General features: G+C 61.2%; 92 protein-coding genes (2 of these 92 running past the window's edge). 43 read left to right on the forward strand and 49 right to left on the reverse strand.

Going from position 1 to position 115,343, the window contains the following annotated elements; all coding sequences use genetic code 11:
* From dinG to ISP19_RS08755, 5 genes are all read left to right on the forward strand, one after another.
* Positions 1-1,792: the 3' portion of an ATP-dependent DNA helicase DinG gene (gene dinG, locus ISP19_RS08735; protein WP_204680984.1), read on the forward strand. 311 nt of this gene lie to the left of the window's left edge; 1,792 of the gene's 2,103 nt are visible here — the last part of the coding sequence; its start codon lies beyond the left edge, outside the window; the stop codon is at positions 1,790-1,792.
* Positions 1,789-2,349 (forward strand): HutD/Ves family protein, encoded by a 561-nt coding sequence (locus ISP19_RS08740; protein WP_204680985.1) that lies wholly within the window; start codon positions 1,789-1,791, stop codon positions 2,347-2,349. Before dinG ends, ISP19_RS08740 begins: the two co-directional genes overlap by 4 nt.
* Before the next feature lie 167 nt (positions 2,350-2,516).
* On the forward strand, positions 2,517-3,095 hold the full coding sequence (locus tag ISP19_RS08745) for an NnrU family protein (protein ID WP_204680986.1): 579 nt from the start codon (positions 2,517-2,519) through the stop codon (positions 3,093-3,095).
* Positions 3,096-3,175: 80 nt separating this feature from the next.
* The gene (locus ISP19_RS08750; RefSeq protein ID WP_204681153.1) at positions 3,176-3,373 is read left to right on the forward strand and encodes a hypothetical protein; all 198 of its coding nucleotides are present in this window, start codon (positions 3,176-3,178) and stop codon (positions 3,371-3,373) included.
* Entirely contained in the window at positions 3,373-3,975 is a 603-nt protein-coding gene (locus ISP19_RS08755) for a DUF938 domain-containing protein (protein ID WP_204681152.1), read from the forward strand. Before ISP19_RS08750 ends, ISP19_RS08755 begins: the two co-directional genes overlap by 1 nt.
* Positions 3,976-4,054: 79 nt before the next feature.
* On the opposite strand, the gene ISP19_RS08760 is transcribed toward ISP19_RS08755, so the two are convergent.
* Positions 4,055-5,980, reverse strand: coding sequence for a CocE/NonD family hydrolase (locus ISP19_RS08760; protein ID WP_204680987.1), 1,926 nt, complete (start codon positions 5,978-5,980; stop codon positions 4,055-4,057).
* A 193-nt stretch (positions 5,981-6,173) separates the two neighbouring features.
* Here ISP19_RS08760 and ISP19_RS08765 point away from each other — a divergent pair, with 193 nt between their 5' ends.
* The gene (locus ISP19_RS08765) at positions 6,174-6,575 is read left to right on the forward strand and encodes a YchJ family protein (protein WP_239556703.1); all 402 of its coding nucleotides are present in this window, start codon (positions 6,174-6,176) and stop codon (positions 6,573-6,575) included.
* Between the two features lie 52 nt (positions 6,576-6,627).
* Here ISP19_RS08765 and ISP19_RS08770 read toward each other — a convergent pair whose 3' ends face one another.
* The 5 genes from ISP19_RS08770 to gltB all read right to left on the reverse strand — a co-directional run bounded on the left by ISP19_RS08770 (position 6,628) and on the right by gltB (position 15,688).
* Positions 6,628-7,431, reverse strand: coding sequence for an NRDE family protein (locus ISP19_RS08770; protein WP_204680989.1), 804 nt, complete (start codon positions 7,429-7,431; stop codon positions 6,628-6,630).
* 18 nt (positions 7,432-7,449) lie between these two features.
* Positions 7,450-8,325: a methylglyoxal synthase gene (locus ISP19_RS08775; RefSeq protein ID WP_204680990.1), complete on the reverse strand. Its 876-nt coding sequence runs from the start codon at positions 8,323-8,325 to the stop codon at positions 7,450-7,452.
* Between the two features lie 22 nt (positions 8,326-8,347).
* A complete protein-coding gene (locus ISP19_RS08780; protein ID WP_204680991.1) occupies positions 8,348-9,577 on the reverse strand; it encodes a nucleoside recognition domain-containing protein in 1,230 nt (409 codons plus the stop codon).
* A gap of 101 nt (positions 9,578-9,678) precedes the next feature.
* Complete coding sequence (locus tag ISP19_RS08785) at positions 9,679-11,115, reverse strand: FAD-dependent oxidoreductase (protein WP_204680992.1); 1,437 nt, start codon at positions 11,113-11,115, stop codon at positions 9,679-9,681.
* A gap of 136 nt (positions 11,116-11,251) precedes the next feature.
* Positions 11,252-15,688 (reverse strand): glutamate synthase large subunit, encoded by a 4,437-nt coding sequence (gene gltB, locus ISP19_RS08790; protein ID WP_204680993.1) that lies wholly within the window; start codon positions 15,686-15,688, stop codon positions 11,252-11,254.
* A gap of 196 nt (positions 15,689-15,884) precedes the next feature.
* Here gltB and ISP19_RS08795 point away from each other — a divergent pair, with 196 nt between their 5' ends.
* A complete protein-coding gene (locus tag ISP19_RS08795; RefSeq protein WP_239556686.1) occupies positions 15,885-17,165 on the forward strand; it encodes a murein hydrolase activator EnvC family protein in 1,281 nt (426 codons plus the stop codon).
* Positions 17,166-17,376: 211 nt separating this feature from the next.
* Complete coding sequence (locus ISP19_RS08800; RefSeq protein WP_204680994.1) at positions 17,377-18,747, forward strand: S41 family peptidase; 1,371 nt, start codon at positions 17,377-17,379, stop codon at positions 18,745-18,747.
* 191 nt (positions 18,748-18,938) lie between these two features.
* Here ISP19_RS08800 and ISP19_RS08805 read toward each other — a convergent pair whose 3' ends face one another.
* Positions 18,939-21,173, reverse strand: a complete 2,235-nt coding sequence (locus ISP19_RS08805; RefSeq protein WP_204681157.1) for a TonB-dependent receptor — start codon at positions 21,171-21,173, stop codon at positions 18,939-18,941.
* Between the two features lie 229 nt (positions 21,174-21,402).
* Here ISP19_RS08805 and ISP19_RS08810 point away from each other — a divergent pair, with 229 nt between their 5' ends.
* Both ISP19_RS08810 and ISP19_RS08815 read left to right on the forward strand, forming a co-directional pair.
* Positions 21,403-22,089, forward strand: a complete 687-nt coding sequence (locus ISP19_RS08810; protein ID WP_204680995.1) for a hypothetical protein — start codon at positions 21,403-21,405, stop codon at positions 22,087-22,089.
* A gap of 94 nt (positions 22,090-22,183) precedes the next feature.
* On the forward strand, positions 22,184-22,930 hold the full coding sequence (locus tag ISP19_RS08815; RefSeq protein ID WP_204680996.1) for a pteridine reductase: 747 nt from the start codon (positions 22,184-22,186) through the stop codon (positions 22,928-22,930).
* A 162-nt stretch (positions 22,931-23,092) separates the two neighbouring features.
* Here the strand turns inward: ISP19_RS08815 and ISP19_RS08820 are convergent, their stop codons facing one another.
* The 4 genes from ISP19_RS08820 to tsaD all read right to left on the reverse strand — a co-directional run bounded on the left by ISP19_RS08820 (position 23,093) and on the right by tsaD (position 26,267).
* On the reverse strand, positions 23,093-23,953 hold the full coding sequence (locus ISP19_RS08820) for a DUF6159 family protein (RefSeq protein WP_204680997.1): 861 nt from the start codon (positions 23,951-23,953) through the stop codon (positions 23,093-23,095).
* A 90-nt stretch (positions 23,954-24,043) separates the two neighbouring features.
* The gene (gene folK / locus ISP19_RS08825; protein WP_204680998.1) at positions 24,044-24,526 is read right to left on the reverse strand and encodes a 2-amino-4-hydroxy-6-hydroxymethyldihydropteridine diphosphokinase; all 483 of its coding nucleotides are present in this window, start codon (positions 24,524-24,526) and stop codon (positions 24,044-24,046) included.
* Positions 24,526-24,885 carry a dihydroneopterin aldolase gene (gene folB, locus ISP19_RS08830; protein WP_204680999.1) on the reverse strand — a complete coding sequence of 120 codons (360 nt, stop codon included), beginning with the start codon at positions 24,883-24,885 and terminating at the stop codon, positions 24,526-24,528. Before folB ends, folK begins: the two co-directional genes overlap by 1 nt.
* Before the next feature lie 314 nt (positions 24,886-25,199).
* Positions 25,200-26,267 carry a tRNA (adenosine(37)-N6)-threonylcarbamoyltransferase complex transferase subunit TsaD gene (gene tsaD / locus ISP19_RS08835; RefSeq protein WP_204681000.1) on the reverse strand — a complete coding sequence of 356 codons (1,068 nt, stop codon included), beginning with the start codon at positions 26,265-26,267 and terminating at the stop codon, positions 25,200-25,202.
* Positions 26,268-26,448: 181 nt separating this feature from the next.
* On the opposite strand from tsaD, the gene rpsU reads away from it, so the two are divergent.
* From rpsU to ISP19_RS08860, 5 genes are all read left to right on the forward strand, one after another.
* Complete coding sequence (rpsU, locus tag ISP19_RS08840; protein ID WP_115477777.1) at positions 26,449-26,664, forward strand: 30S ribosomal protein S21; 216 nt, start codon at positions 26,449-26,451, stop codon at positions 26,662-26,664.
* A gap of 365 nt (positions 26,665-27,029) precedes the next feature.
* The gene (locus ISP19_RS08845; RefSeq protein WP_204681001.1) at positions 27,030-27,476 is read left to right on the forward strand and encodes a GatB/YqeY domain-containing protein; all 447 of its coding nucleotides are present in this window, start codon (positions 27,030-27,032) and stop codon (positions 27,474-27,476) included.
* Between the two features lie 113 nt (positions 27,477-27,589).
* The gene (locus ISP19_RS08850) at positions 27,590-27,760 is read left to right on the forward strand and encodes a DUF1328 domain-containing protein (RefSeq protein ID WP_204681159.1); all 171 of its coding nucleotides are present in this window, start codon (positions 27,590-27,592) and stop codon (positions 27,758-27,760) included.
* Between the two features lie 67 nt (positions 27,761-27,827).
* Positions 27,828-29,567 (forward strand): DNA primase, encoded by a 1,740-nt coding sequence (gene dnaG / locus ISP19_RS08855; RefSeq protein WP_204681002.1) that lies wholly within the window; start codon positions 27,828-27,830, stop codon positions 29,565-29,567.
* A 66-nt stretch (positions 29,568-29,633) separates the two neighbouring features.
* A complete protein-coding gene (locus tag ISP19_RS08860) occupies positions 29,634-30,251 on the forward strand; it encodes a DedA family protein (protein ID WP_204681003.1) in 618 nt (205 codons plus the stop codon).
* Positions 30,252-30,504: 253 nt separating this feature from the next.
* Here ISP19_RS08860 and ISP19_RS08865 read toward each other — a convergent pair whose 3' ends face one another.
* The 16 genes from ISP19_RS08865 to ISP19_RS08940 form a co-directional block, all read right to left on the reverse strand.
* Entirely contained in the window at positions 30,505-32,019 is a 1,515-nt protein-coding gene (locus ISP19_RS08865) for an efflux transporter outer membrane subunit (protein WP_204681004.1), read from the reverse strand.
* Between the two features lie 2 nt (positions 32,020-32,021).
* Positions 32,022-35,114, reverse strand: coding sequence for an efflux RND transporter permease subunit (locus tag ISP19_RS08870; RefSeq protein WP_204681005.1), 3,093 nt, complete (start codon positions 35,112-35,114; stop codon positions 32,022-32,024).
* Positions 35,107-36,234 (reverse strand): efflux RND transporter periplasmic adaptor subunit, encoded by a 1,128-nt coding sequence (locus ISP19_RS08875; protein ID WP_204681006.1) that lies wholly within the window; start codon positions 36,232-36,234, stop codon positions 35,107-35,109. The genes ISP19_RS08870 and ISP19_RS08875 overlap by 8 nt, the downstream gene beginning before the upstream one ends.
* A gap of 250 nt (positions 36,235-36,484) precedes the next feature.
* A complete protein-coding gene (locus ISP19_RS08880; protein WP_204681007.1) occupies positions 36,485-38,149 on the reverse strand; it encodes a Na/Pi cotransporter family protein in 1,665 nt (554 codons plus the stop codon).
* Positions 38,150-38,375: 226 nt separating this feature from the next.
* A complete protein-coding gene (mgtA, locus tag ISP19_RS08885) occupies positions 38,376-41,042 on the reverse strand; it encodes a magnesium-translocating P-type ATPase (RefSeq protein ID WP_204681008.1) in 2,667 nt (888 codons plus the stop codon).
* Between the two features lie 155 nt (positions 41,043-41,197).
* Positions 41,198-41,449, reverse strand: coding sequence for a hypothetical protein (locus ISP19_RS08890; RefSeq protein WP_204681009.1), 252 nt, complete (start codon positions 41,447-41,449; stop codon positions 41,198-41,200).
* Between the two features lie 346 nt (positions 41,450-41,795).
* A complete protein-coding gene (locus ISP19_RS08895) occupies positions 41,796-42,683 on the reverse strand; it encodes a PLP-dependent cysteine synthase family protein (protein WP_204681010.1) in 888 nt (295 codons plus the stop codon).
* Positions 42,684-42,715: 32 nt separating this feature from the next.
* Positions 42,716-43,930 (reverse strand): MFS transporter, encoded by a 1,215-nt coding sequence (locus tag ISP19_RS08900; RefSeq protein WP_204681011.1) that lies wholly within the window; start codon positions 43,928-43,930, stop codon positions 42,716-42,718.
* A gap of 27 nt (positions 43,931-43,957) precedes the next feature.
* Positions 43,958-44,728: an alanyl-tRNA editing protein gene (locus ISP19_RS08905; protein WP_204681012.1), complete on the reverse strand. Its 771-nt coding sequence runs from the start codon at positions 44,726-44,728 to the stop codon at positions 43,958-43,960.
* A complete protein-coding gene (locus ISP19_RS21490; protein WP_204681013.1) occupies positions 44,721-45,506 on the reverse strand; it encodes a serine O-acetyltransferase in 786 nt (261 codons plus the stop codon). The genes ISP19_RS08905 and ISP19_RS21490 overlap by 8 nt, the downstream gene beginning before the upstream one ends.
* A gap of 5 nt (positions 45,507-45,511) precedes the next feature.
* Positions 45,512-45,958 carry a hypothetical protein gene (locus tag ISP19_RS08915; protein WP_204681014.1) on the reverse strand — a complete coding sequence of 149 codons (447 nt, stop codon included), beginning with the start codon at positions 45,956-45,958 and terminating at the stop codon, positions 45,512-45,514.
* 2 nt (positions 45,959-45,960) lie between these two features.
* Positions 45,961-46,677, reverse strand: coding sequence for a cysteine desulfurase family protein (locus ISP19_RS08920; protein WP_204681015.1), 717 nt, complete (start codon positions 46,675-46,677; stop codon positions 45,961-45,963).
* A gap of 277 nt (positions 46,678-46,954) precedes the next feature.
* The gene (gene cyoE, locus ISP19_RS08925) at positions 46,955-47,821 is read right to left on the reverse strand and encodes a heme o synthase (protein ID WP_204681016.1); all 867 of its coding nucleotides are present in this window, start codon (positions 47,819-47,821) and stop codon (positions 46,955-46,957) included.
* On the reverse strand, positions 47,818-48,975 hold the full coding sequence (locus ISP19_RS08930; protein ID WP_204681017.1) for a COX15/CtaA family protein: 1,158 nt from the start codon (positions 48,973-48,975) through the stop codon (positions 47,818-47,820). The genes cyoE and ISP19_RS08930 overlap by 4 nt, the downstream gene beginning before the upstream one ends.
* Complete coding sequence (locus tag ISP19_RS08935; RefSeq protein ID WP_204681018.1) at positions 48,975-49,544, reverse strand: hypothetical protein; 570 nt, start codon at positions 49,542-49,544, stop codon at positions 48,975-48,977. The genes ISP19_RS08930 and ISP19_RS08935 overlap by 1 nt, the downstream gene beginning before the upstream one ends.
* On the reverse strand, positions 49,541-50,281 hold the full coding sequence (locus tag ISP19_RS08940) for an SURF1 family protein (protein ID WP_204681019.1): 741 nt from the start codon (positions 50,279-50,281) through the stop codon (positions 49,541-49,543). Before ISP19_RS08940 ends, ISP19_RS08935 begins: the two co-directional genes overlap by 4 nt.
* Positions 50,282-50,295: 14 nt before the next feature.
* On the opposite strand from ISP19_RS08940, the gene ISP19_RS08945 reads away from it, so the two are divergent.
* Positions 50,296-50,556 (forward strand): twin transmembrane helix small protein, encoded by a 261-nt coding sequence (locus ISP19_RS08945; protein WP_275577119.1) that lies wholly within the window; start codon positions 50,296-50,298, stop codon positions 50,554-50,556.
* Between the two features lie 121 nt (positions 50,557-50,677).
* Here the strand turns inward: ISP19_RS08945 and ISP19_RS08950 are convergent, their stop codons facing one another.
* From ISP19_RS08950 to panB, 7 genes are all read right to left on the reverse strand, one after another.
* Entirely contained in the window at positions 50,678-51,565 is an 888-nt protein-coding gene (locus tag ISP19_RS08950; RefSeq protein ID WP_204681020.1) for a cytochrome c oxidase subunit 3, read from the reverse strand.
* A 147-nt stretch (positions 51,566-51,712) separates the two neighbouring features.
* Positions 51,713-51,901, reverse strand: coding sequence for a hypothetical protein (locus ISP19_RS08955; RefSeq protein WP_204681021.1), 189 nt, complete (start codon positions 51,899-51,901; stop codon positions 51,713-51,715).
* Positions 51,902-51,904: 3 nt separating this feature from the next.
* Positions 51,905-53,530, reverse strand: coding sequence for a cytochrome c oxidase subunit I (gene ctaD / locus ISP19_RS08960; RefSeq protein ID WP_204681022.1), 1,626 nt, complete (start codon positions 53,528-53,530; stop codon positions 51,905-51,907).
* A gap of 58 nt (positions 53,531-53,588) precedes the next feature.
* Positions 53,589-54,554 carry a cytochrome c oxidase subunit II gene (coxB, locus tag ISP19_RS08965; protein ID WP_204681023.1) on the reverse strand — a complete coding sequence of 322 codons (966 nt, stop codon included), beginning with the start codon at positions 54,552-54,554 and terminating at the stop codon, positions 53,589-53,591.
* Between the two features lie 19 nt (positions 54,555-54,573).
* Positions 54,574-55,059: a DUF2244 domain-containing protein gene (locus tag ISP19_RS08970; protein ID WP_239556690.1), complete on the reverse strand. Its 486-nt coding sequence runs from the start codon at positions 55,057-55,059 to the stop codon at positions 54,574-54,576.
* 334 nt (positions 55,060-55,393) lie between these two features.
* Complete coding sequence (locus ISP19_RS08975) at positions 55,394-56,545, reverse strand: MFS transporter (RefSeq protein WP_204681024.1); 1,152 nt, start codon at positions 56,543-56,545, stop codon at positions 55,394-55,396.
* 14 nt (positions 56,546-56,559) lie between these two features.
* The gene (gene panB, locus ISP19_RS08980; protein ID WP_204681025.1) at positions 56,560-57,363 is read right to left on the reverse strand and encodes a 3-methyl-2-oxobutanoate hydroxymethyltransferase; all 804 of its coding nucleotides are present in this window, start codon (positions 57,361-57,363) and stop codon (positions 56,560-56,562) included.
* A 525-nt stretch (positions 57,364-57,888) separates the two neighbouring features.
* On the opposite strand from panB, the gene putA reads away from it, so the two are divergent.
* The 3 genes from putA (at position 57,889) to ISP19_RS08995 (ending at position 63,207) form a co-directional block, all read left to right on the forward strand.
* Complete coding sequence (gene putA / locus ISP19_RS08985; protein ID WP_204681026.1) at positions 57,889-61,059, forward strand: bifunctional proline dehydrogenase/L-glutamate gamma-semialdehyde dehydrogenase PutA; 3,171 nt, start codon at positions 57,889-57,891, stop codon at positions 61,057-61,059.
* A gap of 213 nt (positions 61,060-61,272) precedes the next feature.
* Entirely contained in the window at positions 61,273-62,013 is a 741-nt protein-coding gene (locus ISP19_RS08990; protein WP_204681027.1) for a TlpA family protein disulfide reductase, read from the forward strand.
* Between the two features lie 111 nt (positions 62,014-62,124).
* Entirely contained in the window at positions 62,125-63,207 is a 1,083-nt protein-coding gene (locus ISP19_RS08995) for an AraC family transcriptional regulator (protein WP_204681028.1), read from the forward strand.
* A 48-nt stretch (positions 63,208-63,255) separates the two neighbouring features.
* Here the strand turns inward: ISP19_RS08995 and ISP19_RS09000 are convergent, their stop codons facing one another.
* On the reverse strand, positions 63,256-63,636 hold the full coding sequence (locus tag ISP19_RS09000; RefSeq protein WP_204681029.1) for an ArsR/SmtB family transcription factor: 381 nt from the start codon (positions 63,634-63,636) through the stop codon (positions 63,256-63,258).
* Positions 63,637-63,740: 104 nt separating this feature from the next.
* Here ISP19_RS09000 and ISP19_RS09005 point away from each other — a divergent pair, with 104 nt between their 5' ends.
* Positions 63,741-64,487, forward strand: a complete 747-nt coding sequence (locus ISP19_RS09005; RefSeq protein ID WP_204681030.1) for a glucose 1-dehydrogenase — start codon at positions 63,741-63,743, stop codon at positions 64,485-64,487.
* Positions 64,488-64,554: 67 nt separating this feature from the next.
* Here the strand turns inward: ISP19_RS09005 and ISP19_RS09010 are convergent, their stop codons facing one another.
* The 3 genes from ISP19_RS09010 to ISP19_RS09020 form a co-directional block, all read right to left on the reverse strand.
* Positions 64,555-64,755 (reverse strand): hypothetical protein, encoded by a 201-nt coding sequence (locus ISP19_RS09010; protein WP_204681031.1) that lies wholly within the window; start codon positions 64,753-64,755, stop codon positions 64,555-64,557.
* Positions 64,756-64,913: 158 nt separating this feature from the next.
* A complete protein-coding gene (locus ISP19_RS09015; protein ID WP_204681032.1) occupies positions 64,914-65,354 on the reverse strand; it encodes a hypothetical protein in 441 nt (146 codons plus the stop codon).
* Entirely contained in the window at positions 65,351-65,989 is a 639-nt protein-coding gene (locus ISP19_RS09020) for a DUF5671 domain-containing protein (protein WP_204681033.1), read from the reverse strand. The genes ISP19_RS09015 and ISP19_RS09020 overlap by 4 nt, the downstream gene beginning before the upstream one ends.
* A gap of 240 nt (positions 65,990-66,229) precedes the next feature.
* Between ISP19_RS09020 and ISP19_RS09025 the strand changes: the two genes are divergently transcribed.
* The 3 genes from ISP19_RS09025 to ISP19_RS09035 are packed head-to-tail and all read left to right on the forward strand — an operon-like array spanning position 66,230 to position 69,686.
* The gene (locus ISP19_RS09025) at positions 66,230-67,465 is read left to right on the forward strand and encodes a parallel beta-helix domain-containing protein (protein WP_204681034.1); all 1,236 of its coding nucleotides are present in this window, start codon (positions 66,230-66,232) and stop codon (positions 67,463-67,465) included.
* Positions 67,462-68,631: an SO2930 family diheme c-type cytochrome gene (locus tag ISP19_RS09030; protein WP_239556691.1), complete on the forward strand. Its 1,170-nt coding sequence runs from the start codon at positions 67,462-67,464 to the stop codon at positions 68,629-68,631. The genes ISP19_RS09025 and ISP19_RS09030 overlap by 4 nt, the downstream gene beginning before the upstream one ends.
* Positions 68,632-68,633: 2 nt before the next feature.
* The gene (locus ISP19_RS09035) at positions 68,634-69,686 is read left to right on the forward strand and encodes an NAD-dependent epimerase/dehydratase family protein (protein ID WP_204681035.1); all 1,053 of its coding nucleotides are present in this window, start codon (positions 68,634-68,636) and stop codon (positions 69,684-69,686) included.
* 32 nt (positions 69,687-69,718) lie between these two features.
* Here ISP19_RS09035 and ISP19_RS09040 read toward each other — a convergent pair whose 3' ends face one another.
* Positions 69,719-70,396 (reverse strand): TetR/AcrR family transcriptional regulator, encoded by a 678-nt coding sequence (locus ISP19_RS09040; RefSeq protein WP_204681036.1) that lies wholly within the window; start codon positions 70,394-70,396, stop codon positions 69,719-69,721.
* Between the two features lie 83 nt (positions 70,397-70,479).
* Between ISP19_RS09040 and ISP19_RS09045 the strand changes: the two genes are divergently transcribed.
* The 7 genes from ISP19_RS09045 (at position 70,480) to ISP19_RS09075 (ending at position 80,082) form a co-directional block, all read left to right on the forward strand.
* Complete coding sequence (locus tag ISP19_RS09045; protein ID WP_204681037.1) at positions 70,480-72,108, forward strand: xylulokinase; 1,629 nt, start codon at positions 70,480-70,482, stop codon at positions 72,106-72,108.
* Positions 72,105-72,770: a class II aldolase/adducin family protein gene (locus ISP19_RS09050; protein ID WP_204681038.1), complete on the forward strand. Its 666-nt coding sequence runs from the start codon at positions 72,105-72,107 to the stop codon at positions 72,768-72,770. The genes ISP19_RS09045 and ISP19_RS09050 overlap by 4 nt, the downstream gene beginning before the upstream one ends.
* On the forward strand, positions 72,767-74,242 hold the full coding sequence (locus ISP19_RS09055; protein ID WP_204681039.1) for an aspartate aminotransferase family protein: 1,476 nt from the start codon (positions 72,767-72,769) through the stop codon (positions 74,240-74,242). The genes ISP19_RS09050 and ISP19_RS09055 overlap by 4 nt, the downstream gene beginning before the upstream one ends.
* A 5-nt stretch (positions 74,243-74,247) precedes the next feature.
* Positions 74,248-74,874 carry a class II aldolase/adducin family protein gene (locus ISP19_RS09060; RefSeq protein WP_204681040.1) on the forward strand — a complete coding sequence of 209 codons (627 nt, stop codon included), beginning with the start codon at positions 74,248-74,250 and terminating at the stop codon, positions 74,872-74,874.
* A gap of 48 nt (positions 74,875-74,922) precedes the next feature.
* Complete coding sequence (locus ISP19_RS09065) at positions 74,923-76,110, forward strand: MFS transporter (protein ID WP_204681041.1); 1,188 nt, start codon at positions 74,923-74,925, stop codon at positions 76,108-76,110.
* A 61-nt stretch (positions 76,111-76,171) separates the two neighbouring features.
* Positions 76,172-78,649 (forward strand): TonB-dependent receptor, encoded by a 2,478-nt coding sequence (locus ISP19_RS09070; RefSeq protein ID WP_239556692.1) that lies wholly within the window; start codon positions 76,172-76,174, stop codon positions 78,647-78,649.
* A 17-nt stretch (positions 78,650-78,666) separates the two neighbouring features.
* A complete protein-coding gene (locus ISP19_RS09075) occupies positions 78,667-80,082 on the forward strand; it encodes a coniferyl aldehyde dehydrogenase (protein ID WP_204681043.1) in 1,416 nt (471 codons plus the stop codon).
* 204 nt (positions 80,083-80,286) lie between these two features.
* On the opposite strand, the gene ISP19_RS09080 is transcribed toward ISP19_RS09075, so the two are convergent.
* On the reverse strand, positions 80,287-80,763 hold the full coding sequence (locus tag ISP19_RS09080) for a hypothetical protein (RefSeq protein WP_204681044.1): 477 nt from the start codon (positions 80,761-80,763) through the stop codon (positions 80,287-80,289).
* 7 nt (positions 80,764-80,770) lie between these two features.
* Positions 80,771-85,294: an RHS repeat-associated core domain-containing protein gene (locus ISP19_RS09085; protein ID WP_204681045.1), complete on the reverse strand. Its 4,524-nt coding sequence runs from the start codon at positions 85,292-85,294 to the stop codon at positions 80,771-80,773.
* A 715-nt stretch (positions 85,295-86,009) separates the two neighbouring features.
* Here ISP19_RS09085 and ISP19_RS09090 point away from each other — a divergent pair.
* From ISP19_RS09090 to ISP19_RS09105, 4 genes are all read left to right on the forward strand, one after another.
* Positions 86,010-87,167 carry an IS4 family transposase gene (locus ISP19_RS09090; protein ID WP_239556709.1) on the forward strand — a complete coding sequence of 386 codons (1,158 nt, stop codon included), beginning with the start codon at positions 86,010-86,012 and terminating at the stop codon, positions 87,165-87,167.
* 513 nt (positions 87,168-87,680) lie between these two features.
* A complete protein-coding gene (locus tag ISP19_RS09095) occupies positions 87,681-88,556 on the forward strand; it encodes a hypothetical protein (RefSeq protein ID WP_204681046.1) in 876 nt (291 codons plus the stop codon).
* Positions 88,557-88,567: 11 nt separating this feature from the next.
* Positions 88,568-89,101, forward strand: a complete 534-nt coding sequence (locus ISP19_RS09100; RefSeq protein ID WP_204681047.1) for a hypothetical protein — start codon at positions 88,568-88,570, stop codon at positions 89,099-89,101.
* 618 nt (positions 89,102-89,719) lie between these two features.
* Positions 89,720-90,406: a hypothetical protein gene (locus tag ISP19_RS09105; protein WP_204681048.1), complete on the forward strand. Its 687-nt coding sequence runs from the start codon at positions 89,720-89,722 to the stop codon at positions 90,404-90,406.
* A gap of 212 nt (positions 90,407-90,618) precedes the next feature.
* Here ISP19_RS09105 and ISP19_RS09110 read toward each other — a convergent pair whose 3' ends face one another.
* Both ISP19_RS09110 and ISP19_RS09115 read right to left on the reverse strand, forming a co-directional pair.
* Positions 90,619-90,957: a hypothetical protein gene (locus tag ISP19_RS09110; RefSeq protein WP_204681049.1), complete on the reverse strand. Its 339-nt coding sequence runs from the start codon at positions 90,955-90,957 to the stop codon at positions 90,619-90,621.
* A 415-nt stretch (positions 90,958-91,372) separates the two neighbouring features.
* The gene (locus tag ISP19_RS09115; RefSeq protein WP_204681050.1) at positions 91,373-92,788 is read right to left on the reverse strand and encodes an OmpP1/FadL family transporter; all 1,416 of its coding nucleotides are present in this window, start codon (positions 92,786-92,788) and stop codon (positions 91,373-91,375) included.
* Between the two features lie 369 nt (positions 92,789-93,157).
* Here ISP19_RS09115 and ISP19_RS09120 point away from each other — a divergent pair, with 369 nt between their 5' ends.
* Complete coding sequence (locus ISP19_RS09120; protein WP_204681051.1) at positions 93,158-93,487, forward strand: YcgL domain-containing protein; 330 nt, start codon at positions 93,158-93,160, stop codon at positions 93,485-93,487.
* Positions 93,488-93,553: 66 nt separating this feature from the next.
* A complete protein-coding gene (locus ISP19_RS09125) occupies positions 93,554-97,027 on the forward strand; it encodes an ankyrin repeat domain-containing protein (RefSeq protein WP_204681052.1) in 3,474 nt (1,157 codons plus the stop codon).
* A 453-nt stretch (positions 97,028-97,480) separates the two neighbouring features.
* Here the strand turns inward: ISP19_RS09125 and ISP19_RS09130 are convergent, their stop codons facing one another.
* Positions 97,481-99,319 carry a monovalent cation:proton antiporter-2 (CPA2) family protein gene (locus tag ISP19_RS09130; RefSeq protein WP_204681053.1) on the reverse strand — a complete coding sequence of 613 codons (1,839 nt, stop codon included), beginning with the start codon at positions 99,317-99,319 and terminating at the stop codon, positions 97,481-97,483.
* Positions 99,320-99,442: 123 nt separating this feature from the next.
* On the opposite strand from ISP19_RS09130, the gene ISP19_RS09135 reads away from it, so the two are divergent.
* Positions 99,443-100,255, forward strand: coding sequence for a glutaminyl-peptide cyclotransferase (locus ISP19_RS09135; RefSeq protein ID WP_204681054.1), 813 nt, complete (start codon positions 99,443-99,445; stop codon positions 100,253-100,255).
* 12 nt (positions 100,256-100,267) lie between these two features.
* Here the strand turns inward: ISP19_RS09135 and ISP19_RS09140 are convergent, their stop codons facing one another.
* Positions 100,268-101,155: a LysR substrate-binding domain-containing protein gene (locus ISP19_RS09140; RefSeq protein ID WP_204681055.1), complete on the reverse strand. Its 888-nt coding sequence runs from the start codon at positions 101,153-101,155 to the stop codon at positions 100,268-100,270.
* Between the two features lie 108 nt (positions 101,156-101,263).
* Between ISP19_RS09140 and ISP19_RS09145 the strand changes: the two genes are divergently transcribed.
* Both ISP19_RS09145 and ISP19_RS09150 read left to right on the forward strand, forming a co-directional pair.
* Complete coding sequence (locus ISP19_RS09145; protein WP_239556693.1) at positions 101,264-101,884, forward strand: DUF4865 family protein; 621 nt, start codon at positions 101,264-101,266, stop codon at positions 101,882-101,884.
* Between the two features lie 62 nt (positions 101,885-101,946).
* On the forward strand, positions 101,947-102,327 hold the full coding sequence (locus tag ISP19_RS09150; RefSeq protein WP_204681056.1) for a tautomerase family protein: 381 nt from the start codon (positions 101,947-101,949) through the stop codon (positions 102,325-102,327).
* 221 nt (positions 102,328-102,548) lie between these two features.
* Here ISP19_RS09150 and hemB read toward each other — a convergent pair whose 3' ends face one another.
* Positions 102,549-103,541 carry a porphobilinogen synthase gene (hemB, locus tag ISP19_RS09155; RefSeq protein WP_204681057.1) on the reverse strand — a complete coding sequence of 331 codons (993 nt, stop codon included), beginning with the start codon at positions 103,539-103,541 and terminating at the stop codon, positions 102,549-102,551.
* Positions 103,542-103,750: 209 nt separating this feature from the next.
* On the opposite strand from hemB, the gene ISP19_RS09160 reads away from it, so the two are divergent.
* The 3 genes from ISP19_RS09160 to ISP19_RS09170 all read left to right on the forward strand — a co-directional run bounded on the left by ISP19_RS09160 (position 103,751) and on the right by ISP19_RS09170 (position 107,245).
* Positions 103,751-105,277 (forward strand): S53 family peptidase, encoded by a 1,527-nt coding sequence (locus ISP19_RS09160; protein WP_204681058.1) that lies wholly within the window; start codon positions 103,751-103,753, stop codon positions 105,275-105,277.
* A gap of 218 nt (positions 105,278-105,495) precedes the next feature.
* Positions 105,496-106,506 carry a glucokinase gene (glk, locus tag ISP19_RS09165; protein WP_204681059.1) on the forward strand — a complete coding sequence of 337 codons (1,011 nt, stop codon included), beginning with the start codon at positions 105,496-105,498 and terminating at the stop codon, positions 106,504-106,506.
* A 55-nt stretch (positions 106,507-106,561) separates the two neighbouring features.
* The gene (locus tag ISP19_RS09170; protein WP_204681060.1) at positions 106,562-107,245 is read left to right on the forward strand and encodes an HAD family hydrolase; all 684 of its coding nucleotides are present in this window, start codon (positions 106,562-106,564) and stop codon (positions 107,243-107,245) included.
* Positions 107,246-107,349: 104 nt separating this feature from the next.
* Here ISP19_RS09170 and ISP19_RS09175 read toward each other — a convergent pair whose 3' ends face one another.
* Positions 107,350-110,586 carry an autotransporter family protein gene (locus tag ISP19_RS09175; protein ID WP_204681061.1) on the reverse strand — a complete coding sequence of 1,079 codons (3,237 nt, stop codon included), beginning with the start codon at positions 110,584-110,586 and terminating at the stop codon, positions 107,350-107,352.
* A gap of 631 nt (positions 110,587-111,217) precedes the next feature.
* Here ISP19_RS09175 and ISP19_RS09180 point away from each other — a divergent pair.
* Positions 111,218-112,000, forward strand: coding sequence for an SEL1-like repeat protein (locus ISP19_RS09180; protein ID WP_204681062.1), 783 nt, complete (start codon positions 111,218-111,220; stop codon positions 111,998-112,000).
* Between the two features lie 25 nt (positions 112,001-112,025).
* On the opposite strand, the gene ISP19_RS09185 is transcribed toward ISP19_RS09180, so the two are convergent.
* Entirely contained in the window at positions 112,026-115,049 is a 3,024-nt protein-coding gene (locus ISP19_RS09185; RefSeq protein ID WP_204681063.1) for a DEAD/DEAH box helicase, read from the reverse strand.
* 95 nt (positions 115,050-115,144) lie between these two features.
* Positions 115,145-115,343: the 3' end of an NAD(P)H-dependent glycerol-3-phosphate dehydrogenase gene (locus ISP19_RS09190; protein ID WP_204681064.1), read on the reverse strand. 827 nt of this gene lie beyond the right edge of the window; the window shows 199 of its 1,026 coding nt (coding positions 828-1,026); its start codon lies off the right edge, out of view — the gene reads right to left on this strand; its stop codon occupies positions 115,145-115,147.

The raw sequence follows: 115,343 nt of genomic DNA on the forward strand, positions 1-115,343 counted from the left end.
CGAGGCGAAAGTCGCGCTGGCCAAGGGCCGCGGCCGTTATCTGTGCCCGCGCAACCTGCGCATGGCCGGTAACAGTCTCGGCGATAGCGGCCAGATGGGCCTCGGCTTCGATGCGGATCTTGCGCTGTGGAGCAAACCGCCGGCCGAGCGCGACAAGCAGGTGATGCGCAAGCTCACCGATGCCTTCGACCGCAACGAGTGGAACGGTGACATGGATGCTGCGCCGGAAATACCCGGCGACATGCTGCGCGCACTGATCACCACCAGCGCGGGCGGCTGCACCGGCCGCCGCTGCGGATATTTCATGGTCTGTCCGTTCTTCGCCGCGCGGCGGGCGGTGGCGGATGCCGACATCATCGTCGCCAATCAGGATCTGGTGCTGTCCGACCTCACCTTGTCCAGCGGTGAGGAAAGCTGGGGCGGCGTGTTTCTGCCCAAGCCGGAAGAGACCGTGTATGTGTTCGACGAAGCGCATCACATGCCGGGCAAGACCATCGACCGCGGCGCGTCCGATGTGCCGCTCGGTCTGGCCGTGCGCCAGATCAGCCGTCTTGGCCGCCAGGTGCATGCCGCTTATTCGCTGTCCGACAAGGAAGTGATCGGCAAGCTCACGCTTGATGCCGGCGACGAAAAGCTGCAGGAACTGAGCGACGCACTGGAAGGCCTGGAAAAGGAAATCCGCCATTCCTGGTTGCCCGATCCGGCCGAAACCGAGCCGATGTATCGCGGCTCGCTGGGGCAATTGCCGGAAAACTGGTTCCATCACGCGAGCATGTTGTATGTCGCGACAGCGGAGATCCAACGCTGGCTGACCGCGGTGCGCCGCACGATCACCGAGATGAGCGAAGGCGGTCCGACCCAGGAAGCCCTGTCGCGCGAACTCGGCATTGCGCTGGAACGCATCGATCGTCAGGTACGCACCTGGCGCGCATGGTCGTTTGACGATCCCGAACATGCACCGCCGCTGGCGCGCTGGGTCACGCTGTCGAACGATCAGCAGCTGGTCTGCCATGCTTCGGCGGTTTCCGCCGGCGCACTGTTGCGCAACATTCTGTGGGACAACGCCAGTGCCGCGGTCATGACCTCGGCCACCTTGAGCGCGGGCGGCAACTTCCGCGGCTTTGCCGATGCCGTGGGATTGCCGGACGAGGCGGTCACGATCAGCCTGCCATCGCCGTTCGACCTTAGCGCGCAGGCGCGCCTGGAGGTGCCGGCTCTCTCCGCACTTCCCGATGCGCGCGAGCAACACGCACAAGAAGTCACCGATTGGCTGGCCGAACACCTGGATTGGGATGCCGGCAACCTGGTGCTGTTCACCTCACGCGCAAAACTCGAACGCGTGCTGCAACGCCTGCCCATCGATAAGGTGCGCAAGGTGCGCGCACAGGGCTCGCTGGGCAAGACGCAATTGATTGCCGAGCACACCGCCGCCATCGAAGCGGGCAAAGGCAGTACCTTGTTCGGCCTGGCCTCGTTTGGCGAAGGCCTGGATCTGCCGGGCAAATTGTGTGAAACCGTGGTGATCACGCAATTGCCTTTCGCCGTGCCCACCGATCCGGTCGGCGCCACTTACGCCGAATGGCTGGAATCACGCGGACGCAATCCGTTCCTGGAAGTGGCCGTACCGGAAGCCACCCGCCTGCTGACCCAGTATTGCGGACGCCTGATCCGCAGCGAGACGGATCGCGGCCGCATCGTGCTGCTGGATCGCCGTGTCGTCACGCGGCAATACGGCAGCCAGATGCTGAAAGCACTCCCCCCTTTCCAACGCGTGATCGAGCGTACTGCATGAGCATCATCCATCTGCGTGATTATCCGGCTACCCCCTGGAAAAACGGCATGGGGCGCACGCGCGAATTGGCAGTGCATCCGTCTGGCGCCAGCATGGACGATTTCATCTGGCGCGTCAGCGTGGCAGAAGTGGATAGCGCCGCGCCGTTCTCCGCCTTTCCGGGCATCGATCGTTACATCGCGCTGCTGGAAGGCGCGGGCTTGACCATGACCCTGGACGACGGCCGCTCGCACGCGCTGACTACGCCCTTCGTGCCATTCGCGTTTCCTGGCGAAGCGCAGGTGGGCGTGACGCTGCATGGTGGAGCGACCCGCGATTTCAATTTGATGCTGCGTCGTGAACAGGCCCACGGCGAACTGGTGGTGTGGGACGAACCCGGCCGGCAGGTAGTGGACGATGCGGTGGTGCTGATCTACTGCGCGCAAGGCCATATCGATACATCAGACGGACGCCTTCACGCCGGCGATGCCTGGCTTCCCAACCGGGTAACCGGACGCGTAACGCTCGATCCCGGTACCTTGGCACTTGTGGCGCGGGTGGAATTGCGTGTGAATTGACCAGTGCGCGGGACATATCCACGTTCTAGCAAACAACTCCCTCTCCCCTCCGGGGAGAGGGCCGGGGTGAGGGGCCGAGCTTGCCGTAAACCCCAACCATCTCCAACAGAAGCCCTTCTCCAACAGATAGAGAAAGCTGACCCCAACATCACCTAGAGGTTGCCGCCATGTTCGTGCTGGTCCTCGGTCTGATCATCTTTTTGGGTTTGCACTCCATCCGCATCATGGCGGATGGCTGGCGTAGCCGGCAGATTGCACGCTTAGGCCTGAAGCCCTGGAAAGGCATCTACGCCATCCTCTCGATTATCGGGTTGCTGCTGATCATCTGGGGCTTCGGCCTGGCACGGCAGCATCCGGTGCTGATCTATGCACCACCACTATGGCTGCGCCATCTCAACGGACTGTTCATGCTGGTCTCGCTGATCTTTTTCGCAGCGGCGCGCGTACCGCGCAACCACATCAAGGCAAAGTTCGGCCATCCGCAGGTGCTGGCGGTGAAGACTTGGTCATTCGGCCATTTACTGGCGACTGGCATGCTGCACGACCTGGTGCTGTTTGTGCCGTTCCTGATCTGGTCGGTGCTGCTCTTTATCGTGTCGCGCCGACGCGACCGCCTGAACGGCACGATTTATCCGACGGGCACGGTGAAGGGTGATGTGATTGCCGTGGCGATCGGCGTCATCGTCTGGGCTTTGTTCGCATTCTGGCTGCATACCCTGCTGATCGGCGTCAATCCGATGATCTGAACGGGTGCCGGCAGGCATCTACGCTCGGCGGCTGCCCTGCGCTAGAGTCCGTCGATGGCCCCACGATGACGGTGAGACATATGGTCGGTTTTCTGCTCTGGTTGCTGCTGCTGGTGTTCTGCTGGCCGCTCGCGCTGCTGGCGCTGGTGCTGTATCCCATCGTGTGGCTGCTGTTGCTGCCGTTCCGCCTGGTAGGCATTACCGTGACCGCGGTGTTTTCGTTACTGGGCGCGATGCTGATGTTGCCTGCCCGCGTCTTGCGTGGTCGCCCGGTTTGATCAATAAGCCTTATTCAGCCGCTAGTGAACGCAACGGCGAACCGATTCTGGTGTTGTTGCGGCAGTGGTTCGCGGACCGGCGGCATGTGCTGGAGATTGGCAGCGGCACCGGCCAACACGCTGTGCACTTTGCCACGGCCATGCCGCACCTGATCTGGCAAAGCTCCGATCGCGCCGAAAATCTGCCCGGCATACGGCTCTGGCTCGACGAAGCCGACTTGCCCAACACGCCCGCGCCGTTGGAACTGGATGTGATGGGCGCATGGCCATGCTGGCGTTACGATGCGATCTTCAGCGCCAATACCTTGCACATCATGGCCTGGCACGAAGTGGAAAGCTTTTTCGCATCGCTGTCCGGCGTCACGACCGATGATGCATGCGTGGCGATCTACGGGCCATTCAATATCGATGGCCAATTTACCAGCGAGAGCAATGCGGCATTCGATCGCGAGCTGAAGATGCGCGCTGCGCACATGGGCATTCGCGATACATCAGACGTGGATGTGCTGGCGGCGTCGGTCGGCTTCGATCTGGCCGAAGACATCGCCATGCCGGCGAACAACCGCCTGCGGCTCTGGCGTCGGCGCGGTGCAGGCTCCTAAGCAAGTGCCGTCGCCCCGGCGCAGGCCGGGACGACGAAGGCGATATCCATCGCGCGGATGGATATCGCCATGAACGGCGTTACTGCCCCGACACCACCGGCAGGCTGATAAAGCTTGCGTGATCCGGCGTATGCCACACGCGCTGCGTCGCCTTCACGTAATCCGCGGGTTTCGCATCGAAGATGTTCGGCACAAAGGTCTGCGGATTGCGATCGTAGAGCGGGAACAGCGTGGACTGCACCTGCACCATGATGCGATGCCCCGGTTCAAACACATGGTTCACCGTCGGCAGGCCAAAGCTGTACAGCAACGGCGCATTGGCTTCGATCGCTTGCGGATGTTCGAAGCTGGTGCGGTAGCGGCCACGGAAAATGTCCAGCGAAATCGGCAACTCGTAGCCACCCATGCCTGGATTGGACGGCACGGTATCCGGATACACGTCGATGATCTTCACCACCCAGTCGCTATCCGTACCGCTGGTCGATGCCACCAGATTCACTTGCGGCGCACCACCCAGATGCAAGGGCGCCGTCAACGGCTCGCTGACGTAGGTGAGCACGTCGGGGCGGCCGTCCACGAAGCGCTGGTCGTCGAGCAACCAATGTGTCCACGCCTCGTGATCGGAGCCGATGACCGGACGTGGGATGTAAGGCACCGGCTTGGCGGGATCCGAGACATATTCATCGTACTTGGCGTCGCTGGCGGTGGGCACCTCGAACGACAGACGGCCATCTGCTTCCAGATAAAGCGGCCTGGCTTTCGAATCGCAGCCGTGATCGCACGAAAGCGGCCAGTGCGTGTAACGATCCCAGTGATTCTCGCCGGTGTTGTAGATCAGCACCGGCGGGGTATTCGCCTTCGGCGTACCATCCTTCAGGTATTGATTGAAGAACGGCAGCAGTACGTCGCGGCGGAATTGCAGCGCGGTATCACCATTCCACTTCATCGGTCCGAGCGTCGTGCCATCGTAGTTCACCTGGCTGTGCCGCCACGGCCCCATCACCAGGTAGTTCATGGTGTTGGTGGTGTCCTTGGGCTCCATCACTTCATAGCTATGGATCGCGCCCCACATGTCTTCCTGGTCCCACAGGCCTTGCTCCCACATGGTGGGGACCTTGAGCGGCTGGTTGGCCAGGATCTTGTCCAGCGCCTGATTCGACCAGAACGCGTCGTATGCCGGATGCTCATGGATCTTGCGCCAGAACGGCAGCGCGTCGAGTCCATTGGCGCGCGCAAAATCTCCGGTGGAGCCCACGCGCAGGAAGTTGGTGTAATCGTCCAGGCCTTCGCGCGGGATCATGTAGCCCTCGCCTTTCTGCGTGGTCTGGAAGGTGATGTAGTCCAGGTTGTTCTGGCGGAAGGCGCCGTAGTGGAACCAGTCGTCGCCCATCCAGCCATCCACCATCGGGCTTTCCGGTGCGGCCACCTTGAGTGCCGGATTCGGATTGATCAACGCCATCACCACCGTGAAACCTTCATACGACGAGCCGAGCATGCCGACCTTGCCGTTCGATTCGGGGATGTTCTTCGACAGCCATTCGATGGTGTCGTAGGCATCGGTGGATTCATCCACCTTGCCGTTATTGAGTGGCCCGCGCAGCGGCAGGGTCATCACGTAATCGCCTTCGGACCCGTATTTGCCGCGGATATCCTGGAACACGCGGATATAGCCCGCTTTGACGAACACCTCGTCGCCCTGCGGCAGCAGATCCAACATATGCGGCGACAGCGTGCGCTGGGTACGCGCATCGGCGTTATACGGTGTGCGGGTCAGCAGGATCGGCGCATCGTGCGCGCCTTTCGGGATCACGATCACCGTGTGCAGCTTCACCCCGTCGCGCATGGGGATCATCACCACGCGCTTGATGTAGTCGTTGGCGGTGGTCGGCGCGGTGAAGTGGGATGGGATATCCGGGGTAAGTGGCGCAGTCTGGGCGTGAACGCCCGCCACGGACAACGCCACCGCGAGTGCAGTGACGGAAAACAGTGAACGAATCGCGTGCATGGGGATCTCCGCAACGGCCGCCCATACCCATGGCGGCGGGTGTCATCGATGTCTGGGAAGCTGCTCTCCCGGCAGCAAAGTGACTTTACGCGATCCAAGTTGGAAACTAGGCATGACTTCCTGCCTAGTGCCGGCTTGCATTTGCCGGCTACGGGTGGACGATGAACAGCCAGCTCGCCGCCGGACCGGAACCTTGCAAGCCATTGACACGCTCACCCCCTGCCCCTGCGGCAACGACGCCGGTTACGCGCGCTGTTGCGGTCCGTTGCACGAGGGCGGCGTCGCCCATACCGCCGAGGCGCTGATGCGGTCGCGCTATAGCGCCTACGTGCTCAAGCGCGAGGATTATCTGCTCGCCACCTGGCATCCCAGCACCCGTCCGGCCAGTCTCAAGCTCGCTGCGCAGCAGCCTGCACCGACCTGGCTCGGCCTGGACGTGAAGCGGCATGAGGAAGCGGGTGTGCACGCCACGGTGGAGTTCATTGCGCGTCTGCGCTACGGCGGCGGCAAGGCGCAGCGCATGCACGAGATCAGCCGCTTCGTGCAGGAACAGGGGCGCTGGTATTACCTGGACGGGCAATTCCCGCAGTCCTGACGCTGAGGCCGTAACCCGGCCATGCCTTGTCGATTTGCGGAAATGTGCTGGGTTACGCTGCGCTAACCCAGCCTACGAATGAGCGGCCCGCAGGCTGCGGATTCAAAGGCAGTTCGGTTTCACCCTGGAAACGGCCCATCGGTCCGAAGCGGCGCTCCACGATCATCCCTTTGCCTTCGTAATCGATTGCCACGATGGTGCAGGCGCGGGTGCCATAACGCTCGCCGCGAATGAACGCGGAGGAAAGCCAGCGTTCGCGTTCGGGGCCCACGCCCGTCTCCGGCAGGATCTCATCCGGCGCCTGTTGCTCATTGGTCAGCGCACGGAATAGCGGTGCGAAATCCACCTCGTGACCGGCATTCATCCACGCCTGCAGACGCACCATGAGGGCCTTGGTCTTGGGCCAGGGTGTGTTGAAGTCCGCATTGGAAAGCCCGTGCACGCCGGGCTCGATCGGTTGCGCCTTGGCGGTGGGGCGATTGCCGATATAGAAGCCGTGTTCGGTATCGAAGGTGAGCAGATTGAAGGGACGATAATCCGCCGCCGTCGCAAGCAGGCCACGCGCATGCGCGACCGCCCCGTTTTCGCCCGCCAGATAATCCGTCGCCAGCAAGCCACGCGACGCGCCGTGCTGCGGATCGCGCGGATCGCGCACATTGGTTACCACGCAGCATCGCCCCGACTCGGTCACCCCCAGCCAGGTGCCGCCGGCCTCCAGATCGCGGCCGCCGATGATCGGCAGATCGCTCCAATGCGACAAAGAGGCACTGGGCCGCGCATGAAATTCATCGCGGTTGCCGGCCAGCAGGAGACGCCAGCGCGGATGGCTATGCCAGGCGAATGCGATCAGGCACATAGGGCTTGTGATCTTAGCTCATCCGTGTGCCGCGCGACGCTGCACCGCATCAGCCCAGCGGCTCGCCACCCGGGGCGAGGTCATGCAGACGGTTTCATCCGTTACGGTGGTGACGGCGCGCTCCAGCAGTTGGATATCCGCCTCGTGCTGGCGTGCAACATGCGGATCTTCGAAGAAAATGGCGCGCTGGCAGCAGCGCTCCAGCACCATGTCGGCAATCTGCGCATCGCCGCCCATCGGTCCGCTCTGGTAGCGCTCGACCCAGTTCTGGTCCTGTGGCCAGCCGCGGCTCCACGCCAACTCGTTCAATTGCTGTCCGGTGGTGCCGGTGCCGACCCGGCGCGCAAAGCGCGAGAGCAGATCGAAGTGATCGGTGGCGTAGGCCATCATCTGCGGCTTCATGGCATCGTGGGCGATCAGCGCGATCGTCTGGCTTTCCAGCGCGTAGAGGCTGTCGGCGCCGGGATCGGGCGCAAAGCCGGCATGCATGCGCTCCATCTCGATCCAATCACGCGCCGAGGCCACCGTGGAAATAAACGGCTTCTGATGGATTACGCACTGACGCTTCAACGCCACCGCTTCGGGAAATGTCGACGACGGATCGACCGGATTGATCAGGTAGATCGCACCATCCAGCACCCGGCCCGGCCCCGGCATGCCGACGACTTCGGCCACCAGCTTCATCAGGCCGCCTTCGTGGCCATAGGGATAGCGAACCAGTCCGGCATAGTCGGCCAACAGACCCACGCGCGTGATTGCCGCATATGTGCGTCCTACCGCATGCAGGCTGAGATTCAGCTCACGGATGCCTTGCTCGCTTGCTCTCAGCCAGCGAAACAACGCGGCATCGTCGTGATCGTGATGAATGGCGTTGGCCGCCAACCCCATGCGCATGCTTTTCCCCTGTAGAAATCATTTAACCGAAGAACCAGTAACACACCGCAATCGAGGCCAGCACGCCGGCCAGATCGGCCAACAAGGCACAGCCGATGGTGTGACGCACGCGTTGAATGCCCACCGCACCGAAATAAACCGCCACCACGTAGAACGTCGTTTCGGTACTGCCTTGCACCGTGGCCGCCACCAGGGCCGGAAAACTGTCGACGCCGGAGTGATGCATGGTTTCGATCAGCATCGCCCGCGCGGCACTGCCGGAAAACGGCTTGACCAGCGCGGTCGGCAAGGCATCCACGAAGCGCGTGTCCAGACCGGCGTGCTGTGCGAGCCAGCGGATGCCGTCCAGGACGAAATCCAGCGCACCCGAAGCGCGCAAAACGCCGACCATGCAAAGCATCGCCACCAGGTAAGGCAGTATCTCCTTCGAAACATCAAAGCCCTGCTTGGCCCCATCGATAAAGCTCTCGAACAACGGCACGCGCTTGTACGCGCCCGCGCAGAGAAACACGATGATGATGCCGAACAAGGCGAGATTGCCCATCAGCGAAGACAGCGACGCCAGCGCCGCCGCGGTGAGTGAAGCGAGAAAGGCCAGGAAACCGGCCAATACCAATCCGCCACCCAGCAGCCATGCCAGCACCACCGGATCCCACAAGCGCAGACGCTGCATGTAGGCCACCGACAGGAGGCCGACGAGATTGGACGCGAAATGCGCCAGCAGGATCGGCAGGAATACCAGCGTCGGATCATGCGCGCCTGCCTGCGCGCGATACATGAACACCATCACCGGCAATAGCGTCAGCGACGACGCATTCATCACCAGGAACAGGATCTGCGCATTGCTGGCCGTGGTCTCGGAAGGATTGAGCGTCTGCAACGCACGCATCGCGCGCAAACCGATCGGCGTCGCTGCGTTATCCAGGCCCAGGGCGTTGGCGGCGAAATTGAGCGTAATCAGCCCGATCGCCGGATGTCCGCGCGGCACGTCCGGCATCAAGCGCGCAAACAGCGGTCCCAGCCAGCGGGCGAGGCCGTCGACCAGGCCGGCTTGCTCGGCGATGTTGAGAAAGCCCAGCCACAGGGTAAGCGTGCCGAACAGCAGCAGCATGAGCTTGACGGACAGATCCGCCATGTCGAACAGCGAGCCGACGATCGCCGCAAAAACTGTTTCGTCGCCGCCGATCAGCCAGCGCGCCAGCGCTGCCAACGTGGCCGCCATGAAAAGACCAAACCACAGGCGGCTCAGCATGCGTGATGATGGGAAGCGAATCGGGTCGGCATGCGCGCATTGTCAATGACAATGCGCTTGCTCGCCAGCATGCCTGGCCATGCGGTTCGATGCTTCGGCGCCTAACACGCCGAAGCGACTTCCCTGGCCGGTTTCTTCGCCAGCAAGGTGGCGATGCTGGTGGCCGCTTCGCGGCCGTCATAGACCGCGCGAACGACCAGGTCGGCGCCGCGAACATTGTCGCCGCCGGCAAAAATGCGCGGGTTGCTGGTCTGCTGCGGAAGCCGGCCCGCAGCACCCGTCACCACCTTGCCCGACGCCGACAGCTCGACGCCATGCGCAGCCAACCAATCCGGTGGGCTGGGCAGAAAACCGAAGGATTGAATCACAACGTCCGCAACGATCTCCGATTCGCTGCCGGGAATGTTCTGCGGCCGCGACCGTCCATCGCCGCCATCCACCAGTCGTGTTTCGACCACGCGTACACCGCGCACCTGACCATGGCCGTCATCCAGAATGGCTACCGGTTGCCGCTGGAACAGGAAGGTCACGCCTTCTTCGCGGCTGTAGCTGACCTCGCGCGCCGAGCCCGGCATGCTCGCTTCGTCGCGCCGATAAACACAGGTGACGGATGCGGCGCCCAGACGGATCGCGGTGCGATTGCAATCCATGCCGGTGTCACCGCCGCCGAGCACGACGACGTGCTTGTCGCGGAAATCGAACAACGAGGCGGGCTCATCGCGCAACAGACGCTCGGTATTGGCAATCAGGAACGGCAGAGCGTCGTGCACGCCTTGCAGTTCGCGTCCGGGCAATTGGCCATCGACGAAGGTGTAGGCACCGGTGCCGACGAAGACGGCGTCGTAATCATCCAGCAAGGCGCCGAATTGCACATCGCGGCCGATATCCTGGCCGAGCAGGAAACGCACCCCCATGCCTTCGAGCACCTCGCGCCGCGTACGCACCACGCCCTTGTCGAGCTTGAACGGCGGAATGCCGAAGGTGAGCAGGCCGCCAATCTCACGCTGGCGATCGTAGACATCCACTGCGATGCCAGCGCGACGCAAGCGATCGGCGCAAGCCAGGCCCGCCGGCCCCGCCCCGATCACCGCCACGCGATGCCCGGTTTCGCGCACCTTGGATAGATCGGGACGCCAGCCCTGCCGCAGCGCTTCATCCGTCACCCAGCGCTCGATGCTGCCGATGGTGACCGAACCGAATTCGGTCTGTTCCAGCGTGCAGGCGCCCTCGCAGAGACGATCCTGAGGACACACGCGGCCACAGATTTCCGGCAACGGATTGGTTTCGTGCATCAGGGTGGCGGCTTCGAGAATGCGCCCCTGCTGCACCAGCTTCAGCCAGTTCGGAATGTAGTTGTGAACCGGACAGGCATGTTCGCAATACGGATTACCGCAATCGATGCAGCGCTCCGCCTGCGTCGCCGCCTGCGGCGAGGCGAAGTCGCCACCGATTTCGCCATAACCGAGCACACGCACCGCCACGGGCACCGTGCGTGGCGGCTGTCGGGGCACATCGAGGAATTGGAAGATTTTGCTCATCGCTGGTTACCAAGAGAGAAGGGAGAGGAGTGAGAAGTAAGAGAAAGGCGCGAATCGGAGTGATGGCCGAGGACGAAGCAGGAGGTGCTTTTTTGCTGTTCTCTCACTCCTCACTCCTCTCCACTCACTCCTCGCTTTACGCCGCTCGTCTAAGCTCCTCCGCCAGCACGGCCAGGCTCGCCGCCTTGGGTTTCACCAACCAGAACTTGTATTGCAGTCCGCGGAAGTCGCGCAGGATCTGACGACCCCAATCGCTGTCGGTCAGTTCGACGTGACGAGTCACCAGCCGCCGCAAATGCTGCATGTAGTTTTCCATCCCCTCGGGCGAAATGCGCAGGATGTCGACCAGCTCGTGGTTGTAGCAGTCAACGAAGTCACGCTCGATATCCAGCACGTAAGCAAAACCACCGGTCATGCCGGCGCCGAAGTTGAGACCGACCTTGCCGAGAACGGCGACAACGCCGCCCGTCATGTATTCGCAGCAGTGATCACCCGCCCCTTCGATGACCGCCAGTGCACCGGAATTGCGCACGGCGAAGCGTTCGCCGGCGCGACCCGCGGCATACAACTCGCCATCGGTTGCACCGTACAGGCAGGTGTTGCCGATGATCGCGGCGTCCTGGCTGGCATACGGCACATCAGCAGGCGGACGTACGACGATCCGACCACCCGCCATGCCCTTGCCGACGCCGTCGTTGGCTTCGCCGACCAGCTCGATATGCACACCGCCGGCATTCCATGCGCCCAGGCTTTGTCCCGCAGCGCCTTGCAGTTTCAGTTCGATCGGATGCGCGTCCATGCCGTGATCGCCGTGCCGGCGCGCCACCTCGCCGGACAGGCGTGCGCCGACGGCGCGGTCAGTATTTGCGATGCGATAGCTGAAACGTCCACCCGTCTTGCCCGCCACCGCGGCCGCCGTATTTGCGGCAATGCGCGACGCCAACTCGGCTTCGTCACGCATCGGGTTGCGCGGCAGGGTGCAGGCGAAATCGCTGCTGGCGCTAAGGCCTACACCATCGATCAGCGGGGTGAGATCAAGCTTGTGCTGGACCGGCGTGCCCTCGTCGAGCTGTTCCAGCAGATCGGTGCGTCCCACGATCTCGCCCAGGCTGCGTGCGCCGAGCTGCGCCAGGTGCGCGCGCACATCCTGGGCGATAAAGCTGAAATAGTTCATCACCATCTCGGGCAGGCCGATAAAGTGATCCTTGCGCAGCACCGGATGCTGGGTCGCCACGCCGGTCGCGCAATTATTCAGATGGCAGATGCGCAGATATTTGCAACCCAGCGCCACCATCGGCCCGGTGCCGAAGCCGAAGCTTTCGGCGCCAAGCAGTGCGGCCTTGATCACATCCAGGCCGGTCTTCAAGCCGCCGTCTGTTTGCAGGCGCACCCGCCCGCGCAGATCGTTGCGACGCAAGGTCTGCTGCGTTTCGGCCAGCCCAAGTTCCCACGGCGTGCCGGCGTATTTGATCGAGGTCAACGGACTGGCACCGGTGCCGCCATCGTGTCCGCTGACGGTGATCAGATCCGCCCCGGCCTTCACCACACCTGCGGCGACCGTGCCGACACCCGCGTGTGAAACCAGCTTCACCGACACCAGTGCATCCGGATTCACCTCCTTCAGGTCGTGAATCAGTTCGGCCAGGTCTTCGATGGAATAGATATCGTGATGCGGCGGCGGTGAAATCAAGCCGATGCCGGGTTTGGCGTAACGCAGCCGCGCGATGGTGCTATCCACCTTGTGCCCGGGAAGCTGACCGCCCTCGCCCGGCTTCGCGCCTTGTGCGATCTTGATCTGCAGGACTTCCGCATTGACCAGATACGCCGGCGTGACACCGAAGCGCCCCGACGCGACCTGCTTGATCTTCGACGCACGCTCGGTGCCGTAGCGCGCCGGATCCTCGCCGCCTTCGCCGGAATTGCTGCGCGCACCAAGACGATTCATCGCAATCGCAAGTGCCTCATGCGCTTCCGGCGACAACGCACCCAGCGACATGCCGGCCGAGTCGAAGCGCTTTAGGATCGCCTCCACCGGCTCGACCTCTTCCACCGAAATCGGCGCCGAAGCGGGCTTCAAGCCGAGCAGATCGCGCAAGGCCGACGACGGTCGACGGTCGACGACCTCGGCATAGGTGCGATAGTCGGCGAAATGGCCGGTGCGCACGGCTTTCTGCAGGCTGCCGATCACGTCCGGGTTGTACATGTGGTATTCGCCGCCATGCACATATTTGTAGAGACCGCCGGCGCGCAACGGCAGCGCCTCGTTCCATGCTTCGGCGGCAAGCAGCCGCTGCTCATGCTCCAGCTCGGCGAAGCCGGCGCCGCCGATGCGTGAGGGCGTGCCGGGGAAACACAACTCCACCACCTCTGGCGCCAAGCCGACGATTTCGAACAGCTGGGCGCCGCGATAACCGGCAATGGTGGAAATGCCCATCTTGGACAGGATCTTCAACAAACCCTTGCGAATGCCACGGCGATAGCTGCGGCCGATCTCCTGCCGGTCACCTTCGATGTGACCTTCGTGGCCCAGCTCGAACAGGCTTTGGTAGGCCAACCATGGATAGATGGCGGTCGCGCCGTAACCGATCAGGCAGGCAAACTGGTGCGGATCACGCGGTGTCGCCGTTTCCACCAGGATGTTGCACTGGCAGCGCAAACCTTCGTCAATCAGATAAGCGTGCACCGCGCCCGTAGCGAGCAGGGCGTGAATCGGCAGGTGATCGCGCCGCGGATAACGATCGCTGAGGAAGACGATGGAACATCCGTCGCGCACCGCTTGCGCGACTTCGCGGCACAGGCGGCGCAGCGCCGCTTCCAGCCCTTCCGCCGGCGCGTACATCAGGTCGAAGCGCGGCGCGTCTTTGTATTGCGGCATCGCCAGCAACTGGCGCAGTTTGCGCTGCGAAAGGATCGGCGAATTGATCAGGATCTGCTTGGCGTTCTCGGGCTTGAGCTCGAACACGTTGCCTTCCGGCCCGATCTGCGTGACCAGCGACATCACCAGCTTTTCGCGCAGCGGATCGATCGGCGGATTGGTGACTTGGGCAAAGCCCTGGCGGAAACGATCGAACAGCGGACGCACCTGGCGCGACATCGCCGCGATGGGCGTGTCATCGCCCATCGAACCGGTGGCCTCGGCCTCCAGTTCGGCAATGACCTTGAGTACTGTTTCACGTTCCTCGCGCGACAGCCCGTAGAGCTTCTGATAGCAACGCAGTTCGTCGGCAGGCAGCGGTTCGGCAGCCAGCGACGGATCGATCAGGTCCGATTCGAGGTAGCTCACGCCCGCGCGCAACCAGTCACGGTAGGGCGCGCGCTTGCGGTTGATATCGTCGATATCGGCGTCATGCAGCAAACGATGGGTGGCGAAGTCGACCGCGATCATTTCTCCGGGCGCAAGCCGCCCCTTGGCCACCACGCGCGCACTCGGCACATCCCACAGGCCGGCTTCGGAGGCGACGATCAGATGGTTGTCGTCGGACAAGGCCCAGCGTGCGGGACGCAGGCCGTTGCGGTCCAGCGTGCAGGCGGCGTAGCGGCCATCGCACATCACCAGGCCCGCAGGGCCATCCCAGGGCTCGCTATGCAGCGCGTAATACTCGTAAAACGCAGCAAGATCCTCATCAATGCCTTCACGCGCGGCGAACGCCGGCGGCACCAGCACGCGCATGGCCGCAATCAGATCCAGGCCACCGGCCAGCAGCAGTTCCAATGCGTTGTCGAGGCTTTCGGAATCGGAGCCGGTCTGACGCACAAACGGGCCGATATCGCCCAGCTCGACCAGCGGCGAGCGCCAGATCTCGGCGCGCGTCTGCATCCAGCGGCGATTGGCGCGGATGGTGTTGATCTCGCCGTTGTGCGCGAGCAAGCGGAAGGGCTGAGCCAGACGCCATTGCGGCGTGGTATTGGTGGAGAAGCGCTGATGGAACACCACCGCATCCGCCACCAGTGCCGGATGTCGCAAGTCATCGAACACATCGCGCAGCCGTCCCGGCGCAGCCATGGCCTTGTAGCCGATCACCTGCGAGGAAAGCGATACCACGTAGAACTGCGGATCATTGCTTAGCGCCGTTTCGCTGCGACGGCGTGCGCGGAACAGGGCGCGCTCGAAGCTTGCATCGTCCAAGTCACCCGTCGCGTTGACATAGATCTGCAGCACCCTGGGTCTGGCCGCCGCCGCCAGCGGGCCGCAGGCTTCCGGATTGACGGTTACATCGCGCCAGCCGGCGACACGCATGCCTTCTTCGAGGATATGGCGCTCCAATACCTTGGGCGCTTCCGTGTCGGACTCGTCAAGAAACACCAGGCCCGCCGCGAAGCGCTCGCCCAGGGCAATGCCGGCCTCCACGGCCAGGGCACGCAACCATGCGTGGGGATGATGGATAAGCACGCCGCAGCCATCGCCGCTGACGCCATCGGCATTGACGCCGCCGCGATGGGACAGTTTGGCCAGTGCCTCGAATGCCGTATCGACGACCCATTTGCTAGCGCGGCCATCGATCTGGGCGACCAGACCAAAGCCACAGCTATCGTGTTCAAAACTGGCGTCGTACAAACGCGGCACAACCGACATGATCCAATCCTCTGTGCTTTCTCCGGCTCGTGAGGGCGCAAAACACCTGCCGCGTTTGGTGCAGCAAGCAAATGCGATGGGTCTTACGGCCCGACTTTACGCACAAGTTGTGCGTCGCGTCAAAGCCTTCTAGACGTCCAAATGAAAAATCAGGGTCCGCCGTTACAGCACGCGCTAACAGACCACTCGCGCGCCGATGTCCGCGAGACCGCGCCGTAGCGCCATCCGCGCCATCTCGCCGGAAGAGGCCAGCTCGGACATAATCAGCCTCATGCCGACACATTCCAGCGCCTTCCGCCCACTTTTAGCCCCACTGGTCGCCTGCGCGATCATCCTTTCCGCCAGCGCTTTCGCACCCGTCCAAGCCGCCCAGGACGGCAAGGCCGAAGCCCAGCAGGCCGAGACCAAGCAGCAACTCGCCGACCTGCGCAGCAAGATGCAGGCGCTGACCAAGGAACAGGCCGATACCGCCGCACGCCGTGACAGTGCCAACGCCGCCTTGGCGAAACAGTCCGACGCGGTCGCCGCCGCCGCCAAGGCCGTGCGCGATACCGATGCGCAGCTCGCCGCCAAGCAACAGCAACTGGATCAGTTACAAACGCAACGAAATGCCCTCAGCCAGAGTCTGGATAGTCAGCGCGCCGCGATCGCTGATCTGCTGCGCGCTACCTACACCATCGGCCATGGCTCGGATCTACGCTTGTTGCTTGGCGATGAAGACATCGCACGCATCGCACGCTCACTCGCCTACTCCAAATACTTTCAGCAGGATCGTGTGCAGAAAGTGCAGGACCTGATGGCGCAGCTGACCAAGCTGCAGGATCTGGAAACCCAGATCACCACCGAGCAGCAGGCACTACAGGCCACGCGCAGCGAGCGAGCGCAGCAGGCCAGTGCGCTGGAACAACAGCGCAAGACACAGCAGCAGCTCGCCAGCCAGATCGATGCACAGTACAAAAACCAGGCGCAAAAACTGGCGGCGATGAAACAGAACGAGCAGTCGCTCGATGACCTGCTGGTCAAGCTGCAAAAGGCCATCGATGAAGCGGCACGGGAAGCCGAGCGCAAGGCACGCGCCAATCCGACGGTACCCAGCGGTGCGCCGGGCAAGGCCCTGGCCAACATTCGTGGAAACTTGCCTTGGCCAGCCGCGGGTCCCGTGCACAGCTTCGGCAACGGCGTGCTGATTGGCGCCCCTCGCGGTGCCGAAGTGCATGCGGTGGCCGCCGGGCGGGTGGTGTATGCACACTTCCTGCGCGGCTACGGTCAGCTGATCATCCTCAGCCACGGCAACGGCTGGCTGAGCATGTACGGCAATAACGAAACCCTGCTGCATGGGGTGGGCGACGACGTGGCGGCCGGCGCGGCGCTGGGTACCGCCATGCTCACCACCAGCGAGAGCAATGGCGTCTATTTCGAGCTGCGCCATAATGGCCAGCCGGTCGATCCGCGCACCTGGCTAAGCCAGAAGCATTGACAAAGGAGTATAGGGCCAGGGGTGCACGAGCCTGGGAGGTACAGCAAATCTGCGGATTTACACCCCCGCCACCCACCCCTTATCCCTAGCCACTGACCGCACAAAACAACACTCCGGCAACGAAGATCGGCGTATTCTCTGACCATTGAATTCGGACGGCGCAGGGCGGTCTCAACCTCGCCGTCACATTATTTTCTGTGGAGTTTGCCCCATGCGTTTCCCCCGCCATTGCCTGCTCGCCCTGCTGTTGGCGGCGCCCTTGCTGCACGCGCAAGCGGCCCCCGACGCGGGCACGGATGCAGCAACCAATAGCGACGCCCCGGCCAAGGCATCCAGCAGCGCGGCGCCCGCGGATCAGGTCGATCTCGATGACGTGCGCAATTTTGCGCATGTGTACCAGATCATCCGTCAGGCCTACGTGGAAAAGGTCGACAACAAGACCCTGATGAACGATGCGATCAAGGGCATGCTGGCCGGCCTGGATCCGCATAGCGCGTACCTCGACAAGGAAGGCCTGCAGGAACTCAACGAGGACACCACCGGCCAGTACGGTGGCCTCGGCATCGAGGTGATGGAGGACAACGGCCTGCTGCGCATCGTCTCCCCCATCGACGACACCCCGGCCTCGCGCGCGGGAATCAAGCCGGGCGACGTGATCACCTCGATCAACGGCAAGATCGTAACGACCGACAACATCGACGACATGTTCGACGCCCTGCGCGGTGATCCGGGTACCAAGATCACCCTGGGCATCCTGCACGAAAAGGCCGACCAGCCGGTCACCATGACGCTGACCCGCGAACGTATTTCGATGACCAGCGTGAAGGTGCGCGAACTGGAACCGGGTTACGCCTATATCCGCATCAGCCAGTTCCAGGATGACACCACCAGCGACCTGGAAAAGAAGCTGGGCGACCTGCTGAAGAAGAGCGGTGCGCAGAAAGGCGCCATTCTGGACCTGCGCTCCAACCCCGGCGGCCTGCTCACCGCGGCAGTAGGCGTCAGCAATGATTTCCTCGATTCGGGCACCATCGTCACCACCCGTGGCCGCCTGCCCGATTCCAACCTCACCTTCACCGCACATCCGGGCGGAGACCTGTTGAACGGCGCGCCCATGGTGTTGCTGACCGACAATGGCACGGCCTCTGCGGCGGAGATCGTTTCCGGCGCACTGAAAGACAACCATCGCGCCCTGATCGTCGGACGCCGCACCTTCGGAAAGGGCGTGGTGCAGACCGTGCTGCCACTCGATGCCGACCATGCCGTGAAGCTGACTACTGCGCGCTACTACACGCCGAATGGCACCTCGATCCAGGCCGAGGGCATCAAACCGGATATTCCGTTGGCCGATCTGACCGTGGCGAAAGTGGATGACTCGCAAGAGCCGATCAGCTCCGAAGCCGACCTGCCGCACCATCTGGCGAATGAAGCTGCTGCGTCGGGGGGCGACAACAACAGCGATGGCAGTGCGGATAATGCCAAGTTGGCGACTACCGACTATGCGTTGTCGCAGGCGTTGAATATTTTGAAGGGGTTGGCCCTGCGTCACGACGCCGGGGTGCCCGCACCTACCGCGCAATAACCAACAGCGCACATCAAATAACGTTGCTCTTCGCGTTCGCCTCCTCTCCCCTCCGGGGAGAGGATTGAGGTGAGGGGCCAGTCTTGCACTGACCTACATCGAAGCACGCTCCGATGCGAAATGGTTGCGAGGTTGCCCCCTCACCCCAGCCCTCTCCCCGCAGGGGAGAGGGAGTTTTAGCTTCACGCCACTCAAAAATCTTTCTGCAACGTCAAATACAACCCACGCCGCGGCCCATACTGCGGCGCACCCACACCCACACCGGTACCGCTTCGCAACTCATAAACGCGATCCAACGCGTTGATCAACGCGAGCTTGGTATGCAGAGCGCCAAAGCTGTCGAAGTTGAAATCGTGCGAGACGCTGAGATTCATCTGGAAGTAATCGGGTAGCGAAACACCGTTCGGCGTCAGACCATCCTCACGCAGACCGGAGCCGAACAGGTAGTCGGTGCCCACCTTGGTGTTGTCGGTAATCGCATAGTCGATACCGCCGGACGACGTGTACTTCTGGTCGTGATCGAGATGGATCCAGTTGTCGGCGATATACGCCAACTCTTCGGCCGGGAAGTTGTACTGGCTGGTAATCACGTCCTTGCCCATCGCACGACTGAAGGCAAAGTTGAAATACGCAGACACCGGCCCGTTCTTGTAGGTAGCGGAGAACTCGTTGCCGCGCACCTTGCCGTACTTGTAGTTGAAGGTGGAGTAGATCAGCGCCGTGCCGAACTGGCCTTCATCCTGCAGGCGGCTCACGTCGCGGTAGTAGTTATCCAGGCCCAGGGTCCAGTGCGAACCGAGGTTTTGCGAAACACCGATATCGTAGTAGTTGGAGCGCTCGGCCAGCGGCGTGTTGTTGCCGTAGTTCTTCACCGCATTGGTGGTGTCGGCGAAGGCTTCGATGTTCTCGGTGGAGATCAACTCGGTCTGCGGCGGCGTGAAGTAGCGCGAATAGCCAGCGTGCACCGTGGTGCTGTCGGTGGCCTGCCAGACCACGCCCACGCGCGGGCTCAGCTGGCTTTCTTCGCGGAATGCTTCGTAGCGATCACCGCGCAGGCCGTAGTTGAGCGTCCAGTTGTCGCTGATCTGCCACTCATCCTGGACATAGGCCGCCATGGTCCTGGCCAGGATGCGATCGCCGGTAAAGATGCTGATCGGCGTGGTGCTGGTCTGCTGGCCTTCGGCATTGGCCGGGAACGTGTCCGAATAGTTGTTGGTGTAAGCGCGATCAAATTCGCCATACAAGCCGTAGCGCAAGGTGTGGTCGGTAGCCCACGGCATGGAGAAGTCGGCTTGCAGGGTGGACGCACGGTCGCCCTGGTTGATCTGGCCGGCAACGCCATTGAACATCAGGTCGCCGATTTCGTCAGGGTAATACTGCAGTCCGCTGTAGCGCTGTCCCACCGACACCTGGTAATTCGTGTTGCCGAACTTGCCTTGCAAGGCCAGCACGCCGAAACGCGTCTCCTCGTCCTGGCGCTCGTTCAGATCGGCGGAGTTGAAGTTGGTGATATCCAGATAGCCGAACTGCGGTGTCAGGCCGGGATTGTTCGGAATCTGGAAGCGGTTGTCGGTGGAGCCGAACATAAAGCTCAGGCGCGTGTCGTTGTTGATCAGGTACGACACATCACCGAACGCCTTGACCTGGTTGGTATGGTCGTGGATTGGATCGCGGCTGGCGGTCGGGTTCTCGATGCCGACGTTGTTTTCAAGGTAATTGGCGGTGAAGAAGTAGCTCCAGTTACCGGTATGCCCCCAGTACGACGCATACGGGTTCACCGTGCCGAACGAGCCGCCGGTAATGCCGACGCTGCCACCATTGCCGAGGTCGGCGCCGGATTTGGTGGTGATGTCCACCACCGCAGCCGTGCGCTCGCCATACTGCGCCGGCAACGCGCCGTCGAGCAGCGTTACGCTCTGGATCGTGCGCGGATCCAGCGTCTGGCCGAAACCGGCAATCGACTCGGGAAGATACACACCATCAATGCGGTACTGCAGATTGGCATGGTCGCCGCGTACATGCAGCTGGCCGTAGGAATCCTGCACCACACCCGGCGCCTGCAGCAGCACCTGGTTCATCGGCGTGGCATCGCCCAGCGGCAAGGCCTGGATGTCCTGCGATGTGATCACGTAGGAGCTGCTGCCGGTGTCCGGAGACAGACTGTTGCGCGCCTGATCGAGGGCCGCCGTCACGCTCACCGTGCCAAGCTGCTTGACCTTGGCCGGGCGCCGGTTGCGCGAATCGTCGGCATTGGCCGAGTCATCGGTAGCGTTGTCCGCCGGCTGCTGCGCCGTGGCGGCCGACGAAGCGCTGGCAGGCGACGTATCGGAAGAGATCACCGGCGCGGGAGTCGTCCCTGTGGCTGCATAGCTGGAAGCGGCATAGAGCGCGAGGCTGAGCCCAAGGGCGAGCGGGGACAATTTCATCATGCAAGGTTCCGGGGCATGGTTCTAATTCGGGGCAGTCGGGGCTAACGACCGATATAATGTAACGACCGAAATGTTATAACATTTCCGTTACATCCAGGCATCCCTCCCAGAAGTCATGCCCGTTATCGACGCCTCGGCATGCGCCGGTTCCGGGATTTAAGCCGCCCTCATCAGACCGCCATGTGCCCGGCCTATGATCCGCAGACGATCCAACACGGAGCGCGGCATGACCGAGCCCAACCCCACCTCTTCATCTGGCGCGAATCTGCCGGCCGTGATCGGCCGGGACGATGCGAGCAGCCGGGTGACCCGGGCAATCCTGGACTTCATCAGCCAGATCCCCGACAGCAAGGTGCACAGCCAGAACGATCCGGAAGCAGAGGCCCACCGGCTGGCCAGGCGCGCAGCCCAGCGCGCAGCGATCACTGCCGGCTCATTGGCCTTGCCGCCGGGGCCGCTCGGATGGCTGACCATCTTGCCGGAGCTGATTTCGATCTGGAAAATCCAGGCGCAACTGGTCAGCGATATCGCCGCGGCCTATGGCCGGCATACCGAACTGGGACGCGAGCAGATGCTGTGGTGCCTGTTCCGTCACACCTCGGCGCAGGCGTTCCGTGATCTGGTGGTGCGCCTGGGTGATCGCCTGATCTTCCGGCGTGTGTCTTACAGCGTGATCGAACGCATCGCCAAGCAGATCGGTGTGAAAGTGACGCAGCGCGCGCTGGGTGAAGGTCTGTCGCGCTGGATGCCGGTGATCGGCGCCATCGGCGTCGGTGGTTACGCCTATTACGACACACGCCAGGTCGCGGCCACCGCCATCGCCATGCTCAAAAGCGAGATCGACACAGCGGATGAAAGTGAAGCTCCGGTGCAGGCAGTCGCACGCGAGATTCCCGCCACACGCACGTACTAGCGCCAATAGTGCTAACAGGCCCCAAGAACACGACAGGTGACGCTGCATCGCGTTTGCGTCAAGCTGCGCGCCGTCGCCACGCAGGAGCTGACGCATGAGTTCACCCCACCCGCGCCCGGTCGCCCTGGTCACTGGCGGTGCCAAGCGTGTTGGCGCCGTGATCGCACGCACGCTCCACACCGCCGGTTACGACCTTGCCCTGCATTGCCGGCACTCGGTGAACGAAGCGCGAGCACTGGCCGACGAACTCTCCGCGCAACGCGCTGACAGCGTGCTGATCGTTGAGGCCGAACTGGCCGATACACAGGCGTTACCACGACTGGTCGACGAGACGCTGGCCCGCTACGGGCGTCTGGATGCGCTGGTCAACAACGCCTCGGCGTTTTATCCGACGCCGATCGGTACGGCCAGCGTGGCGCAATGGAACGAGCTGTTTGCATCCAATGCGCAAGCGCCGTTCTTCCTTGCCCAGGCGGCCATGCCGGCATTGCGTGCTACGCATGGCGCGATCGTCAACATCGTCGATATCTACGCGACGCGCGCGATCGCCCATCACCCGCTCTATGTGATGGCCAAGGGTGCACTGGTCGCGATGACACGTACCCTTGCGCTGGACCTCGCGCCGGAGATTCGTGTCAACGCCGTCGCGCCCGGCGCGGTGATGTGGCCCACCGATGGCAAGCCGTACGATGATCAGCAAGCCATGTTGGCGCGCACCCCGCTAGGCCGCGCCGGCACACCCGAAGATGTTGCCGGCGCCGTGCTGTGGCTATTGCGTGATGCGCCGTTCGTAACGGGGCAGATCATCCCCGTCGACGGCGGTCGCACCGTATCCATCTAAAGCCCTGCCCATCATTGCGCCATCGCGCAGTGATGGGCGGACGTTTGAAGCTGACCCACGGACAGCGTGAGCGCTGATCGACATGATCCACGCCGGAGCAGTCCGACGCTGCCACCGTCGTGGATCATCGGCGCCGGTCAAGGACGCTGTGTTTCGCTCGGATCAGCCCTTGGAACGGAAAGCCTGTTCCAGCATCGTCTGATCAAAGCCGCCACCCGCTTCGCCCTCATCCACGTAACGGTACAGGGCAACTGCATAAACCCCTTGCAGCGAAGACTGGATCATACCCAGCAGCGCCATGCCGACCACCACGATCGCCAGCGTCACCACCAATAACGGGAGTGAATGCGCAGCGGCAGCGGCCATTACCAGAAGCACCGCAACCATGACGGCGGCTACCGTGATGAAGCCGAATGCAACACTGATGCCTGCGTTGCCGACCAGGTTCTCGCCCCAGGTGCGTCTCAGCAGTTCCACACTGCGCTGTACTGCCTCCATCGGCCCGACCTCCTCGTTCGCCAGCACCGGCACGACGAGAAAGGTCGCCACTGTCCAGCCCAGGCCAATCAGACCGACGATGATTCGGCCGAGCCAGCCAAACCGCTCCTGCAGACTACGCAACACCATGCCTACCGTTGCCGCGATCACCGCGTAACCGAGGATGGTGCCGAAACGCGACCGCGCCACGGCGAGGCCGTCCGACACGCTGGCTTGTTCGCCGCGCAGCCGCGCCGTGGCCACGCTGGCCAGCGCCGTGTTGAAGAAAATGATCACCGTGTACTGCGCCAGATAAAACAAGAACAGAAACGCGTAGTGCAGCGGCGAAACATGATGCGCCACGCCGTAGGCGCGTATGCGCTGGTCGTCGAGCACTTCGATCCCTACCGGCGTCAGGAACGTTGCCGCCACCAGCAGCGTGGCCATGCCGGACATCAACGGAAACATCAGCAGCGATTTATCCGAGCGCAATACCTCCGCACTCGCCTTCAGCAACATCCAACTGCGTGCGAACTTGCCTGCCATGTCACACCCTCCCCTGTGTGGTTCTGCCTCCCAGCATAATGCGAGAACCACCGGGGCAGCGCGCACGCCCCCTGCGCCAACCTTACGTTTTTATAGCGGCTCGACGAACAGCGGCTCGCGCTCGGCGGGAAAGGCCGCCCATAACTCGGCCATCGAACGTCCGCTCACCGGGTGCCGCAGCTCCGGAGCGATGTCCGCCACCGGCTTGAGCACAAACGCATGCTTCAATTCCTTGCGCGGAATATCCAGATGGCCTGCGCCCTGCGTCACCAGATCGTCGTAAAGCACGATGTCCACATCGAGCGTACGGTCGGCATAGCGAGGCACGTCACGTCGGCGACCATGGCGATCTTCCAGCGCATGCAGCCAGTCATTGAGCGCATCCGGTGAGAGATCCGTATCCATGCCGACGGCAAGGTTGATGAAGTCCGCACCATCGAAGCCCACCGAAGTGCTTCGATAGGCAGGCGATACATCCAGCTTGCCGAAACGATCGCGCAGCTCGTTCAGGGCGGCTCGAAGATAGCGATGCGGCTCCTGGTTGGAGCCAAGGCTGAGATAAACCCGCGCCATCAGTTCGGCCGCTTACCGCGTTCGATACAGACGCCCACGGCTTTTGCACCACGCACCGCACCGGGCTTGGAAAGTTTGAGCCGCACCCAGGCCACGCCGAATTCGTCACGAATGATCGCGGCGCAACGCTCGGCCAGGGTTTCCACCAGGCCGAAGCTGGACTCGCCGACATAAGCCATCAGGCGCTTGGACACGTCCTTGTAGTTGAGCGTGTGCGAGATGTCGTCGCTGGCGGCCGGCACGGTGTTGTCGAACGCCATTTCGATATCGAACGACAACGTCTGGCGCACGCGCCGTTCCCAGTCGTAGATGCCGATAACGGTGTCGATGCGCAGGTCTTCGATAAAAACAATATCCATGCGTTAAGGATGCTCTGATCAATTGTGCGTAGGCGTCACCGAGCCTGTCTGTTCGCAGGCCACAGGGCCGTCGGCTCGACAAGACTGGCCGTCTGGCGGGACGACGGACCGCAGGCATGCGGACAGACAGGCTCGGCCCCAACGTATTGAATTTAAGTGATGGGGTGATGTCCAGAAGGCCCGCATGCTGCGCCGCGCGGCTTGCCAAGACGGCCAGTCTTCCCTGCGCCGCGCCACACAGCCTGCAGGCCTTCTGGACATCATGCCACCTACGCAGAATTGATCAGAGCATCCTTAAAAGTTCCGTGATGCGATCAGGCGGCCGGCGGCAGCGTTTGCAGATCCCAGCGGGGAAATACCTGCACCGATTCATCCTGATGCTGACCGTGGGCAAGCCGGATGGCGCCGGCCAGCGCGATCATCGCGCCATTGTCGGTACAGAACTGCAGCCGGGGGAAATAGGTTTTGAAGCCGTCTTTGGCGCCTGCGGCCGCCAACTCTTCGCGCAAGCGGCGGTTGGCGCCGACGCCGCCGGCGATCACCAGTCGCTGCGCGCCCGTTTCTTGCAGGGCGCGGCGGCATTTGATCAACAACGTATCGACGATCGCTTCTTCGAACGCGCGCGCTATGTCGGCACGCGTCTGTTCGCTTTGATCGGACTGCTGCCAGGCCAGCAGCACCTGGGTCTTCAGGCCGGAGAAACTGAAATCGAGACCGGGGCGATCGGTCATCGGGCGCGAAAAACGGAACCGGCCCGACGTGCCGCTACCGGCCAGCGCCGCCAGCGCCGGTCCGCCCGGATAGGGCAGCCCCATCAGCTTGGCTGTTTTGTCGAAGGCTTCGCCTGCGGCATCGTCCAGCGTGTCACCCAGAATCCGGTAATGCCCCACCGCCTGTACTTCCACCAACATCGAATGGCCGCCCGACACCAGCAACGCCACGAACGGCGGTTCCGGCGGGTCGTCTTCGAGCAAGGGCGCGAGCAGATGTCCTTCCATGTGGTGCACCCCGATCGCCGGCACCCCCAGCGCCCAGGCCATCGCCCGTCCGGTCGCAGCACCTACCAGCAAGGCCCCCACCAGTCCGGGCCCGGCGGTATAGGCCACACCGCCAAGGTCAGCCGGCGTCAGCCCGGCCTGGGCCAGGGCTTCGCGCACCAGCGGCAACAGCTTGCGCACATGGTCGCGGCTGGCCAATTCGGGCACCACGCCACCGTAATCCGCATGCAGCTTGATCTGGGTATAAAGCGCGTGCGCCAGCAAGCCTCGCCCTGGCGCCTGCGGCTCCCAGCGCAGCAGCGCCACGCCCGTTTCATCGCAGGACGTTTCAATGCCCAGGATCGGGCGGGGAAGTGTGAGCGGGGAATGGGGCACGGAAGACATATCAATAGGCACCGATGACGGTACGCAGAAGCCCATTTTTGCCCATACCGCCGATCCGCGCGATACCCTCGCGCGCCTCACGCCCTTTTTGGTTGCCGGCACTTTGAATTTTTTACCGGTCTGAGGGTATACTTTGCGGCTCGCCCGTTTCTGCGGGCCCGTTTACTATTCCGGAGTTTCCATGCCCAGCGTAAAAGTCCGCGAGAACGAGCCGTTCGAACTCGCCCTGCGCCGCTTCAAGCGCACCTGTGAAAAGGCCGGCGTGCTCGCCGAGACCCGCAAGCGCGAGTTCTACGAGAAGCCGACCCAGGAGCGTAAGCGCAAGCGCGCCGCTGCTGTGAAGCGTCATCTGCGCCGTCTGTCGCGCGACGTTTCGCGCAAGACCCGCCTGTACTGAGCGTTCTCCGCCCAGGCGGATCCTGAGTTCGGGCGCGTTTCGCGCCGGACCGCTCAAGTGTTTGCAGCCGGGCGCGTTCATCCGCCGCCGCTGCCAGCCAAGTACCTGCACTGGCCGACGTTGCCCCGCAACGTCGGCTTTGTGCTTTCCGAAGCAGCTAGGGATGCGCCCATCCAAGCTGCGCAGGTGCCACCGGATTCGTCCGTTCGCACCCCTTCCTCGCTCCTCAGGACCGAGTACATCCATGTACTCTCCGGGCTGCGGCCCATTGTTTCGACAGATCGTAGCCTGCCTCGCCGGGGTGCTGTGGTCTGCGACCGGACAAAGCCGGCAACCTACGCAGCATCGATCGGAGCATCCCTGCCATGAGCCTCAAGCAACAAATCACTGACGACATGAAGACCGCCATGCGTGGCGGCGACAAGGACCGTCTTGGCGTGATCCGCCTGATCCTGGCGGCGATCAAGCAGCGCGAGGTGGACGAACGCATCCAGCTGGACGACAGCCAGGTGCTCGCCGTGCTGGAGAAGATGCTCAAGCAGCGCAAGGATTCTGTCAGCCAGTACGCCGCCGCCGGCCGTGACGACTTGGCCGATATCGAGCGCGCCGAAATGGCGGTGATCGAAGCCTATATGCCGGCCAAGCTCAGCGATGCCGAGATCGAGGCCATCATCGAGGCCGCGGTCGCCGAGACCGGCGCCAGCAGCGCACGCGACATGGGCAAAGTGGTGGGCGTCGTGAAGGGCAAGCTGGCCGGCCGCGCCGACATGGGCCAGGTTTCCGCGCGCATCAAGGCACGTCTGGGCGGCTGATCGCACGACTCCGTTTCATGGCGTCACCCACGGTGACGCCATGTTTCCCCGTTCCCGTGCTTGAATAAGCCAGCAGGCCTGGATAGGGCCAAGCCACGGGGAAACACATGCATCTGCTCAAATGGGCCATCGTCTTCGGCCTCGTCTCGCTGGTGTCGGGCTGGCTGGGCTTCGGCACCCTGTCCGGCGTCACCGCCACCATCGCCAAGGTGCTGTTCGCCATCTTCGTGGTGATTTTCCTGCTGGTGATCCTGGCGGTGATCGGACTGATCCATCTTCTGTAATGTCCGACCGATACCGCCCTCGCAAAGCGTGAATGGCATAGCGGCGTCCGGCTAGACTAGCTGGACTATGCGCGGCCGCATCCCTGACAGCTTCATCGACGAACTACTTGCCCGCGTCGACATCGTCGACGTGATCGAGCGGCGCGTGCCGTTGAAAAAAGCCGGACGCGAATGGACCGCCTGTTGCCCGTTCCACAACGAGCGCACGCCCTCGTTCTATGTCAGCCCGGCCAAGCAATTCTTCCATTGCTTTGGCTGTGCCGCGCACGGCAGCGCCATCAAGTTCCTGATGGATTACGAGCGGCTGGAATTTCCGGATGCGGTGGAAGAACTGGCGCAATCGGTCGGACTGAAAGTGCCTTATGAAGGCGCGCGCGACAACGCACCGCGCGAGGACAAGACCGATCTGTACGCCATGCTGGACGCCGCTGCGCGCTGGTATGAAGGTGAACTGCCGAAAAATGCAGATGCCAAGGCGTACTGTGCCAAGCGCGGCCTGGATGCCTCCACCATCGAACGCTTTCGCATCGGCTGGGCGCCGGCGGGTTTTGATGGCGTGATCCGCAGCCTTGGCACCAGCGATCGGCGCATGCAGCTGCTGACCGAAGCCGGCATGGTGGCCAGCAACGAGCGTGGCAACAAGTACGACCGCTTCCGCGAGCGACTGATGTTTCCGATCCTGGATCGCCGCGGTCGCGTTATCGCTTTTGGCGGCAGGGTGTTGCAGTCGGAGCAAGGTCCGAAATATCTCAACTCGCCGGAGACCCCGCTCTTCCACAAAGGCCGCGAACTGTTCGCGCTGTGGCAGGTAAAGCAGGCCAACAGCAACCTCGCGCGCATCGTGGTGGTGGAAGGCTATATGGATGTGATCGCGCTGCATCAGGCGGGTCTGCCGATTGCGGTCGCCACGCTGGGCACGGCGACCACGCCCGAACATACCGAAGTGTTGTTCCGCGCCGCGCCGGATGTGGTGTTCTGTTTCGACGGCGATCGCGCCGGCCGATCCGCCGCATGGAAGGCGCTGGAATCCGCCCTGCCCCGCCTGCGTGACGGACGCCAGGCGTATTTCCTGTTTCTTCCGGAAGGCGAAGATCCGGACACCTTGGTGCGCAAGGAGGGCAAGGAAGGTTTTGAAAAGCGCCTTCGTGAAGCGACACCGCTTTCGGAATACTTCTTCAGCGAGCTCTCGCACGATGTCGATATGGCAAGCCTGGACGGCCGCGCACGACTCGCCGAACGCGCACGCCCGCTGATTGCCCGCCTGCCGGATGGCGCATTCCGCGACCTGATGGCGCAGGAACTGGAAAAACGCAGCGGTGCGCGCGCCGTGCTGGAGCCTGACACCCACGCTCGCCGCCCCGTACAACGCCCCGTCGCCGTGCAGCGCTCCCTGGTTCGCAGCGCCATCTCGCTGTTGCTCGCGCAACCCGGCGTCGCCGATCAGGTGGAACGGCCTTACGGCTTTCTGCGCCTGAAAAAGCCCGGCGTGGAATTGCTCGCCGAACTGCTGGACACCGCCCGCGCACGACCGGGCATCAACCCGGCCATGCTGGTCGAACATTTCGCGGACCGCCAGCAGGAATACCACGCCTTGCAAAAACTGATGGCGGCCAACGTGGTCGGCGAGCCGGAAACCCAACGACTCGAATTTTTCGATGCGCTCATGCGCATGGAGCAGCAGATCGTCGATCAACGCCGCGATGAGCTGGTCGCCAAGAACCGCGAAGGCACGCTCGACAGCGCCGAAAAAGCCGAGCTGCGCGAACTGCTTGCCGCCCGCGCGCCGTCGCCGACCGCGGCATCATGAGTTTGGCGTCATGTAACGCGCAACCGGACGCGCGACACTCTGCCATGCCGACAACAAGGATCGTCGATGGATTTGCTTGAACGCCTGATCACGCTATTTGCCGAAAACGGCTACGTAGCGGTGTTCATCGCCCTGCTGCTGTGCGGCGCAGGCATTCCATTACCTGAGGACATCACCCTGGTGGCCGGCGGCGTGATTGCCGGACTGGGCTATGCCAATGTACACATCATGGCAGCGGTGACCATGGTTGGTGTATTGGTCGGCGATGCGGCGATGTTTCTGCTAGGACACCATTTCGGCGAACACATGCTGCAGTGGAAGCCGATCGCTTGGCTGATGCCGCCGCGGCGTTACGTCAAAATGCAGGATAAATTCGCGCGATACGGCAATCGCCTGATGTTCTTCGCGCGCTTCCTGCCCGGCATGCGTACCGCCGTCTATATCACCGCCGGCGCCACGCATCGGGTCAGCTTCTGGCGCTTCCTGATGCTCGATGGGCTCGCCGCGCTGATCAGCGTGCCGTTCTGGGTGTATCTCGGTTACTTCGGCGCGAACCGGCGCGAATGGCTGGGGATGTGGATCCGTCGTGGTCAAAGCAGCTTATGGCTGCTGGGCGGCCTGGCGCTGGTCGCCATGCTTATTTGGTGGTGGCGGCGTCGCCAGCGCAAGCTGCAGGCTCGGTAGGTTGGTGGTAAGCGAAGCGCATCCCAACGTTGCCATGTCATGTTTTGCGCGCAAAACATCCCGGGCCAATGATGATTCACCGTCGTGCCAGAGATGGCGATGTTGGAGTGCGCTGGCGCTTACTCCAACCTACGCAGCGGTGTTCGAGACGGACTCGGGTTATCCCCGGACTTGGTCCGGGGTAACCCGAACAGGCGGCCGGGCAGTGCTGGGTTACGCGGGGCAACCCAACGCGAAAACGTACAGCCTTGGCTTACCGGTTGGTCTTGAAGCCGGTCGATGCCGCCACGTCCTGCCGATTCCACCAGCCACCGCCTACTGCCTGGAACAAGGCGACGCTGTCGGAATAACGTGCTGCACGCGCCTGGATCAGGGCAAGCTCAGCCTGGCGATAGGTCACCTGCGCGTTGAGCAAAGCCACCATGCTGATATCGCCCACGGCGTATTCACGCTGTGCGATCTGCAGACTGTGGGCGGCTGCCCGTTCGGCACGCGCGTCGGCCACCATGGCATCCGCATCGGACTGCACGGCGTGCATCGAGTCAGCCATGTTCTGCAAGGCGGACATCACTGTGCTGCGATACTGCTCGGCGGCCTGCTTGTAGGCAGCCTCTGCAGCACGCTGGCGATGCTTGAGCGTACCGCCGTCGAAGATCGGCGCGGTGATGGCCGCACCGATATTCCAGAAGCCGGTACCGCTGCCGAACAGGTTATGCATCTGATCGGTCGCGCTACCGCCGTTGGCCGAGATATTGATGTTCGGCAAACGGGCGGCGAATGCTACCCCGACCTGTGCGCACGCTGCATGCAGGTTGGCTTCGGCCATGCGTACATCCGGGCGCTGCTCGACCAGGCGCGCGGGCAGACTCAAGGGAAGATCCTGCGGCAGCTGCAATGCATCGAGCTCGAAATGTGCGATGTCCTGATCCGGCGCACGTCCGCTGAGTACCGCCAACAGGTCGCGTTGCTGGGCGAGCTGTTTTTGTAGAGGCGGCAAGGTCGCACGTGTCTGTTCCAGGGTCGCTTCCTGGGAGGCAACATCGGCATCGCCCATGTCACCCAGAGCCCGCTGCTTGCGCGTGGTGTCGAGGATTTTCTGCTGGCTGTCGATCATGTCCCGCGTGGCATTGATCTGCGCACGCAGCGACGCCTCACCCACCGCCGCATTCACCACGTTGGTGGTGAGCGTGAGATAGGTGGCCTCCAGCTGAAAGCGCTGCGCGTCCGCCTGCGCGACCAACGATTCCACCGAGCGTCGATTCGCGCCCCACAGATCCGGCGTGTAGGAAATGCTGAGCTGCGCCGTCGTGAGGTTGTACAGGGTGGCATTGGAAGAGACATTGCTGGTGAGCACCGAGCCGACCTTTTGCCGCGTCGGATCCACGCTCGCACTGACTTGCGGGAAGTACTGGCCTTGCTGTGCACGCACGCTCTCCACCGCTGCGCGCAAGGCTTCCTGCGCGGCGGCGACATCCGGGTTGTGCTTGATCGAGTCGTCGATCAGGAGATCCAGGGGTTGGGAATGGAACAGGGTCCACCACTGGCCCGGAATATCCATGTCGCGCACGAACTGTTGCGCACTACCGTCCGGCCCGGGCACCGATGCCGTGGTCTTGGGCATGGGTGTCGGGGCATAGTTCTGACTGGCTGGTGCGGCCGGCCGGTGGAAATTCGGACCGACTGCGCAAGCGCCGAGCGCGAAGGTGATGCCAAAGGCAAGCAAGCTGCGACCGGCGCGCCGTAATGCAAAGTCCTGGTTCGCGTGCATGGTCAGATCTCCGCCGCAGAGGGCGCATGGCCCCAGTGCTTCTGGATGAAGTTCTCGAGACCGTAATAGAGCGCCGGGAGAATGAAGAGCGTGAGCAAGGTGGCGATCGGCAGGCCGCCCACCACCACCGTGGCAAGACCGCGCTGTACGTCGGTGCCGATGCCGGTGGCCAAGGCCGCCGGCAACATGCCGATACTTGCCACCGTCGCTGTCATCAGCACCGGTCGGAATCGTTCGGTAGCGCCGACCAGTACCGCCTCGTTGAGCGACAAGCCTTCCTTTCGAACACGGTTGATGTTCGACACCATGATGATGCCGTTCTGCACGGCGACACCGAACAGCGCGATAAAGCCTACCGCCGTCGCAATGTTCAGCGTTTCGCCGCGCACATGCAGCGCGATCAGGCCACCCACGGTAGCCAGCGGCACTACGCCAAGCACAAGTACGGCCTGATGGAATTTGCCGAACTCCCCGAACAGGAGCACCGCCATGATCGCCATCACCATGCCCATCACGACGATCAGGCGCGCCTGGGCACGCTGTTCGTTTTCGAAGTTGCCGGCCCATTCCAACGTGTACGTCTGCTTGTCGAAATGCACCTTGGCATTGATTTGCGCCTGCGCGTCGGCCAGGTAGTCCGACAAAGCACGGTCACGGTTATCGATGCGAATGGTCAGCTCGCGTTTGCCATGCTCGTGCGAAATCGTGCTCTCGCCCATCACCAGCTTGATGTCCGCGACTTCCTTGAGCGGCACCTGCGCGCCGCTGGACGAAGTCAGCGGCAGTTCGCCAACCGCTTGCAGGCTATTGGCCACGTCATTGGAGACGCGCGCGGTCACGTTGTAGATGCGATCGCCCACATATACCTGGGTGATCGGCGCACCGCCGATAGCCGTCTGGATCAGATTGGTGATGTCACTGACGTTGATGCCGTAGCGCGCCGCCGCATCACGGTCCGCCGTGATCTCCAGCTGCGGAATCGGCGGCTCCTGGAAGATCGACGCATCGGCCGTGCCGCGAATACCCCGGAGTACGTCGACGATCTCGTTTCCGATGCGGCGCATTTCGTGGAAGTCGTCACCGTAGATGCGCAGCACCAGCGGGCTGTGCGCGCCACCGACCATGTCGTTCTCACCGTCGATGATCGGCTGGCTGATACCCACCGTGATGCCCGGAATCTGCTGCAGGCGCGCGTTGAACTTGCGCAGGAATTCCGCCTTGGTTTCACCATGCCAGCTACTGTAAGGGTGGAGGCCCACGGCGGCCTCTACGTGCGAAGGCGTCCACGGGTCGGTACCGGTGTCGTTGCGGCCAAGCTGTGTGACGATATATGACACCTCGGGGAATTCGCGCACGACTTTCCGCAGCTGCGCCGTCATCTGGCTGGCCTTGTCCAGCGACAGACCGGTCGGCATCTGTACCTGCAGCCACAACGAACCTTCGTCGAGATCGGGCAGGAATTCGCGGCCAATCGTGGCGCCGAGAATCAGCACGCCGCAGAACGCCACTGCCGCGACCGAATAAGCGATCGGCAGACGATGCAACAACTTGCCCAGGGTATGCGTAAACGCTGCCTGCAAGCGCTCCAGCGGCTTGTTGTGGAACAGCTTGCGCGGTTTGCGCAACGCCAGATAGGCCAGCGCCGGGGTCAACGTCACCGTGCACAGCAGCGCCGCGAGCAAGGCGTAACCCACGGTGAAAGCCATCGGGCGGAACAGCTTGCCTTCCGCATGTTCGAACGCGAACAACGGCAGATAGGCGGTGATGATGATCATGGTGGCGAAGAAGATCGAGCGACCCACGTGCCCCGTCACCGTCATCACGTCTTCTTCGGTCAGCACCTCGGTCGGCTTCTGCTCGCGCCTGCGCAGGATCGCCTCGGTGACCACGATCGCGCCGTCGACAATCACGCCGAAGTCGATCGCACCCAGCGAGAACAGGTTCGCCGACATGTGGGTGAACTGCATCAGGATGAACACGGTCACCAGCGACATCGGAATCGCGACCGCCGCAACCAGCGCCGAACGCGGGCTGCCGAGGAACAGGATCAGCACGATACATACCAGCCCGATGCCTTCCATCACCGTATGGAAGACCTTTTCCTTGGTCGCATTCACCAGATCGTCGCGATCGATGTACGGCACGATGTAGACATCTTGCGGATTGAGCTGCTTGCTCAGCTCGTCGACCTTGGCGTGGATGCCCTCGAGCACCTTCGAGGCGTTTTCATACTTCAGCAGGTCGACAATGCCCTCGATCGTGTCGGGGTTGTTGTCCTTGCCCAGGATGCCCTCACGAACCTGGTGGCCGTAGCGCAATTTGCCAAGCTCTTTCACCAGCACCGGCACGCCATTGTTCTGCGTGACCACGATGTCGCCCAGGTCCTTCAGCGAGTGCACCATGCCGATGCCACGCACGATGTAGGACTGCTCGCCACGCGTGATACGGCCGCCACCGGCATTGGACGTATTGGCGGAAATGGCAGCGGTAACCTGGTTGACGCTGACGCCGTAATGCAGCAACTGCTGCGGATCCAGCTCCAGCTGAAATTCCTTGGTGAAGCCGCCGAAGTTATCGACGTTGATCACGCCGGGCACTTGCTCCAGCGCCGGGATCACGATCCAGTTCTGGATCTCCGAAAGCTGCATCAGGTTCTTGGTCTTCGATTCGAGCGTATAGCGATAGATTTCCCCGGCAGGCCCAGTCACTGGATCGAGTCCGGGCGTGATGCCCGGCGGCAACGTGACCTGGCTGATGCGCTCCATGATGCGCTGACGTTCCCAATAATCGTCAGCGCCATCCTTGAACACCATGGTGATCAGCGACAGCCCGAACGTGCTGCTCGAACGCATGCTGACCAGGCCCTGGGTGTCAGCGAGGCCGCGCTCCAATGGCGTGGTGATCTGTTGTTCGATTTCCTCCGCAGCCAGACCGGGCACCTGCGTGGTGACCTGCGCGGTCACGTCGCTCAATTCCGGATAGGCCTCGATGGCAAGCTGCGTCCAGGAGTAATAGCCGAAACAGATGACAAGAATCGTCACAACGATGAAAAGCATTCGCTTTTCAAAGCAAAAACGGAAGAGCTGATTAATCATTGAGCAGCACTCCGCTCCGGACGATCACGCGATCGCCCGCTTTCAGCCCCTTCAGCACACGCGTGCCGTCGCTTTCGTCGTAGCTCAGATCCACCGTGCGACGTTCGAACGTCCACGGCGCCACTTCGACGAATACCGTGATGCTGTCATTGTTCATCAGCAACGCCGACTCCGGCACGAACACTTCGTCCGGCTGCGGAATGTCGATGCTTACGTTGGCGAACATGTTGGGCTTCAGACGCAGATCCGGATTGGCAAACACCGCGCGCACCAGGTCGCGGCGCGTGTCCGGTTGCAGCACGGGACTGACGAAGCTCACCGTGCCGTGGAACACCTGATCCGGATAGGCGGTCAGTACAGCGCTGAGCTTCTCGCCCTTGACGATCTGGCCAATATCGCTCTCCGGTACGTTGGAGGTGATCCATACCGAATCGAGATCGGAGATGGTCATCATCGCCGCAGTCGGGTCGTTGACGTACATGCCCGGCGCTACTGAGAGCGCGGTGACATAGCCCGTGGCCGGCGCCGTGATCTGCATCGGACGCGTAGCCTCTGCACCTTGGGTGCCGCCGACAGCAGTGAGCCGCGTTTGTGCGCGGTTGTACTCGTACAGCGCCTGGTTGTAACCACTCTGCGCTGCTTCCAGATCCTTCACGGCGTTACCGCCCGCCACTTTCACTGCGCGGGTACGATCGAGGGTCTTCTTGGCGAGATCGAGTGCATCTTTTGCCTTGTAGACATCCGCATAAGCTTGCGCCAGATCACCGGAATCGATGACGGCCAGCAACTGCCCGCGCGTGACGTGATCGCCCAGGCCCACTTTCAACTCGGCAACCTTGCCGGTGAGCGGGGGCAGCACATTTACCGTACGCGCGGGATCGGCCTCGACATTTCCCGGGAAGACCTTGGCGTGCGGCGCCTGACGCATCTCCACCGGCTGCACCACCAGCTCTTTGCGCAGCGGTGAACCTTCGGGAATCTTGTACAAGCCGTGATCAATGGTGAACGCGGGAGGTGCTTCGGTTGCCTGATCGCCACCGTGTGAGCAAGCGGCCACGCTCAACGCCACGGCGATCATGATGGAAAGCCGCGACCCATTTTTACTCAGCAGATGAAACATAAAGATTTTTCCCTTCGGCTCGACGCTCGAATGCGTTCCCCGTCACCACGAGGCCACAGAGCTGTTGCAAAACGGTGAAGGGAGACCTGGCAGTAGGCAAAATCACTATCAGTCATATCCCCGGACCGCGGTTTGGCCGCCCAAAACCACCGCACCCGGGTGAGGCTCCGTAGCAGGAGCGCACGCGTCGACAGAGGTCAGTAAGGCGGGCTAATACTGGAAGGTTCAGCTTGCGTGTGACTGTCCAAGTTCAGGTTTTCCCCTCTGCCAAAGTAGTGGTGTTGGGTTGGACCAACCTGCCTTGCAGCAGGCCGGCACGTTCCAGCGGCAGATAAGCCAATGCCGCCAGATGCGAATGAATGCGCTTGAGGTCGCGCAGGATACGCAAATAGACATCACCGCCGCCACCATCGCGCTGCTCACGCAAGGCGCGGATGTGCCGATCGGATGCATCGTTCTCCAGGCGCCACAGCAATTCCTTGCGCTCGATCAACTGCTGAGCTGCACGCAAGTCGCCACGCATGAACACTGCGATGCCCAGCCGCAGGCTTTCCATCACTTGCATGTGCATGTTCGCAAGATCCTGGATGTCGTCGGCCGAAAAATCCTGCCCCCGTTCGGCCTTCTTGGCAGCGAATTCCATCAGGTTGTTGGCGGTGATATCGCCGATGTGTTCGATGTTGATCACGAACGCATGAATTTCCTGGCTGCGCTCTCCATCTTCTTCGTTCAAGGCTTCACTGCCGAGATCGGCCAGATACTGACGAATCGCCACCCCGAGACGATCGAGGTACGGATCCATCTTGCCGATTTGCGCCGCGCGTACCGTGTCGTCCTTGCCGAAGATCTCGACCAGGCCCTTGAGCATGCCCTCGACCATATCGGCCATGCGCATGGATTCACGCGTCGCGTTCACCAGCGCCACGCCGGCGCTTTCCAGCGCCGCTTCATCCAGATACAGCGGCAACCCCGGATCGGCCGGGCGCGGGGGCTCTGGCAGCATACGTACGAGCAATTGCGACAGTTTGCCGACAGGAAAGATGAAGATCAGCGCCAGCGCCAGATTGAATGCGGTGTGGAAATTCACGGCGATGCGCGCGGGCGAATCACCCAGCGCAGCCAGCCAATGCGCCAACGGATGCAGCAGCGGCAGGCAGACCAGGCAGCCGAACGCACGCACCAGCAGATTGCCCAGCGGCAAACGGCGCGCCACCGGCGTGTGTGCTTCCAGCAACGCAGGCAAGGTGCCACCGAGATTCGCGCCCAGCACCAATGCCAAGGCACCCGGGGCATCGATCACGCCGCCGGTAGCCAGCGACACGATCAGCAGCACCACGGCGACACTGGAATGGCACATCCAGGTCAGCGCTGCGGCCACCAGCATGGCGATGACCGGCTCGCCGGCGAGCGCCTGCATGCCTTCTTTGAGCAACTGAGCGTTTTCCACCGGCGCCATCGCCAGCACCAGTAGATGCAGCGCGAGCAGCATCAGGCCCAAGCCGATACCTACGCGACCGAGGTTCTCATAGCGTGCATCGTCACTACGACGATGCAGCGTGGTGCCAAGCAGAATCAAGATCGGCGCGACCAAGGCGATATTGAACGACATCACCTGCACGATCAGCGTCGTACCGACGTTCGCGCCGAGCATCACCGTCAAGCCGGGTGCCAGTCCCAGGAAACCATTCGCCGCAAACGAGGTGGCCATCATGCCGGTCGCGGTACTGCTCTGCAGCACCGCAGTGATGCATACGCCAAACAGGAAGGCAGTCGGACGGCTGCCGAGAAAACGACCCAGCGAACGGCGCAGCGCGCTGCCATAACCGCGCAGCACACCGCTGGTGACCATATGCGTGCCCCACAGCAGCAGCGCCACATAGCCTGCGATGTCAAATAAAACGAATGTGCCTTTCATCTCGGCAACTCCAAAAACCCACGTGCTTCACACCTGCTCTTATTTCCGCCGGGCAGGACAATATGTCTGGCTTCTTTCTTCCGGAAAGAAGGCAACGGGATGGGACGCTCAACGAATGAGCCATGCTTGCGGCATACCCTCCGGCATGTCGCGGCTTCCCCTACCTCGCCCCTCCTCCACTGACCAGGAGGAGGGTTATGCCGTATTTTGCAACGGTGGTGGCAGATCAAAGCCAGTGCTTGAAGTGGCGGATGTAAGCCACTTTCACCACCTGGGTCAACGCGCAATACGCCACCACGGTCGCCGCCAGCCAGCTGAAGTATTCACCTGGCAAATGCACCATGCCGATCTTGGTGCCCACGGCGGTAAACGGAATGATCATGCCGATCACGATGATGGCCGTGGTCAATCCCAGCACCGGCGCCGCCGCTACGCTCTGCAAGAACGGGATCTTGCGCGTGCGGATCATGTGCACCACCAGAGTCTGCGTCAGCAGGCTCTCGATGAACCAGCCAGACTGGAACAGCGACTGGTGATCCGGACCATTCGCACCGAACACATACCACAGCAGGGCGAACGTGGTGATGTCGAACACCGAACTGGTTGGCCCGATCCAGGCCATGAAGCGGCCGATGTCGCTGGCATCCCACTTGCGCGGCTTACGTAGGTATTCCTCATCCATGCGATCGAACGGAATCGACAGCTGCGAGATGTCGTACAACAGGTTCAACACCAGCACCTGCAGCGGCAGCATCGGCAGGAATGGCAGGAAGAAGCTGGCCACCACCATGCTGAGCACGTTGCCGAAGTTCGAACTGGCCGTCATCTTGATGTACTTGATGATGTTGCCGAAGGTGATGCGTCCTTCGAGCACACCCTCTTCCAGCACCATCAGGTTCTTTTCCAGCAGGATGATATCGGCCGATTCCTTGGCGATATCGGTCGCGGTATCCACCGAAATGCCCACGTCCGCTTCGCGCAGCGCCGGCGCGTCATTGATGCCGTCGCCGAGGAAGCCAACCGTGTGCCCCTGCCGCTGCAGTGACTTCACCACACGCGCCTTCTGCAGCGGGGACATCTTGGCGAATACGGTGGTGCGCTTGACCAGCTCATCGAGCGCCGAGTCATCCAGCGGTTCGATATCGCGGCCCTGCGCAGAGTGCTCCACGTCCAGACCGACTTCGCGGCAGATCTTGCGCGTCACCGCTTCGTTGTCGCCGGTGATCACCTTCACTTCGACACCGTGATGATGCAGCGCGGCGATCGCCGTGGCGGCCGTATCCTTCGGCGGATCGAGGAAGGCCAGGCAACCCACGGCCGTCAGCCCGGCTTCGTCGGCCACGCCATAGGCACGGTTATGCGGCTCTTCCTGCTTGATCGCCACCACCAGCACTCGCAGGCCGTCTTCGTTGAGCCGGCGCGTCATCGCCTTGATTTCGCGGCGGCGCTCGTCGGTCACCGGCACGAATTCATCACCACGACGTTCCATCGAGCAGATGGAAAGCATCTCTTCCACCGCGCCCTTGCACACCAGCAAGTGATGGCCGTCGCCGTTGGCCAGCACGACCGACATGCGACGGCGCTGGAAATCGAACGGGATTTCGTCCACTACGCGATAGCGCGACACGATCGGCTCGAGGTCGCGATGCGCCAGCACGGCCTTGTCCATCAGGTTCTTCAGGCCGGTCTGGAAATGGCTGTTGAGATAGCCGTATTCCAGCGCGTCCTCCGAGTCCTCGCCGTCCAGGTCCAGGTGACGCTCCAGTACGATCTTGTCGAGCGTCAGCGTGCCGGTCTTGTCGGTGCACAACACATCCATCGCACCGAAGTTCTGGATCGCGTTGAGGCGCTTGACCACCACCTTGCGCTTGGACATCGCCATCGCGCCCTTGGCGAGATTGGCGGTCACGATCAGCGGCAGCATTTCCGGGGTGAGGCCGACGGCCACCGACAGCGCGAACATCAGCGCATCGAGGAAGCCGTGCTTGTACCACTGGATGCCCAGCACCACCGGCACCATCACCAGCATGAAGCGAATCAGCAGCCAACTCACGCTACTTACGCCACGGTCGAAGCTGGTCTGCACGCGCTCGCCCACAATGCTGCGCGCCAGCGAACCCAGATAGGTGCTCGCACCGGTGGCTACCACGACGGCGCTGGCCGTACCGCTCACCACGTTCGTGCCCATGTAGCAGATGGTCGGCAGATCCAGCGGATTGCCTTGCTGCACGCCATGTTCGCCAGCTTCCACCGCGTGAGCCTGCGCCAGGCCGACCTTTTCCACGGGCAGCGATTCACCGGTGAGGATGGCCTGGCTGATGAACAGATCCTTGGCGCCTAGCAGGCGCAGGTCCGCGGGCACCATGTCCCCGGCGGCGAGGTGCACGATATCACCCATCACCAGTTCGCCCACCGGCACTTCGATGCGCTCGCTATGGCCGTCCGAGGCGCGGCGCGTGACGGTGGCGGTGTTGCGCACCATCGCCTTGAGTTTCTCTGCTGCCTGCGAGGAACGATATTCCTGGGTGAAGCTGAGCAACACGCTGATGCCCACCATCACCGCAATGATGATCGGGCCCGAAAGATCGTCCGGGGTCAGGAACACCTGCACCACCGCCAGGATCAGCAGCACGATGATGAACGGGTTCTTGAAGGCGCGCAGGAGCTGGATCGTCCAGTGCGGCGGCTTCTCGTGCGATACCTCGTTCACGCCATCGCGGGACAGGCGCTCGGTGATCTGCTCTTCATTCAGACCTGCCGCGCTGGTATCCAGGCCGGCCAACAGGCCTTCATTTTCCTTGAACGCTTCCTGCGCAGCGGCCACGCGCGGGGGCGTGGCCGTAGTCTTGCTGACGGCCTTGGCCATAACAGCCTGGGAGGATTGCTTCATCATGTCTCGCTTCCGTGGAAGGGTGTTGCATGCGGTTCGGAGGCGAGCGTCTGGAACGACTTGCTTCCGCTAGGGCCATCCGCGCACAGGGCAAAACCACCCCAGCCGGATTACCAGCCAGGGGGGAGGCCACCCTTTGCGCAGATCACTCTGGCGCATTAGTGGCTAGATACCAGATGAAGATGACGGGACGTGCGTGAAGCGTCCGCCTGGTGCTCATGCCAGCGGGACAGCGGACGGCCCTGGGCGGACTCGATCTGCCAGTGCATATCGATGGGGGCGCGGTCAGCCGGCTTGTTGAGCGGCTGGGGGACGGTGACCGTCAGGGGAACACGTACAGCTTGACGGCGGCCGGTCAGGGAAAACCGACCCGCGGTGCGCAGACGAAAGAAATCGCGAAGGAGCTTCATGGGCCCATCTCCTTTATAACGGTGCTCGCGGCACCGTTAGGAGCGGGCCGGACTTCCCTAGTCGAGGAAAGCGCCGGCCAACCGCTGGCGGTTGCCGCGAACGATCAGCTTGTTATGCAATGCCGGCACCCGATGCTCGCGGATGTCGACGTTGCGACTAGGGTAAACGTCCATATGCCTTGGTTAAGTTCGGACAGAGGCCCTGCCGGCCATTGGCGCGCCGGTGGGCGCGTGCATTGTCGTGCTGCGGTGCGGGAGTGTCAAGTATCGGAAACGTATCTGAACGCCCTGGCGACTCCAGCTAAAGATCACCCCGTAATGACCTTCAAGGACGCCTCATTCGCCATCAATGCGAATACCAGAGCCCATGGTCATAAAAGAGCATGACGACCTTCTGATCGTCGGACATCCGCTCGGCCAGTCGCCTGGCCACGGTCAGGCAAGCGGCAGTCGTGTTTCCGATGAAATAGCCGCTGCGTTGGCAAAACCACCGCCTAGTCTCCATTGCGGCATCGAAAGTGACGGCATGACGGTCTTGAACCTGGCCCCAGTCCAGAAATGGCGGCGACACTCCGACCGACATTCCCTCGAAAGGATGGTCAACGAACACCCCTTTCGACGCGTCACAGCCCTCGGGCTCAACAAGAACACAGCTCACCTCGTAGCCAGATCCCATGAGAGCCCGCGCCACGCCCGTAAAGCTCGCTCCGGTGCCGGCACACGCAACGAACACAAGTCTTTTCACCGTCGGCCAACCATGCAGTTGCTCGACTATTTCGCGCCCGGTTTCGAACTCATGCGCATGAATACTAGCAATATTGCTGAATTGGTCGGTGTAGAAATAGCTACGGCCATTTCTTGAGGCCTGCTCCAGTTGCCGGCTAACGACCTCTTTTGGAGTCGCACCCTGCTTGAGCAACTCAACACCAATCAGCCGGGCTCCGAACATTTCCAAATACCGGCGTTTAATCGCACTGAATCCAAGTCCTACGGCGAGCTCAACAGGTATCTGCAACTTATTGCAGACGACAGCAAGACCAAAACCAAAATTTCCGCCGGTTTTTTCTATGATCGTTGTCTTACCCGGCACGATGTGACCATCACGAATACCCTTGTCGATAACTCTGTATGCAGCCCGTACCTTATGGCTACCACCTGGGTTATCGCATTCGAATTTCATCAGCACACCCGGCATAACCTCGCGCAAGGGTGTTCTGAAATCAGCCCTGTCCATAGGCATCCTCACAAATCGTTACGACTGAAAAGCTACCCTAAGGCAGCGCGTCGAGTACCACGCCAAGCCAAAATCAAGCCGATGGCGCATATTAAAAAGCAGGCTATATTGGTGTTCTTCCACCCGATCAAAGTCTGAAGCAGCGCGGGGGAAAAAGCTCCCACCGTTGCACAAATGGCGATTACCGAATCATTGATCCCCTGCATCCGATGCCGATTCTGGTCGGTGAGATACTTCGCTAACAGCGCACCACCTCCGATGTAGCTTAAATTCCAGCCAACCCCGAGCAAGATAAGTCCCGACAGCATATTGCCGAAGCTGCCAATACCAATCAGAGCCAGCAAGGTGGCTGCCATCAACAAAATGAAGCCGCCACACAACGTAAAACGAAAACCAAGTCTGACAACGATGAGTCCGGTAACAAACGATGGCAGGAACATGGCGAGCACGTGTCCTTGAATAGCAAGAGTGCTTGCGTCAAAGCTCATGTGCATTGAATCCATGACCAATGACGCCTGCACCATCAGCAGGTTCATGATCATGTAGGCGCTTGCAGAGGCAAAGATGGCTATCGCAATCGGCGCTGTCATTTGCTGCCGCACGACCATAAGGTCGGACGCCGCCTTTACCGGTATAGCCGGAATCGGCCTCCATACCGTTATCAACGCCATGGTGACCATACCGATTCCGACAAAGCTCGCATAACAAAGTGCGAACGGCGCATAACCTTCTGCGCTCCCCAATCCGATGGAAAGCCATGGCCCTATGAGCGCCGCCAATACCCCACCGGCGACAACCAGGGATACACCGCGCGGCCGCAACTCCATTGAAAGATTATCAACCGCGGCAAATCGATAGAAATTTGCGAACGCCACATAGGCACCCAGCAAACTGTGTGAAGTCACGAGCCCAACGAAACTAGCGTGCTCGACGGAAACAAACCCTACGCAACCGGCAGCGATCAACATCGTCGCACCCAGCAAAAATCCGGCCTTGCGTCCAAATTGGCGCATGAACAATGCGCCCGGATAAGTGAGGATCGCTACGATGGCAAACTGCACCCCATAGGGTAGCGTGGCCCACCCCGGCGATGGTGCAATCCGCTCGCCGGCCAATGCTGCTACCGAGACAGATACGACTGCGGCAGTGAGGTTCATGGCCTGGCATACCGACAACACATAAGTCGATGAAGGTAATCGTGTCAGCCCCTCATCCATTGAACTCGCTTCTGCACCCTTCGAATTCATCCATGACCTCCTTGCACACGTGACTCCTTATACGTGAAATGCATCGATTTCTGGCATCGCTTGAGCGAACTCGCACGCAATACGCTCCTTGCCGCTACCCATGCTTTTGCGGCGAACAGATATGGAGCCGATCGGAGTGGTCGAGTCAATATGTGTCCCTCCACACGGAATAACCCGCCCCTCACATTCCCAGTAACGGGCGTCGCGATATTCCGCATGTGCATACATATGTATTCGACTATTTCTCGTTACAAAGGCATTGGCCAGTCGTTCGATTTCCGCCAGCTCATCCGGCAAGAAACGACTACTGACAGCAAAGTCAAAGCGCGCCGCATCGCTCCGGATGTGACATCCCAGCGTGCCCGCCACTGCATCCGGCCTGACTTCGGAAACACCTAGATATACCAAATGTGATGCGGTGTGACTGAGAGAAAGACGTGCGCGCCTCATCACATCTATTCGCACCACAACCGGCATGCCGAGGCGGAGCTTTTCAAGCAAGCCCTTGTCGTCATCATGAACAACGTGTTCGATGACGCCATCCACGCCGATATCAGGCATATCAGGAATATGAACCCTCGTCGTATACATCTTTCGCACATGCACGAAGCGAATCTCAAATCCTTCGAGTGAGACAATCACACCATGATCCGATTCTTGTCCACCACCTTCGGGATACGCGACCGTTTCATCGAGCTCGATATAGTCGCCACCTATCTTCACGACCCGAGCGGAACACTCCGAAAGATGAGCGTCGTCGTAATAATACTTCCGCGTTGCTCGATCGAATTTATTCACGGATTTCAAGCTCCTTCAAATATAAGCGATCACTCTTTGCAGTATCGGAAGGATAGGTGACGACTTGCAAAGCGGTCTTCAACACGACCCTTGAACGCGGTTGAATATCTTGTCGCACGACGCAGTGCGGACCTATGAAAACGTCCTCACCAACGCTTATTGGGCCAAATAATCTTGCAAAGGCTCCAATTTGCACTCGATCTCCAAGCGTAGGATGGCGTTTTCCATGCGGATTACCGGCTATACCAACTGCCCCGAGGGTTACGCCTCCCAATACATAACAATCGTCGCCGATCGAGGACGTCTCGCCAATCACCGTCCCCCATCCGTGATCGAGCACGAATCTTCGACCAATGACACTTTGCGGGTGTATTTCCGCGCCAGAAAGCATCTTCCCGCGATACGAAAGCAAGTCGATGCTCGCCATGATGGCACCATCGTCCACGCTTGAATTTAGGCCGCAGCGTCCCTTGCAAAGGGCGTTCGTCAACCGATAGTGCGCAACCGCCTTGAATGAGGAATAACCCTGGGCGATAGCTCGCAGCGACCCTTTTGCCGCCGGATCTTTTTTCGCAAAGGCCAGCAGATCTTCAGCGGACGCTCTGACGGCCGCTTCGAATAACATGTCGTTCGTTACCTTCCTGACAAGACTTGGCTCACAACACTCCATCAAGGCAGCAGCTAACAGATTACTTACGATTTTCAGCGCTTCATCATAACGGTCGATCAGCTCACCAGACTCTTCTACAGCCAAGATGTCACACGCTTTTGCATTCACTTAAATCACCCAACCTTAAGCAAGGTGCGACGACAGATTTTTTCTGCCCGGATCGCCAAACTGAACCAATCGACTTGCTCGCTGAGATGACACCATGACAGTCGAATAGCACGTCTAGCAACATCGTCCGGCAAACCCATCGCAGTCAGAACATGGCTCGCTTCATTACTATAGGAATTGCATGCAGATCCAGACGAAACAGCTATATCTCGAAAGATAACGGACTTTAGCGTAGCCACATCCAAATCTTCTGGAAAAATGCAGTTGGCGACATTTGGCATGGTGCCGTTATCCGCCCCGATAACGATCGGGTGCAATCTCTCCAAACCATGCAATAAATCTCGACGAATGCGAGTAACTTTCTCCCGCCGAACCTCGTGGTCGCGGAGCGCCATGAAACATGCCTCGCCAAAGCCGGCGATCAGTGCGACAGGCAATGTGCCCGGCCGCAAGCCTAGCTCCTGGCCGCCCCATACATCAAAGGCGTCAAGGGCGCGCGGCGTCCATCGCACGTTCTAGCAATCATTGCACCGATGCCCTTGGGCGCAAAAAGCTTGTGACCACTGACAGAAATCAAATCGATGCGCCTGTTGCGCAGCGGCTCAAGGCATTTACCGAACCCCTGGGCAGCATCAACGTGAAAGTAGGCACTTTTATCTTGCAATCCGTCGGCTATTTCATCAACGGGCTGGATCGCGCCCGTTTCGTTATTTACCTGCATGACAGATATGAGCACCGTATCGGGTCTGATTGCTTCCAGAACATCGCTTGCTCTGATGCACCCGCGCGCGTCCGGCGATATCCAGGTGATTTCAAATCCATGCTTTGCGGCCAACCTTCTGACGGGTTCTAGCACGGCCTTGTGCTCGATTGTGGTCGTGACTATGTGCCTTTTATGGCTTTCCGCTGCATAGGACACCATGCCAAGAATCGCCAGGTTATTTGACTCGGTCGCACCACTAGTGAACACCACATCATTAGCCTCACACGCTATCACCTCAGCAACTTGTCGCCGCGCCTTATCTACTGCGCAGCGAGCTGTCCATCCATAAGCATGAGATGCACTGCCAGCATTACCGTATTCCTTGCAAAGGTAGCGTTGCACCACCTCCGCAACCTCCGGCTCAACCGGGGTTGTTGCATTGCAGTCGAAATAAGCGAACACATCCACTCCCATCATCCATGGCCGCCCGCTCGCCACATGAATTACGGCGATACTCGAGGTTTCGCGGGCCGACTGGGCGTAAGAATAATGGCGAACAGGTGACCATACTGATCAGAGGATCGGCCGAAAACGTGTCAGATTTGTTCCCGTGAAGGAGGATATTGAGTACTTCTTCAATCCTTATCGACTCACCAAATACCTGATAGCGGTACCTGACCACGCGCAACCCTCACAGCCAGCACAAAGCCATGATCACCATTAAGATGGATGCCTTGGGGGTAAGCTAGATCTTGTCGATCCAGTGATCGGCCAGCAGAAACGCAAACAGCGCCATTAGATAAATGATCGAATACTTGAAGGTGCGCATGGCGAAGTATTCGTCCGGCGGGTTCATCATGCGGATCGCGTAGTACAGAAAGCCCGCGCCCAATACCAACGCGCCGCCGAAATAGATCAGGCCGCTGTAACCGGTGACGGATGGCAGCAGACTCACGATTACCAGGAGAATGGTGTAGAGCAGGATGTTCCAGCGTGTATAACGCACGCCGTGGGTGACCGGCAGCATGGGTATCTCGGCGCGGGCGTAGTCATCGCGACGGAAGATTGCCAGCGCCCAGAAGTGCGGCGGGGTCCAGACGAAGATGATCATGCACAACTGCAGGGCGAACGGATGCAGGGCACCGGTAACCGCCGTCCAGCCCAGCACCGGCGGAATCGCTCCTGCCAGTCCGCCGATCACGATGTTCTGCGGGGTGGCGCGCTTCAAATACGCGGTGTAGACCAGGGCATAACCGATCAGGCCGCCGAATGTGAGCCACGCCGTCAGTCCATTCACCAGCAGAACCAGCACCACCATCGAGACGATACCGAGCAGGATGGCGAACACCAGCACCTGCCGCGGCTTGAGCTTGCCCGTCGCCAAAGGACGGCGCGCGGTACGCGCCATCAGCTTGTCGATGCGCTCATCGATCAGGTGATTGAAGGCCGCCGCCGAACCGGAAGCCATCCAGATGCCGAGCGTGCCGAACACCAGCGCACGCCACGGCGGAATGCCGGGTACGGCTAGAAACATGCCGATCACCGCGCAGAACACCAGCAAGGCGACCACGCGCGGCTTGGTCAGTTGGATGTATTCGCGAACCAGACTCATGCGAGCACGTCCGCTGCCTTGGAGCGCCATGGTTGCAAGCGAGTAAAGTTGGCCAGCAGCGTAAACAGCAGCAACGCAGCACCACCGTTGTGCATGGTCGCCACCGGCAGCGGCAAACCGAAATGCACATTGCTGATACCCAGCAACACCTGAAGGATCAATACCAGCCACAGCGCGATACCACCGAAGCGAAATCCATCACGCACCAGGCGGTACGACAACCAGCTCAGATAGCAAAACACCACCAGCGCACCGATGCGATGGGTGATCTGGATAGCGCTGCGCGCCGCCATATCCAGAATGCCGCCTTCATAGTTCACCCCGATCTCGCGCCACAACACGAAACCCTGGTGAAAATCCGTCGGCGGCGCCCATTGACCCAGGCAGGTCGGGAAATCGGTACCGCAAGCAAGCGCCGCATAGTTGGCGGAAGTCCAGCCACCCAACGCGATCTGGAATGCGAGCAGCACGATGCCGATCACCACCAGTTTGCGCAACGCTGCAAAACGATTGTCGGCCGCGCCGACGCCGTTGTAGCGCAAAGCTGCAAACGCCAGCAGCGCGAAGGTGGTCATGCCGCCTAGCAGATGCCCCATCACCACGATCGGTTTGAGCAGCAGTGTGACGGTCCACATGCCGAGCATGGCCTGGAAGATGATCACTGCCAGCGTCAGCACACTCACTTTCAGCGCTGCATGCTCGCGCAGCCACAACGCCCCTGTCATCGGCAGCAGGATGGCAAGCAAGGCCAGACCCGATGACCATTCACGCTCACCATGTAGATAGAGCGTGACACCCACTGCGGCAAAGACCGCGCTGATGATGATCGCCAGCAGCGTCACCCGATCACGCCGCGCGGCAATCAAGGCGAGTAGCAAGACCAGCACGCCGAGGGTGCCGGCCAGCATGCGGTGCACCTGCTCGCGCCACGCCTTGTCTGCCTCATAGGGACGATCCGGAAAGGCCAGGTCAGCCTCTGCCACCGCTTGCACCCGTTGTGGCCAGGTCGCCTCGCCATAGCAGGTGGGCCAGTCCGGGCAGGACAGACCCGCATTGGAAAGCCTGACAAATGCGCCAAACATCACCAGGCCGAAGGCAAATACCGCAGCCAGCACGGCGAGGTGGGGCACAATTTTCCGAAAACGCAAGGACATCAATGAATTACCTTTTGCAGATCCTTGCGCAAACCGCTGGGATCGAAACCATCAGGATACAGGGTCAGCGCCGTGCCGTCGGATTCCACCAGCAGCGCACTCACTGAATCCGGGGCAGACGGGCGGTAAATACCGAGGCTGCCGTCCACGTCGGTACCGAGCTGCCAATAGTTCTCCATGCCGTTGGTCGCCGCATCCGCCGGTGGCTGACCCAGGTAGAGCAAACGCAGCCGCGTCATGTTGTCACTGAGCGTGATGCGGGCAGCAGCCATCTTGGTCAGTGCTTGCATGCAATGTATGGCGCAACCCGGCCCAGCCAAGGCGATCAAGGTCATCCGCGGCGAACTGTCGCGCCATGGCCAGAGTTTTCCGTCGGCAAGTTGTATGCGCACCCGCTCCTGCTCGAAATTGCGCTGCGGCAGGATCGGCTCACCGTAAGCCTTGCCGGTGGGTTGCCAGCCGCTCAGATTGAGCAAGGCTGCGGCGATGATCGGCACCGCAAAGACGAGTACCACCAGCAGGAATTTCAGACGGCTGGCGCGCACGGCGCGGTTGGTCGGTTGAATCATGATTTGCTCTTGTTCGGACGGCGCTTGGTCCGATGCAGCACCACGAAAATCACCACCGCCGCGAGGGCGAAGGTGAACCATTGAAAAGCATAGGCCCGATGCCGCGCGGGAGGCATCGAGGAAAGGTCCAGCGTATGCACGCGCACATAGATCGCCGACGGATCTGCATCCAGCGCCAGCACCCGCGGATAAAGCGCTACGTGCAGATCGGCCGCGACCTGATCCATATCCAGATAGATCGAGGTCTTCGGCCATTGCGTTTGCTGCGCGAGCGCATTACCGCCCATTTCCAGGCCTTTGCCGGGCGGTGGCTCGTACAAACCCCGCAGGGTTTGTTGATCGGTGGACAGTGGCGGCAATTGCGGCGTCTTGCCGCTGCCATTGCCGGGCAGAAAACCCAGATCGACCAGCAGCAGCTTGCTTTGATGGCTGGGCTGGAACGGCACAAACACCTCCACTCCGCCCATGTCGTCATGCTTGGGGTTGTCCAGCAGGTAGAGACGATCGACCAAGTAACGACCCTGCACGCGCACGCGTGGATACACGTCATCGGGCGAATTGGCTGTCACGACAGTGAAGTCCTGCACCGGCGCGCTGGCCGCTGCGGCATACCGTCGCAGAAGTTCGTCCTTGTAGTCGGCGCGATGCAATTGCCAGATACCGAGGCGCACGAAAACAAGCACTCCTGCTGCCGTCAGCAGCACGGACCACCATGCAGGCCGCCTCATCCAGCTCATGCAGCGCTCCGGATATGGACGGCTATACTGGCTATATCGAGCCTGCTCAGGTCAATCACGTGGAAACCATCTACAAAGTCGCGCTGGTGATCATGTTCCTGGTGGTGGTGTTCAACCTCGGCCAGGCGCTGTATTTCATGATGACCGACAAGGACGGCGGCAAACGCACGGTCTGGGCGCTGACCCGGCGCATCAGCTTTTCGCTGGTATTGATCGCCATGGTAATCGTCGGCATCAAGATGGGATGGATTCACCCGCACGGGGTGGGCCAGTGATTGTAATGCGGCGCTTTTCTTAGCCATCAGGTTGCGACCATTAGCGCGCGCCTTTGGGAGCGCGTACAGAGCAGAAAAAAGCCCGCCTGTTGGCGGGCCTTTTGTTGAACGCGGCGTGCACTCAGAGGATGTACACGAACATAAACAAGCCCAGCCACACCACGTCCACAAAGTGCCAATACCAGGCCACCGCTTCAAAACCGAAGTGATGCTCCTTGCTGAAATGGCCAGCCAGCACTCGCAGCCAGATGATCGCCAGCATGATCGTGCCTAGCGTCACGTGCAGTCCGTGGAAACCGGTAAGCATGAAGAACGTGCAGCCATACACACCCGATCCAAGCGTGAGGTTCAGCTCCTTGTAGGCCTCCATGTATTCGTGGGCCTGGCAGAACAGGAAACTGGCGCCCAGCAGCACGGTCACGCCCAGGAACAGCAGTACCTTGCCGCGGTGCCCTGCCTTGAGTGCATGGTGCGCGATGGTGACCGTCACGCTCGAGCTCAGCAGGATCAGCGTATTGAGCAAAGGCAAACCCCACGGCGCCACAGTCTCGAAGGCGCCGCCGACATGTGCCGGACCATTGCCACCGCCAGAACCCCACGAGGCCGCGTAGTCGCTCCACAGGAACTGGTGGGTGAGCACGCCGTGCCCTGCACCGCCCAGCCACGGCACCGAGAACATGCGGATGTAGAACAGCGCACCGAAGAAGGCGCCGAAGAACATCACTTCGGAGAAGATGAACCACATCATGCCCATGCGGAACGAGCGGTCCACCTGGCTGTTGTAGCTCCCGGCCATCGATTCATGGATCACCGAGCGGAACCAGCCGAAGAACATGCCGAGAATGCCGATGAACCCGATCAGCAGTAAGGTCTTGCCGAAACCGCTCTCGCCGGGCTCGGCGTTGAGCCAGTGCGCCGCACCGAACACGGTGAGGAACATGACCACTGCCGCCACAATCGGCCACTGGCTCTTGCTCGGTACGTAATAAATGTCGTGCTGCTGAACCATGATGTGTATCCCGTAGATGTTCCTGGTGACCTACGTCCACAACCCCCTGCCGCGATGCATGGATGCATCGCTGGCGAATCCGCACCTGCTCCGGAATCGCCCCTCGAAAAACCGCCCGCAAGCATGCCTTTCGAGACCCGCAAACCTCTACTGCTGCGAAAGCGCTTCAACTACCGCCCGCTGATGCAACTGCGGATGATGCTGAAGCCAGAGCATCTGCACGATCGACACCACAAACACCGCGAAGGCTACCGTTGCGACCATCGCCGCGGTACGCCGTGCCCGGCGTACCCGCTGTGCCTGACCAGTCTCGAGCGTTTGATGATTCAGCTTCATCGATCAGTCCTCAACATGGCCGTGCGCCAGTTCCTCGTCGTGAATCACCGGCGCTACCGAGAAGGAGTGATGCGGGGGCGGCGACGACAAGGTCCACTCCAGACCTTTGGCACCTTCCCACACGCGATCGGTAGCTTTCTTCTTGGAGAACCACACGCAGTGGATGACCACACCGAGGAAGATCAGCTGCGAGGCGCCGAACAGGAAACCGCCGATCGAGCTGATCATGTTGAAGTTGGCGAACGCCACGTTGTAATCCGGGATGCGGCGCGGCATGCCGGCCAAGCCCAGGAAGTGCTGCGGGAAGAACAACACGTTCACCCATACCACCGAGTTCCAGAAGTGCACCTTGCCCCAGAACTCGCTGTACATGTTACCGGTCCACTTCGGGATCCAGTAATACGTGGCGGCCATGATCGCGAAGATCGCACCGGTCACCAGCACGTAGTGGAAGTGCGCCACCACGAAGTAGGTGTCGTGATACTGGAAGTCCGCCGGCACCAGCGCCAGCATCAGGCCGGAGAAGCCGCCGATGGTGAACAGGATGACGAAGGCGATGGCGAACAGCATCGGCGTTTCGAAGGTCATCGAGCCGCCCCACATGGTGGCGACCCAGTTGAAGACCTTCACGCCGGTCGGCACCGCGATCAGCATCGTGGCGTACATGAAGAAGATTTCAGCGCCCAGCGGCAAACCCACCGCAAACATGTGGTGCGCCCATACGATGAACGACAGGAACGCAATCGAAGCGATCGCAAACACCATCGCCTTGTAGCCGAAGATCGGCTTGCGCGCGAAGGTCGGGATGATTTCCGAGATGATCCCGAACGCCGGCAGGATCATGATGTACACCTCGGGGTGACCGAAGAACCAGAACACGTGCTGGAACAGTATCGGGTCACCGCCACCGGCGGCATCGAAGAAGTGCGTGTTGAAGTACTTGTCGGTGAGCAGCATGGTCACCGCGCCCGCCAGCACCGGCATCACCGCGATCAGCAGGAAAGCCGTGATCAGCCAGCTCCACACGAACACCGGCATCTTTAGCAGATCCATGCCCGGCGCACGCATGTTGAGGATGGTGGCGATGATGTTGATCGCCCCCATGATCGAGCTGATGCCCATCAAGTGAATGGCGAACACCACATAGGCCAGCGAGGCGCTCTGCAGCGACAGCGGCGGATACATGGTCCAGCCGCCGGCAGGACCGCCGCCCGGCAGGAACAGCGTCGACAGCATCAGCGCGAAGGCGAACGGCAGGATCCAGAACGACAGATTGTTCATGCGCGGCAGCGCCATGTCCGGCGCACCGACCATCATCGGGATCATCCAGTTGCCCAATCCCACGAAGGCCGGCATGACCGCACCGAAAATCATCACCAGCGCGTGCATGGTGGTCATTTCGTTGAAGAAGTACGGCTGCACCAGCTGCATGCCCGGCTTGAACAGCTCGGCGCGGATCACCATCGCAAAGCTGCCGCCGATAAAGAACATCAGCAGTGAGAAAACGAGGTACAGCGTGCCGATGTCCTTGTGGTTGGTGGACATCACCCAGCGCTGAAAGAAGTTCAGATGCTCGTGGTGTTCGTCGTGATGCTCATCGTGGTGGTCGTGGGCGGCTGCCTGGGCCATAACCTTGAACCTCTACCTTAATGAATGCGTTTACGTGAACTGCGTAAGCAGCCGAATATCAACCCTGTGCTGCGTGTGCCGGTGTTACCTGAGCCGTGGCCTGCGCAGGTGCTGCCGCCGTGGCAGCCGGTGCCGGCGCGGCGGCGGGCGCAGCAGGTTTCTGCTGATCCGCGAGCCACTTGGCGAAGTCTTCCGGCGATACCGCTTTCACCACGATCGGCATGAATCCGTGATCCTGGCCGCACAGCTCGGCGCACTGGCCGCGGTAGATGCCGGGTGTATTGATGTTGGTCCACGCGGCATTCACCACGCCCGGGATCGCATCCATCTTCCAGCCCAGCGCGGGCACGAACCAGGAATGGATCACGTCGTCGGCGGTGATCACGAAACGGATCTTGGTGTGGATCGGCACCACCAGCGGGTGGTCGACGTTCAGCAGATAGGTTTCCTCGCCATCGGCCTTCACCGCCCACGGATCGAGACCGGAATTGAGCTGGCGGGTCGCGTTGCTCTGGTCGTCGAGCTTGGACATGAAGCCGACATGTTCGATCGGCTTGCCTTGATAGTCGACGTAGTCGTAACGCCACTTCCACTGATAACCGGTAACTTTCACCGTCATCTGCGCGCCGGTGGTGTCGGAGAACTGGCGCAGCCCATCGGTCGCCAGCCAGGCCAGCGTGATAAGGATAAGAATCGGGATCACGGTCCAGATGATTTCGACCGTGGTGTTGTGCGACCACTTTTCAGCCACCGCGCCGCGCGACTTGCGGAAGCGGAACATGGCTATGAACATCGCGCCGAACACCAGGATGCCGATCACCACGCAGACGCCCAGCGCCACGTTGTTGAGCATGTACGGCACATGGGAATACGTCGTCACGCCAGGCGTGAGATTCAACTGCCCAGGCTGCGGGTTCGCCCGAGCGATGCCACCGAACAAACCAAGGGCCCCCAGCCCCAATGCTCCGACCACCTGCTTCGCCCCGAACCTGATGCCGTGCTTCCCGATGCCGCCAGCTCTCATGTTTGCACCTTTGTTGAACCTACCTGCGCGACTGGGACTGAAGTTCCGCCAGCAGCACCCTGAGTTTCCGGAATAACTCGGCGCGTTCCTCCTCCGCGAGGAATGCCCCAATTTCCAGCCTGCGTCCATGCGACGACAACAATAATCGGTAACGCCCCTCCCCTGACTCCAGCAACACACGCACCCAATAGGGCTGGAAGCGCGTGCAGCGGCGTCCCGGCAGGATTTGCACCTCCAGCGACTCGGTGTCGAGGGTGATGCGTTCACTGCGGTCGCCGGCCCGCCAGGCCACGCTCAACGCGATAGCCACTGCGGAAGCCTCGATCAGGGCGAACAGCGGAGCAAATACATTGCCCTGCCACGCTCCCAGACCTGCCGTCATCAACGCCAGGGCAGCCAGCACCAGGATCAAGCGACGCAGACCGCGCCGGCTTAGCACGCGATTGGGCCGAAGCCACAACGTCACGCACGGCAGGCCGCCGAGGGCTGGTCGAAGCACGATCATGAAAAGTCCGGCGTGCCTGGAACGTTCCCGATCATAGGCCGCGATGCAGGAGTGGGCAAGGATGGGTGCAACGCATTCGATGGCGTCATTTAGCCGCGACTGGAACGCCGGATAACGGCGAGAACAGTCCGAAAATGAGCCCGGCATCGCAATGCGCGACAGATGTGGCCGAAGCAGCGGGGGCTGCTACAAATTGTCGCGGGGGCGTGAGATTCGCACTCAGTGATTTCCGGTTGGTCCCGATGCCTGTGCACGCCCCCGCACACGCGTCAGGAACTCGCCCCATATCGTGGAACCAGCATCCGCCGGGTTCCGCACCCTGCAGGCGCCTGCCTCACGTCATCAGGCGCCTGCGGTAACAATATTGATTGGTCGCCACGAACAGGAGGATCAACGCGACGTAGAAACCCGAGAACGACAATAACGAATGACTGGAGAACAATCCCAGCACATACATAAGGATCGATGCCACCACAAAGTGGAGTGCCGTATGCAGGCAGCTGGCCACCGATGCCTTGTCGGTGAAGTACAACATGGTGATGCCGATGTTTTCGGAAGCCATCACCCCGGAACAGAAGATGATCAAACTGACCAGCAACGTGATGACATGGATGGCGTCAGGCTTCAGCACGGAAAGCAGCGATAAAACAATCGCCAAGGCCAACGCCACCGCTCCGCATGCAAGCGAAAGCTTATTGAGGTCGCGACGCGCGACGTAATACCGGAACAGCAGGCATCCCGCCACAAAGCTTATCCCGGTGCAAAAGGAGAAATAACCAAACTGGACAGGCCCGTAGTGCAGCTTGTCTTGAAGATAGAAACTCATGAAATAGTTGTACGCAAGAAAGAGCGACAGCGTGCAAGCCTGTGCGACCACTCCGCTGACAAACCCGCCATTCCCAAGGACCACCAGGAAATCCCGAGCGAGCGTGCCGAGGCGGACATCCCGCGTGCCGCGCGCATCGGGCAGGGACGTCGCCGCAAAGATCAGACAAACCGCGGCATAGACCGCCAACGCGACAAAATTCATGCGCCAGCCAAACGCCTGCTGGACATAGGCCCCCATCCAGGGAGCCAAGGTCCCTCCGGCGCCCCACAACAGGGCGAAGTAGGAGAAGAAGATCTTGACGTCCTTCGCGCTGAAGATCTCAAGCGGCATCGCCTTGGCGTTGAGATTCAGCGCGCTGATCGCAATACCCTGAAGCGCCCGGGCCGCATAAAGCACCGGCAGCGATGTCGCTTGCGAAGCCATCAGCGACGACAGGGCAAACAGGACGATATTGATCAGGAAGATGGTTTTTCGGCTGTATCGCTCTGAGAAGTACACCCATACAAACTGGCCGAGGCCGTAAAAAACCAGAAACAAGGTAATCGTCAGCTGGATGGAGAAACTTCCCTTGCCAAAGTACTCCGCCATCTCCGGCATGGAGGCCGAGTAGAGATCGCTCGTGCCCTGAAACAGAAAGACGAGCGCCAGCAAGGTCACAACCGCCGCGGCCTTCATGTGTATACATGCTCATCCGATGGGAAGGCCCGGTTTCTGACCTCACAAACAAATTGCGCCATGGCGGCGGGAATGCTTCCGCATTCGCGGAGGTAGTCTTTCGAGAACTTGATGTGCGCACCCGTCAGGCCGATGAGGTCGTAGACATTCATCACCTGCCCGTCACAGTCGCGCCCTGCGCCGGCACCGAGGGTAAGCGCCGTCACGGACTCGGTAACCTCACGTCCAAGCGTTTCGGGAATGCACTCCAGGACCAGCATCTCAACGCCTGCAGCATCCAGTCGCCTGGCGGCATTCATGATGTCCTGGCACTCGCGCTCCGAACGCCCCATCACCCGGTGAGCGCCGATCTGATGGAAATACTGCGGCGTCAGGCCGATGTGCCCGCAAACGGGAACGCCGCGTTCCACCAGGTGCCGGACAATGTCAGCGACCCATGCATCGCCGCCTTCGACCTTCACCATGCCCGCACCGGCCTGCATGAGTCTCTTGGCGTTTTGCAACGCCTCCTCGCCGTCGGAATAACTCATGTAAGGGAGATCGGCGATGACCAGCATATCCTTGGCCGCGCCCGCTACCGCCTGGGTGTGGTAGACCATCATGTCCATGGTCGTCTTGACCGTCGTATCGTGCCCGAACAGCAGCATCGATACCGAATCGCCAACGACAACGACGTCTACCGCCGCATTCGCTGCAGACTGGCAAAATGTATGGTCATAGAGAACCAGTGAGGTAAATTTTTCACCCGTTGATTTTTTACTTTTCAGCTTCCTTGCCGTGACCATTTTGTTCAGCTCCATGCGGGACGTGTTTTCACCCTAGGCGCGTGGCAATAAACACATCAAGCCCTCGACAAACCCGGCATTTGGACATATCTGCTCATAAACCCGGCCGCAATTGATCGATAAATCAGGCGTGTAGATCGATTCGTGGATTGTCCCCCACGCCGGAAAATCCATTGGGCTATAGCTTTGTTCGTATCTTTCCTACGCGTCCTATGGGCGATCACGCACAACGCACCAACCCATCTTCCGGGCGCAGCACATCATCTGCGCAGGCAGACCATGCGCGGTAGTATGCTTCGGGGTTCGGCAAAACCATGAAACACCCATCAACGATCGACCTCGTTCCACACCGGAAAACTTGATGCCCCCACCATCAAGTCTGCGGCGGCGCTACCACCTGGACCGCCAGACCCTCCCAAACGGGGAATCGCCCCAAGATGCCTTCGTTCGTGCTACCCCGTACAATTTCGCGTCTTGTTGACCGTCCCTACCTGCCCCATCTGGGGTTTTGTTGACCGCCCCCACCTACCCCACACCATCGTGACCCAACCTATCCTCACTCCCGAACTGCCGACCGGCATCGAACCGGCCCGCGCACGCATCACCGCGGCCTGGCTGCGCGACGAGACCGAAGCGGTCAACGACCTGCTCGCCCAAGCCACGCTGCCACCGACCGAACGCGAAAAAGTGATCGACCTGGCCGCCGACCTGGTAACCCGCGTGCGCGCCCGCGCCAAGGACCAGAGCGCGGTGGAATCCTTCATGCGCCAGTACGACCTGTCCAGCGAGGAAGGCGTGCTCCTGATGTGCGTGGCCGAAGCCCTGCTGCGCATTCCGGACAAGGCCACCGCCGACAAGCTGATCCGCGACAAGCTGGGCGACGCGAACTGGAAGAAGCATCTGGGCCAGAGCGAGTCGCTGTTCGTCAACGCTTCGACCTGGGGCCTGATGCTCACCGGCAAGCTGGTGAACCTGGCCGAGGAGACCCGTCACGACTTCACCGGCGCGCTGCGCCGCCTGGTCGGCCGGGCGGGTGAGCCGGCAATCCGCCTGGCGGTGCGGCAGGCCATGCGCATCATGGGCCATCAGTTCGTGATGGGGCAGACCATCAACGATGCACTCGATCGCTGCGCCAAGCCCGAGTACGCCGTCTATCGCTACTCCTACGACATGCTGGGCGAGTCGGCGCTGACCAGCGAAACGGCGGAACGCTATCAGCAGGACTACCGCAACGCGATCGCCGCGATCGGCGCACGCGGGCCGTTCGCCAACCACACCGATGCGCACTCGATCTCGGTGAAGCTTTCGGCGCTGCATCCGCGCTATGAAGTGGCGAACCGCGAGCGCGCGCGCCGCGATCTCACCGAAAAGCTGCTGGAACTGTCGCAGCTGGCGATGAAGCAAGGCATTGCCTTGTCGGTCGACGCGGAAGAAGCCGATCGCCTGGAACTGTCGCTCGACATCATCGGCGACGTCTTCGCCCATCCGTCCCTGCAAGGCTGGAATGGCCTCGGCATCGTGGTACAGGCCTATTCCAAGCGCACGCCGTTCGTCATCGATTGGCTGATCGAAACCGCGCGCGCCGCCGGCCGTCGCTGGTACGTGCGCCTGGTCAAGGGTGCGTACTGGGACGCCGAGATCAAGCGTGCGCAGGAGCTGGGGCTGTCCGGCTATCCGCTGTATACGCGCAAGCCCAATACCGATGTCTCCTACATGGCCTGCGCACGCAAGCTGTTCGACGCGGGCAGCGAGCTGATCTATCCGCAGTTCGCCACGCATAACGCGCACACCATCGCCGCCGTGCATCACATTGCGCGCGGCCGTCCTTTCGAATTCCAGCGCCTGCACGGCATGGGCACGGATCTGTATGCCGAGGTGATCGGCAAGCAGAACCTCAACGTGCCTTGCCGCGTGTACGCACCGGTCGGCACGCATGAAGACCTGCTGCCGTATCTGGTGCGCCGCCTGCTCGAAAACGGCGCCAACACCAGCTTCGTCAACCGCGTGGTGGATGAAACGCTGCCGGTACGCGAACTGGTGGCCGATCCCTGTGAAACGGTGCGCCGCTACGCCGCCGCCAATCATTCCAGCTTTGCACATCCGCGCATTCCCTTGCCGGTCAATCTGTTCGGTGAACTTCGGAAGAACTCCATGGGCGTCAACTTCTCCAACGACAATGAACTGAAGGCCCTCGCCGAGGCGGTCAATGCAAAAACCGGTCAGTGGACCGCCACGCCGCTGGTCGCCGGCGCGCAAGGCAACGGCCCCACGGTGCAGGTCACCAACCCGGCTGATCGCCGCGACAAGGTCGGCAGCTACGTCAGCGCCGATGCCGCGCTGGTCGACAAGGCGCTCGCCAACGGCGTCGCGGCACAGCCGGCCTGGGATCGCCTGCCCGCCGCCAGCCGTGCCGCGATTCTTGAACACGCCGCCGACCAGCTTGAAGTGCGCCGCGGCGAATTCATGGCGCTGTGCGTGCGCGAAGCCGGCAAGAGCCTGCCCGATGCGATCGCCGAAGTCCGCGAAGCCGCCGACTTCCTGCGTTACTACGCCACGATGGCGCGCCGCCTGTTCGGCCATCCGGAGCAACTGCCCGGCCCGACCGGCGAGAGCAACCAGCTGTTCCTCAACGGCCGTGGCGTATTCGTCTGCATCAGCCCGTGGAACTTCCCGCTGGCGATTTTCCTCGGCCAGGTTTCCGCGGCGCTCGCCGCCGGCAACAGCGTGATCGCCAAGCCCGCCGAGCAGACCAGCCTGATCGGCTATGCCGCGGTGAAACTGCTGCACGAAGCCGGCGTGCCGGCCGACGTACTGCAGTATCTGCCGGGTGATGGCGCGGTGGTCGGCGCTGCACTGACCAAAGATCCGCGCGTGGCAGGCGTAGCCTTCACCGGCTCGACCGAAACGGCATGGGCGATCAACCGCGCGCTCGCCGCACGTAACGCACCGATCGCCGCCCTGATCGCTGAAACCGGCGGCCAGAACGCGATGATCGCCGACTCCTCCGCACTGCCCGAGCAGATCGTGAAGGATGTGATCGCTTCGGCCTTCCAGTCCGCCGGCCAGCGTTGCTCCGCTGCGCGCGTGTTGTTCGTGCAGGAAGATATCGCCGACAAGGTGACCGGCATGCTCGCCGGCGCGATGGCGGAACTGAAGATCGGCGATCCCGGCCAGCTCTCCACCGACGTCGGCCCGGTGATCGACGAGGATGCGCTGAAGATCCTCAACGACCACGCCGCGCGCATGGACAAGGAAGCGAAGAAGATCGCCGAAGCCAAGCTTGACGCGGCCGCGACCGGTAACGGCACTTTCTTCGCGCCGCGCGCTTACGAGATCCCGTCGCTCGATATCCTCAAGCGCGAAGTGTTCGGTCCCGTGCTGCACGTGATCCGCTGGAAGGGCGCGGATCTGCCCAAAGTGATCGACGCCATCAACGCCACCGGCTATGGCCTGACCCTCGGCGTGCATAGCCGCATCGACGATACGGTGGAATACATCCGCAGCCATGCGCGCGTCGGCAACTGCTATGTGAACCGCAATCAGATCGGCGCGGTGGTCGGCGTGCAGCCGTTCGGCGGCGAAAGCCTGTCCGGCACCGGCCCAAAGGCGGGCGGCCCGCACTATCTGCTGCGTTTCGCCGGTGAGCGCACGCTCACCATCAACACCACCGCGGCGGGTGGTAATGCGTCGCTGCTGACGATCGGCGAGTAACGGCACTGCTCCCTCTCCCCTTCGGGGAGAGGGTTGGGGTGAGGGGTTGCGCTTGCCTCGAACTCCACACTCACGCCAGCGTGCCTTTCCAGACTTTATGCAGTGAGAAAGTATTTCGCGAGGTTGGCCCCTCACCCCAGCCCTCTCCCCGAGGGGGAGAGGGAGCATATAACGGGTCAACAACACCCCAGCCGTCGTCGCACAGCAGGTGTGATGTGTCACCTTTCGCTATTCGCCACCTTATTGCTCCTGATGCTCGCCGCACCGTTGCGAGCATCTTCACCCAGCAATGACGAAGCGAGTTTTCTCGCCAGCCTGCAACTTGGACCTGCGCCGCAAGTCCGCTACCTCGACTCCAACGGCAGGCCGCTCGATTACGCCGCCTTCACGCGACAGCTACAGCAACGCCGCTCCTACAGCATGACTGGCGACCGCCAGTCCGGCACAGCCGTCCTGCGCATCCGGCCACCCGGCGCCCACGCGGGCGAGCCAGGGCGATTCGCGTTCGGGCGCGGCGATGCGTTTCCTCCGTTTGCATTGCCATCGCTGCGTGGCGGCACGCAACGGCTGAGCGATTTTCACGGCCGCTACACATTGATCAGCTTCTTCTTCGCCGAATGCGCGCCGTGCATCGCCGAAGTGCCCACGCTCAATGCCTATGCACGCGCGCATGGCGACATGAACTTCGTTTCCATCACCTTTGACGACGCAGACACCGCGCGCGCCTTCGTGCGTGAACGCGGCTTAACATGGCGTGTGCTGTACGACGGCGAAGCGCTCACTGATACGCTCGGCGTGGGCATCTATCCCACGCTCATGCTGATCGACCCGTCCGGCCACGTAGCCGGCTCGGCGGTAGGCATGTCGATGCAAGACGATCCGGCCAAACGCCTGGCTGATCTCAGTGACTGGATCGAGCAATGGAAACAGGCCGCATCACCCGCAGGCCGCTGACGCATCGCAGCGTCATGGTGCCCTGTTGTGCGCCGCGCCAACCACGCCGCTGCCACACGTGCTAGAACAGACCTCTGCGCCGAAGAGGGTCGGCACGGGGGATGGCCTGGCATGTCAGAACTCGCATTTGAAACGCAGCATGTGCGGCGTATGCCGCCGTTGTCGCTTGAAGCGGACCCACGCGCACTGGTTGCCGATATACCTCCCAACGTGCTGGTTCATCTGACTGAGCTCGCTGCACAGCGAGGCATCGCAAGCGACGCCTGGTTCGCGGGCCTTGGCATCACCCGCCAGCAGATCAACGATCCGAGTGTGCGCGTTTCCTATCGTCAGGCACGCACGGTGATTGCACGCGGCTTGAAAATGCTGCGTGATCCGGCGCTCGGCCTGCTGATTGGCCGCAACGAAACCATCGGCAGTTTCGGCCTGCTCGGTCTGGCCATGATGACCTCGCGCAATTTCGGCGAAGCCATGGGCGTGGGCGTGGAAAACCACAAAATCTGCGGCAGCCTGCTCGACGTGGATTTTGCGGTGATCGATGCACACACGGTCGCCGTGCAGGCTTGGCCACGCTTCGGTGAGCTCGAGTTGCTGCCATTCCTGTGTGAAGAACTGTTCTCCAGCTGCCTCGCCATTACACGCGAGCTGGTTGGATCGCCACTCGCCCCGTTGCGCGTGGAACTGACCTACCCCGCACCACCCTACATCGATGAATACGCCAGGACATTTCACTGTGAAGTACGTTTCGGCGCGCAGCACAACCGCGTATTGATCGATACGCAATGGATGGAACATCCGCTGCCCGGCTATAACCCGCTCACCTCGCGACAAGCCCTGGCGCTGTGTCATCAGCAACTGCGTGGCAACAGCGGCTCGGATGAGATCGTCGGCTCGGTCGAGCGGTTGCTGCGCAGTCGTCTGCGCGAACATCCGCGGCTTACCGAAGTCGCACGCACGCTACACCTAAGCGAACGCTCGCTGCGCCGCCGGCTCGCCGACAGCGGCCGCATCTTCCGCGAAATCCATGATCGCGTGCGCGCCGAACGCGCATTGGAGCTACTGCACGCAGGACAGATGAGCGTGGCGCAAATCGGCATCGAACTTGGCTTCAGTGATCCGCGCGAATTCCGCCGTGCGTTCAAGCGCTGGACCGGCATGCCGCCGCAACTGGCGCGGCGTAGTTTTCCAACCTGAGGACATCATTCATGCGCGCATCACGACGATGCGTGCCACCGGGCCAGCTCAACCTGCCTTGGCCTGCCTCGCCGCAGGCTTGCGCTTGACCTTGCCCTGGCGCTCAGCCGCCTGAATCTGATGCGCCTTCATGATCGTCATGACCAATCCCGGAAAACGCTGCTCGATTTCCGCACAGCGCGTACTGTTGCGCATTTCTACGCCTTGCCGCTCGCTGCGGATCAAACCTGCCTCGCGCAGCGCGCGGAAATGCTGTGAAAGCGTGGACTTGGGAATGTCGCGATCACTGATCTTGAGGAAATTCGAGCAGCTGGCGCCGTGGGAGACGGCCAGCTCCGCATAGATGGCCGCGCGCACAGGATCGGACAGGGCGTGCAGGATGCCCTCTACGGTGATGTCTTCGATCGACGGATGAATCAACGGCCTCATGGCGGTGCATTTTATCAGGCACTTGATTTCTAGTTCTATAGTTCATAAGTTACGAACTATTGGAGTTTGAATACGGTTCTCCCACCCACCTGCAGGACAAACCCATGAGCAAGTTGAAAGGTAAGGTCGCCATTGTTACCGGCGCATCCAAGGGCATCGGCGCAGCCATCGCCAAGGCGCTCGCTGCCGAAGGTGCCTCCGTGGTCGTCAATTACGCGTCCAGCAAGGCTGGCGCGGATGCCGTGGTAGCCGAGATCAACAAGGCCGGCGGCAAGGCCGTTGCGGTGGGCGGCGACGTTTCCAAGGCCGCCGACGCGCAGGCCATCGTCGATGCCGCCGTCAAACAATTCGGTCGTCTCGATGTGCTGGTCAACAACTCGGGGGTCTACGAGTTCGCGCCGGTCGAAGAGATCACGGAAGAGCATTTCAACAAGCAATTCAACGTCAACGTGCTTGGCTTGCTGCTGACGACCAAGGCGGCCTCAAAGCATCTTCCCGAGGGCGGCAGCATCATCAATATCGGTTCACTGGTCACGCGCCTGACGCCGCCGGGCAGCGCCGTGTATAGCGCGACCAAGGGTGCGGTGGATGCGGTCACCGGCGTGCTGTCGCGTGAACTGGGTCCACGCAAGATCCGTGTCAACTCGTTGAATCCGGGCATGGTGGATACCGAAGGCGCGCGCACCGCCGGCTTTATCGGTTCGGACTTCCATCAAAACGCCATCGCGCAAACGCCGCTTGGACGCATCGGCCAGCCCGACGACATCGCGTCGATCGCCGTCTTCCTGGCATCCGATGATTCGCGTTGGCTGACCGGTGAGCATCTGTACGCCGCCGGCGGCATGCGCTGATATCGCGCTTCATCGAGGCGGCGCATGGCGTATCGGCCATGCGCCGTCCCGGCGTCTGTATGGCAGGCTACTGCGTGCGCATCGTGCCGTCGCCGATACCCAGGCACAGCCGCGGATGCCTGGAAATGCGCACGGAGTCGGTATGAGCGGCCTGGCTTTTGCCGGCCACTCGCCGAGATGGAACGAATAAAGTGCTTGGCGAATGCGTCAAAACCTGGCCGCCAGCACCGGAGTACGGGAACAACCGATCCAGCCAGACAGCGTGCATGCTTATCTCCGGATTCATGTGACCGGTATTCAAGATAAGTGCGGACCATGCCCCGCAAAAGCGATATCTCTGCAAGCCAGACTTGAGCTGACGTCCATCCTCAGCGCCGAAGACAATGCCTGCACCAGCACCGAGCAGGACAACCCGGTGCAAGATCGTTATTCCCTGGGTTCGCCCTGATTTTCCGCCCGGAACTGAAAGCAATGCGGGCCTGCCGGATGCCGCCATGCCACACCAAATGGCACGTATTGGTACGACGGCGCGTCGATCCGTTGCTGTCCATCCGAGGCCAGGTCGAACGTGGCGCAAAGACTGTAACTGTCCTTGCCCAACTGGCTGTAGACGTAAGGCTTACCGGTTGCAGGATCGTTCTGCCAGTGCGTCTGAATACTTGTGGCGCTCAAATCATCCGGCAGCGCGCTGTGCTGCACCCAATATTGATGGACCAGGCCGGAAGCCATGCGCAGGGCCACAACGCGCTCATCGTCCATGCGCAATTTGCGCTGATGCGCCGGGCTGCCCACGACATACAAGCCGCTGAGCACGGCAACCAGCACGACCGCCGAAGCCACTATCAACAGCAGGCGCCCGGCACTCATGTCGAACCCTCGTCGCGACGAAGATCCCACAGGTAGTAGCCAAAAACCGTTCCTGCAATCGCGCCGGCAACCAGCACCTTCAATACAAAGCGCAGGGTGATTTCGCCGCCCAGGAAATTGTCGACCAAGGTAATCAGATCCGCGATCAACACCACCGCGGCCACAAACAGCGTCAGATAGGTCAGCCAGCGCCGCACCGCCGACTGGCGCTTGATCACTTGCCGCCGCAACTCACGGCCGATATTTGCCGAGAGCAACAGAAATATCGGGAACGCGATGATGATCGTCGCCACCGACCAGCGGATCTCGTTCGCGCGACCATTCGCATAAAACATGGCCGGATCGGGAAAGCTGCGGTTGATCAGTTCGAACAGCAGTGCACCCAGGTGATACGCGCTGAGATACAGCGTGGTGAACATGACGAGGTAGAGAAACGTTTCCCGCGCCGAAAGTTGGGCACGAGGCCTCGGCACCGGAACGGCAAAGTCCACCTCGGCATAGGCCGCTAGCGCTGCACGCGCCTGTTCGGGTGCCCAGCCCGCGTCCGTCAAGGCCTTTTCGATGCTCGCCCGGGGGCATCCCCGCAGCAGCCCATCCCGTACGAACAGGTCCAGATCCTGCGTTGCACTCGTCATGCCTTCCCCTTCGTCCCAATGGCGTCGCGCAAACGCTGACATGCCACAAGGGCCGATACAAGGCGGGCATGTGGCAATCCGCCGATCCGCCAAAGTCATCCATCCGGCCGACAGCGGGATCACGCCGCCCCCACACTGGCCGATTTGCCCCCCATGCCCGTCCCTTTCGCCCTCCCCGTGCGCCAGCCCTTGCGGGACAGTGCATTCGTGCGCGCCCTGAGGCGCTAGGGAGATCCGACCATGCGCAAGATCTGCACGCTGATCGCTACTGCATTGTTGCTGGCCGCCTGCGGCCACCAGCAGAGCGCGACGCAGAGCCAGGGCGATGTGTCGTTCGAAGGCCAACTGGAACAGCAATTGCTGGATGCCAAGCCCGGCAGCGTGATCGACATCCCGGCCGGCCATTACTCGCTCAAGCGCGGCCTTAGCCTGCGCACAAATGGCGTGACGATCCGCGGCGCCGGCATGGACAAGACGGTGCTGTCGTTCAGGGGCCAGGTAGTGGGTCCGGAAGGGCTGCTGGTGAATGCCGATGATTTCACCATCGAGAACCTGGCCATCGAAGACACCATGGGCGATGCGCTGAAGATCAACCAGGGCAGGAACATCACCATCCACGGCGTGCGCATTGCATGGACCGACGGCCCCAAGACCACCAATGGCGCTTACGGCCTGTATCCGGTCAAGACGCAGAACGTGCTGGTGGAAGATTCCGTGGTGATCGGCGCGTCGGATGCCGGGATCTATGTCGGCCAGTCGAACAATATCGTCGTGCGCCGCAATCGTGCGGAACAGAACGTGGCCGGTATCGAGATCGAAAATTCGGTCAACGCGGATGTATACGACAACACCACCACCAAGAACACCGGCGGCATCCTGGTGTTCAACATGCCCAATCTGTCACTGGCCGGGCATTCCACGCGTGTCTTCCACAACAAGGTGTACGCCAACAACACCGGAAACTTCGCCAAAAAAGGCGCAGCGGTCGCCAGCGTGCCGGCGGGGTCGGGCATCGTGGTGAACTCCAACGACAAGGTGGAGATCTTCGACAACGACATCGCTGACAATCAAACCGCCAGCATCATCATTTCCAGCTACTTCTCCACCAACTACTACAACACCAGCGGCGTCGCCGCCGATTACAACCCTTATCCAAAGGGCATTTATGTTTACGGCAATCGCATCACCGGCGGTGGCGACTCGCCTGATGGACTGAAATTGAAAACACTCAAGGCGGCGGTCTACGGCCTCACCGGCAAATTTCCCGACGTCGTGTGGGATGGTTATGCCGATCCCAAGGATCTCGTCAACGGTTTGTCACCACCGGACGATCGCATCTGCATCCAGGATGTGAACGGCGTACTCGATATCGACGGCCCGCACAGCTACAAGAATCCCAGTACCGATACCAAGGCTTATCAATGCACCCTGCCCAAGTTGCCGCCGGTGGTGCTGAATCCGGAGCCGAAGGTTTGAGCGTTACGTCGATGCCGATGAAGATGTGGATACGCGGACTGTTGTTGCTGGCCTTGTTGTGCCTGTCGGCCTGTCACCACGGGATGGATCCGGTCGCATTTCATGCGGATGGCTACCCGCCCAGGTTGAGCGACTGGCATGTGGTGGAAGCACGCGACGGCGTATTGCAGCTGAACCAGGGCGTGATGCCTTACGAGCTCAATACGCCGCTGTTCACCGATTACGCGCACAAGCTGCGCACGATCTGGATGCCCAAGGGCGTGTCGGCCAGGTACAACCCCACCGACACCTTCGACTTCCCGGTCGGCACCATCATCAGCAAAACCTTCTTCTATCCGTTGCCGAAAGGTGAGGCACGCAACGCCACCGATATCGCACGCACCTACGACACCAGCCGCGATTTCTCGGGACAAGGCTTGAACCTTGCCAACGTGCATCTGGTCGAGACGCGCCTGCTTGTACGTCGCGCGAATGGCTGGGTCGCCATTCCCTATGTCTGGAACGCCGAGCAGACCGACGCCATGCTGGCACGCACCGGCGATGTGCAGGCGCTGACCCTGGTGAGCGACGACGGCGCGCGCGAGAACTTCAACTACGTCGTGCCCGACCAGAGCCAGTGCGCAAGCTGTCACGCACACGACCTGACCACCCATGCATTGCAACCGATCGGGCCGAAGGCACGTCATCTCAATCGCGACTACCGTTATGCCGATGGCGACGAGAACGAACTGGCGCATCTGGTGCGCGTCGGCTATCTCACCGGCGCGCCCGATCCTGCGGATGCGCCGCGCAATGCAAACTGGATGGACTCGCACGCCTCGCTGGACGCGCGCGCACGGGCGTACCTCGACATCAATTGCGGTCACTGCCATAACCCGAAGGGCGCGGCCAACACCACCGGCCTGACGCTGGATATCACCACCGCGGAAGACCGGCACATCGGCATCTGCAAGCCGCCGACAGCGGCCGGTCAAGGTACCGGCGATCATCTGTTCGACATCGTGCCGGGCCATCCGGACGATTCCATCCTGCCCTACCGGCTCAGTTCCGCCGTGCCCGGCACGATGATGCCCGAGCTGGGACGCAGCACCGTACATCAGGAAGGCGTCGCGCTGATCGAGGCGTGGATTGCCTCGTTACCCGGACAATGCGTGGTGATTCATTAGATATGACAGAAACGGCATTGGTAACCGGCGGTAGCGGCTTCGTGGCCAGCCACCTGATCCTGCAACTCTTGCAGAACGGCAGTGTGGTTCACGCCACCGTGCGCAATCTCTCCCACGAGGCCAAGCTTCGCCCGCTGCGCCAGTTGCAACAGCTCTATCCGGAACGCTTGCGCTTATTCGAAGCCGACTTGCTGAAGTCCGGCTCGTTCGATGCGGCCATCCACGGCTGTACGGTCGTTCACCATGTCGCCTCGCCCTTCCTGCTGCCGGAGAAGATCAAGGACGGCAGGCAGCAAATGCTGGAACCGGCCCTGCACGGCACGCGGAACGTGCTCGAAAGCGTGAATCGCTGCAAGGATGTGAGGCGTGTGGTGATGACCTCGACGGTCGGCGCCATCTTCGGCGATTACATCGATGTGCTGGACATGAAGGATCGGACGCTGTCGGAGAACTACTTCAACACCAGCAGCACGATCGAAAACAACCCTTATCACTACGCCAAGGTCGAAGCCGAAAAAGAAGCGTGGCGAATGTGCCGCGCGCAGGATCGCTGGAGCCTGGTCGCCATCAATCCGGGCATGATTCTCGGCCCCTCGATCACCCCGGCCTCGGATTCGGGCAGCCTGTTTCTGCTCGACGAGATGTTCAAGGGCTATTTCTTCTATGGCATGCCCAATTTAAGCCTGACGACGGTGGATGTCCGCGAGGTCGCCAAGGCGCATATCAATGCGGCGCGCCTGCCGGCAGCGCAGGGGCGCTACATCCTCGCCGAGAAACAGATGATCTCCTTCGTGGAGATGTCGAAGATCGTCCGCCCGATTCATCGACGCCCATGGCTGCTGCCGAAACATCAGGTACCCGACACGGTGGTCAGGCTGATCGGACCCTTCTTCGGCCTGACCCAGGATTACATCCGCAAACACCTCGGCATTCGCTTCAAGGTGGATAACCGCCGCAGCATCAGCGAGCTCGGCATCAGCTACCGGCCGATCGACCAGACCCTGCACGAACACTATCGCAGCTGGGCCGAGCAGCGCGCGGGCGGCGCGCGGTGAGGCGATGCGGGAGATACCTGCGGCGATATCGCTTAGCGCGCCGCACTGGCCTGCAAGCGTCCGATGTGACTGGCCAGGCTCGCCGCCACCAGCCGCATGACCGCTGGCGCATCGAGCGAGGGATCGTCGAACAGCATTTCCAGCGCGGCGAAAGCCATGCTGTCGGCGACCCGGCTGATCAGTTGCAACTCGCCCAGCGGCACCTCGGGAAAGGCCTGGCGCAGGCGTGCGGTCGCCTGCGCCGCCACCTCACCGGCCGATGCCAGCCGCACATCCTGCAACATGGGAATCGCGCGCAGCGCGCGCATGATCCAGATGCCGCCGGTGGCCTGGCGCGTGACCTCGTAGGTTTCCAGCAACAGACCGGTCAATGCTTCTTCCAGCGCGGTCGCCGAGGCGAACGCCGCGGGCGTCAGCCATTGATCGAGCAGCGCATTCTGCCGCTGCATCAGGCGCAGCCCCAGTTCGTGCAGCAAGGCGTATTTGTTCGGGAAATAACGGTACAGCGCGGGTGGCGACAGCCCGGCGCGCTGGCAAACCAGGTTGGTGCTGAGCTGCTCGAAGCCCACTTCGGCCAGCACCTGCGCGGTCACGTCCAGCAAGTGTTCGTAGGTTTCGGCGGCGCGCGATTGCGCGGGAGTCACCTTGGGCGCCAGGTCGAGCTTGGGGGGCTTGGCGCTGCGGCGGGGCCGCTTGGTTGGGGCTGGCACGGAACGCGGGTCCTTCGGCTATTGCGCGAATTATAGCGACAACTATATTGTAGCTAATACTAGCTTTTGGGGAGCCGGTCTTCATGCCCAGCGTGCCGCCAGCCATTACGCCGTCCCGCAACGAACGCCTGGTATTGGCGGTCGATCTGGGCACGTCCGGCTGCAAGGTGGCGCTGATCGGCATGGACGGCAGCGTGCTGGCCTGGACCTTCCGCCCGGTGGCCCTCCATCTGGTCGACGAACTCGGCGTCGAACAGGACCCGCAGGACTGGTGGCACGCCTTTGTCGATGGCGCACAGGAACTGCTTACCGCCGACACACGCCGCCGCCGGCACGTGGTGGCGGTGTGCTGTTCCACGTTCGGCGAATGCACGATTCCGGTGGATAAGCATGGCAACGCGCTCACCCGCGCCATGCTGTGGGTCGACATGCGCGGCGCCGAGGCAATCCGCCGGCGCGCGCGGCGCGGACGGCTGAACATCCAGGGCTATGGCCCGCTGCGGCTGGCGCGCTGGCTGCGCCTCACCGGCGGTGCGCCGTCGCTGTCCGGCAAGGATCCCGCCGGACACATCGCCTGGCTCTACGATCACCAGCCGTCACTGGTCGAGCGCACCAGCAAATTTCTCAATGCGCTCGACTTCATGAATCTGCGCCTGACCGGCCGGTTTTGCGCGACCTACGATTCGGCCCTCACCACTTGGGCAACTGACAATCGCGATCTGGCGCAGGTGCGTTACGACGCCAGACTGCTGCGTCAGCTCGGCATTGAGCGCGAGAAGCTGCCCGAACTGGTGCATTCGACCGACGTGATCGGCCCGCTGCTGCCGGCGGTTGCCGAAACACTGGGGCTCGCACCCGACACCCAGGTCATCGCCGGCGCCATCGACAATTCCGCTGCCGCGATTGGTGCAGGTACGGTGCGCGATGGCGAGCTGCATCTGTATCTGGGCACCTCGTCCTGGCTGGGTGCGCACATGGCACAGAAGCGCACGCGCATCAGCACCTTCATCGCCTCGTTGCCGTGTGCACAACGCGACCGCTATCTGGCCATGGCGATGCAGACGACGGCGTGCGGCAACCTGTCGTTTCTGCGCGACCGTATTCTGTTTCATGCCGATGAGTTGCTGGTTGACGATCCGCGCACGGACGTCTATCCGCTGCTCGACCGCATCGCCGATCGTGTGCCGCCGGGATCGCGCGGCCTGATCTACATGCCGTGGCTGCTGGGCGAACGCACGCCGGTGGACGACCGCCATCTGCGGGCCGGCCTGTTCAATCTCTCGCTGGAACACACCCGTGAAGACATGATCCGCGCCTTCCTTGAGGGCGTGGCTTTGAATACGCGCTGGATGCTCGAACCGATGCTGGATTTCGTCGCCGGCCGACGCGGCGCCGCGATCACCATTGTCGGTGGCGGCGGCCAGTCGGATGTGTGGTGCCAGATGATCGCGGATATCACCGGCATGGTGATCCAGCAGCCGCAAGCACCGATCCAGGCGAATGCGCTGGGCGCGGCCTTCATTGCCGGCATCGGCCTGGGTGAGCTGTCGTTCCAGGATGTGCCAGCGCTGTGCCGGCATCGCCATCGCTTCGAACCGCGCCTGGCGCTGCGCCAGCTGTACGACGACTGCTTCGCCACCTTCAAGCAATTGCATCGGCAGCTCGCACCGCTCTATCGCCGCCTCAATCAGCACCGGAGTCCGCCGCGATGAAGTTTCTTTCCATCCGTCAGCGCGTGGTGGAGATGAGTGTGCTGCTGGCCGATCGCGGCTACTTCGCCGCGACCGGCGGCAACCTCGCCTTGCGTGTCGACGAGGAGCACATGGTGGTGACACCATCGGCCGTCGATTACTACCAGATGGGGCCGGAGGACATCTGCGTGCTGCGCCTGCACGACCTGGGCAAGGTCGACGGTGAGCGCAAGCCCTCGGTGGAAAGCGGCATGCATGCGCAAGTGCTGCGCAAGCGCACGGATTGTCTCGCCAGCATCCACACGCACCAGCCGGCGGCAAGCGCGTTGAGCCTGCTGGGTCAGGCGCTGCCCGTACAGGGTGCGGAACAGCAGGCGCTGCTTGGACCGCAGGTCCTGATCGCCGGCTATGCACCATCGGGCACCAGCTGGCTCTCCAGCAAACTCCGCCGCGTACTGCGCCAGGACGTCAACGCCTATCTGTTGCGCACGCACGGCGCGATCTGCTGCGGCAGCAGTCCTGAGCGTGCATTGCAGGCCATCGCTGCGCTGGAAGCACTGGCCGTCACCCATCTGCGCGAACGCCTGGTGGCACGTGCAGCGCTCGCCGTGCCCGAGCACACCGCGCTGCAAAAGTTGATCGCCACGCTCGACGCGCAACCCGTGCAGGAGTTAATCGCATGAATTTCAATCAGGCCTCCACCGTACTTGCAACAAACAGCGCCGTATCGCAATGGCCGGATACCGACGCGCTTTACCATCGCTTCGATGCGCTGGTGAAGCAACCGATGCGTCCGCTGAAGCGCGACGCGATGCAACAGGTGCTCAACTATTTCGAGCAGCGCTGCCAGGGCTCCAAGCGTCTGGCCGAACAGGCCAAGCACGTGATTCCCGGTGGCGTGCAGCACAACCTCGCTTTCAATTATCCGTTCCCGCTCGCCGTCACCCAGGTCAACGGCGCGCACATGACGGACGTGGACGGCAATCGCTACACCGACTTTCTGCAGGCGGGCGGTCCGACCCTGCTTGGTTCGAATGACCCGGGCGTGCGCGCAAAGGTGCTGGCGCTGCTGGAAGCATGCGGCCCAGTCACCGGCCTGCTGCACGAATACGAGATCAAATTGGCCGAGCTGGTCTGCGATGCCATGCCCGGCGTCGACATGTTGCGCATGATGGGCTCGGGCACCGAGGCGGTGATGGGCGCCATCCGCCTGGCGCGTGCATACACCGGCAAGAAACGCGTGATCAAGATCGGCGGCGGCTACCACGGCTGGAGCGATCAAATGGTCTACGGCATGCGCCTGCCAAACACCGGGCGCATGGAAGCGATCGGCATTCCGCGCGGCGCGACCGCCGGCACGCAGGAAAGCCTGCCGAACGACCTGGCAGCGATCCGGCGCAAGTTACAGTGGAACCGATTGCGTGGCGGCACCGCCGCGATCATCGTCGAACCGTTTGGTCCCGAAAGCGGCACACGCCCGGTCACCAAGGACTTCAACGCACAACTGCGTCGCCTGTGCGACGAGTTCGACACCTTGCTGATCTTCGACGAAGTCGTCACCGGCTTCCGCGCCGGCATGGGCGGTGCGCAAGCCTATTTCGACGTCAAGCCGGATCTCACCATCCTCGGCAAGTGCCTGACCGGCGGTTATCCGATGGCCGGCGCGATCGGCGGCAAGCGCGACATCATGATGATGCTGGTCGGCGGTATCGGCACCACCAGCAAACGCGCTTTCGTCGGCGGCACGCTCACCGCCAATCCGCTGTCCTGCGCCGCCGGTTATTTCGCCTTGCAGGAAATCCAGCGCACCGATGCCGCGGCAAAAGCCGGCCGCGCCGGCGATCGCCTGCGCCAGGGCCTGGAGCAGATCATCGAACGTCTCGGCCTGCCGTATGTCGCCTACAACATGGGCTCGATCGTGCACCTGCAGACATCCGGCGTGCTGCTGCTGGACACCAGCAACCTGCTCAAGCTGGTACGTGCAAGAAACGAAGCCAGGCAACGCCGGCACATGATGGAGGAAATGGGTGCCGCTTACGCCGCGCATGGCCTGATCACTCTGGCGGGTAGCCGCATCTACACCAGCCTGGCCGATACCGACGATGTGATCGACGACGCCATCAACCGTTTCGAAGACGTGTTCAAACAGGTGTAGTGCCGATGCCGTTCGCCAGCCTTGAAGACGCGATCCACCGCCTGGACGGCAAGCATCTGCTTGGCGCGGATGCCAGCGTTTCGGTGCGCCTGCCCGGCACGCAAGACATCTTGCTCGGCACGCCGGGGCAAGCGTCCGTGCGCGTATCGCTGGCTGCCGCGGATGGCCAACACGCGTGGCATGCTGCGGTTTATCGCGCGCGTCCCGACGTGGGCGCGATTGCGCTGGGCGGCGGCGTCTATGGCCGCGCGCTCGGTGATTTCGGCGGCAAGCTGCCGCAAGTATTCGATGAACAGGCGCGGCATCTGGGGCGCACGGCCTTGGCATTGCGCGACATGGCCGGCGATCCCGCGGCCAGTGCCGAACACTGCCTCGCCACCGGCGGCAACGCCTGGAGCTGCGGCCAGACGCTGCTGGTGTTCGGCAGCACCACGCAACGGCTGGTGCTCAATGCCGAATTGCTGGAGAAATGCGCCAAGGCTTATGTGCTGGCGGCGGCAAGCGGCGCCGCTGTGCATACCTTGCCATGGTGGGTTTGCCACATCGCCAACGGTCGACTGAAGAAGGATCAACGCCGCGCGATGGAACGTTTCGCCCAAGGATTGCTACCCGAAGAAGTGAAAGGCTACTGAGGAGCGCAGCATGCATCGGCATCACATGCACCACGGCAGGACCCGCCCATGACGACATCGGTGTCGATCGCTTTTCGACGCTCGGAAATCGTCGCGGCCCTGGCCGTGGGTTGTGTCGCGCTGATGATGCTCGGCCTGCAACCGGCCTTGCTGGGCGATCTCATCGAGCAGCACCGCATTTCGCTGGAAGGGGTCGGCATCGTTGCGATGGGCGAAATCTTCTCACTCGGCATCGGTGTGGTGCTGGCCGAGAAATTCCTGCCACTGGATCGGCTTCGCCCGGTGGCCGTGCTCGGCAGCCTGCTGCTGGTGACGGTGAATCTGCTTACGCTGATGGTGCATGGCGATGCAGCCTGCGTCGCCATGCGTATAGCGGCGGGCTTGCTCGAAGCGAGTCTGTTCTGGATCACCACCGTGGTGATCGTGCGTTCGCGCGAACCGGATCGCCTGGCCGGCATTTTCCTCACCGCACAGACCCTCACACAGGCGTTGGTGGCACTCGCGCTCGCACGGCTCCCACTGCATGTACTGGGCTGGCAGGCGGGCTTTATCGTGCTTGCGGCAGTCTGCATTACCCCGCTGCTGGTGACCGCGCGACTGCCCCGGCAGGTCGGTACGCATAGCGATGCGATCATGCCGTCGGTGGTGTCATGGCGCGGGTTCTTTGCCCTGCTCGTGCCGTTTGCGCATTTGAGCGCGATCGGTACGCTCTGGGCGTATCTGGAACCGTTGAGCAAGCATGCGGGCATCGTCGGCAGCAATGCCGATGCGCTGGTCGCGCTGGTATTGCTGATGCAGGTGATCGGCGGCAGCATCGCCGCGATGGCGGTGCGCCGTTGGCGGGTAGGGCCGACCCTGGTGTTCAGTGCGATGGTGATTGTGGCCATCGGCATCGCCATGCACCGGCTGACCTGGCCCGATCCATGGGGCTTCGCGGCGCTGTGCGCGGTGTTCGGGTTTGCGTGGCTGTTCCAGATGCCGTTTCACATCCGGCTGGCGTTCGATATCGATCCGCGTGGACGCATTGCCTTGCTGGTGCCGGCAGCTCAATTGCTGGGCTCCGGCTTTGGTCCGCTCGCGGCTTCTTTTAGCGTGCACGGCGAAGACGTTCAGCGCATACCGCTGATCGCGGCGGGGTTCGCGGTGTGCGTGGTGGTGGCATTGCTGTTGGTGAAGTATCGCGCTCCTTCCGGCAAGGGGAGTGGCATTTTGGCCGGAGGCGAGCACTTCAAATAAACGAGATGCATCGGCCTCGGCGGCGATGCGATTCGATAAAGCAAGGGGAGACAACATGACGATGCGGCAACGTACTCTATCCAGGTGTATGCGCCAGGCCATGTTCGGCGGTGCTGCGCTGTTTCTGTGCGCGCTGTGGTCGGCCAGCGCCGAAGGCGCCGGACAGGACGCCAGCAACAATCCGCCCGCGGCCAAACCGGCCGCGAGCAAATCGGCAGCCGATGCAAGCAAGGCCAAGCTGCTGGGTGATATCACCGTGACGGCGCAAAGCCGCTCGCAGCAAATGGAACAGGTGCCGATTCCGCTGCAGATTCTCACCGCACAGCAGATCGACACGCAGGCGGCGACCGACCTGAGCAAGATTTCCCTGTTCGTGCCCGGACTGGTGGTGGATGGCAGCCAGCCGACGCAGCCGAGCTATTCCTTGCGCGGTATCAGCACCAGCGATTTCGGCATCGGTACCGAATCGGCCGTCGGTGTGTATATCGACGGTGTTTATGCCGCGCGCTCCGGTGGTGCCTTGCTGGCGTTCAACGACATCGATCGCATCGAAGTGCTGAAGGGTCCGCAGGGCACGCTGTTCGGACGTAACGCGGCGGGTGGTGCGATCTCCATCGTCACCAACGAACCAAGCGACAAGTTCGAAGGCAAGGTGCTGGTGCGTTATGGCAACGACGGCGAGCGTTACGAGACGGCGCTGGTCAACATTCCACTTAACAAGGACATGGCGCTGCGCGTCAGCGTGCTGGACAACCAGAGCGACGGCTGGATCAAGGATCAGGCTACCGGTCAGCACTACGGCAGGAATGACGACTGGGGCAGCCGCTTCGTCTATCGCTGGAATATCACGCCCGACACGCGCCTGCTCTGGTCGTGGGATCACGAGCGGCTCGATCAGCCGCCGCAGCCGGCGATCGGACTTGTCCCCCTGTCCAACAACATTTACCAACGCCCACCGTTTCCGCCCAATCCGCAAACCTATATCAATCCGCTGACCGCGCCGTTGTACAACGATGCGATCAGCGCAGCCGAGTGGCGGCACTTCGATGGTTCGACGCTGATCATCGATCACTCGTTTGCCTGGGGCAGCCTCACCTCGACTACCGCCTGGCGGCATTTCAATACCTACAACGCCGAAGACAATGACGGCACCGATCACGTCGTCAGCTATCTGGCCACGACCAATATCGAGCACAACAACAGCTACTACCAGGAATTCAAACTGTCCGGCGACAACGACCTGATGGATTGGGTGTCGGGCGTGAGTTTCTATTCCGAACAGGCGCGCCAGACCAGCCAGGTCAACACCAACACCTACAGCCTGGACACGCTGGCACAGAACGTCCAGGGCGTCGGCCTGCCGCTCACCGAAATCACGCAAGGCTTGCAGGCATTTGGCCTGCCCTACAATTTGCTCGGCGATCCGTGGCAAGAGGAAATCAATAACGTCGGCCAGTTCAAGGCTTATGCCGCGTTCGGCGACGTGATCTGGCATCTCAGCGACAATCTCGACCTGACCACCGGCCTGCGTTACACCGAAGACCAGAAATACTTCACCTGGTATACACCACCACGCCAGGCCACTGCCTTCGACCAGACCATCGCCGAACTGATGTCGACCGGCATCTACAACCTGCTGCCGCCGGATGCACAGGAGGCACTGGAAGCCTTCGGTCACAACATCGTCTTTCCCAATGACGTCGGCCAATGGGTGCAGGCGCAACACAGCTGGCACGACTTCAGCCCGCGCGCCGTGCTGAGCTACAAGTTCACGCCGAACGTGATGGCCTATATGTCGGTGACCAAGGGCTACAAGGCAGGCGGCTACAACAGCCTGCAGGTCGGTTCGCTGTATGCGCCGGAAAAGGTGTGGAACTACGAGGGCGGCGTCAAAGCCGTGTTCCCGGACTACAACCTGCTGTTCAACGCGTCGGCCTACTACTACCGCTATACCAACCTGCAATCGTCGGTGCTCAATCCGAACTACTCCGGTTCCGGCGTGCCGTTCTACGAGGTGATGACCAGCGACCAGCACGCTCACGGCGTGGATCTGGAGGCGCAATGGCAGCCAACGCGCGCCGTGCGCCTGAACTTCACCTCGGCCTATATCGACAGCTCCTATATCAGCGGCATTTCCACCTCGGGCGTGAACCTGGCCGGACAGCCGACCGGCGAGCCGCTCTTCTCGGCCACCGCCGGCGCAGACTACACCTGGTTCGGCATTTATAACGGCAACCTGGAATTGAACTTGCAGTACGCCTATCGCGGTCCCACACGCTGCAATGCCGACTCCGGCATCCAGGGCACCTGCCTGACCACGCCGTTGTTTACCGTCGGCACCTCCACCCAGCGTACGGATGCGCGCCTGGATTGGCATACTCCCGACGAGCGCTGGGGCGTAGGCCTGTATGTGAACAATATGTTCAACAAGCGCTACGTGGTCAGCATCGGCAACGACAGCACCGAAGACTTCGGCACGCCGTATGCAGTCATTACGCCTCCGCGGGTATATGGTATTGAGCTGAGAACCAAGTTCTGAGCGATGAGGACACCCCTATGAACCTGCCTGATCGTCTCGACCTGCCCAGCGAACTGAAGCGTCTGCGCGAAGTGCAGACGCAGCATCCGTTGCCCGACTGGAGCGTTCGCGCGCGACGCCTGCGTGCACTCGAAGCGGTGGTCCGTGATCATCGCAGCGAGATCGCCGATGCCATCCACGCCGACTTCGGCTGCCGCCCGCGCGAAGAAACCGACATGCTGGAAGTCTTCCCCAGCCTTTCGGCGATCCGCCACGCGCTGAGCCACGGCCGCCGCTGGATGAAGCCCAGGCGTGGACTGGCCAGCCTCGCCTTCCTGCCCGCACGTACCGAAATGCGCCCGCAACCGCTGGGCGTGGTGGGCATCATCGTGCCGTGGAATTACCCGCTGTTCCTGGCCGTGGGCCCGCTCGTCGATGCGCTCGCGGCAGGTAATCGCGCGATGGTGAAGATGAGCGAATACACGCCGCGCTTCTCCGCGTTGTTCGCCGATCTGGTCGCGCGTCATTTCCAGCCCGACGAAGTGCTGGTGGTCAACGGCGATGCCGCCGTCGGCCAGGCCTTCGCCGGCCTGCCGTTCGATCATCTGCTGTTTACCGGATCGACCGCCGTCGGTCATCACGTCATGCGTGCCGCGTCGGCCAACCTGACGCCAGTCACACTGGAATTGGGCGGCAAGTCGCCTGCCATCATCGGCCCCGGCGCACGCTTCGAACATGCGGTGGAACGCATCGTGTTCGGCAAGATGGTCAACGCCGGACAGACCTGCATCGCGCCCGACTATGTCTTGCTGCCACGCGCAGATGTCGCGCGCTTCCAGACGGCGGCACGCGCCGTGGTCGCCCGCCTGTATCCGGATCTGGCCAACAACAAGCAATACGCCAGCATTGCGACCGACCGCCATTACCAGCGTCTGGCCAAGCTGCGCGATGAGGCGGTGAAAGCTGGCGCACAGGCGGCCAAACTGGCCAACATCGAGGATCGCCCCACCGAGCGGCTGCTTGCGCCCACCTTGCTCACGCAGGTGCAGGACGACATGCCCGTGATGCAGGAAGAGATCTTCGGCCCGCTGTTGCCACTGATCCCCTACGACCAACTCGACGAGGCGATCGATTACGTCTCGCGGCATCCGCGCCCGCTCGCGCTCTATCTGTTCGAGCAGGATCAGAACAGGATCGATCATGTCCTGGCGCGCACCCATGCCGGCGGCGTCAGTCTCAACGACACGCTCTACCACATCGCCCAGCACAACCTGCCCTTTGGCGGCGTGGGTCCGTCCGGCATGGGCGGTTATCACGGCGAAGCAGGCTTCCGCACGTTCTCGCACATGAAGCCGGTGTTCCATCAGGCGCGCGTCAACGGCACCGGCTTGCTTAACCCGCCTTATGGCAAACGTTTCCGGCAGATGCTGGAGATTCTGTTGCGGCGGGGTTGATCAGTCGCTGCGCGGTGAACCGAGGCGCATAAAAGACCTCCCTGCTCACACAGGGAGGTTTTTGTTTTCAGTGTGGGTGCGCGTCAACGGCACCGGCTTGCTTAACCCGCCTTATGGCAAACGCTTCCGGCAGATGCTGGAGATTCTGTTGCGACGGGGTTGATCAGTCGCTGCACGGGACCACTCCATCCACTAATTGAACGATTAATGGGTGGCCCCGATTCCCGCCCCCGAACCTGGACAATACACATCGCTATCTCTGCGCTTCGCCCAAGCAAGGCCGACGTAGTAAGTCGTAGCATTCTCACCGGGAACGGCATCGATTACGAGACTTCTTCCTGCTCTACAGAATCTGACGGTCGGCTCCGCGCTATTTCGCTGTGTAGTGTCCGCCAGTTGCCAGCCCAAGCCTGGTAACGCGCCTTCGTAATAGGACAAGATAGAGTTAGCTGTTTGGTAGGCCCGAAAATAACGGACTACGCGAATGGCGCTTCCGCGGTTAAGAACAGTTAGATTATCTACCGGCACATGTGCGGTGGGAATGGGAATGGATCCGAATTCGCGCACAAGTGCAACCGTTGCCGGCTCACCCGGCACTGGCCGGGCGTCATACCATTCCATCAACGAGGCAAATGCAAAGATCGCGATAAAAGGCAGCAGGTAGGAGAGGAACTTATTCATTGGCAGCTCAAGGTGAAGGTACGGGCGTATAGCTCAATCCTGGTCCAATCTGCCCAACCATGCCGGCATAGGAGCCTCCGCCGCTGGCTCCACCAAGTCCCACGCCCATTTCTATTGCTGTACCCGACCCGTTGTGAACAATGCCCCCTCCAACGAAATTGTAGTAGCTGAACGACTTTGATGGACCATCGACGAATCCATTGACACCAGCATTCGTTCCGGGGCACGGCGTAAGAAGATAACCGATGGATAAGTTGAATCCCCAGTTCTTTCCGCTGGCGGTGGATTTCGGCGAACCAAGGGCAAAACCTCCGTGTTGGAACACTGTTCCCGCCCTAGTAATGGTGCCGCCAAATTCAAAGACCGATGGCACCGTCACATTGAGGGTCACGTAGTCTGGACCGAACTGTGCCATTTGCATGCAGCCTTGAGCAGTTAGACCGGCGCAGAGATCGGTATCAGCTCTCAAACCAGATGGATCGATTGAGGCTGTAGGATTCCCGCCCACATAGGCATAAGTATTTACGCCCCCCCCAAGGCCGATCAAGTCCGATTCCAGGTACCGGCCGTCGCTTGAATCATAGTCGCGAAATCCGTTACTCCAATTCCCTGTATTTGAATCATAGACCTGGCCAGGCAGACCGATATCCACGTTCTGGATACCCTGCACCAAAATCGAACGATCAAACGCATAATTCAAACCCAGCCACACCATACTGCCATTAGTGTTTGTGATCTCCTCAGGGCGGCCCAAGTGATCGTCATGAAGGTAGTAGAGCGTGCTTTCATCGTTGATCAATGCCACCGGCTGTCCATCAAAATAGACGTAATAATTGATGTTAGCGGTATTTGACCCAGGCGCAACCGTGGCTTCACTGCTTAGTTCGCCACTCAAGCCGTAGCTGAATATCTGAAATCCACTTTCAGGGCCATCCAGCCACTTCCGCTGACCAAGCGCATTGTTAACGTATGACGTTGTACCTGCCGGATAAGCGGGACAGTCCCCATTGGTTTCACAGATACTGGCCGCTCCACTGCGAACAGCACTACTCAGGCGACCAAACCCGTCATAGCTGTAAGTGACATTCGTTCCGCTCGTAGCATACGACACCATGCTGACATTGCCGTTGGCGTTGTAGCTGTAGGTATTCTCGCCACGCGTCAACAAGTGGTTACTGGTCGAGGCTATAGTGATTGCTTCGGTGCCCGAATCGACCTGTGAAGCGCGGTTACCATTAGCATCGTAGGTCAACGCCAAAGGTGCCGGTCCCGACTGATTGGTCAGCCGATTAAGATTATCGTACGTATAATTCTGCGTAATGGTGCTGTAGACCTCGTTATTTATCCCGGTGATGAGATCCAAATCATTCCATGTATAAGCTTGGCTCTGAATGGCTGACGAACCATTCATGGAGCTGATCGATGTCAATCGCCCATCGTTATCGTACGTCAGAGTCCGTTGAATACCGGTACCGCCCCATGTCCAGCCTAAAGGCTGCCGCATCGCGTTGTACTTGGCCCCGTAGAGCACGGTCGCGCTTTGTCCATTGAACTGCACAGCGACGGATCCAACTTGGTCGTCCACCCAGCTGTAGTCGACTACGTAGACCCCACCCTCGGAGATCTGAACCAACCGCCTGATCCCATCGTAGGCGTAACTGGTTGTCGACGTTCCGAACAGACCATTACTCCACGTTCTGCTCGCCACATCACCCATGATGTCATAGGTATATGAAGTCGTCCCCGTAGAATCCGAAAACCCGCACAGATGACCGACGCCATAGGTACATGAGTCGTACGTATACGTATAGCCAAAGGTTTGGCCGCTCGCCGCTGCAGAAGTCAGGCGGTTAAGCGTGTCATAGGTGTAGGTGACACTATTACCATCGTTGGTTGTCTTGCTGGTCAAATGGCCGTATGCATCGTAGGCATAGCTCGTCGTTCCGGTGTCCGGACTCGTCAATGTCCAGAGTTGACCAAATCCGTCTCGCGCGTACTTAGTGACCAGCCCTCGCGGATCGGTAGTTTGAAGAGACTGATTGCCGTAATCGTACTCATGTACGGTGGTATGCCCTGCTGGATCAGTGACGTACTCCGGGCGACCATCCGAATCGTATTTGTAAGTTGTTGTATTACCAGCGGCATTGGTAACAGTTGAGACATTACCGTTCGGATCATAGGTAAGAGTGCTGCTTTGACCGTGATTACCATTGATGACAATGGGCCGACCCAGTTCGTCGTAAGAAGTGCTCGTCACAAGATCTGGCGAACTTATACCTTGCCTGGTCCAGCTTGTACCCGTCACATCTCCGTTGGCGTCGTAAGTATTGCTCGTCACGACGGCCGCCCCGGATGGACCGGTCCATGTCGAACTGGTCAACTTGAAATCGGCATCGTAAGCGTAGGTTGTAATCTCACCATCGGGCCGCTCGTATTCGGAAATTTGTCCGGAATTAGGGTCGTACTTATACCCACCTGTATTAGTGACTCCTCCGTAAGTGTGCGAGAAGGTGGTCAGCCTTCCTCGGGCGTCGTAGGTGTAGTCGACTACATTACCGTTAGGCGACGTAGTGGTTTGGGGCAGCCCTAGTCCAGTTAGATTGCTATAGGTGGTCGCTTGCCCCAACGCATTGGAGATGCCCGTAACATCGCCATAGGCATCGTAGGAATACGTGACGGTATTTGCCCCATTGAGTGATGGATAAGTCGTCGTCACGCTGGAAGCCATGCCGTTTGAATTCAGCGCATAGCGATAAGTCGTTGTTTGTGATTGATTCGCGACGCCATTACTCGTCAAATTGGTTTGCGTAACAGACGCAAGCCGTCCTTGAGCCGTGTATGTGAAGGTGGTCTGCAAGTACCCGACAACGGTGACAGAAAGCAGCCGATCAGTTGCGGGGGTCGAATCCCAGACGAAGTTTGTAACTCGCTGATATGCACCTGGGCTCTCGATCTTCTGCTGGATTTCGCCATTTGCAGCGTATGTATAGTCGACGACGTTACCGTCGTTGTCCGTTTCCGAAGATACGTTTTCGTTCGCATCGTAAGTGCGCGAACTAAGTGTTGCGGCGCAATGCGCGGAAGCCTGCCCGGTGATCGAAACGAGGTCCGATTTTGTGTTGAACTGGTAAACTGAAACATGACCAAGCGGATTGGTGACTGTAGCGACCGATCCCGTGCTGTTGCTGCTGTAACTGATCGAGGTCTGTTGAGTGCCATCCGCCATCTGAGTCTGGACAGCTTGCCCCTGGCTGTTATAACTCGTCTGATCGTGCAGCACACCGTTGTAAGCAACTCCTGTCAACGCCCAGAGGTAAGGGCCACCAGTAACGCCATCGTTATAGGTGTAGCTCACTGTGGTAGCGGGGGAACCGGGAAGCGTCGCCGAACGAAGCTCCCCAATGAGGAAACCTGGCTCGGTATAATTTACGCTACTCGATGGATCAACCATGCCGTAGGTGTAGGTATTGCCGGCCGGGTCGGTAACTGTCAGTTGGCGGTTGACGGTGTCGCTTCCCGCTTCCGACACATTGAAACTGGTGCTCAGCGTCACCGTTCGTCCCGATGTATGCGTCACGACAGTGGTGGTGGTGTTCGGGTACGTAAACGTCCAGCCTACGCCGGCCTGATCCTTGACTGACGACAACTGTACCTCTTCGCCGAGCCAAGCGTTGACAAGCTGGTTGCTGTAGGTCAGTACCTTGGAGTCTTCATCGTGAACGACATAAGATCCATCGCTGTTTCTAGTGAGCGTGGCGATGCCGTTATGAAGCTCATTGAAAGAGGCCGATCCATCCGCGTTCACTGTTCCGACGGAAAACTGCACAATCGATCCGTCCGGATGGATGAGAACCATTGGGCAAACACTGTTGGGCACGAACAACTGACAGTTCGACTGACCAAGATCGGCCATCAGCACATAGTCGAAGCTCGTCGTCCAGACACCCAGTCGAGTGTTGGTGCCTTGGTTGTAGTAGGAACTTGGACTGTAGTAGTTGGAGCTGTAGTACCGGGTGAATTGAAGCCCCATTTCGCCGGGAACCGCAAAGTCCGTCACCGACTCGACTTTGGTTCCCGAGCTCAGATCAACCGGATCACCTCCCGTTGGCTGTGGATCACATGGGGATTTCGTCTGATCAACGTTAGCGTTGACCGTAACCCTTGCAAGGGTCGGCACTCCCCCTGGGGATTTGCTGACTTGCAATGGCGGACCAATGTATTGCGAGGGAGACATACCGATGAAGGTGCTACCTCCCAGATCAATGATCGGATCCGGAGCACGGTTGGCGGTAACATTTACAGGTTGCCCTTGCGTGACGTCTCCGACGCCACCCCCGAAGCCCCCACCCGCTCCTGCACCACCACCCGCATCCGTAGAAGCCGGTGGACTGTCATCCTCGCCATAAACACCTCCTGAGCACACCAGCAGCGCCGCCGCAAGACAAACGAGGAACTTCGTCATTCCTGCGCCCATCGAACGTTTCCGCCGCGAGAACAAATTCTTGCGACACTGTGTGCCAATTCGGTCCATGATTTCCCCTGTACTAATCTCGTCTAAGTCGGCGATAAACAAACGGCGCTTACAAGATGGCTCGCACCATCTATCGAGTAAAACCGGGACAGCCTGATCCGCCCGATTTGTGTTTAATCGGCTTAATTTTGTCTTCGAAAAGACAGCATGGGCTGGCGACTAAAGAAGTAAAAACGTCGCCACAAGATAGGCTCCACCCATTGGATGGAAAAAATAGATTTCATTAGCTTTCCCCTGTTGCACTTGCTGCTCTGCTGAGCATGCGGATCGACCGGTTAAGTGCACGTGATGATCTGTTTGTGTGGCAGTAACAGCCTCGCTCGCATCAAACCATGTAGGATTTTTCCTACAAGACACTCGACCTAGAACCCCCAAAAGAAATCACGCATCACCGTCCCACTCGTATTAGCAGCGCACCGCAGAAGCATCCACGCGAGCCATTACCCCATTCGCCGCACCAGATCGCCCCGCCGTAAAAACGGCACACTGTTCCTCACGCAGTGTGCCGGGAAGCGATCCTACGGCACAGAGCAAAGGGGTCAGAACCTGAGGTTTCCCCACGTTTCACCCTGCTCAATCAACAAGTTGCGGCGATTCGAGGTGGCGAAACAGTGCGCGCATGGCGCATTCTTCAAAGCGACCAAGCCACAAAGAGTGCCGGCCCATGCGCGCAAGCTGAGTATTGCAGAAGTGTTTGTCCAATTCATTGAGTGCGATGCATGCGCTTCGTAAACAGGTATTACTCAAGTCCGTCGACGCATTAGTGCCGGGGCGGCGCCTGACACTCATAGACGTAGCCCGGTCTTGGCCGGATGCTCAACGCGTTCGAGCGCCGCTGAAGGCCTTTGACCGCCTGCTAAGTAGTCGGCATCTTCAAAATCACCGGGAGGCGATCTACGCGGACATGAGTCGTTGGCTTTTACGAGGTAAGCGGCCTGTAATCGTGATCGACTGGACAGATTTGAAGCCCGATAGATCCTGGTGTCTGTTGCGGGCAGCGGTACCTATTGGAGGGCGCACACTGCCGGTATTGGACATGGTTTTCCCCGGCAAAGCACAGGGCTCACCTCAAGCAGAGCGACGCTTTCTGCAGCGGCTAAAGTCACTGATACCCCCTTCGGTACGCCCGATTCTGGTGACCGATGCAGGTTATCGGACGCCCTGGTTCGAGGCAGTTTCGGCGATGGGCTGGGAGTGGGTGGGACGTTTGCGCGGCACGACACTGGTCAAGCCGCTTGATATTGAAGACCGTCCGGGAGAATGGGGGCCATGTCGTGCGCTTTATGAGCTTGCTGATCGAAAGCCACGCGAATTGCCGACGATGACGGTCAATCGTAGCCGCCCTTTGATTTGCCGTTGCGTGGTCTATCGTAAGGCCCCTCAGCGACGCAAAGATTGGACGCTCCAAGGCAGAGTTGCTCGAAACAAAGTCAGCCGGCAATGCGCGCGACGAGAAGCGGAGCCCTGGCTGTTGGTGGCCTCCCCGACACTCAGCATCTTGAGCGCACAACAACTGGTTCAGCTGTATGCACGTCGCATGCAGATCGAAGCTTCATTCCGCGACCTGAAATCACACCGTTATGGACAGGGCTTCGAAGACAGTCTCACGCGCATAGGGTCACGCCTGGAAGTCCTTCTATTGGTCAAAGCGCTGGCTGCTTTCTCGTGCTGGATAGCGGGAATGAGTTGCGAGGCAAAGGGCATCACACATTGGTTGTCGCCCATATTGACCGCGCGCAGGCTTTACTCAATCCTGCGCGTAGGCCGTGAAGCGTTGGTCAGAAGCTGGCCGTTTGAGCCTCTTCCGCTTTCGCTTCAGCGATTACGATTTCCACCATCACGTGTGCTCGATCACATGGCGGTGATGACATGAAAACGTGGGGAAACCTCAGGTTCTGACCCCTTTGTTTCCCGCATGGAGTTTTTTGTTTTCAGTGTAGGCGTCATATGACCCTAGGGACGCTCCGATCTACTCCACGCACTCGGCATCGCGTTCATAAGGCCCGCAGAGTGTGTTGCGTGGCGCAGGGCAGGCTGGCTGTTCAAGCTGCGCGGCCTGTGCGCCTTCTGGACATCACCCGTTATTATTTATATTCAGCACGTTGGGGCTGGCTCCGTCCGCCCGCATGCCTTCCTCGCTGCTTAAAGCCGAGTACATCCAAGCACTCTCTCCGCCTGCGGCCTGCGAACGGACAGAGCCGGTGACTCCTACGAAGAATTGATCAGAAGATCACCAGCGATAATCAGCGATGCCTGATAGACACTGCGTGTACTGGCCCGCATCCTTGCCCTATGTGTAACCAATCCCCATGGGAGTCCCGTGCACTCGATCCGTTGCAATAACCCGTCCTGCCCGCAATGCTATTCCCCTCGACAACCCCAAGCCTTGCCCAAGGAAGAAAGCGTACCTTTACGCCCTGTTGAGCGACTGAAATTGGTGGGAGGCAATAACCAGCCGGCTGGCAATCTCCATTACACGGTAGAGTTGAGCCATGGCAACCTTCAAGGACGCACCGATAAAAACGGATTCACCCGCCTCCTCACGACGCAGGGATTTTCCGAGCTGATCCGTTCGATCAGCGTGGACTCCCCGTACGAGGCCCACGATGTCGTGTGTTGTCGCAACTTAGGGAGCGATATTCCCATCATCAACTTGAAAGACAAGCGACTCTGTACTGCCGATGGACGGCAACGTTTCAATTGCGCCGATTCGGCCGTTGCCGTTGTTGAGTTACCCAAAGGAAAAGAAAGGTCGATGACCACCGGTGAAATTGCGATGGCGCGAACCGTCTACGGCGATGCCGTGCATTACAGCAGGGTGAAAATTCATCACGGCGGATGGTGGGCGTTTATGGGGATGCAGCGTTCAAATACCGCTGTTACGCCTAATGGTGAAATGTATTATCCAAGCTCAATTTATCGAAACGATTTTTCAAATTCGGGGGAATTGAGGGATCAGGCGATTTTCATGCATGAAATGGCGCACATATGGCAATACCAAATGGGTTACCCCGTAAAGCGGAAAGGGCTCACCGTCACCATCCACGGACCGTCCGCTTACCGGTACACCTTGATGCCAGATAGCCGCCTGCATGACTTCAATTTTGAGCAGCAGGCCGAGATACTGTCGGATTACTACATGGTCTTTGTCATCAATCAAAAAGATCAAGCTTCCACATACATCTGGAATGCGGATCTGCTCCGCAATGTCGTGGAACCTTTCATCGGTGATCAAGGCAATAAAATTCATCTTCCAAGGTAGCAAGATAGTCCATGTTTAGAGCCTACAATTTGATAGCGGCAAGTATCGCAACCCTGGCATGCGGCACCGCCTTGGCGTTGTCGCGTGGCAGCGTAAGGATTAACACTCGCGAAGTGGCCGGCGTTCTCTACGCCTGCTTACCGGAAGGCACAAAGGATGTGTCGGTATGGAGTGCGGACGTAACAGAATTCGTGAGCGGCGCCACCGCGCCTGTGGCAAAGCCACCTACACCCTTCACTCGTTGGATCATCCGCCTAAAGTCCGGCGCGAAACCGCTTGTACTTAGTCAAGGGCAATGCTTAGCGTTCGGTCAACACATTGACGGTTATGAGCAGGGAGATACCATCTATCCACTGGAGGCTGGGAAAACTTATAACTTTAGCTTGCGCGCCGTAGATCCACCGAATGATTTTCTTGGTGGGCAAGATTATGTCGGCGTGTTTTGCGTACGGCGTAATGACGACCACAGCCTGTCTTATTTGCCCTTTATCTACCAGACAGATGGGTCAGTTACGTATCCCCAATGCAGTAAGGCAAACCGGTAAGGGAGCGCCAGCACCTAGGTTTCTCCGGAAAAACGTTACCAGGTTCTGAGGTATCCCCACGTTTTCATCCTGGGATTCCCATTTGAGCGAGCGTGGCGCCATCGAGTTTTCGCAAGTGCTGTGTGAGTTCGTTGACATTGGGCAGCGGCCATCGTCGTAACCAGGCTTCCTGTCCGATACGGATGATTGAGTAAAGGCGCCGCTTGGTCGTGCGCGGCCACAACCAAGCGCTCATGCCCCTTGCCTCGCAGGCCATGCCGACGATCCGGCACGCAAAAGTAGCCAGAGCATTAAGAAGCAATAGCACCCCTAGTTAATGGATCGTTGGAGCACGTGCACAGCTTCGCGGAATCAATACATAACTCGCTGCGCGCACTAAAACCTGATGGTTTCATCCTTATCGAAGGATGGGCGCCAGCTCAAGCCGAGCTCTGTGGTAGCTTTGGCCACAATCAAAAGCGCTTTCTCGATTCGAATTCCTTGAGATTTCTATTTCGAAAGTTCGGGATAACGCCTGTCTTCATCGAAAAAGAGGACCTTTGCGGCCCATCTCGGCCTGGAGGAACCTACGCTTTTGGCAATCGGAAATTCATCTAAGTATCAAATCAAGTGCTGTCAATGGATATGAATTTGCACGACCTGCTTGGATGGCTGAGTTCCGCGCTCTTTGTTACTACACTTTGGGGCGGACTTCACCAAACAATCTTACTTAAGAGACTCGCATTCAATGGTGGACGTAACAAGTTTTCGCACTTGTCTGTCTCATATTTCGTTGCCTATTTCCTCGGCGTCTTCTTATTCTTTGCATACGGATACCTTCTCCCTAAGTCTGACTATTTTTTAGTCGTCACGCGCGGCACGGCCACGCTTCTTGCGATCTTCATGCTTTTCTTTCTTTGGTTTGGAAAAAAAAGCGCTTTGACCTTTCTTACGTTACTAGTTTCACTCTCGCTGCTTGCAGTCACATTTGGCTTGATGGTCCTAAATAAAGAGTTAACTCCAGCGCAATTCCAGTACCTAAAGCTAAGCATGACATGTGTGACTATCTACGGAATACACGCTTACGTGACCCAGATCAGAGGCATCCTGGCCGACAAATCATCGCAAGGCCTCTCTAAAGTCATGAACTTTACCGTGGCGATGAAGGACTTGAGCGTCATCGCATACGGGTTTACTTACGCTCTGAGCGATTCCTGGCCTCTTATCGCGCAAGCTGTTATGAATGGCTCGTTCCGTCTAACGCTGCTGTATCTTTGTTATCGCTATACCAACACCGCCGAGCCAGTAGCAACTCAATCCGTCTGAGTCATTGAATAATCTTTGAACATATTGCCGCTTTAACAACCCTATCCAAGGAAAGCGGTTGAAGTGGCAAGGGCGGTTTTTGGCATCCGCGAGCGTCAACGATCTATTTGCGCGGTCGTGACAGCCTTCGCCGCACCAGATCGCCCCACCAAAGAAACGGCACACTGTTCCTCACGCAGCGTGCCGGGAAGCGATCCTACGGCACGAGCGTGCTATCCATCCGTCTCCGTTCTAAGCGTGCCGACGTACTGACGCAGGTAGTACAACGCGGCATGCAGCCCACTGGCTTGTGCGGGGGTTAACGGCCAAGGGCTGACGTTGTTGCGCCGGGCTCGGGGAAAAGCACGCTGGTAGGCGTCGCTGTACGCGAGCAGGTCCTGAATCACTTGACCGGCCAGCGCGGTGCCGGCGAGTCGCATGGTGTCGGTCAGCTTTTTTTCCTGCGCAAGGCTCAGGGGATAAAGCTGATAGTCGGCGAAGGGGACGGTTTTGGATTGCGGTTCCGGGGGAACCGATGGGCAAACAGGTGCCGTATGATCTGTGGAGACCATTTCAACTCCCAATTAGTTGGACTGGTTTAGCGGGTCGTGGGAGTGACAGCTCTCACGATCCGCGCCTTCCATACATTGCTGCATGGGTCATCGGCGTTGCCTGGTTAGAGTTCACGCTGATGACGGGTACCAGAATAACGAGTTGACCCACCGGACCATGTAGGCCTTCGATGACTTTTTGTGTACGTTTTGCGCGCTGATTTTTTGGGATGTAAGGGCGCGGCTACTGATGGCATTTCGGAAGTGAAGGATGGGGTCGCGTCAGATTGCACTGACGCCTTTGCTTCGGGTGATGCGTCAAATCTGTGCCGCGAAGCGCGCTCAACGATACGAACGGTTTATCCGCACGGCTTAGGTCAAAAAAAACCTCCCAGCTTGCGCAGGGAGGTTTTTTGTTTTTCAGGCTTGCCTTCGATCAGAACTTGTAGACACCCGAGAGTGCAAACAGGTTGCCGTAATCGCTGGAGGTACCAGTGATCGCATCTTCCGTGGCGCTGACGTCGTTGTCGATCGACGCACGGTTCACGAAGATGTGCGCGTACGACGCGTTGATCGTGAAGTGCTCCGTCGCCTTGTAGCCGACACCGACCGAGGCCAGCTTGCGGGTTTCGTCCGGCACGCGCACTTCGCGGGTGGGTGCGGAGGTCGGGGTGGTGTCGAAGCCGATACCGCCACGCACAGTGAACTTGTTGGTGAGGTAGTACTCGCCGCCGAGCGAGGCGTAATAGGAGTTATGCCAGTTGAATACCTGGGTGCTCTGCGGCTGGGCCGGATTGCCGTAGTTCACGGTGAGGTTCTTGAACACATCCCATTCGGTCCAGGCCACGTCAGCGCCGAAACCGAACTTGTCTTCCTGGTGCCAATAGCTGGTCGTCGCCACGGCGGGCGTGGTGAAGTCGGCGGTGCCGCTGGTGGTCTGGAACGGCAGGTTGGCCGTGTTCAGGCCCAGCACCGGCGCAAGCTGGCCGATCAGCGTCGACACGTTCTGCGGCACGTCGAAATCCGCGGTGCCTTGCAGGCGATGGCTGATCTTGGAGCGATAGTTGAACGCGAGGCGATCCTTCGCATCGATCTTCCACAGGGTGCCCAGCTGCCAACCCCAGGCCCAGCTGCTGCCCTCGATATGGGCCAGGCCGTCGGTGCCCGGCGGAATCAGGCTGTACACCGCGCTCGGCGGCAGGTTGAGTGCGCTGCCGGGGCCGGCCAGTGCGAGGCCGACGCTGGAGAAGTTGATCGCATTGGTCAGCGTGGCGCTGGTGCGCTGCGCGATGGCGCTGCCACCGATGCTGAGGGTGTCGGTCACGTCATAGGAGGCCGAGAGCGTGCCGTCGAGCGATTCGAACTTGGACTCGATGGCGTTGTAGCGGCCGATCCAATCGTTGTTGTATTCGGTCTTGAAGCCGAACGGCACGGAAAAGGCGGCGCCCACGTGCCAGCGGTCGCTCAGCTGGGTCTCGAAGAAGAAGGCCGGCACCGGCATGGTCGTACCGGCGTTGCCGCCGTTATTGCCGCTGATCGGGTTGCCCAGCACGTCATGCGCGCTGCCGCTGAAGGTGGTGCCGAAGTTGATCGCGGTCACGTCGGCTTCGAAATAGGTGCCTTTCAGATCGGTCATCGAGGCCGGACCGTTGGCCACCACCGACACATCACCATCCGCGGTGAGCGAGCCGGCATAGGCCATACCCATGGACTGCGCGCTGTCTTCCTTCAGCTGGAAGGCGCTGGCGTGGGCTTGCTGCGGCGCAGCCAAGGCGCCGGCAATAGCCAGGCCAAGCGCCGCCAAGGCGAACGGGCGGCCACCACGGGCGGTGTTGTGGAAGAACATAGGCATCGCTTGCTTGCTCCTGCTTTTTTCTTGGTGACGATTCCGGCCTCGGGTGGACCGGTATCTGCCAAGGGATCGGTGTCCCTCGGACGGATGACGGATCGGGTCGTAGCGAGGATCGCCGCGGCAGAATTCATACGCGCGTTTGATAGCCCCCCGGGCGCACTCTGCCGACTCGGATCAGGGCATGCAAGTGCGGTTGCAGCATGGCGGCAATGGGAGCGCATCGTGGCCGTCGCCCATCAAGCATGCGCCTGATCCTGCCGATGCAACATGCCGAACACGCGACTCGCGGGGTCGACGTGCTCCCGGTTCCCTGTTACCCGTCTTCAGACTACCCTTCACGATCCTCTTGATGATTTCGCGGGCTTCGCCATGCATTGCTTCGTCTACGCCAGCCAGCGCAAAGCCGATACCTATCTATGGCTGCATCAGAAGGATGGCTTCAAGGTCATTCCCGAATCACTGGCCATGTTGCTCGGCGACCTGCGCTTTGTGCTTGAGGTGGAACTGCATGCCGAACGGCGCTTGCCGCAGGAAGACACCGAAGTGGTGATGGAGCATCTGCGCACGCAGGGCTGGCACTTGCAGCTTCCGCCGCAGGAGTCGCTTACCGCGGCGCCCAGCCCGTCTTTGCAGCAGATCAATCATGAAGACACGTCAGATCCGGATGGAACCGATGCACCCGAGCGCCGACAAGAGTAAGCACTGACCTACAACTGTTAACAAGTGATTACCGTCTGACGCGCTCCTGGTTCCTATACTCCTGACATGCCACCTATCAAATCGCGCCGCCCTTCCTCCGTGCTGACTTCCCTTATCTGGTTCCTGCCAGGCTTTATCGCCGCTGGCATTGCCGCTGCCGTCGGCGCGCATCCGGCCACGCTGATTCTGTTGCTGCTGACCAATACGCTGACCATGGCGGCGGTGTGTCACGCGATCGGCTTCGATCCGGAGCCCGATTTCATGCACACCGTGCTGCGCCGTGGCACAGCGCACATCACCCTGTTCACCTGTTATGTGGCGCTGGTGTTCCTGCTGATCGCGTGGCCGATGCTACGGCTCACGCAGCAGCCGACACTCGGCGCCAGCCTGCTGTTGGCCGCGGCGCTGGTGGTGGCGCTGACCGCGCTGTGGCGCCTTTGGCCGGCGTTTGCCCTGGTGTTCGTCTGGGATGACGCCTATCCCGCGCAGGACAAGCATCATGGCTCGTCACTGTTTACCGCCTCAGCGCGCAGCATCACCTTCGGCCGCCACCTTTCACGCGAAGAACACTTTTTCAGCCATTTCCTGCCCAGCGCGCTGGCGCTGGTGATCCTGTCGTTCGCGGCGATCGCGCTGAGCGGCCTGTACGGCGTGCTGCCGTCGGAAATGCGCACCGCGGCCATCGTGCTGTATGCGGTGGTGATCGTGCCGCTGGGCTGCCTGGTGATTGCCAATCGCACCTTGCGCGTGATGCTGAGCGAAAGCCGCCGGCCGAAGCGCAAGGAAAAAGCGGCGGGCCGCAACGGAAAAACCGAACCGGTGATCAACGCACCCGCTCAGCCACCGCAATTGAGCGAGCAGGAACGTACGCCGGGCACGCCGGAACAGGCGCAAGCGCTGCTGGCGGCCACGCGCAATGGCGACATCGCACGCGCCCTGGCGCTGGTCGAGGCCGGTGCCGATCCGAATACGGCGCCCGCCGCCGCTGATCGCGACCAACGTCCGGTGCTGATGCTGGCCGCCCTGCTGCCCGATCCGCATCTGCTGCGCGCGCTGATTGCCAAAGGCGCTGACGTGAATCGCGCCAGCGGCGGGCTGACGCCGCTGCTCGCCGCAGCACGCGACAGCTGGCACGGCCGCGCCGACGCGGTGATGACCTTGCTGACCAACGGCGCCAGCCCGCTGGCCGTTGATGCCGATGGCAACACGCCGCTGCACGGCGCCGTGCTTAGCGGCGAGCCGACGGTCGCGGCGATGCTGCTGGATGCGGGCGCTGCCATCGACGCGCTCAACCAGGCCGGCGCTAGCCCGCTGTCGATTGCCTGCCGCGCCGCCAACTGGCCGCTGGCGCAATTTCTGTTGGAGCGCGGCGCCAAGGCGTCGCCAGCCAAGGGCGAACCCGCGCTGGTCGCCGCCGCCGGGATCGCCGACGACGACGTCAGTGGCGTGAAGATGCTTCTGAAGCACCGCTCGCCCGCCAACGGTGTCGACGCCAAGCAACGCAGCGCGCTGATGGTCGCAGCGGCCGAAGGACACGAGCAAATCGCCCGCGCGCTGCGCATTGCCGGTGCAGATGTGAATCTGGCTGATCACCACGGCAGCACTGCGCTGATGGAAGCCGCGCGCGCCGGTGCGGTGGGTGTGGTGCAGATGCTGGCCGAGGCCCAGGCGAACGCGCTGGCCCGCGACAAGCACGGCCGCGATGCGCTGACGCTCGCGTGCCAGTCACCGCATGCGCAGGCTGAAACCGTGCGCGCACTGCTCGCGCTTGGCGCGGAACCGAAGACGCCCGGCAGCGACGGCCGCAGCGCACTCGATCATGCCGCCGCCAGCGGACGCTGGGATCTGGTCGCCTTGCTCGATCCGGAAACACCGCTGCCGGCCAGCCTCAATCTCGACGCGATCTCCGATGGTGCCGACACGCCGGCGCATCTGCTCGACGCCTTGCGCTTCGGCCACTGGGCGATCGTCTCCAGCTTCACCGGCCGCGTGCGCGAGTGGTCGCAGGCGCAACTGGCGCAGCTCTATCTGGATCTGACCGAACCCGACCAGCATGCCGCGCGCCGCTGGCTGCTCGATCACGGCCTGCACGCCGAGGCGCGGTTGCAACCGCAGCTGATCGACGAACTCGACAGCGAACATCCCCCCCTCCCACCGCTTGGACGCCGTCTGTTCGACGCACTGCTGCCGCTGTTGCCCGACAGCGCGGAAGCCATCACCGATCTGCTGGATGCCGGCGCCACCCCGGCCGGCACCGGCCTGCTCGCGCAGGCGCTGAATCATCTGCACGGCGCGTCGGCTGATACCGCGCTGCCGTTGAACATGCTGGAGCGCGGCGCCGATCCGTTCTGTCCTGACGAGCGCGAACGCACCCCGCTGTATCTGGCTGCGGTGAACGGTCAGCTCGGCTTGCTGCAAACCTTGCTCAGCCGCGGCTGCAATCCGAATGTGCGCGACAGCAGCGGACGCACTCCGCTGTTCGCCGCACTTGAGCACGGAGCCGCTGCGTTGCCGATGGTGCGCGCACTGGTCGCGCATGGCGCTGATGCCGAAACCATGGACGCCAATGGCGAAACGGCGCTCGGACTCGCGCTTGAGCATCCGGAGCTGGAACGCTGGCTGGACTGGAATGGCTGGCAACGCCCGCGCCGGCCACTGCGCGCCGACGATCTGATCGATGCCGCCAAGCAAGGTGCCGACGTCGCCATGCGGCGCTTGCTGGACCTGGGTTTTCCGGCCGATGCACGCGATGCGCAAGGCGCGACCGCGTTGCTGCATGCCTGCGGGGCCGGTCATCGTGAGGTCGCCATCACCTTGCTGGACGCCGGGGCCGACGTGGCCGCCAGCGCGAATAACGGCATGACGCCGCTCGCCGCCGCCGTTGCCGCACGCCGCGAAACTCTGGTGGCCTTGCTGCTTGAACGCGGCGCCACGGTCGACCAGCGGCTGCCCGGTGATGCCACGGCGTTGATGATTGCGGCCGTGCAGGGTTATCCCGAGATTGCCGAACAATTACTGGAGGCCGGCGCCGATCCGAATGCCGTCGATGCACGCGGGCATAGCGCGCTGCATGCAGCATCGCAATTCGGTTTCGAGCAGAACGACAGCCTGCGTGCGCGCCGTCTGTTCGATGCCCTGCTCAAGCGCAAAGCCGACCCGAATCTGGCCGATGGCGAAGGCGAAACCTCCTTGCTGCTGTTGCTCGGTGCGCATATGCGTCCTGGCAGCCCGTGCGATCCCACGCATATCGGGGCGTTGCTGCCGGTGCTGCTTGATGCCGGAGCACGCATTGAACACGCCGATCAACGCGGCGTGACCGCGCTGCACGCGTGTGCGATGCATGCGCTGCTGCCTCCGGCCCGTGTGCTGTTGACGCGCGGCGCGGATCGCAACGCGGCCGACAACTTCGGACGCACTGCTGCGGATGTTGCGCGGCATCTGGGCTTTATCGACATCGCACACGAACTGACTGCGCGCGGCAGCGCCATTCCCAGCGTGCGGCAAACGCTGCGCCAGCCGGCGCAGCCGTCGGATTCTTGATACGCGCACGACAGGGCTGGGACTTTTGCTCGTCGTCCCGGCGAAGGCTCGCTTTTCAGCCCCCTCTCCCCGGAGGGGAGAGGGAGAAAAGCGGTTTACGGGTATGTATCGTGCTCGCGCAGCCTTGCGCCCTCTCCCCTCCGGGGAGAGGGGTGGGGTGAGGGGCCAACCTCGCGACGACGTTGATACGCAGCGTGAGTGCTGTGGAAAAACATCTCGCTGTTAGCCATGACGTTTGAGGCAAGCTCAGCCCCTCACCCCGACCCTCTCCCCGGAGGGGAGAGGGAGTGATCGCGCGACGACGTTGATGCGCAGCGTGAGTGCCATGGAAAAACATCTCGCTGTTAGCCATGACGTTTGAGGCAAGCGCAACCCCTCACCCCGACCCTCTCCCCGGAGGGGAGAGGGAGTGATCGCGCGACGAAATTTGCCAGGAAACCAGTTAGCGAAAGCTCAACGTTCGTTGATCAAGGGCGTGTCGGCATCGGGCCCTTTTTCGGACGGTGTTGTGATTTCTTCCGCGTCGGCTTCAAACAACCTGCTCAGATCCGCGACCGCCTCGCGGGTGGTTTGCACCAGTTTGGCCTCGTCGTCGTAAACCAGATACTGGATCTTGATCAACTCCGAGTCCTTGCGGCGGAAACGCTCGACTTCCGTCACCGCCTTTTCGGCCGGCACCCCTAGTGCTTCCAGCGCTTTGCGGCTCATCTTGAGACTGGAATAAAGCGTTTCGCGCACCGGATCATCGATGCCCAGATCCATCAAGCGCCAGACGTGCTGGCGATTGCGCGCACGCGCGATGATTTTCAGATGCGGATACATGCGTCGCACGACCCGCGCCACGCGCAGGCTCGATTCGGGATCATCGGTCGCCAGAATGAAGACTTCCGCCTTCTCCGCCTGTGCGGCACGCAATAGCTCCGGGCGTGCCGGGTCGCCGTAGAAGATGCCGTCGAGCTTGCCGAAGCGCTGCACCAGATCGAGTTGCTCGATGGAGTGATCCAGGGCCACGAACGGGATCTTCTGCGTGCGCAGCAAGCGCGCCACGACCTGGCCCATGCGGCCATAGCCGGCGATGATCACGCGCGGATGATCGGCATAGATGGTATCGAAGGGACGCACCGGCGCTTCCTTCTCCTTCGCGCCGAGCAACTTGCCGATGCCAGCCACCATCAAGGGCGTCAGGGCCATCGACAAGGTGATGGCCAGCACCAGCAAGCCTCCTTGCTGCTGCGCAATCAGGCCTTTGTCGGTCGCCTGGCGAAGCACCACGAAAGCAAATTCACCGCCGCTGGCCAGCAGTACCGCCAGGCGCAATGCATCCTTGCGATTCAAGCCACCCGCCGTAAGACCCAGCGGCCACAGCAGCATGCCCTTCACCAGCAACAGTGCCACGGTGAGCCCGATCACCAGCAGCGGCGATTGCAGCAACAGATGCACTTGCATCGACATGCCTACGCTGATGAAGAACAGGCCAAGCAGCAATCCCTTGAACGGTTCGAGATTTGATTCCAGCTCGTGCCGGTATTCGGAGTCGGCCAACAGCACACCGGCGAGAAAAGCGCCCAAGGTGACCGACACACCGGCCAGCTCCATCAACAGCGCGGTACCCATGACCACCAGCAAGGCGGTCGCTGTCGACACTTCCACCAATGCGGTACGTGCGACGAAGCGGAAGATCGGGCGCAGCAAGTAACGGCCGCCGACCACCACGGCCACAATCACGACGATCGTGCGCAGCAAGGCGTAGGGGTCGATGCCGTGGCGGCCGGGCAAGGCCAGCAGCGGCACGGCGGCGATCAAGGGAATCGCGGCGAGGTCCTGAAACAGCAGGATCGCGAACGACTGGCGTCCATAAGCGGTGCTGACTTCCTTGCGTTCGCTCAGTATCTGCAAGCCGAATGCCGTCGATGACAAGGCCAGGCTGCCGCCAACGATGGCGGCTGCGCGAGACATATAGCCAAACCAGGCGAAGGCGATGACGCCGAACACGGCGCTGGTGGCGAGCACCTGCAACAGCCCGGCGGCGAACACCGCGCGCCGCATCACCCACAGGCGTTGCGGCGACAACTCCAGGCCGATCACAAACAGCATCAGCACGATGCCGAATTCGGAAATGGCTGCCACCCCGTTGTAGTCACCGATCAGGCGCAGCGCTTCCGGCCCGATGATGATGCCTGCCAGCAGATAGCCAAGCACCGCGCCCAGGCGAAAACGCTTGGTGAGCGGCACGACAATCACGGTCGCCAGCAGAAAGACGACGGCTGCTCGCAGGTATTGATGGCTATCCACGCTTGTTCCCCGACTTGGTGCCTGGGCAGGTCCTTTGGGGTCGATTATTCCACGTGAGCGCCATCAGAAACGTAATAGCTTGCTGCTGACGTGCCACCCTTGGGCATGGGATGATCCGGCCCCATGAAATCCATCACCGCGCTTCTCATACTGCTCCTGGCTTGTGGCGTGAATGCAGCCACGGCGCAAGACAATATTCCGGTCTACGGCTATCAGGTGGTGCGCACCTATCCGCACGATACCGGTGCGTATACCGAAGGCTTTTTCTATCTGGACGGCTACTTTTACGAAGCCACCGGCCAGGTCGGCGAGTCGTCGGTGCGCAAGGTCGACATGAACACCGGCAAGGTGCTGCAGCAGGTGGATCTGCCGGCGCCCGACTACGGTGAGGGCATCGTGGCGTGGAAGAACCGGTTGATGGAGCTGACCTGGCAATCGCATCACGGCTTCATCTATGACTTGAAGAGCTTCAAGAAACTCGGCCAGTTTGATTATCCCGGCGAAGGCTGGGCGCTTACCGCGGATAACCGGCACATCTACATGAGCGACGGCACGCCGACGCTTCGCGTGCTCGATCCAGCCACGCTCAAGCAGGTCGGCAAGATCGATGTCACCGCCGAAGGCAGACCGGTCGCCAATCTCAACGAAGTGGAATGGGTGAAGGGTCAGATCTACGCCAATGTCTGGCTGACGCACGCCATCGTGCGGATCGATCCGGCGAGCGGCAAAGTCGTCGGTGTGATCAACCTGACCGGCCTCGGGCCCAAGCCTGAAGATACCCCCGATCCCAACAACGATGTGCTCAACGGCATTGCCTACGATGCAGCGCATGATCGTCTGTTCGTCACCGGCAAGCGTTGGCCGTTGATCTATGAGATCAAGCTGACACCGCCGCAAGCCAATACGCCGTCCGCTGCGCAAGCAGGCAAACCCTGAGGCGGTCGCGCCTCAGGCTAGTGTTGATTCGCGCAATCGCTGCAAGATCAGTTCGGCGAGCCGGGTCACTGCCGGTTCCGGCTCGGCTTCCGCGCGATAGAGCGCAAGTCCCAACAACGGCAAGGGCGGCAGGTGCGCATCCTGTGCGTCCAGCATACGCACATCCGCCGGCAACCCGAGCGGTGTGCGCACACTGACACCCAGCCCGGCTTTCACCGCCGCCCAGGTTCCCGCCAGGCTCGGGCTGGTAAAGGCGATACGCCACGCAACACCGGCATGATCCAATGCCTGGGTCGCCGCCGTGCGCATGATGCAGGGCGCATCCAGTACCACCAGCGGCACCGGCTCGCCCGCTTCATGGATCACGCTGGCCGGTTGGCCATCGGCAACAATCCAGCGCATCGGCAAGGTGTGCACATGCTCGGCGTACGGAGTAGTCAGGCCCATCTCCCACGCCAGCGCCAGATCCAGCCGGCCGGCCTGCAATGACTGCAGCAGGGTCGCACTGCGCGCCAGCTGTACCTCCACGCGCAGCCTGGGATGGGCGCGCTTGAACCGCCCCAGCACTTCGGGCAGCAGATTTTCGCCAAAGTCCTCTTGCAGCCCGAGGCGCACGCGCCCCTGCAATTCAACACCGCGCACGGCACTGACCGCCTCATCGTTGAGTTCCAGCAGACGCCGTGCGTAGCCGAGCATCACCTCGCCCGCTTCGGTCAGCACCATGCCGCGCCCGGATTTGCGCAGCAGCGGCGTACCGGCCTGGTCCTCCAGCTTTTTCAATTGCGCGCTGACGGCTGAGGTCGAGCGGCCCAGGCGGTCGGCAGCCTTGGCGAAACTGCCCAGTTCGATGCCTGTCGCGAAGCTGCGCATGACATCCAGATCGAGATTGGTCTTGCTCATGGAATAGTCCCGTTTTTCGGGATCATCAATACTGAATTTCCCGATTTTCAATACTATGCTGGGCCGCTAGGCTAGCTCCGTCAAGCCCTCCACCGACGGAGCTTCGCCATGTCTCACGATCAGCCCGATGCTCAGCACAGCCCGGAGCCAGGGCACACCATGATCACCATGCAATACCGCATCGGCCTGCCCGCCGATTACGACATGGACATCATTCGCCGCCGCATCGCCGAACGCGGGCACCTGACCGACGACTTCCCGCATCTGGCGTTCAAGGCCTATCTCTATGCCCATCGCGAGGCGGCTTATGCCAGCGGGCGCGAAAACCTCTATGCACCGTTCTACCTCTGGCACAACCACGAAGGCATGAAAGCGTTTCTCGACGGCGCGATCTTTGCGGGTGTGGTGGCGTCGTTTGGACGGCCGATCGTGCGTACGTGGTCGGTATGGCGCGCGGAGACGGCACCCGATCTTTCCATCGCACGCTACGCCACACGCGAGATCGTGCCCATCCCGACGGACACGGCATGGCGTGCCGTGCGCGAACGGGAAAACGCGATGCTGCAGGCGGATCTGGATCGTGGCGCACTGGCCGCGATCAGCGCATTCGATCCGTGGACATTGATGCGCGTGCGCCTTTGGCGCGATACCGTGGTCCGACCTGCGAGCGATGACGTCGATGTCTACGAGATCGGCCATGTCTCGCAACCCGCGCTGACAGCAGCATGATCGAAACATGCCCTGCGCCAGGATGACGCCAGGCACCCCCCAGCACGACTCAGGAGCCAACCATGCCTATCGTCCGTATCGATGTACGCCGCGGCAAATCCCCGGCCTATATCGCCGCTTTGCGCAACGGTATCTATACCGCCATGATCGAGAGTTTCAGCGTGCCCAAGAATGATCGCTTCATTCTGGTGCATCAGCATGACGCGGAAGAATTCGACTATCACCCCAACTATCTGGACATCGCACGCAGCGATGATCTGGTAATCATCCAGATTGCCTGCAACAACACCCGCACGGTGCCGCAGAAGCAGGCGTTCTATAAGGCGGTGGTGGACAAGCTGGCGGCTGATCCCGGGGTGCGACCGGAAGATGTGTTGATCAATTTGCTGGAGACGGCCAAGGAGAATTGGTCGTTCGGCAATGGTATTGCGCAGTATGTGTGAGGGCTGTCGGCAAGTTAGCTGCGTTTCTTCGCAAATCGCTCTCTCCCTCTCCCCTTCGGGGAGAGGGTTGGGGTGAGGGGCCGGGCTTGCCGAAAATGCCGTCGCTACGATCAATCTTCGCTTCGATGTGTCGAAGCTAAAAGAGCAACTTCATCGCAAGATTGCCCCCTCACCCCAGCCCTCTCCCCGCAGGGGACAGGGAGCAGCTAGTCGCGAGGTTGTTATTCGCCGCGCAGCCAGCGCGCAGCGTCGATCGCGAAATAAGTGAGGATGGCATCCGCACCGGCGCGCTTGAACGCGGTGAGTGCTTCGAGCACCACCGCCTTCTCATCCAGCCAACCGTTCTGCGCGGCGGCTTTCAACATCGCGTATTCGCCGCTCACCTGGTACACGAAGGTCGGCATGCCGAAGGCATCTTTCACGCGACGCAGCACATCCAGATACGGCAGGCCCGGCTTCACCATCACCACATCGGCACCTTCGGCGATGTCCAGCTCCACTTCACGCAAGGCTTCATCGCTGTTGCCAACATCCATCTGGTAGGTGTGCTTGCTGCCCTTGCCGAGATTGGCTGCCGAGCCGACCGCATCGCGGAACGGGCCGTAGAAGGCCGAGGCATATTTGGCCGAATAGGCAAGAATGCGCGTGTGGATATGGCCGGCCTGTTCCAGCGCGTCGCGAATCGCGCCGATGCGACCATCCATCATGTCCGACGGCGCGACGAAATCCATGCCGGCCTCGGCCTGTGCGAGCGACATCTTGATCAAGGCTTCCACGGTGGGCTCGTTCATCACGTAGCCGTGTTCATCGATCAAGCCATCCTGACCGTGCGTGGTGTAAGGATCCAACGCAACATCACCGATCAAGCCCAGCTCGGGATACCTCGCTTTCACAGCACGCGTGGCGCGCTGCATGAGACCTTGCGGATTCCAGGCTTCAGCGGCGTCTTCACTTTTCACCGACTCGCCGGGCGAAGGGAACAACGCCAACGCGGGTATGCCCAGGCGCACACATTCACCCGCCAGTTCCAGCAAGCCATCGATGGAAACGCGATCCACGCCAGGCATCGACGGAACCGCTTCGCGCTGACCTTGGCCTTCGATCACGAAGGCCACCATGATCAGGTCACTCGGCAACAACGTGTGTTCGCGCATCAACGCGCGTGAGAAAGCGTCGCGGCGCATGCGGCGCATGCGGATGGCAGGGAAGTTCATCGGAAAATCTCTTGCGATCAGTCCGCGTAGTTTAACTCCATGCTGGTTTTGTGCGTTCGGACACATCGCCGCGCCGCGACGGCTCAGATCGTGAGATGCCGGTTTTCAACAATTGTGACGAGAGCTAAACGTCCGTCTGCGCATTAGCGAGATGAACACATTGCGTGTGGCATCTTCGCCCGATGCATGTCCCCCCCAGGAGTCGCGTCATGAGCCACCCCACCAAGCGTTCGTCGCACTGGACCTCGCCCGAAGGCATGAAATACCTCGGGCCGCACGAGGGCACCGACCCCATCGATGTCACACTGGTACTGCGACGGCGCTCGGAAACGGGGCCAGAACCGGCATCATGGCCACATCCGCCGCGCTGGCAGCGTGGTGAGTTTGGCCAGCACTACGGTGCCGATCCGGCCGACCTGGACAGCGTTCGCCGCTTTGCGCAGCAATATGGACTGAGCGAGACCGGCTCCGATACGCATCGTCGCGTACTGCATCTGCGCGGAACACCGGCGGCGCTGGAAAAAGCATTCGGCGTCACGCTGGGCACGTATCAGTTCGAAGGTCGTCCGCCGTTTGTCGGCTGCGGACATGCGCCGACGCTTCCGGCTGAAGTCATTGCTGTACTCGGCCTGGATCGCCGCCCGGTGGCGCAACCGCGTTCGCGCCGGCCAAGCGCCACGCCGAACACCAGTTACACGCCGTTGCAGATCGGACAGCTTTACAACTTCCCCAGCGGCGTCAACGGCGCGGGAGAAACCATCGGCATCATCGAGCTTGGCGGCGGTTACACCACCAGCGATCTCAGCCAGTACTTTTCGGGCCTAGGCATCAGCCCGCAGCCGACGGTGATCGCCGTATCCGTGGCGGGTGGCCAGAACCAGCCCGGCAGCGGCGATGCCGATGATGAAGTGATGCTGGATATCGAAGTGGCCGGCGCCCTGGCGCCGGGCGCGACCATTGCGGTGTATTTCACCACCAATACCGATCAGGGCTTCTACGAGGCGATCTCACAAGCGGCCCACGACACCACCAACAAGCCGTCGGTGATTTCGATCAGCTGGGGCGGCCCCGAATCGAGTTGGAGCAGCTCGTCGTTGAGCGCGATGGAAACGGCACTGGAAGACGCGGTGGCGCTCGGTGTCACCGTGACGGTGGCCGCCGGCGACGATGGCTCCAGCGACGGTGAGAGCGATGGCCAGCCGCACGTCGACTTCCCTGCCTCCAGCCCCTATTCGCTCGGCTGCGGCGGCACCACCCTGGTTGCCAGCGGCAGCACCATCCAGAGCGAAGTGGTCTGGAACGAGACCGCCAGCAACGAAGGCGCCACCGGTGGCGGGGTCAGTGTCGACTACCCCTTGCCCACCTGGCAGCAGAACGCCAATGTCCCCGCATCGCCCAGCGGCGGCACTGGCCGCGGCGTGCCGGACGTCTCCGGCAATGCCGACCCGATGACGGGTTATCAGGTGCTGGTCGACGGGCAGTCGCAGGTGATCGGCGGCACCAGCGCGGTGGCGCCGCTGTGGGCGGCGCTGATCGCCCTGTTCAACCAGAGTCTCGGCACGCCCGTGGGTGATGTGCATGCCGCGATGTATCAGATCGGCGAATCGGCGTTTCGGGATATCACGCAGGGGAACAATGGGGCTTATCAGGCGGGGCCTGGCTGGGATGCCTGTACGGGCTTGGGTAGCCCGAATGGACAGGCGTTGTTGTCGGCGTTGTCGGCGCTGAAGAGCTAACCGCGTTGCTCCCTCTCCCCTTCGGGGAGAGGGCTGGGGTGAGGGGCCAAGGCTTGCCACAAGCCTCATAAAAGCGCCGCTCTGATTGACACACCATGCAAGGGGGCCCCCTCACCCCAACCCTCTCCCCGAAGGGGGAGGGAGAAAGACGCGTGGGCTGTGCTGGACGAACGGAGCGACAACGGGCAGTCTTGTAGGGCTAGCTGTCTGGAATCCCCATGGATCGCTCCATCAACACCCCTACCCTGCTTGCTGATCTGGGCGGCACCAATGTCCGCTTCGCGCTCGCCGATACCACGTCGGTCTCACCCCTGATGATGGATAGTGTCCGGCGCTATCGCGTGAAGGATTTCGACACGCTGGCCGACACCATCCACCAATATTTCGCCGACACCGGCCATACCGCCTCGCACGCGATCATCGCCGCGGCGGGCCGCATTGCGAATGGCGAAACGGTGCAGATCACCAACAATCCCTGGGCGGTTTCCGCGCATGGATTGCAACAAGAGCTGCGTTTCGATGGCGTACGCCTGGTGAACGATTTCGCCGCGCAGGGCATGTCGATTCCGTTGCTGCTGAACGATCAGCTCAAGCCCGTCGGGCCGAACCTGCTGCCCGAGCACGATCACAAATCGTCGCAGACCTTTGTGGTGATGGGCCCCGGCACCGGTCTTGGCGTCGCAGGTCTGCTGTTGCGCTACGGTCGCTGGATCGTGCTGGAAACCGAAGGCGGTCACGCCGGTTTTGCCGCGCACACGGCGGAAGACGTGGAAATCCTGCATCGGCTCAACGCGCGTTTCGGGCGCGTGTCGAACGAGCGCATGATTTGTGGCAACGGCCTGGTGAATCTCTATCTCGCCCTGGCCGACATCGCCGGTCAGCGTGCCGAGGAATACACCCCCGAAGACATCACCGCGCGCGCCACCGATAACAGCGATCCGCTATGCGTGCGCACGGTGGAAACGCTGGCCGGCATTTTCGGCAGCGTGGCCGGGGACCTGGTGCTGAGCCTGGGCGGCTGGGACGGCGTCTATCTCACCGGTGGCGTGCTGAAGATCCTGATGCCGTGGCTGCAAAGCGGCGGCTTCCGCGAGCGCTTTGAAGCCAAGGGCCGCTTCCGCGATACGATGGAACACGTGCCGACGATTGCCATTACGCACCCGGAGCCCGGTTTGCTCGGCGCGGCCGCGCTGGCCGTGCTCGAATCCGGCGGAACGCTGCCACATTGACGCGAGAGTAGGTTGGGTTAGCGCACCCAACCTACCGTCTTCGCCGAAGAACGCTATGGCCCGCTCACATACTGCTTTCCTGTTCGACCTCGATGGCACGCTGATCGACAGCGTCTACCAGCATGTGCTGGCCTGGAAGGAATCGCTTGATCGTGAAGGCGTGGTGCTGCCGGTATGGACCATCCATCGCAAGATCGGCATGAGCGGCGGACTGTTCACCAATATCCTGCTGCGTGAAACGGGCCTGGACATTACCGAAGAACGCATTCAGCGCTTGCAGAAATGGCATGCCGAAGCGTTCAACCGGCATCACACGCAAGGTTCGGTGCGCCCGCTGCCCGGCGCGCGCGAACTGCTGGATTTCCTGACCAAGGAAGGCATCCCTTGGGCGATCGCCACCAGCGGACGCATGCAGACAGCGGCATACAACCTGACCGCGCTCGGCATCGACCCCAACGAGGTGCCGGTGGTGACCCGCGATATGGTGCGCCATGCGAAACCCGACCCCGACCTGTTCCTCGCCGCAGCCGAGCGCCTGGGCGTGGATATCCACCAGTCGCTGGTGATCGGTGACAGCATCTGGGACATGCTCGCCGCACAGCGTGCGCGTACGCTGGGTGTTGGCCTGCTCTCCGGCGGCTATGGTCAGGATGAACTGCAACGGGCCGGCGCATTCCGTGTGTATGACGATCCGGCCGATCTGCTCGAACATGTCGACGAAGTAGCAGCGCGCGACTGAGCGTTGGCAAATCATGCCGCGCCGATCATCTGTCACCACGAATCTTGCCGTGCACGAGCACACGGGCGGGATTTTCACCCGCCCGCATGCCCATGCAGGACCAGTCAGAACTCGAACCTCAGGGCGAGATTCACTTCCCAGCCGCGCATACCGTAGTCGGTAGTGGCGTGCAGATAGTCGGCCTCACCGTACAGCGAGAGATAAGGCAGAAACTGGCTGCTGGCACCCGCACCTGCACGGACCGTGTTGCCCAAGCGCCCACTCCGGAAGCTGCCGCTTACGTCCCATGCCTCGCTGGAGACGGTGGCCGTTGAGCCACCACCACGGGTGTTGGTGAAATCGACACGCACATACGGCGAGAACCGCAGATTGTCCGTCTTGCTGACGCGAATACCGGCGCGCGCGCGGGTCGATCCGGCCACCCTGATTTGCGTAGCCAGATTGTCGGCATCCTGGAACGGATCGAAGCTCAGCGACTGACGTTTTACCTGCAGCTGCGGCTCGATCCACCAGCCGCCGCCCAGTGCGAACGGATAGCCCGTCTCCACCGAGGCAGTCCAGCCACCCGCCCTGATCTGCGCCACATCGCTGCCACGTATGGCGGTGCTTACACTGCCTTGATAACGCTCGCCGCCCAGCACGGCATCGACATAGAAACCGTTGCTCTGCTGCCAGGTCATCCATGCGGATACGCCGTGCGCGTCGTAGCGGCTGAAGCTTGCATCCTCGCTGTCGTACACCCGCGGGGTGACGCGCGTGACGCCCTTGTCCAGCGCCCAGCCGATGCGCAGGCTCGATGCATCGCTGGTCAGGGAAACAAGGCTGCCGCCCAATTGCACTGCGTTGATCTGCTGGTTGAAGTCGTAGCCGTACGTCCCCTGGTCGGACGCATAGCGCTGCTGGCTTCCGATATAGCGCACTAACAGCTCACCGCCGTGCGGATCAGCGGGTGGGGTATCGCGGATTTCACCCAGCCGCTGATGCAAGGTGTCGATGATCGTGTCGCCGTAGTTCAACAAGGCGGTGGGCGCGACGATATAGGAAGGAAGCTGGGCAACCAGGTCCTGTACTCGCTCCGAGTTGGCATCTTCCGGCAATGAACCGTTACCGCCCGTAGACGGTTCGTCCGGTAGACCGGGATCCGGATCGGGCGGACTGGTACCGTCATCGGGGTCGAGATGACCCTCGTCCGGCAACTCAATGTATTTCGGCGCAAGGCGGTAATCCCAATTCAATGCACCGGACGGCAACGCATTCTGCGAAGCGTCGGCCTGCCCCGGACCAAACGCGTACAACTTGTACTGATAGGGACCCACGGCGACATAGCCGTAACGCAGTGCAAAGGCATCCGCGCGCGAAGTTCCGCCCACCTGAACCAGCGATATGCCGTCTGTGGGATTCACCACGCCGTTGTTGTCGATGGGCGCCGACGCGCCAGTGCCCTGCGCCACGATATCCAGCAGCGTGGTGTTCGTAGTGGTAACGTTGCCGAGGATCAACAGGCGATCGGTCCGCTGATGACTCAGCGGACCACCCTCGTTGAGCAGGGCATGCATGTGGATCATTCCACTTTCACCGGCAAAATCGCCGAGGATGGCAAGTGTCTTGTACGCATCCTGCACCGGCGGTGTGAAACGGATGCGCGCGTTATTCAAGGTCAGCTGCCCGATGGATGAGCTGCCCCAGACATACCACTCGCTGTCGCTATCGATTGACAAATCACCAATCACGTCACGGGTCGCGCCGAGCCACTGCGAACCGTGGCTCAACGACACCGTTGCATTCGCCGCGGAAATCGTGCCGCTTTCGACCAGCGACTCGTTCAACACCATGTCGCCTTGCGCGCTGACCTTGTCGTCCATCGCCAGCGAGATCCGTACGGTCGGGTCATACACATCCAGCAAGACACCGCTGGCGCCAGCAACCTGCACACCATGGCTCAGTTGAATGTCGGCATTTCCCGCCACTGCCAAAGCACCCGATTGCGTGCTGAAGAGACGGCCGCCCGTCATATTCAGCGCTCCGCCGCCGGTATCGATCACGGCAGCGTAAGCGTCGCTACCTGTCGTCATAACATTGGTATCTTTCAGGCTGATCAGGCCGCCTCGTGCGGCATAAAGGCCATAGGCCTCTGCGCCAGCGGTTTCCACGTTGCTGTCAGTGAGCGATATATGGCTGCCGAGCCGCGCATACGCGCCGACCGATCCGGCACCTTCGGTGCGAATAGTCAGGTCGTTGCCATCGATGTGCGTGTCATCGCCATATTCCATGGATGTGTAAAGCGCATGGGAGTTTGAGCCGGTGGTCAGGATCGAGCCGTTGGTCAACGTGATGACGGCGGCGCGATTATCGAAAGCCGTCGATTTATCTCCGCTTGTGCGCACATCAAACGCGGCGGCATCGACCTTCGTATTGGGGCCGACCGCCCACACAGCTTCCGCATTGTCTCCCGATGTGCTTATGGCGACGTTTTTCTCAAGCTCGATCGTTGATCCAGCTTGATCCAGAACGATTCCGTAAGCGTATTTGCCGGATGTCTGAATGCCCGCATCGGCCACGACCGCCTGCGCGCCCTGGATTACGTAGATGCCAACCGCGCTATCGCCGGACGTACTGAATGTGCCGCCACGGATCGTCGCCTTGCTGCCGCCGCCAAGCTGTCCGTCGAGATAGACGGCATGCGCTTGCGCTCCTTGCGTGGTGACGTCGACGTGGGTGAGATCAGTCCGCGAACCGGCAGCATTGCTGTTGGCATAGCCGTTGGCTGTCACGCCGTAGGAGTTATCACCGCTGGTAAACAGGCTGCTGTCCGAGAGCGTCAGCACGCCGCCGTTATTGACGGCGGCATGACTTGCAGGTCCGGCAGTGACGACGGTGACGCCGCTGCCGGTGATTTCCGACGTGGGATCGGAGTTGAACAATCCATACGCTACCAATCCGGAGGTGGTGATCATGGTGCCGACACCGATCGGGTCATAACCGATCTCTGCCTTACCGCCGCGCAGGGTATAAATGCCGTAGCCACTCTGTCCGGTCGTACTGAGGGCGCCGCCATGAAAACTCAGCATGCTGCCGACACCATTGATCTGTGCTCCGTGGGCGTTCGCTCCATCGGCAGTCACCACAATGCCGCTATCCGCCGTCATGTTCCCCGCATTGAGTATCGAAAGCACCGTCTTACCGTCGCCGACGTAATCGCCGGGCGACAGCGCGAGCGTGGTGCCGTCTGCGGTTTGCGGGCCATCGACCGCGCGCGAAGCGCCCGGTGCAGACAGTGCGATAGCGATGGTCCACGCGAGGATGGAACGCCTTGCAGCACAGAACTTGTCCGTGTCTTTCATCGATGAATTCCCTTTTCGTAAGGAGGTTTGCGTGAGCGCTTGCCGGTTAGAGCTTCGCTCCGCGTGCATAGCTGCCGTCCGTCAGAGGATGGGCAGCACTCGTGATGTTTCTCGGTGCTGTCCAAGGTGGAAGTTGGCCGCGAAACAATCGGACGACACGTTAGGAAGCGTCCTTGTTTTACCCAATCAGACCACCCTCAAATTCTTATTATTTTTTTTGTGCGTGACGCGGCATTGGGTAGCGGCAGCAAGACTTGCTGCATCAATGCCGTTGCCGTGGATTCTGCAATTGTCGTCCCGATCATTCGGCCGCGGTCAGCACTTCATCAATGCGCGGAGCACGCATGCGTCGGACGCGTGAATTCTCATTGCGATGAGCACACCCGGCTTGTGAGTTGTGCCGCCGGGGTCTATCGGCGTATGCAGATGATCTAAGCCGGATTTATCCTGCAGGACTGTTCGTTCTTCCTTCGGCTGAAAGAGGGGCGATAGTCGGAAGTCGGGTGTGTCGATACACATACCGCTCTCTCCCTCTCCCCTCCGGGGAGAGGGAGCAGTAGCCACGGCAAGTCATCGAAAACGCCCGCGGTCCGTTATGCTGCAGTGGGGAAAATGCTTGGAATGGGGAAGCATGGTGAAAACACCGCTGTTTGCTTTGTGCGTGCTCGCGGCAGGCCTGTCGTTCACCGCGATGGCATCTGCACAAACCTCAACACCGGCCATCACGGTCAACGGCGCCGCGCCCGACCTCACGCCGCCCACGGCGGATGTCCCGCAAGATCAGCCGATCAACGATAAGGACATCTATTGCCCGACCGCGCTGGAACCGATCCTGCCGGGCGATTACTACGCCTGCGAGGCACGGGCCGCCTACGGGCAGGGGAACTACCGCAAGATGATCGACATGCTGAAGGAGTCGGCGTACTGGGCGAACAAGGATGCGCAGTACTCGCTGGGCCTGGCTTACCTCAATGGCGATATGCCACAGGTCCCGCAGGACCGGCCGCAGGGCCTGGCCTGGCTGGCCCTGGCGGCGGAGCGCAAGAGCGAGCAGTACCGGGTGGCCTATGCCAGTGCGCGCGCCAAGGCGACGGTGGAGGAAATCCAGCACGCGTCGACGCTGTGGCGGCAGATGCGCTTGCGCTATGGCGACGGGGTCGCCGCGCCACGCGCGATTGCCCGCTTCAACCACGGCATCCAGTCCATCGACGATGCCGCGCGCGAGAACGGCATCGTCTACTTGTACGGGTATTCGCCCTTCCCTGAGAGCGCCTTTGCGATTGCCAACAAGCTGCATGACCAGGCCACCGCGGATTTCGACAATGTGCATGGCACGGTGGTGGTGGGCAAGCCGCAATGGCTGCAGGGCCAGCCGGTTTCGGCATCGTCCACGGCGCGCTCGGTGGAACCTTGATCAGGCAGGTTGATCGCGCAGGACGTCAGTCCGGCGCGAGCAAGGCGTCCAGGTCGGCCTGATCGAAGCTGAGCTTTTCGCGCGTGCCGCCACCTTCCAGCACCGCCTCCGCCAGCTCCGCTTTGCGCGCTTTCAGTTCTTCGATGCGCTCTTCGACGGTGCCTGCGGTAATCAGACGGAAAACGAACACCGGTTTGTCCTGACCGATGCGGTGCGCGCGATCGCTGGCCTGTGCTTCGGCGGCCGGGTTCCACCACGGGTCGTAGTGGATCACGGTGTCGGCCGCGGTGAGGTTGAGGCCGACGCCGCCGGCTTTCAGGGAGAGCAGGAACAGCGGTACGTCGCCGTCCTGGAAGCGCTGCACGGGCTCGGCGCGATCGCGGGTTTCGCCGGTCAACATCACGTAGTGGATGCGATGGCGGTCCAGCTCGTTGGCGATCAGCTTGAGCATTTCGGTGAACTGCGAGAACAGCAGCACCTTGCGGCCTTCGGCGAGCAGCGCGGGTAGCATGTCCATCAGCAATTCAAACTTCGCCGAGTCGCGCACGCCACGCGCAGCTTCCAGCTTCACCAGACGCGGATCGCAGCAGACCTGGCGCAGCTTGAGCAGGGCATCGAGGACCACGATGCCGCTGTGTGCGATGCCGCGCTGCGCGATGACTTCGCGTAATTCGTCGGCCAGCGACAGGCGCAGGCTTTCATACAGTTCGCGCTGGCGGCCATCGAGCACGACGCGGCGGGTGATCTCGGTCTTGGAGGGCAACTCGGACGCGACCTGCGATTTGGTACGCCGCAGGATGAACGGTGCGAGGCGGCGATTGAGGCGCGCCTGGCAGTCTTCGTCGCGCTGCTTTTCGATTGGCACGCGGTAGTGGCGACGGAAGGCGCCTTCATCGCCCAGCAATCCGGGTACGGCCAGGTCAACCTGCGACCATAGCTCGCCCAGGTGATTTTCCAGCGGCGTGCCGGTCAGGCAGACGCAGCGCGGCGCGCGCAAGGTGAGCGCCGCACGACGCGCTTGCGTGCGCGGATTCTTTACCTGCTGCGCTTCGTCGAACACGATCAGCGAGAACGGTTGCTTGCGCAGCGTGATCACATCGCGCGGCAACAGCGCGTAGCTGGTGAGCACGATGTCCTGCGCGGCGATTTGCGAAAAGTCGCCGCTGCGTTGCGGACCATGCAAGGCCAGTGCACGCAGGGACGGTGCAAAGCGGGCGATTTCCGCCAGCCAGTTGGGAATCAGGCTGGTCGGCACCACGATCAGCGCCGGCTGCTGCAGGGCGTCGCGCTCTTTCAAGGCGAGCAGGTGGGTGATCAGTTGCAGCGTCTTGCCCAGCCCCATGTCGTCGGCCAGTACGCCGCCGACACCGGCTTCGGCCAGGGCATTCAACCAGCGCAGACCTTCACGCTGATACGGGCGCAGCTCAACCGTGAGCCCCTCGGGAACGGCGTCGCTTGCGCGCTCGGCGGCATCGCGCAGGCGCGCGGTGAAACCGCGCAACTGTTCGGGTGCCTGCAGCTCACCGCCAGTAGGCAGGGCTTCGACGATTTCTTCCAGGCGGCCCGCCTGCACGCGTGGCAGGTGCAGTTTCTTCTTGGGCTTTTCCAGATATTCGGCAAGCGGCGCAAGCAGGCCACGTAATTCCTTCAAACGCACCGGCACGCGGCGGCGTTCGTCGACCGGCGCGTACCACACCGCATCTTCCGGTTCGTTCGGTGCCGGGCTGAGGTTGAGCTGATGCTCGGCCAGCGCCTGCGCGACGGCTGGCAGCAGATTGCGGCGCTTGCCTTCGACTTCGATACCGATTTCCAGATCGAAGGCATGATCGTCGGCGTCTTCGACAGCATTGCCGTACCAGCGCACCGGGCCTTCCAGCACTTCGAACGGGAAACTGGGTGCGTATTCGAGCAGGAAGCCCTCGGCTTCCAGTTTCGGCCGCAAGGCGAGCCAGCGTGCGGGGGTGTTCACTTCCAAAGCGCCAGCGTGCCCTTTGCCGGGGAACAGCCAGGCGTCTTCGGGCAAGGTGTCGGCCAGATCCCAGGGCAGGCCTTCGGTGTCGACGCCGAGGGTCAGCCCGGCGCGTTCCAGTTGCTCCATGGTGGAGAGCTCTTCCGCACGACGGCGGGCGATTTCCACCAGTTGCCCATTGCGCACGCGGCGCACCAGCGGCTCGCCACCGCGACCGGGCAAGCGCTCGCCGGCGTAGTCAAAAGCGAGCCGCGCATAGGCAAGCGGTGGCGTACCGGCAGCCAGGCGCGCATGCCGGGTCAGGGCGTGCAGGGTAAGCACGGGTTTGGGCGCCAGTTCGGCACGCTTCAGCTCATCGAACACTTGCGGCAGCGGAATGCGATGCGCCAGACGACTTGAGGGCAAGCTGCTGCGCAGCGCCTGGCTGTATTCGTGCTTGAGCGGCGGCAGATCGAGCCAGTGGGTTTCTTCCGGATCGGCTTCCAGATGTCCCAGCTCGGCGCGCTCGGCATCCAGGAACCACAGCCCATCCACGCGCAGCAGACGCTGGCTGTGCGGAAGTGCCGGCAACAGGCGCTGGCTGCCGTCGTTCTCCAGATGCCAATGCCAATTCAGCTGGTGCGACTTGCCGCGCGAGAGACGCAGACCGGCCAGCCCGCCCAGGAAGCACGGCGCGGTGTCGAGCATTTCAGCCAGCAAGGTGTTGCCGACATGGCCAGCCAGGCGCGCGTAGCTGCGCGACTTGCGCAGAGTCTGCGTCAGACCCAGCACCGCTGTCGCCAGGCGCTGCTCATGCGCCTGCAGCCCCGTGTGCGCCAGCAATTTGCTTTCCAAGGGGGCTGGCCGCGTGAAGCGGCCGTGCTCGGCGGGAACCAGCAGGACCGGCGCGGCATCCAGGCGGGCGTAGGGCGCACCTTCCTCCGGCACGACCTCAAAAAAGAAACCGAGCACGGCATGCTCGTGCGCTGCGGCCGCAGCGGGTCTGGTCAGCAGCTTGCGCCACACACCCGGCAGGCTTTCCTCGCGCTCGTCATTCCGGGCGGAAGAATCGCTGTGCTGTTTCTCGTCCGGTAGATGCATGCGCATGCGATCCCTGGGGCGATCAAAACCTTGAGCTTAGCAGCGATTTGGGTCGGCACTGCAAGTGACATGCATACGCCGATCGGAAGTCCTGCTCAGCGTGTTCCGAACAGGCCTTCTGGATATTCGGGTTTTTGCTCACGCGCCATCAGCGCCTTGAGTCCTTCGACCGGGGTGACTTCGCCGTGCAGCACGGCTTGCACGCCCTTGCTGATGGGCAGATCCAGGCCATGCTTATCGGCCAGGCGCACCACTTCGTTGGCGGTGACCACGCTTTCGACCACCTGCCCGATC

The organism is Dyella flava, assembly GCF_016904955.1.
GTDB lineage: Bacteria > Pseudomonadota > Gammaproteobacteria > Xanthomonadales > Rhodanobacteraceae > Dyella_B > Dyella_B flava.

Bases quoted from the DNA above. Each gene is read 5' to 3' on its own strand.
- ISP19_RS08740 (WP_204680985.1), top strand. From the start codon at position 1,789: ATGAGCATCATCCATCTGCGTGATTATCCGGCTACCCCCTGGAAAAAC.
- ISP19_RS08745 (WP_204680986.1), top strand. From the start codon at position 2,517: ATGTTCGTGCTGGTCCTCGGTCTGATCATCTTTTTGGGTTTGCACTCC.
- ISP19_RS08750 (WP_204681153.1), top strand. From the start codon at position 3,176: ATGGTCGGTTTTCTGCTCTGGTTGCTGCTGCTGGTGTTCTGCTGGCCG.
- ISP19_RS08760 (WP_204680987.1), bottom strand. From the start codon at position 5,980: ATGCACGCGATTCGTTCACTGTTTTCCGTCACTGCACTCGCGGTGGCG.
- ISP19_RS08770 (WP_204680989.1), bottom strand. From the start codon at position 7,431: ATGTGCCTGATCGCATTCGCCTGGCATAGCCATCCGCGCTGGCGTCTC.
- ISP19_RS08775 (WP_204680990.1), bottom strand. From the start codon at position 8,325: ATGCGCATGGGGTTGGCGGCCAACGCCATTCATCACGATCACGACGAT.
- ISP19_RS08780 (WP_204680991.1), bottom strand. From the start codon at position 9,577: ATGCTGAGCCGCCTGTGGTTTGGTCTTTTCATGGCGGCCACGTTGGCA.
- ISP19_RS08785 (WP_204680992.1), bottom strand. From the start codon at position 11,115: ATGAGCAAAATCTTCCAATTCCTCGATGTGCCCCGACAGCCGCCACGC.
- gltB (WP_204680993.1), bottom strand. From the start codon at position 15,688: ATGTCGGTTGTGCCGCGTTTGTACGACGCCAGTTTTGAACACGATAGC.
- ISP19_RS08795 (WP_239556686.1), top strand. From the start codon at position 15,885: ATGTCCGCGAGACCGCGCCGTAGCGCCATCCGCGCCATCTCGCCGGAA.
- ISP19_RS08800 (WP_204680994.1), top strand. From the start codon at position 17,377: ATGCGTTTCCCCCGCCATTGCCTGCTCGCCCTGCTGTTGGCGGCGCCC.
- ISP19_RS08805 (WP_204681157.1), bottom strand. From the start codon at position 21,173: ATGAAATTGTCCCCGCTCGCCCTTGGGCTCAGCCTCGCGCTCTATGCC.
- ISP19_RS08810 (WP_204680995.1), top strand. From the start codon at position 21,403: ATGACCGAGCCCAACCCCACCTCTTCATCTGGCGCGAATCTGCCGGCC.
- ISP19_RS08815 (WP_204680996.1), top strand. From the start codon at position 22,184: ATGAGTTCACCCCACCCGCGCCCGGTCGCCCTGGTCACTGGCGGTGCC.
- ISP19_RS08820 (WP_204680997.1), bottom strand. From the start codon at position 23,953: ATGGCAGGCAAGTTCGCACGCAGTTGGATGTTGCTGAAGGCGAGTGCG.
- folK (WP_204680998.1), bottom strand. From the start codon at position 24,526: ATGGCGCGGGTTTATCTCAGCCTTGGCTCCAACCAGGAGCCGCATCGC.
- folB (WP_204680999.1), bottom strand. From the start codon at position 24,885: ATGGATATTGTTTTTATCGAAGACCTGCGCATCGACACCGTTATCGGC.
- tsaD (WP_204681000.1), bottom strand. From the start codon at position 26,267: ATGTCTTCCGTGCCCCATTCCCCGCTCACACTTCCCCGCCCGATCCTG.
- rpsU (WP_115477777.1), top strand. From the start codon at position 26,449: ATGCCCAGCGTAAAAGTCCGCGAGAACGAGCCGTTCGAACTCGCCCTG.
- ISP19_RS08845 (WP_204681001.1), top strand. From the start codon at position 27,030: ATGAGCCTCAAGCAACAAATCACTGACGACATGAAGACCGCCATGCGT.
- dnaG (WP_204681002.1), top strand. From the start codon at position 27,828: ATGCGCGGCCGCATCCCTGACAGCTTCATCGACGAACTACTTGCCCGC.
- ISP19_RS08860 (WP_204681003.1), top strand. From the start codon at position 29,634: ATGGATTTGCTTGAACGCCTGATCACGCTATTTGCCGAAAACGGCTAC.
- ISP19_RS08865 (WP_204681004.1), bottom strand. From the start codon at position 32,019: ATGCACGCGAACCAGGACTTTGCATTACGGCGCGCCGGTCGCAGCTTG.
- ISP19_RS08870 (WP_204681005.1), bottom strand. From the start codon at position 35,114: ATGATTAATCAGCTCTTCCGTTTTTGCTTTGAAAAGCGAATGCTTTTC.
- ISP19_RS08875 (WP_204681006.1), bottom strand. From the start codon at position 36,234: ATGTTTCATCTGCTGAGTAAAAATGGGTCGCGGCTTTCCATCATGATC.
- ISP19_RS08880 (WP_204681007.1), bottom strand. From the start codon at position 38,149: ATGAAAGGCACATTCGTTTTATTTGACATCGCAGGCTATGTGGCGCTG.
- mgtA (WP_204681008.1), bottom strand. From the start codon at position 41,042: ATGATGAAGCAATCCTCCCAGGCTGTTATGGCCAAGGCCGTCAGCAAG.
- ISP19_RS08890 (WP_204681009.1), bottom strand. From the start codon at position 41,449: ATGAAGCTCCTTCGCGATTTCTTTCGTCTGCGCACCGCGGGTCGGTTT.
- ISP19_RS08895 (WP_204681010.1), bottom strand. From the start codon at position 42,683: ATGGACAGGGCTGATTTCAGAACACCCTTGCGCGAGGTTATGCCGGGT.
- ISP19_RS08900 (WP_204681011.1), bottom strand. From the start codon at position 43,930: ATGAATTCGAAGGGTGCAGAAGCGAGTTCAATGGATGAGGGGCTGACA.
- cyoE (WP_204681016.1), bottom strand. From the start codon at position 47,821: ATGAGTCTGGTTCGCGAATACATCCAACTGACCAAGCCGCGCGTGGTC.
- ISP19_RS08930 (WP_204681017.1), bottom strand. From the start codon at position 48,975: ATGTCCTTGCGTTTTCGGAAAATTGTGCCCCACCTCGCCGTGCTGGCT.
- ISP19_RS08935 (WP_204681018.1), bottom strand. From the start codon at position 49,544: ATGATTCAACCGACCAACCGCGCCGTGCGCGCCAGCCGTCTGAAATTC.
- ISP19_RS08940 (WP_204681019.1), bottom strand. From the start codon at position 50,281: ATGAGCTGGATGAGGCGGCCTGCATGGTGGTCCGTGCTGCTGACGGCA.
- ISP19_RS08945 (WP_275577119.1), top strand. From the start codon at position 50,296: ATGGACGGCTATACTGGCTATATCGAGCCTGCTCAGGTCAATCACGTG.
- ISP19_RS08950 (WP_204681020.1), bottom strand. From the start codon at position 51,565: ATGGTTCAGCAGCACGACATTTATTACGTACCGAGCAAGAGCCAGTGG.
- ISP19_RS08955 (WP_204681021.1), bottom strand. From the start codon at position 51,901: ATGAAGCTGAATCATCAAACGCTCGAGACTGGTCAGGCACAGCGGGTA.
- ctaD (WP_204681022.1), bottom strand. From the start codon at position 53,530: ATGGCCCAGGCAGCCGCCCACGACCACCACGATGAGCATCACGACGAA.
- coxB (WP_204681023.1), bottom strand. From the start codon at position 54,554: ATGAGAGCTGGCGGCATCGGGAAGCACGGCATCAGGTTCGGGGCGAAG.
- ISP19_RS08970 (WP_239556690.1), bottom strand. From the start codon at position 55,059: ATGATCGTGCTTCGACCAGCCCTCGGCGGCCTGCCGTGCGTGACGTTG.
- panB (WP_204681025.1), bottom strand. From the start codon at position 57,363: ATGGAGCTGAACAAAATGGTCACGGCAAGGAAGCTGAAAAGTAAAAAA.
- ISP19_RS08990 (WP_204681027.1), top strand. From the start codon at position 61,273: ATGTGTCACCTTTCGCTATTCGCCACCTTATTGCTCCTGATGCTCGCC.
- ISP19_RS08995 (WP_204681028.1), top strand. From the start codon at position 62,125: ATGTCAGAACTCGCATTTGAAACGCAGCATGTGCGGCGTATGCCGCCG.
- ISP19_RS09000 (WP_204681029.1), bottom strand. From the start codon at position 63,636: ATGAGGCCGTTGATTCATCCGTCGATCGAAGACATCACCGTAGAGGGC.
- ISP19_RS09005 (WP_204681030.1), top strand. From the start codon at position 63,741: ATGAGCAAGTTGAAAGGTAAGGTCGCCATTGTTACCGGCGCATCCAAG.
- ISP19_RS09010 (WP_204681031.1), bottom strand. From the start codon at position 64,755: ATGCACGCTGTCTGGCTGGATCGGTTGTTCCCGTACTCCGGTGCTGGC.
- ISP19_RS09015 (WP_204681032.1), bottom strand. From the start codon at position 65,354: ATGAGTGCCGGGCGCCTGCTGTTGATAGTGGCTTCGGCGGTCGTGCTG.
- ISP19_RS09020 (WP_204681033.1), bottom strand. From the start codon at position 65,989: ATGACGAGTGCAACGCAGGATCTGGACCTGTTCGTACGGGATGGGCTG.
- ISP19_RS09025 (WP_204681034.1), top strand. From the start codon at position 66,230: ATGCGCAAGATCTGCACGCTGATCGCTACTGCATTGTTGCTGGCCGCC.
- ISP19_RS09035 (WP_204681035.1), top strand. From the start codon at position 68,634: ATGACAGAAACGGCATTGGTAACCGGCGGTAGCGGCTTCGTGGCCAGC.
- ISP19_RS09045 (WP_204681037.1), top strand. From the start codon at position 70,480: ATGCCCAGCGTGCCGCCAGCCATTACGCCGTCCCGCAACGAACGCCTG.
- ISP19_RS09050 (WP_204681038.1), top strand. From the start codon at position 72,105: ATGAAGTTTCTTTCCATCCGTCAGCGCGTGGTGGAGATGAGTGTGCTG.
- ISP19_RS09055 (WP_204681039.1), top strand. From the start codon at position 72,767: ATGAATTTCAATCAGGCCTCCACCGTACTTGCAACAAACAGCGCCGTA.
- ISP19_RS09060 (WP_204681040.1), top strand. From the start codon at position 74,248: ATGCCGTTCGCCAGCCTTGAAGACGCGATCCACCGCCTGGACGGCAAG.
- ISP19_RS09065 (WP_204681041.1), top strand. From the start codon at position 74,923: ATGACGACATCGGTGTCGATCGCTTTTCGACGCTCGGAAATCGTCGCG.
- ISP19_RS09070 (WP_239556692.1), top strand. From the start codon at position 76,172: ATGCGGCAACGTACTCTATCCAGGTGTATGCGCCAGGCCATGTTCGGC.
- ISP19_RS09075 (WP_204681043.1), top strand. From the start codon at position 78,667: ATGAACCTGCCTGATCGTCTCGACCTGCCCAGCGAACTGAAGCGTCTG.
- ISP19_RS09080 (WP_204681044.1), bottom strand. From the start codon at position 80,763: ATGAATAAGTTCCTCTCCTACCTGCTGCCTTTTATCGCGATCTTTGCA.
- ISP19_RS09085 (WP_204681045.1), bottom strand. From the start codon at position 85,294: ATGGACCGAATTGGCACACAGTGTCGCAAGAATTTGTTCTCGCGGCGG.
- ISP19_RS09090 (WP_239556709.1), top strand. From the start codon at position 86,010: ATGCATGCGCTTCGTAAACAGGTATTACTCAAGTCCGTCGACGCATTA.
- ISP19_RS09100 (WP_204681047.1), top strand. From the start codon at position 88,568: ATGTTTAGAGCCTACAATTTGATAGCGGCAAGTATCGCAACCCTGGCA.
- ISP19_RS09105 (WP_204681048.1), top strand. From the start codon at position 89,720: ATGGATATGAATTTGCACGACCTGCTTGGATGGCTGAGTTCCGCGCTC.
- ISP19_RS09110 (WP_204681049.1), bottom strand. From the start codon at position 90,957: ATGGTCTCCACAGATCATACGGCACCTGTTTGCCCATCGGTTCCCCCG.
- ISP19_RS09115 (WP_204681050.1), bottom strand. From the start codon at position 92,788: ATGCCTATGTTCTTCCACAACACCGCCCGTGGTGGCCGCCCGTTCGCC.
- ISP19_RS09120 (WP_204681051.1), top strand. From the start codon at position 93,158: ATGCATTGCTTCGTCTACGCCAGCCAGCGCAAAGCCGATACCTATCTA.
- ISP19_RS09125 (WP_204681052.1), top strand. From the start codon at position 93,554: ATGCCACCTATCAAATCGCGCCGCCCTTCCTCCGTGCTGACTTCCCTT.
- ISP19_RS09135 (WP_204681054.1), top strand. From the start codon at position 99,443: ATGAAATCCATCACCGCGCTTCTCATACTGCTCCTGGCTTGTGGCGTG.
- ISP19_RS09140 (WP_204681055.1), bottom strand. From the start codon at position 101,155: ATGAGCAAGACCAATCTCGATCTGGATGTCATGCGCAGCTTCGCGACA.
- ISP19_RS09145 (WP_239556693.1), top strand. From the start codon at position 101,264: ATGTCTCACGATCAGCCCGATGCTCAGCACAGCCCGGAGCCAGGGCAC.
- ISP19_RS09150 (WP_204681056.1), top strand. From the start codon at position 101,947: ATGCCTATCGTCCGTATCGATGTACGCCGCGGCAAATCCCCGGCCTAT.
- hemB (WP_204681057.1), bottom strand. From the start codon at position 103,541: ATGAACTTCCCTGCCATCCGCATGCGCCGCATGCGCCGCGACGCTTTC.
- ISP19_RS09160 (WP_204681058.1), top strand. From the start codon at position 103,751: ATGAGCCACCCCACCAAGCGTTCGTCGCACTGGACCTCGCCCGAAGGC.
- glk (WP_204681059.1), top strand. From the start codon at position 105,496: ATGGATCGCTCCATCAACACCCCTACCCTGCTTGCTGATCTGGGCGGC.
- ISP19_RS09170 (WP_204681060.1), top strand. From the start codon at position 106,562: ATGGCCCGCTCACATACTGCTTTCCTGTTCGACCTCGATGGCACGCTG.
- ISP19_RS09175 (WP_204681061.1), bottom strand. From the start codon at position 110,586: ATGAAAGACACGGACAAGTTCTGTGCTGCAAGGCGTTCCATCCTCGCG.
- ISP19_RS09180 (WP_204681062.1), top strand. From the start codon at position 111,218: ATGGTGAAAACACCGCTGTTTGCTTTGTGCGTGCTCGCGGCAGGCCTG.
- ISP19_RS09185 (WP_204681063.1), bottom strand. From the start codon at position 115,049: ATGCATCTACCGGACGAGAAACAGCACAGCGATTCTTCCGCCCGGAAT.